The sequence below is a fragment of the Paenibacillus sp. FSL H3-0333 genome, assembly GCF_038002805.1.
GTDB classification, from domain to species: domain Bacteria; phylum Bacillota; class Bacilli; order Paenibacillales; family Paenibacillaceae; genus Paenibacillus_AQ; species Paenibacillus_AQ silagei.
On the sequence record NZ_JBBODG010000001.1, the window covers coordinates 5,005,398 to 5,120,740 of the forward strand.

110 protein-coding genes and 1 tRNA gene (2 of these 111 cut by a window edge) are annotated in these 115,343 nt (G+C 53.6%); 21 read left to right on the top strand and 90 right to left on the bottom strand.

The window, feature by feature from the left end; all coding sequences use genetic code 11:
- From spoVM to MHH78_RS22525, 16 genes are all read right to left on the bottom strand, one after another.
- Positions 1-66: the 5' portion of a stage V sporulation protein SpoVM gene (gene spoVM, locus MHH78_RS22450; protein WP_020431362.1), read on the bottom strand. Its footprint begins 15 nt before the window's first position; only the first 66 of its 81 coding nucleotides appear in the window; the start codon lies at positions 64-66; the stop codon falls past the left edge of the window.
- A gap of 213 nt (positions 67-279) precedes the next feature.
- A complete protein-coding gene (gene rpe, locus MHH78_RS22455; protein ID WP_341168856.1) occupies positions 280-951 on the bottom strand; it encodes a ribulose-phosphate 3-epimerase in 672 nt (223 codons plus the stop codon).
- A 4-nt stretch (positions 952-955) separates the two neighbouring features.
- A complete protein-coding gene (rsgA, locus tag MHH78_RS22460; protein ID WP_036729391.1) occupies positions 956-1,861 on the bottom strand; it encodes a ribosome small subunit-dependent GTPase A in 906 nt (301 codons plus the stop codon).
- A gap of 125 nt (positions 1,862-1,986) precedes the next feature.
- Positions 1,987-4,239, bottom strand: a complete 2,253-nt coding sequence (pknB, locus tag MHH78_RS22465; RefSeq protein ID WP_341168857.1) for a Stk1 family PASTA domain-containing Ser/Thr kinase — start codon at positions 4,237-4,239, stop codon at positions 1,987-1,989.
- Positions 4,236-5,012 (bottom strand): Stp1/IreP family PP2C-type Ser/Thr phosphatase, encoded by a 777-nt coding sequence (locus tag MHH78_RS22470; protein ID WP_036729396.1) that lies wholly within the window; start codon positions 5,010-5,012, stop codon positions 4,236-4,238. Before MHH78_RS22470 ends, pknB begins: the two co-directional genes overlap by 4 nt.
- 6 nt (positions 5,013-5,018) lie before the next feature.
- On the bottom strand, positions 5,019-6,059 hold the full coding sequence (rlmN, locus tag MHH78_RS22475) for a 23S rRNA (adenine(2503)-C(2))-methyltransferase RlmN (RefSeq protein ID WP_036729399.1): 1,041 nt from the start codon (positions 6,057-6,059) through the stop codon (positions 5,019-5,021).
- A gap of 152 nt (positions 6,060-6,211) precedes the next feature.
- Positions 6,212-7,699 carry a 16S rRNA (cytosine(967)-C(5))-methyltransferase RsmB gene (rsmB, locus tag MHH78_RS22480; protein ID WP_341168858.1) on the bottom strand — a complete coding sequence of 496 codons (1,488 nt, stop codon included), beginning with the start codon at positions 7,697-7,699 and terminating at the stop codon, positions 6,212-6,214.
- Complete coding sequence (fmt, locus tag MHH78_RS22485) at positions 7,696-8,637, bottom strand: methionyl-tRNA formyltransferase (RefSeq protein WP_341168859.1); 942 nt, start codon at positions 8,635-8,637, stop codon at positions 7,696-7,698. The genes rsmB and fmt overlap by 4 nt, the downstream gene beginning before the upstream one ends.
- Positions 8,638-8,642: 5 nt before the next feature.
- Positions 8,643-9,128: a peptide deformylase gene (gene def, locus MHH78_RS22490; protein ID WP_036694508.1), complete on the bottom strand. Its 486-nt coding sequence runs from the start codon at positions 9,126-9,128 to the stop codon at positions 8,643-8,645.
- Positions 9,129-9,249: 121 nt separating this feature from the next.
- Complete coding sequence (priA, locus tag MHH78_RS22495) at positions 9,250-11,781, bottom strand: primosomal protein N' (RefSeq protein ID WP_341168860.1); 2,532 nt, start codon at positions 11,779-11,781, stop codon at positions 9,250-9,252.
- Positions 11,781-13,013: a bifunctional phosphopantothenoylcysteine decarboxylase/phosphopantothenate--cysteine ligase CoaBC gene (gene coaBC / locus MHH78_RS22500; RefSeq protein WP_339256037.1), complete on the bottom strand. Its 1,233-nt coding sequence runs from the start codon at positions 13,011-13,013 to the stop codon at positions 11,781-11,783. Before coaBC ends, priA begins: the two co-directional genes overlap by 1 nt.
- A gap of 271 nt (positions 13,014-13,284) precedes the next feature.
- Positions 13,285-13,485: a DNA-directed RNA polymerase subunit omega gene (gene rpoZ, locus MHH78_RS22505; RefSeq protein WP_076074388.1), complete on the bottom strand. Its 201-nt coding sequence runs from the start codon at positions 13,483-13,485 to the stop codon at positions 13,285-13,287.
- Between the two features lie 55 nt (positions 13,486-13,540).
- Positions 13,541-14,110 (bottom strand): guanylate kinase, encoded by a 570-nt coding sequence (gene gmk, locus MHH78_RS22510; protein WP_341168861.1) that lies wholly within the window; start codon positions 14,108-14,110, stop codon positions 13,541-13,543.
- Between the two features lie 18 nt (positions 14,111-14,128).
- Positions 14,129-14,389: an extracellular matrix/biofilm regulator RemA gene (gene remA, locus MHH78_RS22515; protein ID WP_006209218.1), complete on the bottom strand. Its 261-nt coding sequence runs from the start codon at positions 14,387-14,389 to the stop codon at positions 14,129-14,131.
- 52 nt (positions 14,390-14,441) lie between these two features.
- Positions 14,442-15,332, bottom strand: a complete 891-nt coding sequence (locus tag MHH78_RS22520) for a YicC/YloC family endoribonuclease (protein WP_340941330.1) — start codon at positions 15,330-15,332, stop codon at positions 14,442-14,444.
- A 38-nt stretch (positions 15,333-15,370) separates the two neighbouring features.
- Entirely contained in the window at positions 15,371-17,245 is a 1,875-nt protein-coding gene (locus MHH78_RS22525) for a bifunctional homocysteine S-methyltransferase/methylenetetrahydrofolate reductase (RefSeq protein WP_341168862.1), read from the bottom strand.
- 168 nt (positions 17,246-17,413) lie between these two features.
- On the opposite strand from MHH78_RS22525, the gene MHH78_RS22530 reads away from it, so the two are divergent.
- A complete protein-coding gene (locus MHH78_RS22530; RefSeq protein WP_076074380.1) occupies positions 17,414-17,671 on the top strand; it encodes a hypothetical protein in 258 nt (85 codons plus the stop codon).
- Here the strand turns inward: MHH78_RS22530 and MHH78_RS22535 are convergent.
- The 5 genes from MHH78_RS22535 to MHH78_RS22555 form a co-directional block, all read right to left on the bottom strand.
- A complete protein-coding gene (locus MHH78_RS22535; RefSeq protein WP_076074377.1) occupies positions 17,644-18,744 on the bottom strand; it encodes a GerAB/ArcD/ProY family transporter in 1,101 nt (366 codons plus the stop codon). The genes MHH78_RS22530 and MHH78_RS22535 overlap by 28 nt on opposite strands.
- Positions 18,745-18,784: 40 nt before the next feature.
- Entirely contained in the window at positions 18,785-19,990 is a 1,206-nt protein-coding gene (locus MHH78_RS22540; protein WP_341168863.1) for a Ger(x)C family spore germination protein, read from the bottom strand.
- Positions 19,980-21,653 carry a spore germination protein gene (locus tag MHH78_RS22545; RefSeq protein ID WP_341168864.1) on the bottom strand — a complete coding sequence of 558 codons (1,674 nt, stop codon included), beginning with the start codon at positions 21,651-21,653 and terminating at the stop codon, positions 19,980-19,982. The genes MHH78_RS22540 and MHH78_RS22545 overlap by 11 nt, the downstream gene beginning before the upstream one ends.
- 157 nt (positions 21,654-21,810) lie before the next feature.
- Positions 21,811-22,647 (bottom strand): diaminopimelate epimerase, encoded by an 837-nt coding sequence (gene dapF, locus MHH78_RS22550; RefSeq protein ID WP_341168865.1) that lies wholly within the window; start codon positions 22,645-22,647, stop codon positions 21,811-21,813.
- A 115-nt stretch (positions 22,648-22,762) separates the two neighbouring features.
- Complete coding sequence (locus MHH78_RS22555; RefSeq protein ID WP_341168866.1) at positions 22,763-25,573, bottom strand: calcium-translocating P-type ATPase, SERCA-type; 2,811 nt, start codon at positions 25,571-25,573, stop codon at positions 22,763-22,765.
- A gap of 191 nt (positions 25,574-25,764) precedes the next feature.
- Between MHH78_RS22555 and MHH78_RS22560 the strand changes: the two genes are divergently transcribed.
- Positions 25,765-27,651, top strand: a complete 1,887-nt coding sequence (locus MHH78_RS22560; RefSeq protein ID WP_341168867.1) for an Rqc2 family fibronectin-binding protein — start codon at positions 25,765-25,767, stop codon at positions 27,649-27,651.
- 587 nt (positions 27,652-28,238) lie between these two features.
- Here MHH78_RS22560 and MHH78_RS22565 read toward each other — a convergent pair.
- From MHH78_RS22565 to MHH78_RS22615, 11 genes are all read right to left on the bottom strand, one after another.
- Positions 28,239-29,150: a PHP domain-containing protein gene (locus MHH78_RS22565; RefSeq protein WP_341168868.1), complete on the bottom strand. Its 912-nt coding sequence runs from the start codon at positions 29,148-29,150 to the stop codon at positions 28,239-28,241.
- 72 nt (positions 29,151-29,222) lie between these two features.
- The gene (locus MHH78_RS22570; protein WP_076074362.1) at positions 29,223-30,122 is read right to left on the bottom strand and encodes a selenium metabolism-associated LysR family transcriptional regulator; all 900 of its coding nucleotides are present in this window, start codon (positions 30,120-30,122) and stop codon (positions 29,223-29,225) included.
- A gap of 85 nt (positions 30,123-30,207) precedes the next feature.
- A complete protein-coding gene (locus tag MHH78_RS22575) occupies positions 30,208-30,645 on the bottom strand; it encodes a hypothetical protein (RefSeq protein WP_076074360.1) in 438 nt (145 codons plus the stop codon).
- Positions 30,646-30,763: 118 nt separating this feature from the next.
- Positions 30,764-31,732 (bottom strand): diguanylate cyclase, encoded by a 969-nt coding sequence (locus MHH78_RS22580; protein ID WP_083684352.1) that lies wholly within the window; start codon positions 31,730-31,732, stop codon positions 30,764-30,766.
- Between the two features lie 239 nt (positions 31,733-31,971).
- Positions 31,972-33,222: an MFS transporter gene (locus MHH78_RS22585; protein WP_341168869.1), complete on the bottom strand. Its 1,251-nt coding sequence runs from the start codon at positions 33,220-33,222 to the stop codon at positions 31,972-31,974.
- A gap of 159 nt (positions 33,223-33,381) precedes the next feature.
- Entirely contained in the window at positions 33,382-33,867 is a 486-nt protein-coding gene (locus MHH78_RS22590; RefSeq protein ID WP_340953489.1) for a MarR family transcriptional regulator, read from the bottom strand.
- A 65-nt stretch (positions 33,868-33,932) separates the two neighbouring features.
- Positions 33,933-34,196: a YlbG family protein gene (locus MHH78_RS22595; protein ID WP_036694997.1), complete on the bottom strand. Its 264-nt coding sequence runs from the start codon at positions 34,194-34,196 to the stop codon at positions 33,933-33,935.
- Between the two features lie 42 nt (positions 34,197-34,238).
- Positions 34,239-34,676 (bottom strand): YlbF family regulator, encoded by a 438-nt coding sequence (locus MHH78_RS22600; protein ID WP_341168870.1) that lies wholly within the window; start codon positions 34,674-34,676, stop codon positions 34,239-34,241.
- A gap of 46 nt (positions 34,677-34,722) precedes the next feature.
- Positions 34,723-36,843: a helicase-associated domain-containing protein gene (locus tag MHH78_RS22605; protein WP_341168871.1), complete on the bottom strand. Its 2,121-nt coding sequence runs from the start codon at positions 36,841-36,843 to the stop codon at positions 34,723-34,725.
- On the bottom strand, positions 36,843-38,555 hold the full coding sequence (locus MHH78_RS22610; protein ID WP_341168872.1) for a DNA repair helicase XPB: 1,713 nt from the start codon (positions 38,553-38,555) through the stop codon (positions 36,843-36,845). The genes MHH78_RS22605 and MHH78_RS22610 overlap by 1 nt, the downstream gene beginning before the upstream one ends.
- 185 nt (positions 38,556-38,740) lie before the next feature.
- Positions 38,741-39,922: an amidohydrolase gene (locus tag MHH78_RS22615; RefSeq protein WP_341168873.1), complete on the bottom strand. Its 1,182-nt coding sequence runs from the start codon at positions 39,920-39,922 to the stop codon at positions 38,741-38,743.
- A gap of 240 nt (positions 39,923-40,162) precedes the next feature.
- Here MHH78_RS22615 and MHH78_RS22620 point away from each other — a divergent pair, with 240 nt between their 5' ends.
- Together MHH78_RS22620 and ftsW are read left to right on the top strand one after the other, a co-directional pair.
- Positions 40,163-40,510: a YugN family protein gene (locus tag MHH78_RS22620; RefSeq protein ID WP_339313925.1), complete on the top strand. Its 348-nt coding sequence runs from the start codon at positions 40,163-40,165 to the stop codon at positions 40,508-40,510.
- Complete coding sequence (gene ftsW, locus MHH78_RS22625; RefSeq protein ID WP_341168874.1) at positions 40,507-41,775, top strand: putative lipid II flippase FtsW; 1,269 nt, start codon at positions 40,507-40,509, stop codon at positions 41,773-41,775. The genes MHH78_RS22620 and ftsW overlap by 4 nt, the downstream gene beginning before the upstream one ends.
- A gap of 98 nt (positions 41,776-41,873) precedes the next feature.
- Here the strand turns inward: ftsW and MHH78_RS22630 are convergent, their stop codons facing one another.
- Positions 41,874-42,239 (bottom strand): Asp23/Gls24 family envelope stress response protein, encoded by a 366-nt coding sequence (locus MHH78_RS22630; protein ID WP_036695005.1) that lies wholly within the window; start codon positions 42,237-42,239, stop codon positions 41,874-41,876.
- 154 nt (positions 42,240-42,393) lie between these two features.
- Between MHH78_RS22630 and cax the strand changes: the two genes are divergently transcribed.
- Positions 42,394-43,464 (top strand): calcium/proton exchanger, encoded by a 1,071-nt coding sequence (gene cax / locus MHH78_RS22635; protein WP_341168875.1) that lies wholly within the window; start codon positions 42,394-42,396, stop codon positions 43,462-43,464.
- Between the two features lie 144 nt (positions 43,465-43,608).
- Here the strand turns inward: cax and MHH78_RS22640 are convergent, their stop codons facing one another.
- The 5 genes from MHH78_RS22640 to MHH78_RS22660 all read right to left on the bottom strand — a co-directional run bounded on the left by MHH78_RS22640 (position 43,609) and on the right by MHH78_RS22660 (position 48,692).
- Complete coding sequence (locus tag MHH78_RS22640; protein WP_036695007.1) at positions 43,609-43,911, bottom strand: YlaN family protein; 303 nt, start codon at positions 43,909-43,911, stop codon at positions 43,609-43,611.
- A gap of 181 nt (positions 43,912-44,092) precedes the next feature.
- Positions 44,093-44,335 carry an HPr family phosphocarrier protein gene (locus MHH78_RS22645; RefSeq protein ID WP_036695008.1) on the bottom strand — a complete coding sequence of 81 codons (243 nt, stop codon included), beginning with the start codon at positions 44,333-44,335 and terminating at the stop codon, positions 44,093-44,095.
- A 139-nt stretch (positions 44,336-44,474) separates the two neighbouring features.
- Entirely contained in the window at positions 44,475-45,590 is a 1,116-nt protein-coding gene (locus tag MHH78_RS22650; protein WP_341168876.1) for an aminopeptidase, read from the bottom strand.
- Positions 45,591-45,687: 97 nt separating this feature from the next.
- Positions 45,688-46,551 carry a hypothetical protein gene (locus MHH78_RS22655; protein ID WP_341168877.1) on the bottom strand — a complete coding sequence of 288 codons (864 nt, stop codon included), beginning with the start codon at positions 46,549-46,551 and terminating at the stop codon, positions 45,688-45,690.
- A 134-nt stretch (positions 46,552-46,685) separates the two neighbouring features.
- A complete protein-coding gene (locus MHH78_RS22660) occupies positions 46,686-48,692 on the bottom strand; it encodes a sensor domain-containing diguanylate cyclase (RefSeq protein ID WP_341168878.1) in 2,007 nt (668 codons plus the stop codon).
- A gap of 474 nt (positions 48,693-49,166) precedes the next feature.
- Here MHH78_RS22660 and rpsD point away from each other — a divergent pair, with 474 nt between their 5' ends.
- Together rpsD and MHH78_RS22670 are read left to right on the top strand one after the other, a co-directional pair.
- A complete protein-coding gene (rpsD, locus tag MHH78_RS22665) occupies positions 49,167-49,766 on the top strand; it encodes a 30S ribosomal protein S4 (RefSeq protein ID WP_036729464.1) in 600 nt (199 codons plus the stop codon).
- A 325-nt stretch (positions 49,767-50,091) separates the two neighbouring features.
- Entirely contained in the window at positions 50,092-53,076 is a 2,985-nt protein-coding gene (locus MHH78_RS22670) for a transglycosylase domain-containing protein (RefSeq protein WP_341168879.1), read from the top strand.
- A gap of 78 nt (positions 53,077-53,154) precedes the next feature.
- Here the strand turns inward: MHH78_RS22670 and acsA are convergent, their stop codons facing one another.
- Positions 53,155-54,879, bottom strand: a complete 1,725-nt coding sequence (acsA, locus tag MHH78_RS22675; RefSeq protein ID WP_341168880.1) for an acetate--CoA ligase — start codon at positions 54,877-54,879, stop codon at positions 53,155-53,157.
- Between the two features lie 160 nt (positions 54,880-55,039).
- Here acsA and MHH78_RS22680 point away from each other — a divergent pair, with 160 nt between their 5' ends.
- Complete coding sequence (locus tag MHH78_RS22680) at positions 55,040-55,672, top strand: GNAT family N-acetyltransferase (RefSeq protein WP_036729471.1); 633 nt, start codon at positions 55,040-55,042, stop codon at positions 55,670-55,672.
- Between the two features lie 21 nt (positions 55,673-55,693).
- Here the strand turns inward: MHH78_RS22680 and MHH78_RS22685 are convergent, their stop codons facing one another.
- The 3 genes from MHH78_RS22685 to MHH78_RS22695 form a co-directional block, all read right to left on the bottom strand.
- Positions 55,694-56,389, bottom strand: a complete 696-nt coding sequence (locus tag MHH78_RS22685; RefSeq protein ID WP_076074323.1) for a 5'-methylthioadenosine/adenosylhomocysteine nucleosidase — start codon at positions 56,387-56,389, stop codon at positions 55,694-55,696.
- Positions 56,390-56,483: 94 nt separating this feature from the next.
- Complete coding sequence (ccpA, locus tag MHH78_RS22690; RefSeq protein WP_036695017.1) at positions 56,484-57,494, bottom strand: catabolite control protein A; 1,011 nt, start codon at positions 57,492-57,494, stop codon at positions 56,484-56,486.
- 318 nt (positions 57,495-57,812) lie between these two features.
- Positions 57,813-58,268, bottom strand: a complete 456-nt coding sequence (locus MHH78_RS22695) for a hypothetical protein (protein ID WP_341168881.1) — start codon at positions 58,266-58,268, stop codon at positions 57,813-57,815.
- Positions 58,269-58,482: 214 nt separating this feature from the next.
- Here MHH78_RS22695 and MHH78_RS22700 point away from each other — a divergent pair, with 214 nt between their 5' ends.
- Complete coding sequence (locus MHH78_RS22700) at positions 58,483-59,007, top strand: type 1 glutamine amidotransferase domain-containing protein (protein ID WP_036729480.1); 525 nt, start codon at positions 58,483-58,485, stop codon at positions 59,005-59,007.
- A gap of 84 nt (positions 59,008-59,091) precedes the next feature.
- On the opposite strand, the gene MHH78_RS22705 is transcribed toward MHH78_RS22700, so the two are convergent.
- The 8 genes from MHH78_RS22705 to aroA form a co-directional block, all read right to left on the bottom strand.
- Complete coding sequence (locus MHH78_RS22705) at positions 59,092-60,498, bottom strand: DUF4179 domain-containing protein (RefSeq protein WP_341168882.1); 1,407 nt, start codon at positions 60,496-60,498, stop codon at positions 59,092-59,094.
- A gap of 1 nt (position 60,499) precedes the next feature.
- Complete coding sequence (locus MHH78_RS22710) at positions 60,500-61,024, bottom strand: sigma-70 family RNA polymerase sigma factor (RefSeq protein ID WP_341168883.1); 525 nt, start codon at positions 61,022-61,024, stop codon at positions 60,500-60,502.
- A 224-nt stretch (positions 61,025-61,248) separates the two neighbouring features.
- Complete coding sequence (gene ptsP / locus MHH78_RS22715; RefSeq protein WP_076074313.1) at positions 61,249-63,015, bottom strand: phosphoenolpyruvate--protein phosphotransferase; 1,767 nt, start codon at positions 63,013-63,015, stop codon at positions 61,249-61,251.
- Positions 63,012-64,898, bottom strand: a complete 1,887-nt coding sequence (locus MHH78_RS22720) for a glucose PTS transporter subunit IIA (RefSeq protein ID WP_036729487.1) — start codon at positions 64,896-64,898, stop codon at positions 63,012-63,014. Before MHH78_RS22720 ends, ptsP begins: the two co-directional genes overlap by 4 nt.
- A 444-nt stretch (positions 64,899-65,342) precedes the next feature.
- A complete protein-coding gene (locus MHH78_RS22725; RefSeq protein WP_341168884.1) occupies positions 65,343-66,014 on the bottom strand; it encodes a hypothetical protein in 672 nt (223 codons plus the stop codon).
- A 223-nt stretch (positions 66,015-66,237) separates the two neighbouring features.
- Complete coding sequence (locus MHH78_RS22730; protein ID WP_076074885.1) at positions 66,238-66,672, bottom strand: CoA-binding protein; 435 nt, start codon at positions 66,670-66,672, stop codon at positions 66,238-66,240.
- Positions 66,673-66,897: 225 nt separating this feature from the next.
- A complete protein-coding gene (locus MHH78_RS22735; protein ID WP_445668062.1) occupies positions 66,898-67,449 on the bottom strand; it encodes a GNAT family N-acetyltransferase in 552 nt (183 codons plus the stop codon).
- Positions 67,437-68,729 (bottom strand): 3-phosphoshikimate 1-carboxyvinyltransferase, encoded by a 1,293-nt coding sequence (gene aroA / locus MHH78_RS22740; RefSeq protein ID WP_036695025.1) that lies wholly within the window; start codon positions 68,727-68,729, stop codon positions 67,437-67,439. Before aroA ends, MHH78_RS22735 begins: the two co-directional genes overlap by 13 nt.
- Before the next feature lie 126 nt (positions 68,730-68,855).
- Between aroA and MHH78_RS22745 the strand changes: the two genes are divergently transcribed.
- Entirely contained in the window at positions 68,856-69,161 is a 306-nt protein-coding gene (locus MHH78_RS22745; RefSeq protein WP_341168886.1) for a rhodanese-like domain-containing protein, read from the top strand.
- Positions 69,162-69,203: 42 nt separating this feature from the next.
- On the opposite strand, the gene MHH78_RS22750 is transcribed toward MHH78_RS22745, so the two are convergent.
- The 4 genes from MHH78_RS22750 to MHH78_RS22765 all read right to left on the bottom strand — a co-directional run bounded on the left by MHH78_RS22750 (position 69,204) and on the right by MHH78_RS22765 (position 73,797).
- Positions 69,204-69,710, bottom strand: a complete 507-nt coding sequence (locus tag MHH78_RS22750; RefSeq protein ID WP_340941374.1) for a shikimate kinase — start codon at positions 69,708-69,710, stop codon at positions 69,204-69,206.
- Between the two features lie 191 nt (positions 69,711-69,901).
- Positions 69,902-71,314 (bottom strand): NADP-dependent phosphogluconate dehydrogenase, encoded by a 1,413-nt coding sequence (gene gndA / locus MHH78_RS22755; protein ID WP_076074279.1) that lies wholly within the window; start codon positions 71,312-71,314, stop codon positions 69,902-69,904.
- 264 nt (positions 71,315-71,578) lie between these two features.
- Entirely contained in the window at positions 71,579-72,175 is a 597-nt protein-coding gene (locus MHH78_RS22760; RefSeq protein ID WP_076074276.1) for a hypothetical protein, read from the bottom strand.
- Between the two features lie 332 nt (positions 72,176-72,507).
- The gene (locus MHH78_RS22765) at positions 72,508-73,797 is read right to left on the bottom strand and encodes an MFS transporter (protein ID WP_341168887.1); all 1,290 of its coding nucleotides are present in this window, start codon (positions 73,795-73,797) and stop codon (positions 72,508-72,510) included.
- Between the two features lie 144 nt (positions 73,798-73,941).
- Between MHH78_RS22765 and MHH78_RS22770 the strand changes: the two genes are divergently transcribed.
- Positions 73,942-75,417 (top strand): aminotransferase class I/II-fold pyridoxal phosphate-dependent enzyme, encoded by a 1,476-nt coding sequence (locus MHH78_RS22770; protein WP_036729506.1) that lies wholly within the window; start codon positions 73,942-73,944, stop codon positions 75,415-75,417.
- A gap of 77 nt (positions 75,418-75,494) precedes the next feature.
- Here MHH78_RS22770 and MHH78_RS22775 read toward each other — a convergent pair whose 3' ends face one another.
- The 6 genes from MHH78_RS22775 to MHH78_RS22800 form a co-directional block, all read right to left on the bottom strand.
- Positions 75,495-75,818 (bottom strand): DUF1292 domain-containing protein, encoded by a 324-nt coding sequence (locus MHH78_RS22775; RefSeq protein ID WP_019911532.1) that lies wholly within the window; start codon positions 75,816-75,818, stop codon positions 75,495-75,497.
- Positions 75,819-75,901: 83 nt separating this feature from the next.
- Entirely contained in the window at positions 75,902-76,456 is a 555-nt protein-coding gene (locus MHH78_RS22780) for a copper amine oxidase (protein WP_076074272.1), read from the bottom strand.
- A 258-nt stretch (positions 76,457-76,714) separates the two neighbouring features.
- On the bottom strand, positions 76,715-76,951 hold the full coding sequence (locus MHH78_RS22785) for a DUF3892 domain-containing protein (protein WP_036695032.1): 237 nt from the start codon (positions 76,949-76,951) through the stop codon (positions 76,715-76,717).
- A 91-nt stretch (positions 76,952-77,042) separates the two neighbouring features.
- Positions 77,043-77,486 (bottom strand): GNAT family N-acetyltransferase, encoded by a 444-nt coding sequence (locus MHH78_RS22790; RefSeq protein WP_341168888.1) that lies wholly within the window; start codon positions 77,484-77,486, stop codon positions 77,043-77,045.
- A 123-nt stretch (positions 77,487-77,609) separates the two neighbouring features.
- Positions 77,610-77,825 carry a hypothetical protein gene (locus tag MHH78_RS22795; protein ID WP_076074250.1) on the bottom strand — a complete coding sequence of 72 codons (216 nt, stop codon included), beginning with the start codon at positions 77,823-77,825 and terminating at the stop codon, positions 77,610-77,612.
- A 70-nt stretch (positions 77,826-77,895) separates the two neighbouring features.
- Positions 77,896-78,972: a site-2 protease family protein gene (locus tag MHH78_RS22800; RefSeq protein WP_076074247.1), complete on the bottom strand. Its 1,077-nt coding sequence runs from the start codon at positions 78,970-78,972 to the stop codon at positions 77,896-77,898.
- Positions 78,973-79,475: 503 nt separating this feature from the next.
- Between MHH78_RS22800 and metG the strand changes: the two genes are divergently transcribed.
- A complete protein-coding gene (gene metG, locus MHH78_RS22805; protein WP_341168889.1) occupies positions 79,476-81,194 on the top strand; it encodes a methionine--tRNA ligase in 1,719 nt (572 codons plus the stop codon).
- Between the two features lie 41 nt (positions 81,195-81,235).
- Here the strand turns inward: metG and MHH78_RS22810 are convergent, their stop codons facing one another.
- From MHH78_RS22810 to MHH78_RS22820, 3 genes are all read right to left on the bottom strand, one after another.
- Positions 81,236-82,189: an aldo/keto reductase gene (locus MHH78_RS22810; protein WP_076074242.1), complete on the bottom strand. Its 954-nt coding sequence runs from the start codon at positions 82,187-82,189 to the stop codon at positions 81,236-81,238.
- A gap of 153 nt (positions 82,190-82,342) precedes the next feature.
- A complete protein-coding gene (locus MHH78_RS22815; RefSeq protein WP_341168890.1) occupies positions 82,343-83,152 on the bottom strand; it encodes a helix-turn-helix transcriptional regulator in 810 nt (269 codons plus the stop codon).
- 32 nt (positions 83,153-83,184) lie between these two features.
- On the bottom strand, positions 83,185-83,607 hold the full coding sequence (locus MHH78_RS22820) for an NUDIX hydrolase (protein WP_341168891.1): 423 nt from the start codon (positions 83,605-83,607) through the stop codon (positions 83,185-83,187).
- Between the two features lie 194 nt (positions 83,608-83,801).
- Between MHH78_RS22820 and MHH78_RS22825 the strand changes: the two genes are divergently transcribed.
- Positions 83,802-83,873, top strand: a tRNA-Val gene (locus MHH78_RS22825).
- A gap of 152 nt (positions 83,874-84,025) precedes the next feature.
- Here the strand turns inward: MHH78_RS22825 and MHH78_RS22830 are convergent.
- Both MHH78_RS22830 and MHH78_RS22835 read right to left on the bottom strand, forming a co-directional pair.
- Positions 84,026-84,946 (bottom strand): Rpn family recombination-promoting nuclease/putative transposase, encoded by a 921-nt coding sequence (locus tag MHH78_RS22830; protein WP_445668103.1) that lies wholly within the window; start codon positions 84,944-84,946, stop codon positions 84,026-84,028.
- A gap of 133 nt (positions 84,947-85,079) precedes the next feature.
- Positions 85,080-85,622, bottom strand: coding sequence for a hypothetical protein (locus tag MHH78_RS22835; RefSeq protein WP_341168892.1), 543 nt, complete (start codon positions 85,620-85,622; stop codon positions 85,080-85,082).
- Positions 85,623-85,817: 195 nt separating this feature from the next.
- Between MHH78_RS22835 and MHH78_RS22840 the strand changes: the two genes are divergently transcribed.
- Entirely contained in the window at positions 85,818-86,348 is a 531-nt protein-coding gene (locus MHH78_RS22840; RefSeq protein WP_341168893.1) for a GNAT family N-acetyltransferase, read from the top strand.
- An 89-nt stretch (positions 86,349-86,437) separates the two neighbouring features.
- Here the strand turns inward: MHH78_RS22840 and MHH78_RS22845 are convergent, their stop codons facing one another.
- From MHH78_RS22845 to MHH78_RS22875, 8 genes are all read right to left on the bottom strand, one after another.
- Entirely contained in the window at positions 86,438-86,833 is a 396-nt protein-coding gene (locus MHH78_RS22845) for a LytTR family transcriptional regulator DNA-binding domain-containing protein (RefSeq protein WP_341168894.1), read from the bottom strand.
- Positions 86,834-86,850: 17 nt separating this feature from the next.
- Positions 86,851-86,985 carry a cyclic lactone autoinducer peptide gene (locus MHH78_RS33970; protein WP_081751311.1) on the bottom strand — a complete coding sequence of 45 codons (135 nt, stop codon included), beginning with the start codon at positions 86,983-86,985 and terminating at the stop codon, positions 86,851-86,853.
- 2 nt (positions 86,986-86,987) lie between these two features.
- Entirely contained in the window at positions 86,988-87,515 is a 528-nt protein-coding gene (locus MHH78_RS22850; protein WP_341168895.1) for an accessory gene regulator ArgB-like protein, read from the bottom strand.
- A complete protein-coding gene (locus MHH78_RS22855; protein WP_155991628.1) occupies positions 87,508-88,131 on the bottom strand; it encodes a hypothetical protein in 624 nt (207 codons plus the stop codon). Before MHH78_RS22855 ends, MHH78_RS22850 begins: the two co-directional genes overlap by 8 nt.
- Positions 88,132-88,314: 183 nt before the next feature.
- Positions 88,315-88,881, bottom strand: a complete 567-nt coding sequence (locus MHH78_RS22860; RefSeq protein WP_076074224.1) for a hypothetical protein — start codon at positions 88,879-88,881, stop codon at positions 88,315-88,317.
- Positions 88,882-89,044: 163 nt separating this feature from the next.
- A complete protein-coding gene (locus tag MHH78_RS22865; RefSeq protein ID WP_076074222.1) occupies positions 89,045-89,716 on the bottom strand; it encodes a stalk domain-containing protein in 672 nt (223 codons plus the stop codon).
- 83 nt (positions 89,717-89,799) lie between these two features.
- Positions 89,800-89,934 carry a hypothetical protein gene (locus MHH78_RS22870; RefSeq protein WP_340826917.1) on the bottom strand — a complete coding sequence of 45 codons (135 nt, stop codon included), beginning with the start codon at positions 89,932-89,934 and terminating at the stop codon, positions 89,800-89,802.
- 172 nt (positions 89,935-90,106) lie between these two features.
- A complete protein-coding gene (locus MHH78_RS22875; RefSeq protein ID WP_076074219.1) occupies positions 90,107-90,541 on the bottom strand; it encodes a VOC family protein in 435 nt (144 codons plus the stop codon).
- 202 nt (positions 90,542-90,743) lie between these two features.
- Here MHH78_RS22875 and MHH78_RS22880 point away from each other — a divergent pair, with 202 nt between their 5' ends.
- Both MHH78_RS22880 and MHH78_RS22885 read left to right on the top strand, forming a co-directional pair.
- Positions 90,744-91,799 (top strand): LacI family DNA-binding transcriptional regulator, encoded by a 1,056-nt coding sequence (locus MHH78_RS22880; RefSeq protein ID WP_340941404.1) that lies wholly within the window; start codon positions 90,744-90,746, stop codon positions 91,797-91,799.
- Between the two features lie 115 nt (positions 91,800-91,914).
- Entirely contained in the window at positions 91,915-94,350 is a 2,436-nt protein-coding gene (locus MHH78_RS22885) for a GH36-type glycosyl hydrolase domain-containing protein (protein WP_341168896.1), read from the top strand.
- A gap of 90 nt (positions 94,351-94,440) precedes the next feature.
- On the opposite strand, the gene MHH78_RS22890 is transcribed toward MHH78_RS22885, so the two are convergent.
- Positions 94,441-96,432 (bottom strand): glycoside hydrolase family 127 protein, encoded by a 1,992-nt coding sequence (locus MHH78_RS22890; RefSeq protein WP_341168897.1) that lies wholly within the window; start codon positions 96,430-96,432, stop codon positions 94,441-94,443.
- A 168-nt stretch (positions 96,433-96,600) separates the two neighbouring features.
- Here MHH78_RS22890 and MHH78_RS22895 point away from each other — a divergent pair, with 168 nt between their 5' ends.
- Positions 96,601-97,473 carry a helix-turn-helix transcriptional regulator gene (locus MHH78_RS22895; RefSeq protein WP_340953531.1) on the top strand — a complete coding sequence of 291 codons (873 nt, stop codon included), beginning with the start codon at positions 96,601-96,603 and terminating at the stop codon, positions 97,471-97,473.
- Positions 97,474-97,485: 12 nt separating this feature from the next.
- Here the strand turns inward: MHH78_RS22895 and MHH78_RS22900 are convergent, their stop codons facing one another.
- Positions 97,486-97,701: a hypothetical protein gene (locus MHH78_RS22900; protein WP_036729570.1), complete on the bottom strand. Its 216-nt coding sequence runs from the start codon at positions 97,699-97,701 to the stop codon at positions 97,486-97,488.
- Positions 97,702-97,817: 116 nt separating this feature from the next.
- On the opposite strand from MHH78_RS22900, the gene MHH78_RS22905 reads away from it, so the two are divergent.
- The 3 genes from MHH78_RS22905 (at position 97,818) to MHH78_RS22915 (ending at position 99,731) form a co-directional block, all read left to right on the top strand.
- Positions 97,818-98,399 (top strand): YitT family protein, encoded by a 582-nt coding sequence (locus MHH78_RS22905; RefSeq protein ID WP_341168898.1) that lies wholly within the window; start codon positions 97,818-97,820, stop codon positions 98,397-98,399.
- Positions 98,400-98,498: 99 nt separating this feature from the next.
- The gene (locus MHH78_RS22910; RefSeq protein WP_081751313.1) at positions 98,499-99,266 is read left to right on the top strand and encodes a threonine/serine exporter family protein; all 768 of its coding nucleotides are present in this window, start codon (positions 98,499-98,501) and stop codon (positions 99,264-99,266) included.
- A 27-nt stretch (positions 99,267-99,293) separates the two neighbouring features.
- A complete protein-coding gene (locus MHH78_RS22915; RefSeq protein ID WP_076074203.1) occupies positions 99,294-99,731 on the top strand; it encodes a threonine/serine exporter family protein in 438 nt (145 codons plus the stop codon).
- A gap of 112 nt (positions 99,732-99,843) precedes the next feature.
- Here MHH78_RS22915 and MHH78_RS22920 read toward each other — a convergent pair whose 3' ends face one another.
- The 11 genes from MHH78_RS22920 to MHH78_RS22970 form a co-directional block, all read right to left on the bottom strand.
- Positions 99,844-101,874 carry a Na+/H+ antiporter gene (locus tag MHH78_RS22920; RefSeq protein ID WP_341168899.1) on the bottom strand — a complete coding sequence of 677 codons (2,031 nt, stop codon included), beginning with the start codon at positions 101,872-101,874 and terminating at the stop codon, positions 99,844-99,846.
- A gap of 180 nt (positions 101,875-102,054) precedes the next feature.
- Positions 102,055-102,921: a VOC family protein gene (locus tag MHH78_RS22925; protein WP_076074198.1), complete on the bottom strand. Its 867-nt coding sequence runs from the start codon at positions 102,919-102,921 to the stop codon at positions 102,055-102,057.
- 225 nt (positions 102,922-103,146) lie between these two features.
- Entirely contained in the window at positions 103,147-103,821 is a 675-nt protein-coding gene (locus MHH78_RS22930; protein ID WP_341168900.1) for a DUF4085 family protein, read from the bottom strand.
- Between the two features lie 30 nt (positions 103,822-103,851).
- Positions 103,852-104,247 carry a hypothetical protein gene (locus MHH78_RS22935; RefSeq protein ID WP_341168901.1) on the bottom strand — a complete coding sequence of 132 codons (396 nt, stop codon included), beginning with the start codon at positions 104,245-104,247 and terminating at the stop codon, positions 103,852-103,854.
- 30 nt (positions 104,248-104,277) lie between these two features.
- Complete coding sequence (locus MHH78_RS22940; RefSeq protein WP_143803497.1) at positions 104,278-104,826, bottom strand: GNAT family N-acetyltransferase; 549 nt, start codon at positions 104,824-104,826, stop codon at positions 104,278-104,280.
- A 387-nt stretch (positions 104,827-105,213) separates the two neighbouring features.
- Positions 105,214-105,636, bottom strand: a complete 423-nt coding sequence (locus MHH78_RS22945; RefSeq protein ID WP_036729584.1) for an Rrf2 family transcriptional regulator — start codon at positions 105,634-105,636, stop codon at positions 105,214-105,216.
- Positions 105,637-105,743: 107 nt separating this feature from the next.
- Positions 105,744-106,031, bottom strand: a complete 288-nt coding sequence (locus tag MHH78_RS22950) for a carboxymuconolactone decarboxylase family protein (protein WP_036695137.1) — start codon at positions 106,029-106,031, stop codon at positions 105,744-105,746.
- A gap of 153 nt (positions 106,032-106,184) precedes the next feature.
- Positions 106,185-106,931 (bottom strand): type I methionyl aminopeptidase, encoded by a 747-nt coding sequence (gene map, locus MHH78_RS22955; RefSeq protein WP_341168902.1) that lies wholly within the window; start codon positions 106,929-106,931, stop codon positions 106,185-106,187.
- A gap of 97 nt (positions 106,932-107,028) precedes the next feature.
- Positions 107,029-107,658 (bottom strand): SGNH/GDSL hydrolase family protein, encoded by a 630-nt coding sequence (locus MHH78_RS22960; protein ID WP_341168903.1) that lies wholly within the window; start codon positions 107,656-107,658, stop codon positions 107,029-107,031.
- Between the two features lie 159 nt (positions 107,659-107,817).
- Entirely contained in the window at positions 107,818-108,996 is a 1,179-nt protein-coding gene (locus MHH78_RS22965) for an NAD(P)/FAD-dependent oxidoreductase (protein ID WP_076074185.1), read from the bottom strand.
- A 31-nt stretch (positions 108,997-109,027) separates the two neighbouring features.
- A complete protein-coding gene (locus MHH78_RS22970) occupies positions 109,028-109,465 on the bottom strand; it encodes a DUF1641 domain-containing protein (RefSeq protein ID WP_036729594.1) in 438 nt (145 codons plus the stop codon).
- Positions 109,466-109,787: 322 nt separating this feature from the next.
- Here MHH78_RS22970 and MHH78_RS22975 point away from each other — a divergent pair, with 322 nt between their 5' ends.
- Complete coding sequence (locus tag MHH78_RS22975) at positions 109,788-110,405, top strand: nitroreductase family protein (protein WP_036729596.1); 618 nt, start codon at positions 109,788-109,790, stop codon at positions 110,403-110,405.
- A gap of 72 nt (positions 110,406-110,477) precedes the next feature.
- Here the strand turns inward: MHH78_RS22975 and MHH78_RS22980 are convergent, their stop codons facing one another.
- The 4 genes from MHH78_RS22980 to MHH78_RS22995 all read right to left on the bottom strand — a co-directional run.
- Positions 110,478-111,149 (bottom strand): hypothetical protein, encoded by a 672-nt coding sequence (locus MHH78_RS22980; RefSeq protein WP_341168904.1) that lies wholly within the window; start codon positions 111,147-111,149, stop codon positions 110,478-110,480.
- A gap of 571 nt (positions 111,150-111,720) precedes the next feature.
- Positions 111,721-112,713, bottom strand: coding sequence for a hypothetical protein (locus MHH78_RS22985; protein ID WP_341168905.1), 993 nt, complete (start codon positions 112,711-112,713; stop codon positions 111,721-111,723).
- Positions 112,692-113,285: a sigma-70 family RNA polymerase sigma factor gene (locus MHH78_RS22990; RefSeq protein WP_341168906.1), complete on the bottom strand. Its 594-nt coding sequence runs from the start codon at positions 113,283-113,285 to the stop codon at positions 112,692-112,694. The genes MHH78_RS22985 and MHH78_RS22990 overlap by 22 nt, the downstream gene beginning before the upstream one ends.
- Before the next feature lie 177 nt (positions 113,286-113,462).
- Positions 113,463-115,343, bottom strand: partial view of a X2-like carbohydrate binding domain-containing protein gene (locus MHH78_RS22995; protein ID WP_341168907.1) — the 3' portion only. It continues 1,497 nt past the right edge of the window; 1,881 of the gene's 3,378 nt are visible here — the last part of the coding sequence; its start codon lies off the right edge, out of view — the gene reads right to left on this strand; it ends in the stop codon at positions 113,463-113,465.

The window sequence follows — 115,343 nt, forward strand, 5'->3', positions numbered from 1 at the left end:
CGTGTTCAAAATCGCTTTAACAAAACCTCCCAAAAATCTTGGCAGCTTGAACGTATAAAATTTCATAGTTAACCCTCCCATCAATTCATGCCGTGCAGTAGGAGACTATCCTGTCTAGATGAAAAATATACCATCGATTGCAGACCTCCGCAAAAAAGGCTACATGAGATTTCTGCTCATGTAACCATATTTATGCGACCACAACTTGGCCTATACCTTCCGTATGCGAATGCAGCAGATTGAGGGTCAATTCGTTCAATAGTAAATGCGCGTTATCACCTATTGCCGGACAGCGCTGTCCGCCGCCTCTCGAATGGCCTTGATCGCTCCTGCGCGGTCACTGCGGCCGAACACTGCATTACCTGCCACAAGCACATCCGCCCCTGCTTCAGCTACAAGCGGTGCCGTAGCTTCGGCTACTCCGCCGTCTACCTCGATAAGCAGACCCTTGTGACGGATCTCTTCAGCCCACTCCCGGAGCTGCGTAATCTTATGCAGTGTGCGCGGAATGAAGGCCTGCCCGCCGAAGCCCGGATTGACGGTCATCACAAGCACCATATCCACATCCTCCAGGACCTCACGCACCGCAGCAGCCGGCGTAGCCGGATTAATGGCCACCCCTGCCATCAGGCCGAGCTCCTTGATCTGATGGATTACACGATGCAGATGCACGCAGGCTTCGGCGTGTACCGTAATCACAGAAGCGCCCGCTGCCGCAAAATCAGCGATATAGCGTTCCGGGTTCTCAATCATTAAATGTACATCTAGAGGTAAAGAAGTATGGGATCTCACCGCGGACACAATCGCGGGACCCAGCGTAATATTCGGCACAAAATGTCCGTCCATCACATCTACATGAATCCAGTCCGCACCGCTGGCTTCCGCTTCGGCCACCTCTGCGCCAAGCGCTGCGAAATCTGCTGACAATATGGAAGGAGCAATTTTTACCATAAGTTTAGTACCTCCGCTTTTTATCTTTCATTTCATTAAAGAACAGCTTGTAATGCTCGTAACGGCTATCTGCAATATCCCCGGACTTCCAGGCTTCTATCACCTTGCAGCCCGGTTCGTGCAGATGGCTGCAGCCGCGGAATTTGCAGTTCTCCGCATAAGAGGCGAACTCCCGGAAGCACACGGACAGCTCATCCACTCCCAGCTCCAGGAAATCCAGCTGGCTGAAGCCCGGAGTGTCGGCCACAAATCCTCCATTACCTATATCCATCAGCTCTACATGGCGTGTGGTGTGCCGTCCGCGCCCGAGACGGAGGCTAATCTCTCCTGTCTCCAGCGCCAGGCCCGGTACAAGGCGGTTGAGCAGTGTGGACTTCCCAACGCCCGATTGTCCCGAGAAGACGCTGATGATACCGGCCAGACGCTGACGCAGCTCATCCGCACCTGATCCGTTCAGCGAGCTTGTGACCATGACCTCGTAACCAATCTGCTCATATAGAGCTTTGACGGCTTCCGTAGCCTGCCCTTCATCATCGGCCAGATCCTGCTTCGTGAGCACAATCAGTGTCTCCAGGCCGGAATGCTCGATATGAACCAGGAACTTGTCCAGCAGATTAAGATTCATATCCGGCTCCCGCACGGAGAACAGCAGCACCGCGAGCTTCACGTTAGCCACCTGCGGACGGATCAGCTCCGATTCACGGGGAAGCAGCTCATCTACCATGCCCTCTCCGTTCTCGGTCAGCACATAGATTACCCGGTCACCGACCAGCGGCGCAATCCCTTTCTTCTTCAGAATGCCGCGCCCCCGGCACTGTACCGCCTCTTCCTCAGTTACAATCTGTTCATCCTTGAGCGGCTTAACATAGTAATATCCGCTTAACGCTTTGATTATGATTCCTTCAGGCATACATGCTGAGCCTTCCTCTCCTGATATTTACGCAAATGACCCAAGTGTGTAAAACCCCGGGTCATTTCGCTGCTTCAGCCCTGCCCGTATTCCCGGCAGCCCGGCTGAAGCTTATCTCTGTTCTATTATTTATGGCCTTTATCTTTGCCTGGCTTGTTGTCAGAGCCCTTACCGTTAGCTTTTCCCTTGCTGAGGGCGGAAGCCAGCTCATTGTTATTCTGTCCGTCACCCGGAACATAACCCGTCTGGTCCGTCTCGCCCGTCACCTCTCCTTCTCCAGTGTCCGGCGGAATAATCGCCGGCTCTGCTGTCGGCTCGGGAGCCGGAGTCTCAGTAGGCTGAACAGGCTCGGTAGGAGCAACTGTCGGTGCAGGCGTCTGTGTCTCCACCGGAGGCGGTTCAGGCTGCTGCACCGTGTTATTCTTGACATCGACATAAGTGATCGGATAAGTCTCCAGGAACTCCCCGTCCCGGTATACTGATACCATACCATCTTTGTTAGGGGCAAGCAGCATGTTCACGGATAAGATCTGGCTTTTGCCAATCGTGCGGGTGCCCCACTCCTGGTTCTCGCCTCCGTTGCGCGCATCGGCAAACACAATACGGATCTTGCTCTTCTTGCCCTCCGCAGCCGGTGATACTGGAACATTGAACGTAAATTCCAGAGCTTCCGGGGGATACCCTGTGCTGATGTAGATCGTAATCTTCTCGCCTGGAGGGACCAGATCCCCTGCCTCATAGGCCCACTGCTTCGTAACCTCACCCTTCTTGTAAGTGAAGCTTGGCTCTTCCTTGACCGCATCCAGCACTAGACCTACACTCTCCAGCGCAGCCTTGGCTTCCTTCTCCGTCTTCCCGATGAGATCCGGCATTTGGGTGCTTTCTTTACCTTTGCTCACGATTAGCTTGATAGTTACCGTATCAGGATCATATTCAGTGTCTGCGGCAGGCTCAGAGCTAATGACCTTACCCTTGGCAAATTCCTCACTGAAGCGTTCATCAGGAGTGATTCTGCTCTGGGCTATGCCAAGCGCGATCAACTCCTTGACGGCATCGTCATAACTCAGGTTAGAGACATCCTTAAGCTTCGGAAGCACCTTGGCGGCACTTACCGTCAGAATAATATGAGTTCCTTCTTTGACCATCGTATTGGTCTTGTTCTGCTTCCAGACAATATTCTCTTCGAAATTAGGATTATACTCAACCAGCGCGGGCTCCTCGGCAAACAGCCCCACAGCCTCAAGCTCAGCCTTGGCCTCCTGGAAGGTCTTCCCCGTCACCGCAGGCACCGAAACTTCATCAACCGACAGCTTGGAATTGACATACCAGACAATTCCGGACATGGCGATTAACACGACCAGCGTAAGGCTGATCCACAGCGCTGCACGGCCCTTGCGCTTCACAGCAGCAGGCGGCGGAGCTTCCTCCATACTGCGGATTCGCTCCTCTCCGCCGCCACGGCTGCTTAGCCCGCGCTGCAGCGGCTTGATCGCCGGAATGATGCGTGTTCTGTCCTCATCATCATCGTCCTGGAACAGCATCTTGGCTTCGCTGCGCCGTTCAGGCAGCAGACAGGTCTCCAGATCCTGCAGCATTTGCTTGGCCGACTGGTAGCGCTCCTCCGGGTTCTTGCGCATCGACTTCAGGATTACATTCTCCACGCTTTGCGGAATCAGCGGATTCAGCAGTCGCGGCTCCTCGAATTCCTCCTGCAGATGCTTCAGCGCCACGCTGATCGGACTCTCCCCTAAGAAAGGCAATACACCCGTAAGCATCTGATACAGTACGATGCCCAGGGAGTAGAGGTCCGACTTCTCGCCTGTAGTTACGCCCTTGGCATGCTCCGGCGAGAAATAATGCACGGAACCGACCACAGACCCCGTCTGGGTAATCGTAGTGGACGTAACCGCCCGGGCGATCCCGAAGTCGGTAACCTTAACCCGCCCGTTACGTCCAATCAGAATATTATGAGGCTTAATATCGCGGTGAATAATCTGGTTCATATGCGCATGATCCAGCGCATCACAAATCTGCGAGGCAATCCGCACGGATTCATCCACCTGCATCGGTGCCCGCTCTTTGATAATCTCATTCAGGTTCTTGCCTTCAATATATTCCATAACGATATAATGGACTTCATCTTCCTGGCCGACATCGTATATGCTGACTACGTTGGGATGAGATAATGATGCAGCTGATTGCGCCTCCCGCCGGAACCGGCGGATGAATTCCTCATCATGCACAAATTGATTGCGCAGTACTTTGATAGCAACATTCCGGTTAAGCAGAATATCATGGGCTCTATAGACAAGCGCCATGCCTCCTCCGCCGATCCGTTCGATGACTTGGTAACGGCCGCCCAATTCGTGACCGATCATCTTTCCCACTCCTTTGTCTCGGGCACTGCGGCCTCTCCTTGGTGTTCCAGCATAGCAACGCTTATATTATCGCTGCCGCCCGCAAGCAATGCCAGTTGAAGTAATCGCTCTGCTCTTTCTTCCAGAGATATTTCATTGATTCCGGCTACCTTGCCCAGATGCTCCAGACTGACATAATTGCTGAGTCCATCACTGCACAGCAGCAGGAGCTCACCAATTGCAAGCGTAACATATGCCAGATCCGCGGATACCACTGTATCCGTCCCCAGCGCCCTGGTAAGCACATTGCGGCGCGGATGATTATCCAGCTCCTCCAGACTGATCTGGCCGTTCCTGAACAGCTCATTCACCAGCGTATGGTCCTCGGTTAGCTGCCTGGCTTCACCGTCCCGGATCAGATAAGCCCTGCTGTCTCCGATATGGCCGATATAGCCTGCCGACCCTTTCAGCAGTGCAGCAACGATGGTGGTCCCCATATTATGGAGCTTCTCATCGCTCTGAGCTTCTCTGTGAACTGTGTTATTGGCTTCCATGATGGCGGTAGTCAGCGCTTCCTTCAGCTCTGCCTCCGGGAGATCAGGCTCCAGCTGATCCAGAATACCCCTGACCGTCTCAAGTGCAAGCCTGCTCGCGGTATCGCCAGCCAGATGCCCCCCCATCCCGTCGGCAATAATGCCGAGGGTATAACCGTGGCGCGTAGCGCCGATCCAGACTGAATCCTCATTGACGGTACGTACCCGGCCAATGTCGCTGGCTTGAACTGTTCTGATCAAATATCCTCACCCCAACTCCATATGTTTGGCGCGCAGCTGTCCGCATGCGGCCGCAATATCATGGCCTTGCTCACGGCGGATGGTAACATTCACGCCATGATCGGCCAGTATACGCTGAAATTCAAAGATATCATTGCGGGAAGTCCGGACATACTTGCGCTCAGGCACATGATTGACCGGAATCAGGTTCACATGGCAGAGCATGGTCTTGAGCACACCCGCCAGCTCCTCTGCATGCTCCTTCTGATCATTCACGCCGCCGATCAAGGCGTACTCGAAGCTGATCCGGCGGCCTGTCTTAGCCTGATAGTAGCGCAGGGACTCGATTACATCGTCGAACGGATAACGGCGGTTCACCGGCATCAGCTTGGAACGGAGCGTATCGTTAGGAGCGTGAATCGAGATCGCCAGATTAATCTGTGTATCTTCATCCGCGAATTTGTAGATGTTCGGCACAATTCCGCTGGTGGATACTGTGATATGGCGCTGGCCAATATTCAGGCCCTTCTCATGGATCATCAGACGCAGGAATCTCATGGTTGCATCATAGTTCTCGAAGGGTTCGCCTGTACCCATAATGACAATGCTGCTTACACGTTCGCCGCGCGCATCAAGGATCTGCTGGGAACGGACAACCTGGGCAACGATCTCCCCTGCAGTCAGGTCCCGCTTGAGTCCGCCAAGGGTAGATGCACAGAAGGTACAGCCGATCCGGCAGCCTACCTGGGTGGTCACACACACGCTGTTGCCGTAATTATGCTTCATAATAACTGTCTCAATCGCATGATCATCATGCAGACCGAACAGGAATTTCACGGTGCCGTCCTTGGACTCCAGCTTCGTAATCTCGGTGAGTGCCGAAATACTGAACTGATCAACCAGCTTGGCTCTGAGTGCCTTGGAGAGGTTGCTCATGGATTCGAAGTCATTGACCCGCTTCACATACAGCCAGTCAAAGATCTGCCCGCCGCGAAAAGCCGGCTCTCCATTGTCCTTGGCCCATTGCTGCAACTCTTCTAAAGAAAAATCATATATTAAAGGTTTCATTGTATTTTTGCACCTGTGCTTTCATAAATTATATGCGTATTGTTTCTCATTCTTCCTATTTTAACACAAAACTCAGAACCGGTAAAAGAAAAGCCCGCCGCGCGGAGGAATCTGCGGGCGGGAAGCTGTAGTCCTGAAGCACAATCACTATATTACAAGAGTCGCTCCAGCCGGGCAATATAGAAGCCGTCGCTGCCATAATGATGCGGGAGCAGCTGCATGCCGTCACCGGCAGCAAGCGCGGTTCCCTTCAGCCGCTCCCAGACGGCTGACTTGAAGCTGACCTGCGCGAAGCCGGGATTGCGCTCCAGGAAAGCAGCGACAACCCGGCTGTTCTCCGCCTGCTCGGTAGTACAAGTGCTGTAGACCAGCACGCCTCCCGGCTTGAGCAGCCCGGAGACCGATTGCAGCAGCTCAAGCTGCAACGCAGCTACGCTTGCAATATCCTCCGGCTGCTTGCGCCATTTCAAGTCAGGCTTGCGGCGGATGACCCCAAGCCCCGAGCAAGGAGCGTCCAGCAGAATCCGGTCATAGGATTCCGGCTGGAGGGCTGCACCCAGTTCCAGGGCATCCCCGCTTGCGGTGGTAATGCATTCCAGGCCGAGGCGTGCTGCCTGCTCGGCAATCAGCCCCGCTTTATGCTCATGCAGATCATTGGCCAATATGGAGCCTTCGTCCTTCATCAGCTCGCCCATATGGGCACTTTTGCCGCCGGGGGCTGCGCAACAGTCCAGCACCTTCATTCCGGCTTCTGGAGCGACAACCTCGGCTACCAGCATCGAGCTCTCATCCTGAACGGACAGATAACCGTCCCGGTACCAGGAGGTCAGCGCCAGATTGCCGCCGCCTCTGATAACCAGCCCGGCAGGACTCACCTTCGATTCTGCGGCATCCAGACCGGCTTCAAGCAGTTCTGCCAGCATGGCCTCCCGGCTAATCATTGTTGTATTGACACGAACACTGACTGCGGGCGGCTCATTATTCGCCGCACACATGGCTTCTGCCGTATCCGGGCCGTATTCCGCCGACCAGCGCTGCACCATCCACAGAGGATGGGAGTGCAGGATGGAGATCCGCTCTTCCCGGCTCAGCCCCTCAGGCAAGACCGGCAGATCTCCGGCCCGCAGCACACTGCGCAGCACGCCATTGACCATTCCCGAGATGCCCTGATGGCCGCGTCTCTTGGAGATATTCACAGCCTCGTTAACAACTGCATGCGAAGGCACACGGTCCAGATACATGATCTGGTACAGGCTTAGCCGCAGCAGGCTCCTTACCCAGGGCAGCAGCTTGGCCATCCCTTTGCTGACGAAGCTGCTGAGGACATAATCGAGGGTAATCATCCGTGAGAGGGTTCCGTACACCAGCTCTGTAGCAAGTCCCGTATCCTCCCGGCTGAGGTCCGCTTTCTGGAGGCTGCTTCCCAGCAGCAGGTTGCTGTAAGCACCCTGTTGCTCTACGCGCACCAGAATATCAAGAGCAACCTCACGCGCAGAAGCTGGCGCAGCAGGCTTGCCGCCCGGCCGATTCCGGCCCGCTCCGCCAGTTCTGCCGGAGGCAGGCTTTGTGCCGGAAGCCGCAGGCTGATTGCCGGAAGTACGCGGACGCGGTCCGCCGCCTCCCTTACCGCCCGCGCTCAACCGAGCACCGTGCCGGGTGCGAGGGTTGCACCACGGCTGAAGTCGGCTGCGCTCATGGCTTTTTTGCCGGCAGGCTGGACGCTTGTAAGCCGAAGCGTCCCGTCACCGGTCCTCACCTCAACGCCGCGTTCGCTCACGGACAGCACGGTGCCCGGAGCCGCGCTACCGCCCGGCTGTTCCTCCGCCTGCGGCTTCACCGCTGCCCATGCCTTGAAGGTCTCGCCGTTCCACAGGGTGAACGCACCCGAGAACGGCACCAGGCCGCGAATCTGGTTGTATAGCTCCAGCGAGCCCCGGCTCCAGTCGATCCGTTCATCTTCCCGGTTTAGATTCGGCGCATAGGTTGCTTCACTGTCATCCTGCACGGCAGCTTCTACACGGCCGGCTGCCAGTCGCGGCATCTCTGCCTTGAGGAGCTCCCGTCCGGCCACGCTTAGCTTCTCGAACAGCGTGCCTGAAGTATCGTCATCCTCTATCGCTACCTCCACCCGCGAGATCATATCTCCGGTGTCCAATCCTTCCGCCATATACATCAGTGTTACACCGGTCACCTTCTCGCCGTTCATGATACAGCGCTGTATCGGAGCACCGCCCCGGTACTTGGGCAGCAGTGAGCCATGAACATTCACACATCCGTTCGCCGGCAGCTCCAGAACGCTCTTCGGAAGAATCTGTCCATAAGCGGCGGTAACAATCAGATCCGGCTCATAGGCAGCCAGCTCAGCCACCGATTCAGGGCGGCGCAGCCGTTCGGGCTGAAGGACCGGCAGTCCCAGCTCCAGAGCAGCCGCCTTCACCGGGGATGGGGCCAGCGTCTTCTTGCGGCCTTGCGGCCGGTCCGGCTGAGTCACCACAGCCACTACCTCATAGCCCTCTTCCAGCAGCATCCACAGGGAGGGGACTGCAAAGGCCGGTGTTCCCATGAACACTATTCTCATTTCATTCACTCCTCAGTTTCACTGCGTTCTGCTGTGTATTCATAGACCTTCTCAGCAATGTCTGTGAACAGCACGCCATTCAGGTGGTCGATCTCATGCTGAAAAGCCCGGGCCAGCAGGCCGCTTCCGGTAATGGTCACTTCCTCGCCCTCGCGGTTCAGGCCACGTACAGTTACTGTCTCCGCACGGCGGACATCCCCGTTCAGGCCAGGAATACTCAGGCAGCCTTCGGGTCCGAACTGCTCCCCGTCCATACTGAGAATCTCGGGATTGATCAGCTTGATCAATCCATGCTCCTCATCGGCATCGATTACAATCAGCCGTTTCAGAATTCCTACCTGCGGGGCTGCGAGACCTACGCCTTCCGCGTCATACATCGTATCTGCCATATCATCGAGCAGTTTTTGTACATTGGGGGTAACGGTGGTTACCGTCTTCGCTTTTTTGTGCAATACTTCATCCGGTTCTTTCACAATCAGCCTGATTGCCATTTACACTAACACCATCCTTGTTCAAATATAAGAATGTATAGTTTCTCGCTATACATTATCCTTCTATTTCTCGCCGAAACGGCAGGGCAAAACCGCCTTACCATTGTAACACGCCCGAGAATTACATCAACATCTGCGGATCGACATCGATGCTGATCTGCAGCTCCTTATCACGGACAGAATCCTCCAGCTCCTCCGCCACCTGGCGGGCCAGCGCAATGGCGTCAATCGCACCGCGCCATTTGATAATACACTGGAACCGGTAACGCCCCTTCAGCCGGGGCAGCGGCGAGGCCACCGGTCCCAGCAGATCCAGCGCATCCGAGGAGAGCTTGTCCAGACTGCCGTACCAGCGCAGCTGTCTGGCTTTGCCCTGAATGCTGAGCGCATAGTTCTCCGCAAGCTTCAGCAGCAGCGGAAGCTGCTCATGCGACAGGGTGACCAGAATCAGACGGCAATAGGGCGGGTAATGCAGCTCTTTGCGGTGCTTCAGCTCATCCCGGACGAATGAACGGTAATCATGCCCGCTGGCATGGATAATCGAATAATGCTCCGGTGTATACGACTGGACCACCACCTCGCCGGGGAGCTGATGCCGGCCCGCGCGGCCGGCAACCTGCGTCAAGAGCTGAAAGGTCTTCTCCGCCGCCCGGAAATCAGGCAGATTGAGTGCAGAATCCGCAGTAATGACCCCAACCAGCGTTACATCGGGGAAGTCGAGACCTTTAGCAACCATCTGTGTGCCCAGCAGCACATCGGCCTTCTTGTCCCTGAACTGGTTCAGGAGCTTCTCATGCGAGCCCTTCTCCGTGGTCGTGTCCACATCCATACGTATAACCCGGATACCGGGGAACAGCTTGCCCAGTTCTTCCTCTACCCTTTGTGTGCCTGTCCCGAAGAAGCGGATATGCTCACTGCCGCATTCCGGGCACAGCTTGGGCGCAGGTTCTGCATGCCCACAGTAATGGCAGCGCAGATTGTCGCTTCGGCTGTGATAGGTCAGCGAGATATCGCATTCCGGGCAGCCGGCAACGTAGCCGCAGCTCCGGCACATGACGAAGGTCGAGAAGCCTCTGCGGTTGAGCAGCAGCACTGTCTGTTCGCCACGCTCCAGCCTGCTCACCAGAGCGGCATGCAGACTGCGGCTGAACATGGAGCGGTTACCTTCCTTCAGCTCCTCACGCATGTCAACGACAGCCACCTTCGGCAGCTCGTTGCCCAGTGCGCGGCTCGGCATCTCCAGCAGAATCGGCGAGAAGTGGATGTCACTCTGCGATCTGGCGGCATGATAGCTCTCCAGTGATGGTGTTGCAGAGCCCAGAATCACCACGGCCCCGCCCTGCTCTGCCCTGCGGACAGCCACATCACGGGCATGGTATTTCGGATTCTCCTCCTGCTTATATGATCCTTCATGCTCTTCATCCATAATAATCAGACCCAGATTGCCGAACGGGGCAAACACCGCAGAGCGCGCTCCTACCGCAACCATCGCCTTGCCTTCGCGGATCTTGCGCCACTCGTCATAACGTTCGCCCACAGACAGCCGGCTGTGCATCACCGCCACCCCGCTGCCGAACCGGCCCTTGAACCGTTCCACCATCTGCGGAGTCAGTGCAATCTCAGGCACCAGCACCACTGCCTGCCGACCCTGCTCAATGCAGCGCTGGATCGTCTGCAGATAGATTTCCGTCTTCCCGCTGCCGGTCACCCCGTGCAGCAGGAAGACTTCATGCGTCTGCTGCTCAACAGTGCCCACAATCCGCTTGTAGACAAACTCCTGCTCCGCTGTCAGCGGAAGCGGTGTGCTTGGCTTGAAGTCCCGTCCCCGGTAGGGGTCACGGTAGACTTCGATTTCGCTGATCTCTATATACCCTTTGTCCGCAAGCGTCTTGACCGTACCCGCAGTGACCTGAAGGATCGCCAGAATATCCTTGAGCGGCATCGGCAGCATGGCTTCCATATCAATCAGATAGGAGAGCACTTCCTTCTGGCGCGCTGAACGCGCAGGGAAGCTGGAGAGCGACTCCCGCGCTGCTGACAAGCCAATAGCCAGGTCAACGGCCTTGAGCTTCTTTTTGCCCATCTTATCCTTGATCGACTGGCTCTCTGCCAGGACTCCGCGCCGCACCATGAACTTAACCGTCTCCGCAGCCTCGGGGAAGGTACGGGTCAGCAGCTTCATCGATACTTCACTGTGACGCCTAACGAAGTCAATGATCTGCTGTTCTTCGTTGTCCGCCTCAAGAAAGAGCGGAAACAGCTCATCTGCGGGGGCACTGGACGCTTCCTCTGTATCTCCAAGCGAGATCAAACGCTCGGCTTTGCCCTTCAGGGCAGTCGGAAGCATCGCCTGCAGTGCGGAGATCCGTCTGCAGGCGTATCTTTGGCTCATCCAATCGGCCAGCTCAACCAGCTCCGGCGATAGGGGAGGAAGCAGATCCAGTACTTCTACAATCGGCTTCATCCGGGAGACACTGCCGGTCTCCCCTGATTCCAGGGACACTACGAACCCCTGGACCGTACGGGGGCCGAACGGAACAGCGACTCTGCTGCCCACTTCAATCCACAGCTTCAGAGCATCCGGGATAATATAGTCAAACGGCCGGTCGGTGCTGCGTACAGGAACATCGACAATGACCTTGGCAATATCCATTATAATAAGGCTCCGGCAACACGCTCAGCCGCCAGCCGCAGAATCCGGCGCGCCACCTCATCCTTGGAAGCCAGCGGAAGATCCAGCACCAGGCCTTCGGCATCATACACTTTGACGATGTTGGTATCCGTGCCGAATCCCGCACCCTCCATGGCCACATCATTGGCTACAATCAGATCGAGGTTCTTGCGGACCAGCTTGTCCTTGGCATAGACCTCGGCATTTCCGGTCTCGGCGGCAAAGCCGATCAGGAACTGCTTGTCTTTGATTCTGCCTAGGCTCTCCAGAATATCAGTCGTCTTCACCAGCTCAAGCGTCATAGTGCTGCCGCTCTTCTTAATCTTCGAGTCACTGCTCTCGCGTGGACGGTAATCCGCAACCGCCGCTGCTTTCACAAGAATATCGCAATGACTCCAGCGGGCCATGACTGCATCGTGCATCTCCTGTGCTGACTGGACGCGGACCAGATCGATACCGGCATCACGGGGCGGCGCCTCATCGGTACGTGCGGCAATTAGCGTCACCGCAGCACCCATGGCGCGCGCGGCGCGCGCGAGGGCGAAGCCCATTTTACCCGAGGAATCATTGGAGATATAACGGACAGGATCAATACGTTCTACCGTGCCTCCTGCGGTAATCACCACTTTTTTACCGGCAAGCGGTCCGGAGGTCTTCTCCTTCTGCAATACAAAAAAGTTCTCAACCACCTTCACGATCTCTTCCGGCTCCTCCAGCCGTCCCTTGCCCACATACCCGCAGGCCAGCAGCCCTTCACCGGGCTCAATAAACTGAACACCTCGGTTATAGAGGGTATCCATATTGCTGAGGACCGCCGGATGCTGATACATATGGACATTCATCGCCGGAGCTACCATAATAGGCGCTGTTGTAGCAAGCAGCGTGGTGGACAGCATGTCGTCTGCCAGCCCGTGGGCCATTTTGGCGATAATGTTGGCCGTAGCCGGCGCAATCAGGACCAGGTCGGCAGCGTCAGCCAGATCAATATGTGAAATCGAAGACGGGTCCCGCTCCTGGAACGTATCACTGTACACCCGCTGCTTCGACAATGACTGGAGCGTCAGCTCCGTAATGAACTGCTTGGCCGATGACGTCATAATGACATGCACCTCGGCGCCCTTCTGGGTAAGCTTGCTGGTCAGCGCCGCGGCCTTATACGCAGCAATTCCGCCGGTAATTCCGAGTATAATCGACTTCCCTTGTAGGCTCTTCAATCTGATCTCCCTCCGTTCCTCAATCTGCACCCATTCTATAACCTGCTATGAAAAGAAGAAATGAAAATCTTCATATTTACGGCTTCATTATGTCATATTTACGCTAAAAGAAGCCTGCGCTTCAATTGATTCTTATATATAGAGAAAAAAATAACAACCTTCCGGTTGTCAGGAACAGCCCGGTACGGGCCATTATCACTTCATTGTACAGCTTCAGCGGGCAGAAACGGCTGCGCCGCCCTTATTCAAGGGACGGCACCATTTCAGGGGACTATTCCTCGCCGCGCGTTACTATAATGCGGTCTTCATAGATTTCTTCAAGTGCAACCCCAACGAATTTGTGGGATTTCGGAGCGATGATATCGGTCTTTCCGCCTTCACGGAGTGCTCTGGCCCGGCGGGCTGAAGCGACTACCAGGGAATACTTGCTGTCGACCTTAGTCACCAGTTCGTCAATGGATGGATATAGCATGTAAGGCACCTCTTCATCTTTTACTGTGGATAATGTACCAATCCTGTAGAACCGATCATCTCACCTTACAATGTTCGGCGATAATAATACTTTCTATTCGCTTGCAGGCCAGATCAATCTCATCATTCACCACGGCATAATCATAGTGCCGGATCAGACCAATCTCATCCTCGGCCACAGACATGCGGTGGCTGATCACATCAGGATGCTCTGTGCCCCGGCCGCGTATGCGGTCCTTCAGCTCGTCCATGGACGGGGGAAGAAGGAACACAAAGATGCCTTCGGGGAATTTCTCCTTGACCTTGAGCGCTCCCTGAACCTCGATCTCCAGAATAATATCTCTTCCGCTCTCGAGAGTTCTCTCTACAAAGTCACGCGGAGTACCGTAATAATTGCCTACGTACTCCGCATATTCCAGCAGCTTGTCGCCTTCAATCATTTCATCGAACTGCTCTCTGGATTTGAAAAAATAATTGACTCCGTTCTCTTCACCCGCACGCGGTATGCGTGTGGTGGCAGAAACGGAATAGACGAGTTCGGGCATCCTCGGCCGCAGCGCTGTGCATACCGTGCCTTTGCCGACACCGGAAGGGCCGGATAGTATAATCAGCAATCCTTTTGACATAGTACACTCCATTTGTTGTTATTCATCGTTATCGTCGTCTTTGCTGGATAGGCGGTGAGCTACCGTCTCAGGCTGTACAGCCGAGAGAATCACATGGTCGCTGTCGGTAATAATGACAGCCCGCGTCCGCCTCCCGTAGGTGGCATCGATCAGCATATGCCTGTCTCTGGCCTCCTGGATAATTCTCTTAATCGGTGCCGATTCCGGGCTGACAATGGAAATAATGCGGTTCGCTGACACGATATTCCCAAAGCCGATGTTGATTAATTTGATTGCCATGTTCCGGTTGTTCCCCCCATAAGTAACATCATAGCTTGCTCCCTGGTTCCTGTCATTCCAGGTTCGCCGCCTGCTCCCGAATCTTCTCGAGCTCCGCCTTCATATCAAGCGTCAGATTCACAACCGCCAGATGACTGCACTTCGACCCTATTGTGTTGGTCTCCCTGTTCATCTCCTGGATGAGAAAATCAAGCTTGCGTCCGGCAGGCTCGCTGCCCAGCAGCAAGGCCCGGCACTGGCCGAAATGGCTGTGAAGCCGGGTCAGCTCCTCATCTATATTGCAGCGGTCGGCGAAAATAGCCATCTCCATGCCGAATTTATGCTCATCCCAGGGGAAGCTCCCATCATTCAGCAGGTTAAGCCGCTGCCGCAGCTTCTCGCGCTGCTCCTCTACAACCAGAGGCGCATATCTGCTGATTCCGGCATGCAGCTCTTCCAGACGGTCAAGTCTGCGCGTCAGATCGGCCGCCAAATAGGAGCCTTCCCGTCCGCGCATCTCCAGCAGGGCCTCCAGACTAAGCTGGAGACCCTGCTCCAGAAGATCTGCAAGTTCTCCGGAGGAGTCAGCAGCAGCCGTCTCTTCCTTCGGTTCCATTACACCGGGCATAGCAAGGATATCCCGCAGGGACAACTCTCCCTTGAAGCCATACTCCCGGACCAGTACCTCCGCTGCATCAAGATAGGAGCTCACCCTGCGGCGGTCCAGCACATGCGTGTCAGCCGCCCCGTCGGTGAGTTCTCTATTAATAATAACATCTACTCGTCCCCGTCTGATATGAGCCTGAACCATTCTGCGCAGCCTATCCTCATACCCCGTCCATTCCCTGGGCAACCGCAGCACAACTTCGCAGTACCGGTTATTCACCGATTTGACCTCGAACGTTATCTTGTGTCCGCCGTATTGCAGGGCTGACTGACCGTATCCGGTCATACTATATGACAACGGAATCACATCCATTACACTATTGTAATTGATTATTACTAGCGAAACAAGGGGGATAACTTACGTCCTTGCTTCTCCCAAATATACTCCAGCAGCTGCACGCTCATATCATAGAACATAAACGGCGTAATCAGATAGATTCCGTTAAAATGTGCAATCGCCGCATCCAGCAGCTCCTTGGCGATCAGCACCCCTTCGGCCCGGCCCGCCTCGCCTTCAAGTCCGGCCATCCGGCTGCGGACCTCGGCGGAGAGCTGAATGCCGGGAACCTCATTATGCAGATACTCTGCATTGCGTCCGCTGGCCAGCGGCATAATGCCGATGAAGATCGGAATATCCAGGTGCTCGGTAGCCTTGGCAATCCGGGCAATCAATTCAGGATCATACACGGGCTGGGTCATAATATAATCCGCACCCGAGGCAATCTTCTTCTCCAGGCGCTCGACCGCTTTGTCCAGATGCTTGACATTGGGATTGAACGCTGCGCCGATGACGAACTTCGCGTTCTGCTTGAGCGGCTTACCGGAGAAGGCCACGCCGTCATTGAGCTGCTTGATCATACGTATAATTTCAAATGAAGTCAGGTCATAGATCGAGCTTGAGCCGGGCAGATCCCCGAACCGGGCAGGATCTCCGGTCACGGCCAGCACATGGTCAATCCCCAGCGCGTCGAAGCCCATCAGATGCGACTGGGTGCCAATCAGATTGCGGTCACGGCAGGCAATATGCACCAGCGGCCGCAGGCCTGTGCGGGCCTGCACCAGATGCCCCAGCGCCATATTGCTCATCCGGGTGACAGCAAGTGAATTATCAGCCAGCGTCAGCGCATCGGCTCCGGCCCGGCGCAACGCCTCCGCCCCCTTCATGAACTTCGCGATGTCCAGATCGCGCGGAGGGTCAAGCTCTACGATCACAGTGTGGCGTTCCTTGACCAGATCGACAAGCGTCGGTTCGCCGCCTCCCTGTCCCCCGTCATCCGCCAGGTGCTCCTGCACCGCAATGCTCTCAGGCGCACTGAAGGCAGCAGGCTCAGGCAACGGCTCCACCACATAGCCCTTCAAGGCAGCGGAGATTTCAGCGATATGCTTAGGAGTGGTGCCGCAGCAGCCCCCGATAATCCGGCTGCCCATATCCGCGAACACCGGAGCCATCTGTCCGAAATATTCCGGTGAGGCGCCATAGCGGTACTGGCCGTCTACATAATCGGCTACGCCCGCATTCGGATAGATCGACACCGGCAGCGCCAGCTTGCCCTGCAGCGTACCCAGCGCACGCTTGATCCCGTTCGGTCCGGTGTTGCAGTTGAAGCCGATCACATCCGCTCCGTCCTGCTGCAGAATATGGAACGCTTCCGGCAGGGTTAATCCGTCCAGCGTCCGCGCCGAATCGTCCACAGCCAGCTGGCAAATTACCGGCAGCGGGCTGAGCTTACGCACAGCCTTCAGCGCCAGATGAAGCTCCTCGACATCATAGAAGGTCTCCAGCATGATCCCGTCCGGCGCTTCCTCCAGGAGTGCAGCAATCTGCTGCGAGAAGAATTTCTTCAGCTCGGCGGAGGACAGATTGGCCCGTTTGCCGGCGCGGATCGAGCCGATGGCTCCGACTACATAACCGTTCTCGCCGGCAGCCCGGCGGGCAATGCGGACCCCCGCACGGTTAATGTCCGCCACCTTGGCCTCCAGTCCGAACTTAGACAGCTTGTCGTAGTTCGCGGAGTAGGTATTACTCTCCAGCAGTACAGCACCTGCATTGATATAGCTCCGGTGCACATCCTCAATGACCTCCGGTGAGGTCAGATTCAATTCCTCGTAGGAGATGCCGACAGGGAAACCCTTTTGATACAAAAAAGTTCCCATCGCTCCGTCTCCGACCAACACGTTATTCTCCCATGCAGAGCGCAAATCCGGCTTCACCGCAAGAACCTCCCCTTACTGACAACATTAGTTTCATACTAATGTAACATAAATCGGGATGGATGATAAGCTTTAGCGGGCAAAAGAGGCGGCCGTCCGTTATTCTTGTATGCCAGTCCGGCAAATGATTCATACTACGCTTAATCTTGCCAGAAGGAGACTGTAGGAATGAAGAAAAAAATAAGAAAACTGCTGCTGCGCAAATATGCCGTAATTCTCCTGCTGTCGGCGCTCTCGCTGCTGTACCTGTACCTGCTGGACTTGATGTTAGGCTACGGCGCGGAGAATATCCGCTATATTCTGAATTATCTGCTCTATACTACCTCAGAGAAGCTGACTGCGGCTGTACTGGTGCTGCTGCTGATCGTGCCGGATGCCATCTATTGGGTGAGCGGCCGTCAGCCCGGCCGGGGAGCGGAGAAATGATCACGAACCGCCGTCACGATGACCAGCAGCACCGGAATGACTATCATTAAATAAGGATATACCCTGTACAGCAGGGTCCCGCCCTCATCGAGATGTTCAATGAAGCTGCGTGCATCCAGCATGGAGGTGAAGAGGATGATCAGTCCGCAGGGATAGAGCATTCTCCGGTACGGCAGCTTGAACAGGTCCGAGATTCCGATCAGCGCGGCAGCAAAGAAGACGGCCATTTTGAAAAACACCCCGATGATCAGCACCATAACCACAAAAATATCCACCCGCTGGATGATATCCGAAACGGAGATCTTGCTGATTGTCGGCATCAGCGGGAGCGGCGATCGCTCAACAATGTCAGCACCAAGAACCGAAACATTCAGCGCCATCGTGAAGCTGAGCAGCAGCGCGGAGAACACCATGGCGGCGGCGATGATCCACGGTCCTTTTTTGACACTGGACAAATACGGCATCAGCATAGTGAAGCACACCATCTCCCCGAACGGAAACATATAATTCTGATGAATCACCGAGCTAAGCACGGGCTGGAAGCCATTCTCCAGTACAGGCAGCAGTCTGTGCAGATTGATCGTACCGGAGAGTATCAGCATCACTGTCCCGAACAGGCCGATTCCCAGAACGACAAACGCGAATACAATGGACGTTCTGCTCAGCACCTCCACCCCCTTGTGCAGCACATAAGCTCCCGAGAGCAGCATCAGGGCACTTAGGATGAACAGCGGAGTATTATGCATGGTCGCCATTGCGAGCATGGTGCTGCCATCGCGCAGATCCCGGGCGGCCAGGTTTATGTAGAGAATAATATAGAGCAGGCCTACCGGTGCCCCGATATATTTTCCGAGAATTTGCCGTGTATAGGCTGTAAAAGGCTGGTCCGGGTGCTTGCGGTACAGATAAGCGTATCCCGTGAACATGATCAGCCCCGCCGCGCAGCCGAGCAGAATCGAGAGCCAGGCATCCCGCCCTGCCTCCATCCCCAGATTAACCACCAGCGCCGTGCCCAGCTCGAACAGCACCGTCAGGCTGAAGAATTCGCCGAGTCCGATTTTGACCTTACCCATATTCTGTGGACCTCCTCACCCGGTTACCCTACCGGCAGACTTAATGAATCTGAAAAGAGTTGCTGCGCATATCCGTATGCCGGATAACCACATCCGCATCGAACCGGATTTCACAGTCTGCGAATACATCCTCCCAGTGGTCCCTGACCTTCTTCCAGCCGTGTGGGTCCTGCCGCTGCAATGCCCGTCCAAAGCCGAGATAATCGCTGCCCAATTCTTTGGCGGTGCTTACCGCTGCTTGGATATGCTTCACACTTTCTTTTATAAGCCGTTCTGACAGCTCTTCCAGCACTTTAGGCGAGGTAAGATCGAGCGGATTCGGAGCTTCCTTGAGCGCTGCCTGCTGGGTGATCTTGACCGTAAAGACCGGATGCTCCGGGTCAGACGAATTGACCGCAAGCGACACCTGGGACTGATAGATATTGAAGGAGAGATAACTGCCCGCCTGCTGCTTAAGCAGAATTGGAAACTCTTTGATCCGATTATGCAAAAGAACGGTGCCGAGAGCAGCGTCACCCGTAAGCCAGCCCTTCAGCTTGTCATCCTTGAACGCCGCCAGGGAGGAGACTCTCAGGATCGACCGGGGTTCGATATTCTTCAGGCTGTCATTGCTGCCCGATGATGGAGTCCACTCCCCTCTGGTGTATACCCCGTTGATCACCGGACCGCCTCCTCTGATCTGAATCCCCCGGATCACATCATCCACGGCCATCCGGAAGTTATAGCCGAACTGCTTAGAGGTCGTCTCCAGCTTCTCCACGAGATCATTAGCCGGGATTTTGCTGAACACGGTCATTGTGGACATGATCTCACGCGCAGGCTGTCCCTTGGAGATGAAGATCAGACTGTTCAGCCGGGTATCGCTCTCCCGCTCCAGTACATCCAGAATGTCCTTGATGCCTTCGCGGGCGAACGCCTCCGAGATCACCAGCACCCGCACATGTCCCAGGGAGAGGAAGCGTGCCGTCTGGCGGGAAGCGTCTGCCAGTGCCTCGAACATCGTGCGGCCTGTTCCTGTGTACAGCGCAACCGGGGATATACCTCTGCTCTTCTCTCCGGAGATTTCCTCCGCCACAATCACTTGAAAGGACAGCTTGTACCGCTCAGCCTCAGAGTCGCCCTTGTCGATCGCTACCCCCGAGACAATCGCCCGCCGGTTGAGTTCAACACTGTCCCAGCAGCCGGTAAGCAGCAGCACTGGAAGGACAAAAAGTACACCTATGCCGCCTAAGATTCTATTCCTCACGCTTCTCCTCCTCAGTCCTGCTATTGCTATTCTTACGAATTAAAGGGGGGAGCTGCTCCTCATGACCGGTCGTTAGCAGCATGTAGTCCGGCATTTCCTCGCGCATCTGTGCCGGCGGCTTGTCCGCGCCGTTCAGCCAGAGCGGAAGTCTGAGCAACGTGTCCTTCTGCCCTTTAATGGAGAGGGGCACGAAGGGGAAGAGATAAGGAACACCGAAGGATCTCAGGCTGTTCATATGTGCTACAAGCAGAATCATGCCCAGCGTAATTCCATAGAAGCCGAATATACTGGCCAGGACCAGAAAAGCAAATCTTATAATTCTCCCGGCAATCGCCATGTTATACGCAGGAAGGGCAAAGCTGGCGATCCCGGTTAACGCCACTACGATGACCATGATGGGGGTAATAATTCCGGCCTCTACCACCGCCGTGCCCAGAATAAGCGCACCGACCACAGAGACCGTCTGCCCGATGGCGCGCGGCATGCGCACCCCGGCTTCACGCAGAATTTCAAAGGCCGTCTCCATCAAGAGCAGCTCCACAAATGCCGGGAAGGGTACATTCTCCCGCTGGGAGAGCAGATTAATCAGCAGCGTCGTCGGTATCATCTCATAATGATAGGTGGTCAGCGCGAGGTAGACCGAAGGGCCCAGAATCAGAACGATGAAGCTCAAATAACGGACCAGCCGCATCAATATGGCAATGTCGAACCGCTGGGAATAATCCTCTGCAGATTGAAAAAACTGCGTAAACACCGCCGGAAGAATCAGCACAAACGGCGTGCCGTCCACAATAATAACCACCCGGCCTTCGAGCAGATTACCCGCAGCCACATCCGGCCGTTCCGTGTTGTAGATGGTCGGGAACGGTGTGAACGTCTTATCCTGGATTAATTCCTCAATGTACCCGGATTCCAGAATCTCATTCAAGGCAATCTTGTTCAGACGCTCTCTGGCTTCGCGGATCAGATCCTCCCCCGCAATCCCTTTCATGTACATCAGCGCCACATGGGTATGGGTCTCGGAGCCGAGCTTCAAGACCTCCAGGCGCAGCTTGGCGGATTTGATTCTGCGGCGGATCAGCGAGATGTTCGTGGCCACCGACTCGACGAACCCGTCCTTCGGACCCCTGACCACGAGCTGGGAGGAAGGCTCACTGACCGCCCGCTGCTCTCCGCCTCTGGTTCCGCACAGTATCGCTGACCGGCAGCCCTCCAGCAGAATCGCTGTGTCCCCGGAGAGAATAGCGAGCATGATTTCCTTCCAATTCTCCTGGAGCTCCGCATCACCTATCACCATAGCACGGCTAAGGATCTGTTGCGGGAGCGAAGCTTGTTCGCGAGGACTGTCAGCGCCGCCAGCCGTGCTATCGAGGAACAGCTCCTCCGTATGATTCAGCAGCGAGCCCAGCACGAATTCATTCACGGAGGCGGAGTCCGCCAGCCCGCTCAGATGAATAGCAGCCGCTTCCAGCCGGCGTTCTCCCCCGATCTGGATTCTGCGGATAAGGAGATCTGGACTGCCGCCAAGCTCCGTCTGAATGTGGAGCAGACTTTGGGCGACCGTATCCGCGAGGCCCAGGGCAATACCACCCTCAGGTTGTCCCGGTCCCGGTGCAGTATCTGCTCCCGCATTCTGTACTTTTCGGTTGGACCCTGACTTCATCTCCGCTCCTCCTCCCTGATTCTATGCAGAGTTCTATTATTCGCGGATATGCCTGCCATTATTCGGCTGCCTTTCCACACTCGTCCTGTTCCTCTTAAACAACACAACAAATCCCCTGCATCTGGGATGCAGGGGATTGCAAATAGTGATATGGGAATCAGATATCGACTGAGCCGGTGTATACCACCTGCGCAGGGCCAGTCATATACACATGATTATCGTCCTCGTTCCATTCGATGAACAAGTCGCCGCCCTTCAGGCTGATAACCGCCGAGCGGTCCGTCACTCCGTTCAGCACGGAGGAGACCAGGGTCGCGCAGGCACCTGTGCCGCAGGCCAGGGTTGGACCGGCACCGCGTTCCCAGACGCGCATGTCCACGTGGCCGCGGTTGACGACGGTGGCGAACTCTACGTTTACTTTACGCGGGAAGAGCGGATGAACCTCAAGCTTCGGTCCCCAGGTTGCGAGATCGAACGATACCGCATCGTCCACATAAATGACTGCATGCGGATTCCCCATGGAGACTGCGGTGAATCTGAACGCTGTGCCGTCCGCTTCAATCGGCTGGTCGAGCACAGGCTCTGCGTCGATTGCTACAGGAATCTGCGGTCCGGACAGGACCGGCTCACCCATATCCACCGTTACGCTCTCCACGATCCCGTCCTTCACCTTCAGGGAGACCTTCTGTTCTCCGGCGCCAATCGTCTCAATGACAATCTGCTCCGATTCCACCAGACCATGCTCATATACATATTTGGATACACAGCGGATCGCATTGCCGCATTGCTCAGCCTCGGAGCCATCGGAGTTCATGATACGCATCATGTAGTCGCCGCGCTGCGAAGGAAGAATGTACACCAGTCCGTCTGCGCCGATGCCGAAGAACCGGTTGCACAGCGTAACCGCCAGCTCCGGGGCATTGCCCGGAAGCTCATCCTCGCCGAATACGATAATAAAATCATTACCCAAACCGTGCATTTTAGTAAATTCCATTGTCAGGTCCACTCCTATAAGTAAGATCAGCTGTTTCCACATTCCTGGTTCATCATAAACCAAGCTTCTCAGTGAAACCAGCATACCTTATAGGAGTGGAGTGAGGCTATTGATTTTATGCTGAAAACTTTGTACTTTTTATCATCTGCCGTCCACCGCTGCGACTGCGGTTCTTCTTGCCGCCCCAGACGCTGCCCGCTCCCATCAGGAAGGTCGGGATTCCGGCCATGACCAGCACCAGGCACCATTCACGGAAGCTGAGCGGAACGGTCTTGAACACCGGCTGAAGCACAGGGAGGTACATTACAGCCAGCATTAAGAGGACAGAGGACAGGACAGCCAGGACCAGATATCTGTTCTGGAACGGATTCCGGTAGAAGACCGAGCGCGAGCTGCGGCAGTCGAACACATGAATGAGCTGGGCCATCACAAGGGTGGCAAAAGCAACCGACTGCGCGCGGATCAATTGCTGCGCGCTGCCTGGATCAATCCGCAGCGTCAGCCAGAAGGCGGCCAGGGTACAAAGTCCGATCAGCAGCCCGCGGCTGACAATCTTCCAGCCCAGGCGGCGGGCAAAGATATTCTCCTTCGCCCCGCGCGGCTTGTGCTCCATCAGATCCTTCTCCGGCTGGTCTACGCCCAGCGCCATTGCGGGCAAGCCGTCTGTAACCAGATTGACCCACAGAATCTGGATCGGAACCAGCGGCAGCGGCAGCCCGAGCATCATGGCGAAGAACATGGTCAGAATCTCGCCGACATTCGAAGCCAGCAGATACCGGATGAACTTGCGGATATTCTCATAGATATTCCGCCCCTCTTCAATGGCAGCCACAATGGTCGAGAAGTTATCGTCCCCCAGGACCAGGGCCGAAGCCTCCTTCGTCACATCCGTGCCGGTAATCCCCATCGAGATCCCGATATCGGCAGCCTTGATCGCAGGCGCATCGTTCACCCCATCGCCGGTCATCGCGACGACATGGCCGTGGCGCTGCAGCGACTTGACAATCCGCAGCTTATGCTCCGGCGACACCCGGGCGTAGACGAACACGCTGTCGGAGACCTTATCCAGCGCGTCATCGTCCATCCGGGTAAGCTGGCTGCCGGTCAGGACCGTGCCGCCGCGCTGTAGAATGCCGAGCTGATGGGCAATAGCCTCTGCCGTCGTCCCATGGTCGCCGGTAATCATCACTGTCTTGATGCCTGCCCGGCGGGTCACGCTGATCGCATCGCGCACTTCCTTGCGCGGCGGATCGATCATCCCGGCTAGACCCACGAAGACAAGCTGGCTTTCCGCTTCCTTCTCGCTGCCGGCCGTTTCTCCGCTCCGCAGATCGCGGTAAGCCATCCCGAGCACTCGCAATGCGCCTGAAGCCATCTGTTCATTGGCATCCAGCACCTTCTGGCGCAAGGTCGGCGTGCAGGGCACGACTCCGCCCTCCCACAGCATATACGTGCAGCAATTCAGGAGCACGTCAGGTGCTCCTTTGGTGCAGATCATCCGGCCGCCGGGGTGATTCACAACCACCGACATCAGCTTACGTTCGGAATCGAACGGAAACTCTGTCTCCCGGGTATAGGTTACGGCAAGCGCCTGGGCAGTTAGTCCCATTTTGGCAGACAAAGCGACCAGCGCACCTTCCGTAGGATCGCCCTTCAGTTCCCAGACCGGCTGGGCGTTAGCCCCTTTATCGGCCTCTGCGCCTTTGCCTTTCTTTTTGCTGCGCATGTCGGGGAAGCTCTCATAAATCTCTGCGTTGCTGCATAATGCACCCACCTGAAGCATGCGCCGGAGACTCTGGTCATTCTTCAGATCAACGGGCCGGCCTTTCTGGAGCACACTTCCTACCGGAGCATAACCTTCCCCTGATACCTCAAGGGTCCGTCCGGCGTTCCAGAGCTGGGTGACTGTCATTTTGTTCTGCGTCAAGGTTCCTGTCTTATCCGAGCAGATGACGGAGGCGCAGCCCAGCGTCTCTACCGAAGGCAGCTTGCGGACAATCGCCTTGCGCTTGATCATCCGCTGGACACCCAGCGCAAGAGCAATCGTCACAATGGCCGGAAGTCCTTCGGGAATAGCTGCCACCGCCAGACTCACTCCGGCCAGGAACATCGCCGTTGCCGGCTGACCATGCATAATTCCTGCCAGGACCACAACAATGGTCAGCCCCAGTGAGACGTAGATCAGTATCTTGCCGAGCTGCTCCAGACGGTGCTGCAGCGGGGTCTCCTGGGATTCGGTGTTCTGGATCAGATCGGCAATCTTGCCCATCTCGGTAGCCATACCGGTACGGATGACCACGGCCCGGCCGGTTCCCCGGGTCACCATCGTACCCATGAAGCCGATATTCTTCTGATCGCCCAGCGGGATGTCTTCAGCATAGATCGCCGAGGCATGCTTGGAGACCGGCAGCGACTCCCCTGTCAGCGCCGACTCTTCGGCATAGATGCTGCTGCACTGCAGCCAGCGGACATCTGCCGGTATCCGGTCCCCGCTCTCCAGCAGGACGATATCTCCAGGGACCAGCATTCTGGCGGGAAGCACCTCCTGCTTCCCGCCGCGCATCACTTTGGCCGTAGGCGCGGAGAGCTGCTTCAGTGCTCTTAACGAACGCTCGGCGCGGAACTCCTGCACGAATCCGAGTACCCCGTTAAGCAGAATAATCGCGATAATCGTAATGGCGTCTAAGTATTCGCCGAGCAGGCCGGATACCAGTGTCGCCCCCATCAGCACCAGTACCATGAAATCCTTGAACTGATTGAGCAGCAGCGTAAAAGGCGATACCCTTTTGCCCTCAGACAGCTCATTGTACCCGCTCTCTTTGCGTCTTGCGGCGGCGTCCTCGGCGCTTAGCCCCGTTCCCGGCTGAACGCCGAACATCTCCTGCAGCTCCTCTGCACCGAGCCGGTGCCAGCTTTTTTGTTCCATAACTAATCTTTCCCCTCCCGGTCGTTTCTTGACTTCCGGCGGCGCACAGCTTTTCCACCTGTTCATGTCCAAGTGTATTCATGGTCGTCCCAAAATATCACCGCATCTGGGTTTCTCCTTTTGCGCGAACCGGTAAAAGTATGGCATCATAGAGGGAGTACTTTATTATCAGGCGACAGGAGAACCTTATCATGGCATTAGACGGCATTGTTACCCAAGCGATCGTGCATGAGCTTCAGCCCTTCATCGGTGCACGCGTCGGCAAAATATATCAACCCAGCACACATGACCTCATCTTCACCCTGCGCGGTGCGGGCGGCGGCGGCAAGCTGCTGCTGTCGGCGAACCCGACCTACCCCCGGCTGCACCTGACCGAGAGAAGCAGCATCAACCCGGCGGAAGCGCCGATGTTCTGCATGCTGATGCGTAAGCATTGTGAAGGCGGCACCATCGAGAGCATTACCCAGGTGGGGCTTGAACGAATTATTCATATCACCATCAGAACCCGGGATGAGCTGGGGGATGTCTCCGCCAAAAAAATCATCATCGAGCTGATGGGACGCCACAGCAACATCATTCTGACCGAGCTGGCCACGGGGACGATTATCGACGGCATTCATCATGTCACCCCGTCCATCAGCAGCTACCGGGTCGTTATGCCGGGAGCGGCTTATACCCAGCCGCCGCAGCAGCATAAGCTGAATCCGCTGCAGATCAGCCAGCCAGATTTCCTTACCCTGATAGCCTCGGCAGAGGAAGCGGCCCGCTACGCCGCCGAGCATCCTCAGGAGCCCGAGGAGGATATGATCGAGGGCGAGATCGCCGGACTGCTGGCCTCACTTGAGGCTCCGCAGGCTGACGGCTCCGGCGGCCCGGCCCCTTCAGCCGATCCGGCCGGCTGGCTGGTCCACGCCTTCAGCGGCCTGAGTCCGCTGATCGCCGGAGAGATCCTCCACCGGTACAAGGAGATAGGCGGAGAAGCTGAGGATTTCAGCAGCGGGATGGATAAGCCTGAACAGCTCTGGGAAGCCTTCCATTCGGTCATGGAGCCGGTCAGCAAGCAGGAATTCGCTCCTGTCACCGGTTGGAATGCCAAGGGCAAGCCTGTCTTCTCAGCCATTCCGCTGAAGCTCATGAGCGGGAATGTGAAGCATTACAGCTCCATAAGCTTGTGCCTGGAGGATTATTACGGGGACAAGGCGGAGAAAGACACGGTTAAGCAGCGGGTTAGCGACCTGATCCGCTTCCTCAGCAACGAGCGCAGCAAGAACATCAAGAAGCTGGCCAACCTGCAAAAGGATCTGAACGAAGCCGAGGATGCGGACCAATTCCGGATCTGGGGCGAGCTGCTGTTCGCTTCCCTGCACACCGTGAACAAAGGCGACAAGGAAGCAAAGCTAGTAAACTACTATGATGAGAATCAGGCGGAGATTACCGTTCCGCTCGACCCGCTGCTAAGCCCTACGGACAATGCACAGCGGTATTTCAAAAAATATAACAAGTACAAGAACAGCCTGCGGGTGATCGGCGAGCAGGTCAAGAAGACACACGAAGAGATTGCCTATATGGAACTGCTGCTCCAGCAATTAGCCCATGCCTCACTGAATGACATTGAGGAGATCCGCGAGGAGCTGGTCAGCCAAGGCTATCTCCGCGACCGCAGCAAAAAAGGCAAGAAGAAAAAGAAGGCTGCCAGACCTACGCTGCAGGTATTCACTTCCTCTGAAGGGGTTGACATCTATGTCGGCAAAAACAATCTGCAAAACGAGTATGTCACCAACCGCCTCGCTGCGCCGAACGATACCTGGCTGCATACCAAGGATATTCCCGGCTCGCATGTGGTGATCCGCAGTGAGGAATTCGGCGATGCCACCCTGGAGGAAGCTGCTCAGCTCGCCGCCTATTACAGCCAGGCCAAGCAATCCAGCAGTGTGCCGGTAGACTGTACGCTCATCCGTTACGTGCGCAAGCCGAGCGGAGCCAAGCCGGGCTTTGTCATCTACGATCATCAGCGGACACTCTTCGTCACGCCCGATGAGGAGCGGATCAAGCAGCTCCCGAATGTGCTGCGTAGTTAAGCGGAAAACCGAATACATTGGGCTGGTGCGAAGGTAAACGGCACATTGTATGCGGAAAACCGAACAGCAATGAGTTCGCTCAAGACGCGCGGGCCAAATGTATGTGGAAAACAGCATACATTGAGTTCGCTCAAGGCGCACGGGCCCAATGTATGTGGAAAACAGCATACATCAGGCTCGCTCAAGGCGCACGGGGCCAAATGTATGCGGAAAACAGCATACAATGGGTTCGCGAAAGGCGCGCGGGCCAAATGTATGCGGAAAACAGCATACATCAGGCTCGCTCAAGGCGCACGGGGCCCAATGTATGCGGAAAACAGCATACAATGGGTTCGCGAAAGGCGCGCGGGCCAAATGTATGCGGAAAACCGAACACAATAGTAGGTGGTTTCCTCTTACTAATCATGCGCTATACTAACAGTAAGGATTGCTCCTACCAAAAAACCTCCGTCCTGTAGCGCCTGCGCTAAGGGTCGGAGGTTTTTAGTGTCTTGTGTCTTGTGTCTTGTGTCTTGTGTCTTGTGTCTTGTGTCTTGTGTCTGGCGTTTTGTATTTTTGTATCCTGCGCTCTTTGCTGTGTCCTACAGTCAGCCTCTGGCAGCCTTAAGCTGCTCCAGCACAGTGGCAGGCACACTAACACTGCCGAGATCCCCGTGGAAAACAACGCCCTGCCGCGCACCATGGAAATCCGAGCCGCCGGTTACCCGCAGGCCGAATTCCGCAGCCAGTGCAAGATAGCGCTCATGCTCTGCCGGTCCATGATCGGAATGATACACCTCGATGCCGTCCAAATCACATTCCTCCACAATTCTGCGCACCAGTGCGTCATCTCCGTAGATTCCCGGATGGGCCAACACCGCTGCACCTCCTGCTTCACGAATCCACTGGCAGGCCGTCTCCGGGGTAATGCGCGGAGGCGAGACATAGGCCGCCGCACCTTCGCCCAGATACTTGTCGAAGGCATCCCGCATATCTTCGGCTGCACCCAGCCGCACCAGCTCATCCGCGATGTGCGGGCGGCCGATGCTCTCATCAGGCTTCAGCTCCCGGCCAAGCCCTGACACTACCTGCTCCAGGGTGATCGCAATGCCCAGCCCGCGCAGCTTCTCCAGAATTGCTTCATTACGCCCGAGCCGGATACCCCGCTGTTCCTCCAGGCGGGACAACAGCAGTTCCTGTTCTATGTCGATATAGTAACCGAGGACATGGATCTCCTTGCCGCTCTGCCGTGTGCTGATTTCTACACCGGGAACTACAGTAATCCCGTACCGCTTGCCTGCTTCCAGTGCTTCCGCTACTCCGCTGACCGTATCATGATCGGTAATGGCTACCGCTGCCAATCCAGCCTCGTAACCAAGCCGCACATTCTCTGCCGGCGGCTGCATGCCGTCCGAGGCCTGGGTATGGGTGTGCAGGTCGCATCTGCCGGCTGTATCAGCAAGACCCGCTGTAGCTAACTCCGCCTCTGAATGCCCGCTATGACTTGTAGGGTCTGTCATGGAATTCCTCCATTCTTTCAAGTAAGTTTACATACTTTCATGCAGCTACACGCAGCTAGCTATGCATATCCGTTACTGTCCGCCGGCATGCTGGCGCAGAAAGCTTAGGAAGGTTACCGCCGAGATCGGCAGCAAGGTCGATTTCAGATGAATGGCGTAGAATTGCCGTTTGAAGGAGGCATCCGTCAGATTGACAATCTTCAGCAGGCCGAGCGCTACTTCATGCTTGACCGACGAGGTCGAGATAATCGTAATCCCCAGCCCCGCCTCTACCGCCGACTTCACCGCTCCGGTACTGCCCAGTTCCATCACAATCTGCATCGCCGCAGGGGCAAGCCCGTTAGCCTCAAGCTGCTCCTCCATCACCCGCCGTGTACCCGAACCGCGCTCACGCAGCACGAACGGATAGGCGAGCGCCTGCGCCAATGTCACTTCTGCCTGAGCGGCCAGCGGATGCTCATGGGGCACGATCAGCTTCAGCTCATCGCCCATTACCGGCTCAATCACCATGTCCGGGTGGGAGACCGGCGCTTCAATCAGCCCGAAATTCAGCTGATGCTTATGAATCTCATCCATAATCTGTGAAGTGTTCATCACCTTCATCATAATCGAGATATGCGGATATTCCTTGCCGAAAGGCCCCAGCAGGCGGGGAAGCACATATTCACCTATGGTCAGGCTGGCTCCGAGCATCAGGCGGCCCTCCAGCATGTGGGTGAAGGCCGACATCGCCTGGTCCGTCTCTCGCATCAGCTGCATGCTGCGCACCGCGAACGGCATCAGCGTCAGGCCGGCCTCGGTGAGTATGATTTTTTTGGTGGAGCGGTCGAACAGCTTGGTTCCGAAATAATCCTCAAGCGCCTGAATCTGCATCGTCACCGCAGGCTGGGTCATATGCAGTGTCTGTGCCGCCGCCGAGAAGCTGCCCCGTTCGGACACGGTATAGAAAATATGAAGCTGATGAAAATTCATACGTTACTGACTCCTTCGCTAATTTCAGTCTTCAAGCAAAAAGGCACGCAGCCCTAAGCCGCATGCCTCCCTCGTTTCAAGTATCCTACTTGCGCCTGCGGCGTTTCTTGGACAGCTTCATGCGCCGGGAATGTCGCAGCCAGGAATAGTATCGCTTGAGATCCCGGAGCTGCGGAGTCACCGATATTTTGCCCAGAAAAGATACGATTACCATGACATACAGCGGCTCTCCGGAGAGGGCCGTGACGCCCTCAAGCTGCCTGAAATCAACCACGATCACCGTATCATTATCGATCAGATAGGCATTATAATCACTGTTCGAGTAAGGCCTCAGCCGGTTCTGCTTCAGGGCCTGCCAGATCCAGGCGGTCACCTCCACATTTCCGCTGTCCTCAGCAGCTACCCGGTCCGCATAACGGCTCTTGGCATGCCGGGTCAGCACGATGTCGGCAATCCCGTAGTTATTCAGCATGATATGGAAGGGTTCGTGCACCCCCCACCAGTCCATCCCCTTGCCCTGCATAGTCATCACACTCCACGTAAAAAGGGTCTTGGCATGCTCTTATTGTTGTCAATCTTACCGCATTGACGACCGTTGTTCAAGCATACCGCCATCCCCGGGAGAGTTACATGGCGAAACCTCAGCTGCCCGTCCGGTGCATACTGATATCGCTGTCATCGACATAGCTACTGCCTCTGATCATTTTGCAGCTTTTTTTGAAGCGGGCCGCCTCTACAGACAGCTCCTCAATGGAAGCAAACCGGCGGCTGCGGTTCGTAACCACGGCAATCGAGATCGAGACCAGCGGGATCTCCTCCAGTTGTCCCGAACGGCTCTCGGTCAGCACGTATTTCTGGGCCAGATGTCCGGCATGATAGAAATCCTTAACCGCCGTATCGAACGCCGCGATGATGCTTCTGCAGCATTCCTCGTAGTGATAATCGCTGATAAAAATAATAAAATCATCCCCGCCGATGTGCCCCAGGAATCCGTTCATCCGCAGCGCCTCATGCTTCAGCAGCTCCGCAGTGGCCTGAATCATACGGTCGCCTTCCTTGAAACCGTAGGTGTCGTTGTACGCCTTGAAATGGTCAAGATCGATGTAGAGTACACTGAATTCATCCTGCAGCAGCGTCTTCACCATCCACTCAGTAATGCTGATATTCCCTGGGAGCCCTGTTAACGGATTCAGGAAGCTGGCGGCCACCGCCTGAATCTCCGCGAAGTTAAGCAGCAGATCCCGTACGCTAACCGCTCCGAACAGGGCCTTCTCATGAGTCACGATCACATAGTCGTACAGATTCTCTTCCTGCCTCGACATCGCCTGCCTGCTTACCTCAATAATCGGCGTGTTATAGTCTACCACCAGCGGATTTTTGTCCATCACCAGTTCCACAGGTCTGCCCATATAGAGCGTATACCCGTACAGCGTACCTATTTTCTGATAAAAGCTGATCCTCATAATTAATCCGGCAGTCCGCCCGTTTTCCGTTACGGCTACGCCTTGGAGCTGGGGATTGCTTTTGAAAATCTGGTCCACAAACCCGCATTTGTGATGAATCGAAATGTCCGGGATTTGTTCAGCGATTTCACCGATCTGCAGAAACATGCTTACACCCTCCCTTGACTGGATACTGGAGCACCGGAGACGGAAGCGCTCCACGCTCAGGCCGATGAGCCGGTCTTCCGAGCGCATAGCCAAGGGTCCCTGTCTTATTCATCTAATCCCCCGTATACTTGTCTTCGTGAATTCAATAACTTCTCTTCAGCATAGATTGGAATTATTAAGCAGGGATAAACTTCGGGCCAGGGCATTGCCTTCTGCGCACCTTTTTTCACACTAACGACTTATTTCGACAACTCTCCTGCCCGGTTAATCGTTCGCAGCACAGGGATCGCCGCTCCAATGAGGATCACCCCCATAAATGCCGGTGCAGTCGGTCCAAGTGACACGTAGAGCTGTCCGCCAATCAGCGGTCCGATCATTCTCGCCAGCGCCTGAATCGATTGACTGCCTCCTTGAACCCGTCCCTGCTCGCCCGCTGCGACAGATTTGGACAGCATTCCGTTGAACGAAGGCCCGAAGACCGAATCGCCGAAGCCGAAGATAAACATCCCTGCGATAAAAAGGGGATAAAAGGCGAACAAGGCCGACAACGTAAACAGGACATATCCAACAATTTCCGAGACCATTCCGAGGAGGGCGATTTGCCGGTCACTGTATCTTTTCAGGAGCTTCGGCATAATGAATCCTTGGGACAGGATATCCTGCAAGCCCATGATGGAGAACATCAATCCGATGATCACCGGCTTCCAGCTGAAATTATCCAACGTGAACTGTGAAAAAATAGCCTGGAATGATCCATTCGGTATCCACAGCAGGAAGGCGGAGACAAACAGTCTATTGAGGTTCTTCATGGACAGCAGATTCGCAAGCTGCGTGAAGGGATTCAGCCTGACTAAGGGGATTGCCTTCAGTCTCTTACTTTTCTCCAGACTCTCGGGCATGAACAGGAAGCCATAACCCACATTCAGTAAGGTTACCGCTGCGCCAGCATACATGGGCACCGAATACCCGAACTTGGCCAGCAGCCCGCCCATCGACGGACCAATAATAGTACCGGCCCCTACCACCGCGCTCACCCAGCCAAAGTACTTGGTCCGTTGCTCCGGCGGAAGAATGTCTGCAAAATAAGCGAAGATTGTACCGATGCTCCCGCCTGTGATCCCTTCAATGATCCGCCCGGCGAACAGCACCCATAAAGCCCCTCCAAGGCCAAATATGAAGTAACCGGCAGCAGAACCCAGCAGGCATAGCAGAAGCAAAGGACGCCGTCCGTATTTATCACTCAGCGCACCCAGCACAGGCGCCGCACAGAACAGGCAGGCCGCATACACTGCGGTCAGCAGGGTAATCATCACCGCTTGTTTTCCTGGATCGCTAATGTAAGGCTGGACGAGGAATGGAACCACAGGAGCTATGATACTGAAGCCTATTCCGCATAAAAATACTGAGATTAGACCGAATATAAGCGCGTGCTTATCTACTTTTGGTTCTGAAGGTTGATCTTGATTGTCAGCTGGTTTGGATGTGGACATGTATCTTCTCTCCTTTGAGTTTATGATTTGTTTCCCAAGAAACAATATCATCCTAGCACACTTTTGATTCCAAGGAAACAAAATATTGAACATAAAAAAACACCCTGCCGGGTGAAAGTAACTCTGCCTGTAATATTCTGCTGAAGTATAGAGGGGAAATTAATCTTCTTCCGTGCTGTTCTCCAGCTCCAACTCCTGCTTCTTAATCTCTTCATCCAAATGCCTATTGTACTTCTCCATGAAGCTGAGCATACCGGCATACTGGCTATCGGTCACCTGCTCAAACACGGGTCTGTCCCGCTCCCGGAACTCACGGTGCAATTCGTCATGGATCTGATACACAGCCTTCCCTTGACCGGTAAGCCTGAAATAGATTTCCTTCTGATTGTCCGGCTTCTGGTAGCTCTCGATAAGCCCCTTGTGCAGGAGCTTCCGTGTAATCTTGCTGATCGCCCCTCTGGTCATGTACAAGGCCTCTGCAAGCTTGGTCACGTTGACGTCTGCATGTCGTCCGATGTATTCAATACAGTGCACCTCCGAGGGTTTATTGCCCTTAAGACTGATCTCCATCTTCGACTTGTTCAGCCAGCTCATCTTATTAAATAATTCCCGAAAAGCGGTTAAGACCTGTTCCTCTTTGTTCATTGGTGGTCCCCCTCTTAAAAAAACAGACGCCAGCGGCGTCTGTCTAAATAACCCTTATCCCTGAACTACAGACCGTAGTACTTGGACTTGTCCGGTCCGTTGCTGGTATATTCCGTCTTCAGTTCATTGCGGTACGAACGCTCAATCTTGCGCACATAAGAAAGTCTGCGGACATTCTTCATGACTTCCTCGGCGCGCTCCGCATTGACGTACATTACCGCATAGTGCATTTTACGGGAAACGTAGTGCAATGTGCCGTACTTCTCCAGGTTGCGCGCCGCCTTGACGTCGCTAACCCATACAATATAACCTGTCCGTTCCGCAAACATAAGCTCATCCGCCTCTCTTTCTCTATCTCCTCACGGGTCAGCTTATCCGCAGGAGCATTTGCCGCCGCTGCCGCATCCGCCTTTGGGGGACGGATCATTGCTGGGAACCTTAATATTGTCCGAGACCGAGAATGCGATCGCCTCAGACATGGAATGAAGAATATCATCCAGCGTCTTCTCCGCATTCTTGAAGCGGACCACCGCTTCGAACTGCTCCAGCTCCCGCTCTACAGCCTCAACCTCATCCTTGGCCGAGTGATAGTTCGGGTGAAAATGACCAAACCGCTGTGTCTCGTCAAACAGCTCCTTCTTGCCTTGCAGCCGCTTGATCATGGCCTGGATTTGGGGATGGTTATCTACCTGTCCCTTCCAGTATAGGTAATCCGACACTTCTGCGGATTGATTAATCATATCGCCTAATTCATAGGCGTATGTCAGCACTTCAGCCATATCGACCGTATTTAATTCCGCTACGCTCATGAACTTCAACTCTTTTCTGCATTTAATGTTCTACCGCAGCGATAGACTACCTTATCATAACATATCCGCCCGCCTCAGCAGAAGAAGAATTTCTGTGCTTAAGCGGATGCAGCAGCTGAATTTCCTGCCAGTCCTCTGCTGCAAGCTCCGTCTCCTCTGCCGTCTCCGTTCCCGGGAGCAGCAGAATGCCCCGTACCTTCCATGGGCGTCCGCTGATCCGTTCAGGAATGAAATCCGCCGCCTTGCCCCCGTAGGAGAGCCGGACCTTGATTCCCCAGCTTAGGGCCTGCTCCATTACCTTTTGCGCTGTAGTGACATGATACTGCCTCCACTGATTGAACCACATCTGCGGCACGGCCTCCTCACCCGGCAGCTCCAGCATCGGGGGGCCGCCCCTGTCCAGCGGCAGGAGCTTCGGGGACGGTCCCGTTCCCAGCAGGCCCCGTTCCCCGGCTGCGGCAGGGAGCTCGTAGCGCAGCGCTGGCTCGTCCGGCCCAGACAGCCCGAACAGCCGCTGCTGGCCCGCAGCCCCGTTCAGGTCCCCTGCCCTCACGGACGGCGCCAGACCGGCGGCTGCCAGCTCCTTGCGCAGCTGCCCGGCAGCCTCCGGCCGGACGATGAAGTGGAGCGGGCCGATGCGGGTAACGATGTCCTGCAGCCGGGGATGGGCGGCGATTATCTCGCCCTCCTGCTCTCCGGCGCAGGACAGCAGAAGAACCTCCGCCAGTTCGGTCCGCCCGATCGCTCTGGCCCACTGCCGGAGCGCCAGTATGACCTGCTCCGGCAATCCTCCGGCGGCATGGGCGTTCAGCCAGGAGATCACTTCACCCGGGGCGAACCCTTGGTCCGCCGCGGCTTCCAGCCGCTCACGGGTCAGCCGGAAGCTCCAGAGATCCTCGTGATGCAGCAGCTCCGCACACCCGGCCAAGGTCCAGCGGACCGTATAAGGGACCTCCGGTGGTACCAGCACCTCGAAATCCGGCTGAACAATGAAGCCGGGGGACGGGGAAGCCGATGCTTGCGGCAGCGGGCTACATGGGGCTTCAGCTGCTACGGGTCTCTGCGGGCTGAGGACGGTATCTTGAGCTTCGGCGGCGCTGTCCAGGATTGCTTGGCTGTGTGAGGCTATGCTTGGACTGCTGCTGGCTGCTTCCGGGTTACTGTCCGCTTCTTCTGCACCCTCTTGATGCTGCGGGGTTATTCCTAAGCTATGTCTGGTCAGCTGCGGCTTCATTGCCTTCCAGCGGAAGCACTCCGCCCCTTCCGCTGAAGCCCCCAGCTCACACCAGCCGAAGGCGGCCAGAAGGCGAATCCAGGCAAGTGACGCCTGCTTAAGCCCTGAGTCTGAGCCTGTCCCTGCCGCCCCCGGTACAGGCCTCTCCCCGGCAAGACCATTCTCTCTCATCCAGCTTAGAACAGGCTCTACCGCAAACCACTCATCCGCCTTAAACTCTGCTGCCGAGAGCAAATGTCTGAAATGCTGCTCCTCAGGCAGCGGAGCGCCGTAACGGCTGATTCCCAAGGTGTAGAGCGTATCCGTCATCTCTTGTGCGGTAAGAGCCAGCCAGCGTTGCAGCATCGTTCTGTCTAATCCATACCCGCTGCTGCCGCGGGTAATCAGCCCCAGTGTGCTCAGCAAATCAATCATTAATGTAACCCGCAGCGGATAGCTCTGGTGACCGGCAGAGGACTCAAGCAGAGCCAGATACTCCCCCGGTATGGACAACCTTCCGGCTAACCGGCCAAGCTGCTTCTTATGTATCACTCCCTTAGAGGTCAGAGGCAGGCCTTCCTGGGCTATGAACAGCAGTCCCTGAAAGATCTCCCCTGCCAGTTCTGAACACGCTGCATGTTCAACCCGGACTGCCCCCTCCACCCGCACCTGCGGGCAGCCCGTCCAGAAGCTCCTCAGAATCAAGGGATACTGCTGCTGTGGAATCTGATACAGCCGCTCCCCCCACACCTTCTGACGCAGCTCCAGCATCCCGGTGTGAAGCAGTTCCTCCAAGGCTAGCAACTGCTCGGCTCTACACAGGAATTCAGGCCGCAGCCGCTCTACAGAATCCGCTGTACATGGCGAAGTCGCATGCTCTGCCGCTATCCGCAGCAGCACTTCACAAGCATCCGCAGACAGCCTGCTGATATCATCTGCCGGTTCCAGTTCCATCAGAGAACAGCTCCTTCCGCCGGGTCCAGCATCCGGACCCCGTATTCGTAGCCTTGCTCTGTCAGGAACATCCGGCGGCGCAGGGCGAAGTCCTGCTCCCGGCTGTCTCCCGTGACCAGCGTGTAGAAATACGCCCGGTTATCCCCCGGCTTCGGACGAAGGATGCGGCCCAGCCGCTGAGCCTCCTCCTGCCGGGAGCCGAAGGCGCCGGATACCTCAATTGCTACCGAGGCATCCGGCAGATTCACAGCAAAATTCGCAACCTTGGAGACAATCAGCACCGGCAGCTTGCCTTCATTGAACGCAGCGTAGAGCGCATTCCGCTCCTTCTGCGGAGTCTTGCCCGTGATCAGAGGGGCCGCAAGCGTAAGCGCCATCTGCTCCAGCTGGTCGAGGTACTGTCCGATCACTAGAATCGACGCTGCGGGATGCGCCGCAGCAATCTGCGCTGCGGCCTGCGCCTTAGCCTGATTACCTGCCGCCAGCCGGAACTGCTCCTTCGCACCGGCATACACATATTGCTGCCGCAGCTTCTGGTTCATCGGAACGATGACCTCGATGCAATCGACAGCTGCAATCCATCCCTGCCGCTCCAGCACCTTCCAGGGCAGGTCGTAGCATCTCGGGCCGATCAGGGAGAACACATCCCCCTCCCGCCCGTCCTCCCGGACCAGCGTTGCTGTCAGCCCCAGCCGCCGCGTAGCCTGAATATCTGCGGTCGCCCGGAAGACAGGCGCCGGAAGCAGATGGACCTCGTCATAGATAATCAGCCCCCAGTTTCGTTCATGGAACAGATTCATGTGGACAAATGCTCCTCCCTTGGAGCGCCTGTGGGTCAGCATCTGATAAGTTGTAACGGTTACCGGCCGCACCTCCCGGTGCTCTCCCGTGTATTCCCCGACCTCATCTGCGCTCAGCGTGGTCCGCAGCAGCAGTTCCCCGCGCCACTGTTCTACTGAAGTCGTGCTTGAAGTAAGGATCAGTGTCTCGCACTGCAGCTGCTCCAGCACCGCAAGGCCGACAACTGTTTTGCCTGCCCCGCAGGGCAGCACGACCACACCGCTGCCGCCATGTCCGCCGGTTCCCTGGAACTTTCGGACAGCCTCCCGTTGATAATCCCGGAGCCTGAATTCGGCGCTGCTCTCTTCACCCGTTCCCCTTAGAGTTTCCCGCCAGGCCATCTTCAGTATCTGCCCGTCCCGGTACCCGGCATAGTCAAGAACCGGATAACCCAGTCTGGCCAACTCCTGCTTCAGCAGACCCCGGTTCATCTTCGGACAATGGCTATGCAGCTCCCCGGTCCGGCGCAGGCCCAGCTCCTTCAGCTTCTGAGAGTCATCCAGTTCATCCAGCCGACTCGCCCGGTCAGCGGTTAACGTAACAAGCTGCGGATCACTCTCATCCGCATGCAGATGCAAGCTTCCGTAACGGGACATCAGCAGTTCCATCTCCCCCTCGACCTCCGAAGGAATGCCCCACCTGGACAGCCTGCGCAGTCCTTCAATGACCTCTGCCGCTGTCTGTCCCCCTGCTGCGGCGTTCCATAGGGACAACGACGTGATCCGGTAAGTGTGGTAGGCTGGAGGACTTTTGACAAGCTCGGCGAATCCGCTTAGAACCGCCCGTGCCTCCTCAAATCCCGGATGTCCGCATTCCAGCAGAATTGTCCGGTCATTCCGTGTGATACATGGCCCCGCCCCTGCTCCGCTCATCCTATTCCCTCCTTGTGTGCTATAGTGGTTCACATTTGTCCCTACAACGAAAAAGCCCACCTCCGCCCTAACGGATATGAGCCACTCGTCATTCTATTAATGCAGCTGCTGCCGCTGTCAAGAATGAACCCTCCTGTCCACGTTACCATGGCATTTGAGAGTAGTTTTTCCTGGAGCGGTAACATTTATACGGATAAGGACTCATTGAGACAGGAATCGGCCATAGCGACCAGCAGCTTCACGCCATAGAGCATAGCATCCTCATCGAAATCAAATTTGCTGTGATGGTGCGGATAGACAGCATCCTTGGCCGCATTGCCCGCACCGACGAAGATGAAGCAGCCGGGAATCTCCTGAACATAATAGGAAAAGTCCTCCGCCGGCATAATCTTCTCCATCAGAATCACTTGGGCATCTGTACCCAGTGCCTCAGGGGCAACACGGGCGAAGCGTTCATACTCAGCAATGTCATTTACCAGCGGCGGGTACCCCATCAGATAGTCCACCTTCGCCTCCGTCCCATAGGCTGCGGCTATGGACGCCGCCAACTCTTCAATGCGGCGGCGGATCAGATGACGTGTCTCTTCATCAAAGGCCCGCACCGTCCCGGTAATCCGGCAGCGCTCGGCAATGATATTCTGGGCGGAACCGCCTTGCATCGTTCCCACGCTGACCACAGCAGGACGCAGCGGATCAACGTTGCGGCTGACAATCGTCTGCAGCCCGGTAACCAGTGCCGCACCCGCCACAATGCTGTCTGCTGTACGGTGGGGCATGCCGCCGTGTCCGCCCCGGCCGGTCAGATCAATGAAGAACTCATCGGCCGAAGCCATCAACGGCCCCGGCGCGCTGCCTACCGTCCCGAGCGGGAACGGCGTCCATAGATGCAGCCCGTAGACAGCATCCGCACCCGCAAGCACGCCTTCCGCAATCATGTCCACTGCACCGCCGGGACAGACCTCTTCCGCCGGCTGAAACAGAAAGCGGATCTCCCCCCTCAGCTCCTCCCGGCGGGAGCTGTAATACGCCGCCGCAGCCAGCAGCATGGCGGTATGCCCGTCATGCCCGCAGGCATGCATAACCCCTGGATGCTGGGAAGCATATTCCCGGCCGCTCTCCTCCGTAATACTCAGCGCGTCCATATCTGCACGCAGGACTACCGTTCTGCCAGTCTCCCGGCCCTTAAGTATGCCTGTCAATCCGTAGCCTGCTGCACTCCGCCGGACCTCAATCCCCAGCTCCGTGAGCCTTGCCCCGACATAAGCGGAGGTCTCCTTCTCCTGATAGGACAGCTCCGGATGACGGTGCAGATGGCGGCGCCATTTGATCATTTCCGGGAGCAGTTCCCCGATCTCTAACCTCTCCATAACTCTCCATTCCCTTCTCTGACAGCATCCTGCGGATAAGCCTGCGGGGCAAGCCCTTGAGCTCTGTCCGCTCCGCAGCCTGCCAACTTTCTTTTATTGTAGCAGAAACGCAAAAAAGTGGGTATTAATCAGCCTGTTCTACCTTGCACAACCCCGGGAAACAGACTATCATGAGGAAGAACAATAACAAATTTTAATTACAAATGAATCATTATACTTCATTAAGGGGAGTTGTGCGCTATGATATTTGAGAACACGGGCCTCGAAGGACTGAAGAGCGACCTTCTTTATCTCGACGAGAGTGCAGCAAGGGCAGGATTCATCAGATGGCAATGGGAATACTACCGCGCGACTTATGACTGCAAGATCGAAGACCGCAAGGACGGCGGCGAATACTTCCTGCGCATTAATACCCGTGCTGTGGAGGGGAAGCTGGAGAAGGCGGACGCGGTACTGGCGATTGAAGCCGTCTATCTGGGCAAGGCCACATTCCCCCACGGGCTGGAATATGAATCCCCGGTGCCTCAGCCGGTGCTTGAGGTAGCCCGGAAACATATCAATGAATTGAAAGCGCTGCTGGAAGTTTGAGTGCCGCGAAGGGAAAGACGGCCTCCAAAGCCCGCCCGCCCAAAAGAGGAACGCCCGATTTCCAGCTGCTTATTCTCACCCTGCTGTTCGTGGGCTTCGGCCTGCTGATGGTGTTCAGCTCCAGTTCCAGCTTAACCCTTGCCAGTGAGAAATACAGCAATAATGCATTTTTCTTCGTCAAAAAACAACTGATCTGGGCTGTGCTGGGCAGCTTCATCATGTTCGTGGTAATGAATATCCACTACAGCAAATTCAAGAAATGGTATGCCCCGATCTTCGTGATTACACTCGTCCTGCTGCTGTTCGTAGCAACCACCGAGGGGATTAACGGCGCCAAGAGCTGGATGAGTATCGGAACCCTTGGGATTCAGCCTACCGAGCTGGCCAAGATCTCTATCATTCTCTACCTGGCTGCCCTGATCACCAAAAAAGGCGAGCGCCTGCGCGATTTGCGGACAGGGTATATCCCGGTCATGGTTATCGTCGGCATCGTAGCCGGACTGATTATGCTCCAGCCGGACTTCGGCTCCTGTATGATTCTTGTCGCAACCAGCGGACTGATCATCTATGCCGGCGGCGCCAGTATGAAGCACATTATGGGCTCGATAGGCCTACTGATTCTGGGCGTGGCTCTCGTCTGGGGAGCCAAGACCGCCATTGACTCCCTGTCGCCGCAGACCGAGAAGGCTGAGATTAAGCAGGATTACCGTCAGGGCCGTATTGAAGCCTTCCTTGATCCGGAGAAAGATGCCTCGGGCAACGGCTATCATATCATGCAATCCCTTATCGCCCTAGGCGAAGGCGGAACACAAGGCTCCGGGTTTGGTAAGAGCATCCAAAAGCTTCACTACCTTCCTTATCCTTACACTGACTTTATATTTTCCGTCATCGGTGAGGAGCTCGGCTTCGTGGGAACAGCCTTGTTCCTGCTGCTCTATCTGTATTTTATCTGGAGAGGGATTCTGATTTCACTGCGGTGTACCGATCCCTTCGGCACCCTGGTCGGCATCGGAATCATGGGGCTCATCGCCATTCAGGCCTTCATCAATATCGGCGGTGTGACCAATACCATTCCGCTTACAGGGGTTACACTGCCCTTTATCAGCTACGGCGGCTCCTCGCTGCTTGTCACCATGCTCTGCATGGGGATCATGCTCAGCATCTCACGGGAGACCAACCGTCCGGCCAAGGAGGAAGTGGTGAAGTCTGTGACTACGGTCAGACAGGTACGCAACAACAGAAGTGCTGGCACCCGCGCACGCTAAGAGGCTACCTACATACAAAAGAGGGTTGAGCCAAGTAGAAAGGCAGTCCGGAATATATTCCGGACTGCCTTTTGCATGGATGCCTAATATAATTGTGCTTAAGAAATCTCGTCGTTCTTGAAGGCTACGCCTTCGACCTTAACGTTAACCTCTACGATGTGAAGCCCGGTCATACTCTCCACAGCCTCGCGGACATTCTGCTGAAGCATGCGGCACACTTCATGAATCGGCGTTTCGTACAGTACGATGATGCGTAAGTCTACTGCAGCTTCCAATTGGCCAACTTCGACAGTAACACCCTTTTGCACGTTCTTGCCGCTCAGGCGCTTTGCCCAGCCCTCTGACAAACCGCCAGACATGGCTGCAATTCCGGGAGTCTCAAGCGCGGCCAGGCCGGCAATTTTTGAGACAACGTCATTCGATATCCGTATATTACCCAATTCCAGTTGAAGCTGTTCTGCCATGCCATATCCCCCCTACTCTCATTATCAATTATTGTAATTCCAAAGCGGCCTAAAAAGCAAATGACTTTCTCTCACCCCCGTTTACAGTCAGGAACAATTTGGGTATATTGATTATGAATTCAACCTACATATAGAGACTGGAGAGTGCTTAACCTTGAAAAAATGGATCTCACCGGCGCTGCTGGTCATCAGCTTCATCCTCAGCGCCATAGGGCATTACGCGAACTGGGATCATACCCTTCAGTTCATATTGTCTGCCGTTTCGGTCATCTTCGTGGCCGGTTTCCTCGGCCGGGCCACCGAGAGTGTAGCCCACTACGCCGGACAGCGGCTTGGAGGGTTCCTGAACGCAACCTTCGGCAATGCGGCCGAGCTGATCATCGCCTTCTTCCTGGTCAAGGAAGGACTGTTTGACATGGTCAAAGCGAGTCTGACCGGCTCCATCATCGGCAACCTGCTGCTCGTTCTCGGACTCAGTATTTTTGCCGGGGGCTTGAAGTTCAAGGTTCAGAACTTCAATGTCACACTCGCCGGTCTGAACGGCTCACTGATGATCGTTGCGGTTATCGCCCTGTTCGTCCCCGCCATGTTCTTCAACACGCATTCCATCACCGAGAAAGACACCAATGTGCTTAGCCTTGTCGTTGCCGGACTCCTGATTGCCGCCTACCTCGCCTGGCTGGTCTTCTCCATGATCACACACAAGAAATACCTGGCGGATGTTACGGACGATTCTGCGGAAGAGCTGCCGAATGAGCATGCTCCTGTCTGGTCCCGGAACCGTTCAATCCTCTACCTGGTCCTTGCCACAGTCATGGTCGCCTTCGTCAGTGAGTGGCTGGTCGGCACGCTGGAGACTCTCACCGAACGCTTCGGCTTCAGTGAGCTGTTCGTCGGCGCATTCCTTGTAGCGATTATCGGTAACGCCGCAGAACACAGCGCTGCCATTATGCTCGCCATGAAGAACAAGATCGGCGCCGCAGTCGAGATCGCCGTAGGCAGCAGTCTGCAGATTGCCCTGTTCGTCGCCCCTGTGCTGATCTTCGCCAGTTACTTCATGGGCAACACCATGTCGATTGTCTTCACCACGATTGAGATTGTAGCGATTGCCGTATCGGTGTTCATCGCCAAATCGATTATTCAGGACGGCGCAACCAACTGGTACGAAGGTCTCCTGCTGCTGGCGGTCTATTTGATTCTCGGGGTATCGTTCTATCTGGTCTGAAACTCAAAACTTATAAATAATTGTAAAAAAACGCACATGATCGACCCCCGGGTCTTTCATGTGCGTTTTGTTGAAAATATAAGAATTAAACGGTTCCGTCCTTTAACAAGGACGGCAAAGCCGTTTCCACTTGATGACCGGGACTTACATCTCCCGTTCCTCAGCCTTCTTGTTCAGTGCCTCGTATAGTACAGCCAAATTACGTTCCAGCTTGCTCAGCACCTGCTTGCCGGTAAGCTCCGGCACCAGCCCCGCTCTGACCGCAAAATCGACCTCTCTGGAGAAGCCGTACATCTGGGTATCCAGCACTTCCTCATAGAGAGGGCAGTAACGGGTTGCCAAATTCTCCATCTGTACTTCAATGAGCTTCTGAATTTTATCGGCATCTTCTTGAAGAAGATTGATTGCTTTGATATTGAGCTGTTCCTGCAAATCCGATGAAGTCATGCATTTTCCCCCCCATGTCCAAAAGTTACAGCAGCGATTGCTTATTATTCTTAATATTAGTCGAAATTAGGACCTAATACAAGATTTCAGTTTGGGTTATTCCTGAAGTTCCTGCAAAATCACCTGGTTCCACAGCAAAGACGCCCAGCCGCAAGGCCGGACGTCTGAGAAGAAACTGGAATTACTCTGCTACTACTGTAAAATTCAAATTGTGTTTGGCGAAAACTTCACTCATGGCTTTCTTGGCTTCCTCGGCATCTGTGCCATGTACATGCAGCTCATAGCTTTGGCTGGATACCAGGGTGGTGAACAAGCCCAGGATGCTCTTCACATCAATGTACTTGTTGTCCGCTTGAAGAACGATAGATGAATTAAATTGGCTTGCTGTCTGTGCAATATCCACGATTGCCGCATTGTTGGACATAGGAATCCCTCCGCAACTTGATTATATACTTATGTTCACTTGTTACCAATTCCATGATACATTGAATCCGCTTACTCACGCAAGGTGTTTCTTGGAAACCGGCCTTTACGTTCGTTTGGAATCCCGCTTTTGTACCATTTTATTTCAGGTTATCCGGATTCAGACCTTCCAGCTCCGGCACCACAAAAATTCCGTCCTTACGGATCAGCACATCGTCGAAGTAAATTTCGCCGCCGCCGTAATCAGGACGCTGAATCAGCACGAGGTCCCAGTGAATGGACGAACGGTTGCCGTTGTCCGTCACATCATACGCCTGGCCCGGTGTGAAGTGCAGACTGCCGGCAATTTTCTCATCGAACAGAATATCCTTCATCGGATGCAGAATATAAGGGTTGAAGCCGATGGCGAACTCACCGATATGACGCGCCCCGTCGTCGGAATCCAGAATTTCATTCAACCGCGCGGTATCATTGCTGGAAGCCTCTACGATCCGGCCGTTCTCGAACGTAAACTTCACATTCTCGAAGGTCACCCCGTTATAGATCGATGCGGCATTATAGCTGATCGTTCCATTCACGGAATCCCGGACAGGAGCGCTGTACACTTCTCCGTCCGGGATATTTTTCTGGCCGGAGCATTTCTCCGCCCCGATTCCCTTGATGGAGAATGTAAGGTCTGTTCCGGGACCGGATATACGCACCTTGTCGGTTCTGCGCATAAGCTCAGCCAGTGAATCCTGGGCCTTATCCATTTTGGCATAATCCAGGTTGCAGACTGCGAAGTAAAAGTCCTCGAAGGCCTCAGTGCTCGTGTTGGCGAGCTGAGCCATACTGGCGTTAGGATAACGCAGCACCACCCATTTGGTGTGCTTGACGCGCTGCTCGCTATGTACCGGGTGGGAATACAGGGAGTTGTAGAGCTTCATGTTCTCTTCCGGCACATCGGACAGATCATTGACATTCTCACCTGCACGGATGCCGATATAGCAGTCCATCTGCTTCATCCGGTTCAGGTCGATCTCCGCCCAGGTCTTGATGCCTTCAGGTGTTGCATATTTGAGCATACTGCGCAGAACAGTGCGGTCGGTCAGTTGCACAAATGCACGGCCTCCGGCCTTCCCCACTTCCTCCACAACGGCTTTGATCAAATCTCGTTCACTGCCGATCATTTCGACGAGCACATTCTCGCCGGGCTGTACGTTTACGGAGTAACCTACAAGGTTCGCCGCAAGCTTTTGAATCCGGGGATCATTCATCTGTCTCTCTCTTCCTTCCTCTTGCTGAAAATAAACATACCGTTATATTGTAGCACGCCTGTCATAGAGCGCAAGCCATCTGCGGGAAGGGAACCGCTCACTGATAACCATAGAAATCCACCTGCGTAATGTAGGCTTCTTCCGTGGTCGCACCGGCCTTGCCGGGGTAGGTTAGGGTGCGGTTCAAGGTCAGCCGGGTGGGCAGATTCCGCTTCGGGTCAACCTTAAGATAATATACTGTGCGGATATCCGCCTGGTTCAGCCTCTGCTGCAGCTCTGTCTGCTTCTGTTCCCACAGTGCGGTCTTAGCCGCAAGTGCCTTAGCCTGAGTGTCAGCAGGCGCAGCAGCGCTTATTCTGGCAGCCGGCTTGATTGCCTGCATCTTCTGCGCAAGCTCTGCCGAGAGCTGTCTGCGCGCCTCCTCTGCCGTTAATTCAATCCGCAGGACCCGTGTCCCTCTGGCGCTGCCCGCTTCCTCCGTCACCTTCTTGCCCATCTTCTCCAGCTCCTCCAGCTGACGCAGCGGATTCAGCGCCTCCAGGGGATTACTGCCGCCCAAGGCCGGAGAGGCCTGCTTCATCGTCCATTTCCCGTCCTCCTTCACCATCCGGGTATAGTAGACGGGCGCATCTCCGGAGCCCTGCTCCAGAGAATGCGGACCGGACTCCGCCGCAGAAGCGGGATGTCCGCCGTCCGGCAGGAGCGAATAGAGGCTGACCCGGTTATGATCTGCTACCTTTCCCCCATAGTAGAGCGAGGATTCCGGGATCGTTTTCCCGTCGATCAGCAGGGCAGCCGCCCCTTCAAAGGACACCCCGTCAGTGCCATCCATCCCCGCCATTACCAGATTCAAATCCTCCGCAGCCGGTTTGTCCTTCACACCCGCGCACCCGCTGAATGCAAGGCTGGAGAGCATCAGCAGGGCAAGAATTCCCGTGCGGACGCATCGTAAGTTCATCATGGCCATCAAGCCCTTTCCGCAAGAAAGTAGAGTGTACCTGTATTCTACCTAGGGTCTCCCTGAATGCAGGGCTTATACGCCGGATGACGCCCCTTCACAAAGCAGGGCTTTTGCACAAAAAAAATCCTTAAGGCCTAAGCCCAAGGATTCTTCGAATTATTCTCTACGGTTTTGTTATCGATCACTACCTGGTTGCGCCCGTTGTTCTTGGCTTCGTAGAGCGCCATATCCGCCCGGTAAAAGAGAGATTCGACACTGACCCGGTCATCGGTCCAGCTCCACTCGGCGACTCCGCAGGACACGGTCACACGCGGCTCTGTCTCTCCCATCACACGCTTGCGGATACGCTCCCCTACGAATACGGCCTGCTGTACCCCAAGCTGAGGCAGATAGACTGCAAGCTCTTCCCCGCCCCATCTGGCGGCGACATCCCCCTGGCGGATCGAGGTCTTCACGATGTCGCTGACCTGCTTCAGGATTTTGTCCCCCTTCTGATGTCCATAGGTGTCGTTCACCATCTTGAACTGGTCAATGTCCACCACGATCAGGGTCCCGCAAAAATCACTCGACTGCCGCTGCTTAATCTCTTCATCCAGATAGTGGCGGGCAAAAAGTCCGGTCAGCGTATCCCGGTTCGCCAGGCGGTGCACCTCGGCATGAAGCCTCGCATTTCCGACAGCCAGCCCGATATGGCCGGCCATCGCCTGCAGCAGCCGGTAGCTGTCATAGGTGAAGAAGTGGGCCTGCTTATGGGCCAGCATAATGGCTCCACGCACCTCTCCCCCCACATTCAGCGGAGTAGCGATCAGCGACTGTGAGCCGGTAGCATCCATCAGCGTCGAGGTCTGCCCCGCAGCATACTTGTAATCGGACAGCAGCAGCGGCTCTCCCGTAGCGTAAACCTTACCGCCGAGTCCCTGACTGCCATCCAATATTTCACCCAGCAGCGGCAGATAATTGCAGGCGATTACCTCAAGCCCGCCGCGCTCTTCATTCCTATGGAGGATACAGCAATAATCCGCCTCGAACATTGCCAGCAGCTCTTCAAAGGCAAACTGGAAAATATCGCCGAGCCTGAGGCTCTGATTCAGCCGCTGGGTAAGCTCATTGCTCATGCGCAGCTCCCTGATCAGCTGGTTGGAGCGTTCATACAGCTTCGCATTCTCAAAGGCGGTACCGGCGGTATCCGCGACCATGGTCAGGAAGCTAAGATCCAGCTCATGGAAGGACGCCTTGTCCATAATCATATGAAATACACCGTATACCCCCTGCTTGCCGCCGAGCGGAAGCCCTACCTCAACAGTCCCGTTCTCATCACGCCCGGCATGAAGCGTGACCCGCCCATCCTTGAAGGCACGGTCACAGACATCATTGCCTGCCCATGTCAGCGGAAGCGGCTTGACCTGAGGATGCGTGCTGCGGTGGTCCTGGGACATGAACAAATCAAGCCGCGCCCCCGGATACATCGCAGCGATACTGTCAATGACCTCCGTCAGCACGGCATCTACATCAATGTTGTCATGCATACGCTGGACAATCTGAAAAAGCAGCGAACGGCGGCTGCCCTCACGCTCGGCATGCAGGTGAATTCCCGCAAGATCCGAGACAAACACATGCTCAAACCGGTGATAAAAGCAGGTCTGGAAATGCATCGACATGGCCTCAGCCGTATGCTTCCCGCCCGACTCGTACTGCTCAGCAGGCATCCTGCAGCCAAGCACGGCAAAGATTTCCCGGTGCCCGCGCGTAAATACCGGCAAAGCCAGAAGGGTATAGGCTTGTCCTTCCTCCAGAACCTCGGCGGCATACATCCCGCCTGTCTGCAGGCAGATTCCCGCCGCTTCTTCCCACTCTGCTCTCCAGCGCCCCTGCCGGAATTCAGAGCCGGGTTCAATCCAATCACCTTCATAATTCAGCACACACCAGCTCCAGGCCTTCGCGAAGGAGGGGACACCCTGTCCTTGCCATTCCCTGAAGCTCTCGGCAATCAAGCTGGCGGCGTAGGGGAAATCGTGAGACACGATATCTGTCTCCTTCAGCCAGGCGGCGGGATCTACATCTTCTCCGCCGGATTGCCTCATGTCCTGTAACAGCATACGGCTGTCCCTATCCTTATGGCCGTATGCCTCCTGCTCTGACATAAAGAGGACCTCCTTTGCATCTTCAATCAGGCCAGACCGGAGTACGCCCCCTGATTCTATAGTAGAGACAGTACCAATCCAGCGTAAATATAGTCAGGATATTTGAAATCACAGTTTTCCGATAACATCCAATTAGTTATATTTTACTCCCTTTCTTGAGGTATTGCATTATATTTTCCGCAAAACCGGGATTTTTTTTAGGACCAAAGAACTAACGACAAACATAGACAAAAACTCTTTTAAGTTGCGCTTGACTTTGACTGTCATTTTCATATAATATTTATTGTTGAACAAGACTGTAACAAGTCTTATTGGGCGTAACGTTGTGTCACCCTCTACGCATTTCGTTACTGCCAGGGCAGCGGCTGAACTTCCCTCGGCAGTGTGAAACCATTTAACGCTTTCACGGATACGAATTGCGGCGCAAATAGGCCCTACAATAAATTTTTTTCATTAAAAGGAGTCTACTATAATATGGCACGTTACACCGGACCTAAATTCAAACTCAGCCGTCGTCTGGGCATTTCCCTTAGCGGTACAGGCAAAGACCTGAAACGCCCTTTCCCACCAGGACAGCACGGCGCTAACCAACGCAGAAAAGTAAGTAACTACGGAATGCAGCTTTTGGAAAAACAAAAACTGCGTCACATGTACGGCCTGGGCGAAAAGCAGTTTAAAACTCTTTTCACTAAGGCACAAAAGCTCCAGGGTATTGCGGGCGAAAACTTCATGTTCCTGCTCGAAAGCCGCCTGGACAACCTGGTTTACCGTCTTGGATTCGCTAACTCCCGTGCAGGCGCACGTCAGTTGGTATCCCACGGCCACGTAACCGTTAACGGCAAAAAAGTCGACATCGCTTCTTACCGTGTAAGCATTGGCGACGTTATCGGACTCCGCGAAAGAAGCCGCGCTATGACTTCGATCAAGGAAGCTCTCGAGAACCGTAACCACCTTCCGGCTTACCTGGAATATGCTGACGGATCGTTCGAAGGCAAATACATCCGTTTGCCAGAACGTGCTGAGCTGTCCCAGGATATCGATGAGAAGCAAATCGTCGAATTCTACAACCGTTAAGATTCGCTTACAGCGGAATCTGATCAAAGCTCCCGGATTTCTATCCGGGAGCTTTTTTTATGATAAGAATGTATATGTTTTGGGGCCCCCGCAAAGTTTTTGGGTCATCATCGCAAGTGGAAACGGCTTTGCCGTCCTTTTTAGAGGACGGTACCGTTTCAACGAGAAATAGAAGGATAATTTATCGTGTGCAACATATAAAGTCTTATATTTAAGCTGAAGTCCCCACTTTGTGGGGTTATTTTAAAAATCCTCTCCGGCAGAAGCGCATTCAAAATCGCCAAATTGTGCTATAATAGTTCCGTTAAAAGGAGGATTATCGTCGATGGTTGAGGAGAAGAAAAAGAAGACCGCAAAACAGCGTCCACCGCGCAGATCCTGGCTCCGCAGGTTCGGTTCAGTTGTGAAGTGGATGTTCATACTCGGTATACTCGGCTGCCTGTTCGCCGGCGGCGCTGTAGCCGGCTACGTCACTTCAATAGTGAAGGACGACCCGGTCCGGCCCGAAGAACTAATCCAGCAGCAGGTTGGGCTGAACGCCATTACCGGCTTTGCCTATTTCAGTGACGGACAGCCGATTGGCCAGCTCCGCACAGAAGAAGACCGCAGACTTATTGAATTCAACGATATTCCGCAGCTTGTGATTGATGCCGTTCTCGCTATAGAGGACAATAATTTCTACAATCATAAAGGGGTGGATTTCAGCGGCACCCTGCGGGCCGTCAAGCAAAAGGTACTGAATGAATCCGTTCAGACCGGGGGCAGTACCCTTACCCAGCAGCTTGCACGGCGCGTGTTCCTGAACCTGGACCGCACGGAAGACCGCAAGGTGAAGGAAATCCTGCTCTCCCTGCGGCTGGAACGTTTCTTGTCCAAGCAGGAGATTTTAACGGCTTATTTAAATAAGGTTCCTTTCGGGAACGGTTCCAACGGCTATAATGTATTTGGTATCAAGGCCGCCGCCAAAGGCATCTTCGGCCTGGATGATCTGGAGAAGCTGAATGTGGCCCAGGCGGCGTATCTCGCCGGCTTGCCGCAGCTCCCTTCCAAGTATTCTGCGTTCAACGGCGTAGGCGAATTCAACGAGACGGCCTTCGGCCGGGCGATGGACCGCCAGAAGCTGGTCTTACGGCGGATGCTGGAGGAGAACAAGATTACCACTTCCCAATACGACGAGGCGCTGCTCTTCGACATCAAGAGCTCTCTTGCACCGCATACGAAGAAGGCCTATGCCACCTTCCCTTATCTCATGATGGAGACCGAACGCAAAGCGTCCGAGATCCTGCTGAAGCTGAACCAGGGCACGGCAGACAAGGCAGCCGCTGCTACCGATTCCGCCCAGCTGCTGGAGGAAGCCCGCCAGCAGCTCATGACCGGCGGCTACCGGGTGTACACCACCATAGACAAGAAAGTGTACAGTGCGATGCACAGTGTCTCGGATGACAGCAGCAATTTCACCAAGGACAGCAAGGCTAGAGGCAAGGAACAGACAGCCGGCATGATGATCAACAATAAGACCGGCGCGATTCTCGGCATGATCGAAGGGCGCGATTTCAACATCGAGCAGATGAACTATGCCACCCAGATGATCCGCCAGCCCGGCTCTACCATGAAGCCGATTGCAGCGTACCTGCCTGCACTGGATGCAGGGCTCATTCAGCCTGCCGGCATTCTGGATGATGCGCCGATTGTCATGAAGGACGGAGGCAAAGGCTACCACATTCCCAAGAACGCCAACAACCGTTATCAGGGTCTGGTTACCGCCCGTTATGCCCTGAACAAATCCCTGAACCTTCCGGCCTTGAAGCTGTTCAATGACAAGGTGGGCATTGAGAAGGCCTGGGCCTTCTCCAAGAAGCTGGGGATTACCACCATCCAGGACAATGACTATAGCGCTCAGACCGGGGTTATCGGGGGGCTGCGTTACGGGGTATCCGTGGAAGAGCTGACCAACGCCTACTCCTCCATCGGTAACGGCGGCGCCTTCACTGATGCTTATATGATCGAGAAGATCGTGGACAGTCAGGGCAAAATCGTCTACCAGCATAAAGTTAACCCGGAACAGGTCTTCTCCAAGCAGACCGCTTATCTGATGACGGATATGCTGCGTACCGTAATTACTGACGGAACTGCAACTACAGTGAAGAGGAACTACAAGCATTTCAAGGAAGTTCCGATTGTCGGCAAAACCGGCTCCACCCAGAACTACGGGGATGTCTGGTTCATGGGCTATTCCCCGGATGTCACTCTTGGAATTTGGGTGGGCTACAAAGAGCAGATCAATACCCTTCAGGGGGATACGCAGAAGCGTCAGGCGCAGACCCTGTGGACCAAGGTAATGAATACAGTGATTGACAAGCGTCCCGAGCTGTTCACCACGAAGGAATTCGCCCAGCCGGAAGGCATCGTCAAGGCAACAGTCTCGGCATACAGCGGCAAGAAGCCTTCCAAGCTGACGGACAGATTCACAACGGATCTGTTCAACGCGAAATTTGTTCCTAAGGAGAGCGATGACGGAATCTCCAATGCCAGATACATCACTTATAACGGGGTGAACTACATCCCTCTGGAAGGAACTCCTGAGGATTTCTTGAAGGAGAAAATCGTAGTCAAGCGCGAAAAGCCGATTCAGGAGCTGGTCAAAGAGCTGCTGGCCGCCTTCCCGGCGATGAAATCGCATGAGTCACTATCGTACTACATGCCGCAGGATGCCAAAACCGACTATCCGACCGAGGTCGATCCGCGGGTCGATGACGGCAACGGGCCAAGTGCTCCCGGTGAAGTCATGGTCTCCTACAGTACAGGCAAGGCTGTAGTTACCTTCACTCCAAGCGGTTCGCCGGATGTTGTCGGCTACCGCCTCTACCGTTCCCTGAACGGCGGATCTTTCCAGAAGCAGGCTGTTCTCGCGGCTGGAGAGAGCACCGTCTTCAGGCCGGGTACTCCGGCAGGCGCTAATGCTACCTTCTATGTGGCTGCCGTGGACGTAGCCGGACATGAGACTGCTTCCGGCAGTGTGGCTGGCGGCATTAAGCCTACACCTGAGCCGACACCAACTCCGCAACAGACGCCGGACGCTGAGCCGACACCGGACGCCGGAATCATCCCTGACAGTACGGAAGACCCTGGCATGATCATTGTTCAGCCGCCTGCTGTGGATACTTCTACTCCATTAGGCGGTACCAATGCTGGCGGCGGGAATGCCGCTGGGAATACCGGCGGGAAGCCTGCAGGCAATGCCAACGGGAATACGGGCGGGAATGCCGGAGGCAGTACCGCTACTAACGCACCAGGCAACTCCGGACGTTAAGCTCATCAGGCAGACTTCAGTAAAAGCTTCAAAAGCCCGTTCCCCGGGATAAGGGGAACGGGCTTTTTTTTATTCTGCCTAGTCTTCGATGGTAGACAGATCGCCTGCCGGAAGATGCAGCTCCCAGGCCTTCAGTACACGGCGCATAATTTTACCGGACCGGGTCTTGGGCAGCTTATCCTTGAACTCGATTTCGCGCGGTGCAGCATGGGCAGACAAGCCCGCTTTGACAAATGCCGCGATCTCTTCCTTCAGCTCAGCAGTTGGACTGTATCCATCCCGCAGCGAGATGAAGGCCTTGATGATCTCTCCGCGCATGACATCCGGCTTGCCGATTACCCCTGCCTCCGCGACAGCCGGATGCTCCACCAGCTTGCTCTCGACCTCGAAGGGTCCGATCCGCTCCCCGGAGGAATTGATCACATCATCAATCCGGCCCTGAAACCAGAAATAACCGTCTTCATCCATGTACGCCGAGTCCCCAGAGATATACCATCCGGGAATTCGGAAGTATTCATCGTATTTAGCCTGGTTATTCCACACTTTGGCCATCATAGACGGCCAGGGAGTGCGGATGGCCAGATTACCCATGGAATACGGCGGCAGTACGTTGCCGCGGTCATCAAGGATAGCTGCTTCAATCCCCGGCAGCGGCCGTCCCATGGAGCCGGGTTTGATGTCCATTCCCGGGTAGTTGCAGATGAGCTGCGCTCCCGTCTCGGTCATCCACCACGTATCATGAATCCGCTGCTGATAGATTTTATCGCCCCAGCGCACGACCTCCGGGTTCAGCGGCTCGCCGACAGACAGCACATGGCGCAGACTGCTGAGATCGATCCCCTCCAGCGTCTCCTTGCCAGCCCCCATCAGCATCCGGAAAGCCGTGGGCGCACTGTACCATACCGTCACCCCGAAGCGCTCGATCGTCTTATACCAATCCAGCGGACTGAAGCGGCCTCCCCGGACTACATTGGCTACTCCATTCAGCCAGGGAGCAAAAATTCCGTAAGAGGTTCCGGTCACCCAACCCGGATCGGCCGTGCACCAGTACACATCATCCGGCCGCAGGTCCAGAACTACCTTGCCTGTATAATAGTGCTGGATCATGGCTCTCTGCACATGGTAGATGCCTTTGGGCTTCCCGGTGGAGCCGGAGGTATAATGCATAATCAGACCATCCTCCAGGCTCAGCCATTCCGGTTCCAGCTCGGCGGAGGCATCAGCCATTTCCGCTTCATAGCTCAGCAACCCCGCATCCTCATCAGCAGAGGCTCCGACTACAAAAATATGGCGCAATCCGGGGAGCTGCTCCCGCTTCACCCGGTGCAGCAGCTCCGGCGTGGTCACCAGCGCCACCGCTCCGCTGTCCTCCAGACGGTCCTTGACCGCCGTCTCCATGAATGCCTCGAACAGCGGACCTGCCACTGCTCCCGTCTTCAGAATGCCAAGCAAGCTGAAATACAGCTCCGGAGTACGCGGCATGAAGATGAACACCCGGTCGCCTTTTCCGATTTCGTATTTGCGCAGCACATTACCGAACTTATTCGAGCGTTCCCGCAAGTCAGCGAAGGTGTAACGCTCCTCGCGCACCGCATCGCTGTAGATCAGTGCCGTAGCAGCCCCCCGCCCCTCTTCGACATGACGGTCTATAGCTTCATATGCCATATTCACCTTACCGGTCCCATGCCAGGAGAAGCTGCGCTCGACATCCTCCCACCGGAATTCATCAACTGCCCGGGAATAATCCTCCATATTCGAATGCTGCACCCGGCCCGGTAAAATTTCGCCTTGAACTTGCCCCATTACTCTTGCCTCCCCTACTGGTTTGCTTTAAGCTTTAAGGGTACCCTCTAATTCTATTAATTCCGTCAATGCTCTAAATGTGAATATTCCGTGTCGGAATCAGTATATCACAGGAAGCGGTTACATTCCATATTATAGTGAACTGGAAGGGAGCCCAAGCATGGAGCACCATAAAATCCCTGTATCCCATACCATAGGGCATCAAGGCCGGCTGATTTCTGTCCGAGGACCCTTATCTCCCGAAACGCTCCAGACCTTAAGCATGCACCGCGATCTGGACGCCTTCCGTAAGCCGCAGGAGCAGCTTGAAGCCTTGATCGAGATATCTGGCTTACCCGAAGGACGCATCGTAGCAGCAGTGGTCTCAGACGTTATCGTGGGCTATGTTACTTTTCATTATCCGGATGAACTGGAGTTATGGTCTCAGGGCGGGATGGAGGATCTGATTGAGCTGGGAGCCATCGAAGTGGCTGACGAGTATCGCGGAAGCGGGCTTGCGAAGCTGCTGGTTTCAAGCGCTTTTGAAAAGGGACAACTGGAGAACTGCATCGTATTCACAACCGAATATTATTGGCACTGGGACCTCAAGGGGAGCGGTCTTAATGTATGGGAGTACCGCCAGATGATGGAGAAGCTGATGAAGACGGTAGATATGGTGTGGTATGCCACCGATGACCCGGAGATCTGCTCGCATCCGGCGAATTGCCTCATGGTCCGCATGGGCCAGGATGTGCCGCTGTCCTCCCGCGAGACCTTCGACCGTGTGCGCTTCAGACAGCGGTTTATGTATTAATTCAGGCGGCCTGCCTGCAGGTTACATAGCCTTAAGCATATGCTCCAGAATGGCATGGGAATGCTGCGAGGCCGTTACGGTGAACTCACTGTAATTCACATGGGCTGAGCCGTCGGCTTTGTCCGACATTGAACGTACGATTACAAAAGGGATCCCGTTCATATGGCAGACTTGGGCGACCGCCGCACCCTCCATCTCTGCACAGGCCCCGTCCATCTGCTCACGCAGCATAGCTACTGACGCCCTGCTGGCAATGAATTGATCCCCGGACAGCACAATACCTGTTACAGACTTCTTCTCCAGCTCTAGACAGGCCTCTTCTGCTAACTTCACCAGCAGCGGATCTGCCTGGAAAACGGAGATCTCCTGATACGGAATCACTCCTCTGGCATAACCGAGCGCTGTAACATCCATATCATGCTGAATACAGGATGACGAAATAACAATATCCCCGATGTTCAGCTCAGGGTGCAGCGCCCCGGCCACACCAGTGAACAGCACCTGCTCCACGCCGAAGCTGTCCAGCAGAATCTGTGTGGTTACTGCGGCGTTCACCTTCCCTACCCCTGATTTGCAGACTACAGCTGCCTTCCCGAACACTGTCCCTGCATAAAAGGTAATTCCGGCCTTCACCGTGGTCTGCCGATTCTCCATCTCTTCCAGCAGCAGCTTGATTTCTTCATCCATTGCGCCAATCAGACCCAAAACTCCGCTCATTCCATATCCCCCTCGAACTTTGTGTCCGCAAACATAAAAAGCTCCCGAAGGAGCTTCTAAAGAAACCTATGTTCACGAGCTAAACGTACTGAACTTATTTATTGACATGGTTGACAGACAGACGAAGAATGGTCTCATGCGGCAAAATAACCCGCGGATTCTCAACTGTCTCCTTCTTCATCAGTTTCGTCAGCAGTCTCATCGCTACAGCACCGAGATCATACATCGGCTGTGCTACAGTAGTGAGGAGCGGACGAACCATTGAAGCCATCCGGATGTTGTCTACACTGATAATCGAGAAGTCATCCGGCACCTTAAGGCCTTCATCCTGAATACTGTGAATGGCGCCAATCGCCATCTCATCGGTAGCAGCAAAGATAGCCGTCGGCTTCTTCTTCAGACCCAGGAAGTACTTCATGGCTTCGACACCGGATTCGTAACGATAGTTACCGATGCGTACCAGATCCTCCTGATACTCGATACCTGCCGCCTCCAGCGCCTTCTTGTAGCCGTGGAAGCGGGCATAGCCGTTCGCAGGGTCCTGCAGCGTACCGCTGATCATTGCGATCTCGCGGTGTCCGTGGCGGATCAGCGTATTCACTGCATCAAATGCAGCCGTCTCATGGTCGATATCCACGGAAGGATACGTTCCCTTCTCATCGCGGGTCGCACAGAGCACGATAGGCACAGCAGAGGTCTGGAACGCCTGAATATGCTCTTCCGTAACGGTTCCGCCCATGAACAGCAGCCCGTCCACCTGCTTCTCGAGCAGTGTGTTAATGACACGAATCTCCTTCTCTTTACGCTTGTCAGCGTTACAGAGAATAATGTTGTAGTGATACATATTGGCAATATCTTCAATCCCGCGTGCAATTTCCGCAAAAATCGAGTTTGAGATATCAGGGATAACAACCCCTACGGTTGTCGTTTTCTTGCTGGCGAGACCTCTCGCCACCGCATTCGGACGATAGCCCAAACGCTCAATCGCTTCAAAAACCTTCTTCCGGGTCTGCGGTTTCACGTTGGGGTTATTATTCACAACCCGTGATACCGTAGCCATAGATACGCCTGCTTCTCGAGCTACATCGTAAATGGTTACCGTCAAATTACTCTCTCCATTGCGATAAATTTTATCGTTCGACTAATTAAAATTATGATACGACACTTTGTACAATTGTGCAATGATAACGCTTCATTTTCCTTTCAAAATTTCTTTCAAAGGTTGAAACGCCAGTCCTGGCGCGGCTTTGACGCCTTCCGCCAATTCCTGATTCTCCAATAGCTTCCAGTGGAAAGCCCTTAAAATTTCAAGAATTCTGTATGCTTTCTCTATCGTATCAAAAAGCGCGTGAAAAATCCAACATTCGTTGAAAGTTTTTCATTGTTTTTGCAGACTTTTTTTCAAAATGTCAAAAAATGCTCTTTATTTGGCACTTTCTGCCGAATGAGCCGTCAACTGGGAGAGCCGCAGGCCGATCTCTTCCATCCACTTCTTGTCGGACAGATCCGCCGCCGTGCGGTATACATCCAGCAGCAGATCAATCCGGCTTTGCATAGCCTTGCGGATAGCCTCCTCCAGTTCCGGCAAGCCGCCGGCAAACAGGCCCGATGCAAAGGTATCCTTCAGCACACTGGCCCACTCATTACGGTCCGCAAAGGACAAATTCAGCTTGCCCGCAGGGCGCTCTCCAAGCTCCCGGATCAGCAGACCCAGGTCACGCTTAATAACCGGCAGGGGCTCATAACGGGCGCATTGCCCGCAGGTATATACAGGGACATGAGTAATTTTGATCTTCGCACTATAAATCAGCGTGTGCATATGTATGGTCATGATCCCGCCGCAGCCACAAGACTTCTTCATTAATTGTTCGTTATACATCTCCCACACCTCAGAATGATCTTTTAAAAACGCATAGCTTTGCCTTTTCCCTCTCTAGTATTCGACTTCATCCCCCTGAATCCCTGCAAGTTTGCATATAATGTTTTAATTGGCAATAGTCTTAGGAATTTCCATATCGAAAAGTGACTTCAACTGTCTCTTTTGATAGAATGACATAGATATAAGGAAGTTAAGCCGAAGGGAGCTGTACAGAATGAGACTGTCTGGTAAAAAAGTCATTGCGCTGGTGGACGATGAGTTTGAAGATCTTGAGCTGTGGTATCCCGTATACCGCGTGCGTGAGGAAGGGGCGGAGGTACATCTGGCCGGCCTTGAGAAGGGCAAGACGTATGTCGGTAAATATGGCGTACCTGCCACCGCTGAATACAGCTGGGACGAGCTGAAGGCTGCCGATTATGACGGCATCCTCGTTCCCGGAGGCTGGGCACCCGACAAAATCCGCCGCTACAGCGCAGTACTGAAGCTGGTGCAGGATTTCAATACTGCGAAGAAGCCGATTGGCCAGATCTGCCATGCCGGCTGGGTCTTAATCTCCGCCAAAATTCTCGAAGGTGTAACGGTCACCTCCACGCCGGGCATCCGTGACGATATGGAGAATGCCGGAGCCATCTGGAAGGACGAGCCGCTCGTCCAGGACGGACACATCATCTCCGCCCGCCGCCCGCCGGACCTGCCGCCTTACGGCAAAGCGTTCTGCGATGCGCTTGCCGGTGAGTAGCAGGCAGTTAATATCTAGAGTAGACAATAAGCCCTGCCCTGTCGTCTGACAGGGTTCAGGGCTTGTTGCCGCTTTTAGAGGAAATTAGCGGATAGGGATGGATAGCTTCTCTTTGATCAGGGCTGGATACGCCTCAATAGTGAACGTCAGTGGCTGCGGGTATTTATTGCTGCCCAGACCACGGTAGTACATGTGAGGGATGGACTTCGCATTCTCCCGCTCAGTGCGCTGCGGAATATCGAACTCAAACTTGTCTGCTGAATGGACTGTACCTGCTCCATCGGTGAATTTTTGCCCCAGCATTAAGGTATTGTAAATACTGTTACTCTGTGCCTGAGAATCATATTCCAGCACCAGCGTGGAGCCCCTCTCCGTGTTGTGAACAGACATTTGCAGATTGTGGTCCGGAGCCTTGATAATTTGTTGCTTGTCGGTATCGATAATTAATTGGGTTGCCTGCTTATCCAACGCCAGAATCCCATTGATTTGCAGCTGGAGCGATTGTGTCGAGCTCCTGTCGTTCGCAAATATCAGTCTGCCCCCACTGTCCGTAAAGCTGGCGGCGCGTAAAGCCAGATACGAATAATCACCGCTGCCGCCTGCTAAGAACCCCGGTTTGTACATGGAGAAGATCTGTTTGGAGTTCAACGGGTCGCAGGTATAGTCCAGATAAATGCCGGAGGCGGCCAGATAGACCTCATTAATTTTAATTTTCTGACCGTCTATTTCCAGTGTTTTGTCTACATGTATGGTTTCTCCTGCCTTGGCGATCTGCTCCCGGTCCAGCGGAATGGCTACAGACAGTTTAGCTTGAAGGCTGTCTGCTGAAGCTGGGGTGAACTGTTTGTACTTACCAAGCTCCAGCTCAAACGTAATTTGATCCGGAAGAGCACCAGCGTCACTCTCCCACTGCCTTACTTCATAACCGTAGGTTATACGATTTGGGGAAATTGAATTATCAGGCCCCAGGGATGTATGCAAAGGATTTGAAACAGCTGATGTTAACTGAATATGTGCTACTCGGGCATTCTCATCAGTCTTATTCTGTAATGAATACAAAACGATAATCCCCTTCTGATCCGCAGCAATTCCATCTACAGTCAGGACAAATCCGTTCTGCTCCGTAGTAACACCAGTGACGCGCTGTACAAGGCCATCCTCGATTGCCGAAGATACAGCGTTTGTGGTCATCACAGCTGGAATGTACTTTTCAAAGGGTCCGTAGCTCTGAAATATTGCTGCCTGATCCGGAGCTGCCCCCTGTGACTTCAACACCTCACTCGCCCGGGGAAAGGAGAACAACAGCACAAGTCCAAGTACTGCCGCCGCTGTAGCCAGAGCATAACGCTTCCTTAATGACATAGAGCTTCTCCGGGAACGCGTTATGCCGTTGCGGATTGCCGTATTCAGCCGCATTTCTGGGATTTCCTCCGCTTCTGCCGACAAACTGTGGTAGTACTCCTTCAACAGCTCTTCTTCTGTATTGACCATGCTATAATCCCCCTTTGATTCTCATTTTGTCTCGCAACTGCTTAAGTCCCTTGTTCAGCCAGGTCTTGACCGTTCCTTCAGGCTTGCCCAGCACCTCGGCAATTTCTGTCAGCGTCATATCCCGGTAATACTTCAGCACAAGCACCTGACGGTATTTCGGCTTTACCGCTTCCAGGGCCTGCTCCATATCCAGCTTACGGTCACTGGTCATCTCCTGTAGTCCAGCGCTTGCCTGTTCCGGCACAGGAGCAGCCACCCGCTTCCTCCGTTTCAGTTCATCCTTACAGCAGTTGATCAGAATCCGGGTCAGCCAGGGTGCGAACCGGTCCTCATCCTTCAGGCTCCCGCGCTTCACCCAGGCCCGGTATGTAGTTTCCTGAACCATCTCGAGTGCCTCCGCCTCGCTGCGCAAGTAGCTGTACGCAATACTGTAGAGTATTTTCTTCTGCTCCAGTACCCGGTTGATAAACAACTGCTCCTGTTCATTCAAGTGGCGCACCTGCTCGCCTTCCCACGTATGCTCCATCCAGGCTTAGTCTCCCCTTTCTTTTTTTGACTTCTGTATATACTGACTGTCCCGCAGCCCAAACGGTTTTACTTTTTTTCAGGGCAGGCCTGTTCCCTCAGATCTCAAAACAAAAAGTCCGGTGTGTGGCCCCCTTGACCCTCACCCGGACTTAATTTAGATATTCTTACTGCTTGTCCTTGAAAACCCGATAACAAACCCGATAACGTTCAGCCGTTACCCGGCTATGATGTCTTCTCTTTGGAATCACCGCCGGCGCCCAGCGGGAATCCGCTCCGTGAGGCAAAAGCAGTAAGCTGCCCCTCTGTCTCGGAGCTGGTGCGGTTGCGGAAGCAGACCTTCGCAATCTCCCTGGCTTCAGAAGCCAGTGTGTTCAGTGTGCGGTGCTTCACCTTCAGCAAGGCTTGCGGCGACATGCTCAGCACATGGATCCCCAGCTCCAGCCAGAGCGGCAGTGAGCGCTCGTCTGCGGCCATCTCACCGCATACACTGACATCGATGCCTACGCTGCGTGCCGCATCCACCGTCATGCGGATCATACGCAGCACTCCCGGATGGTACGGATGATACATATGGGCAATCTGCTCATTCATCCGGTCCACAGCCAGTACATACTGCACCAGATCATTCGTGCCGATACTGAAGAAGTCCACTTCCTCCGCCAGCAGGTCGGCAATCATCACTGCGGCCGGAACCTCGATCATTATACCTACCTTCATGTCGCGGTTATACGGTACCCCCCGGCTATCCAGCTCGCTCTTTACCTCGTTCAACACTGCTTTGGCCGCCTGCACCTCTTCGACAGAAGAGATCATCGGGAACATCATCCGGACATTGCCGTAATGACTGGCCCGCAGAATGGCTGTAATCTGGGTTTTGAACATGTCCTTGCGGTCCAGGCTGATCCGGATGGCCCGGTAGCCGAGGAACGGGTTCTGCTCCTCCGGCAGCTGGAAGTAATCCAGATGCTTGTCTCCCCCGATATCAAGCGTACGGATGACTACGGTCTCCTTGCCGACTTTTTCCGCAACCAGCTTATAGACTTCGAACTGTTCATCCTCTGTCGGAAATGTACTACGGTCCATGTACAGAAACTCTGTACGGAACAGTCCCACTCCCTCGGCCCCGTATTTCAGTGCCATGTTCAGCTCCTTCACGGAACTGATATTGCCGGCCAGCCGCAGAGACACACCGTCCTTCGTCACCGCTTCGACGGTTGCAAGCAGCTCCAATTGCTCCCGCTTCCGCTGCTGCTTCGCACGTCTGGTGTTGAAGTCCAGCAGTGTGGATTCATCTGGATGAATCATAACCGCCCCGGTCTCCCCATCGAGCACCAGCATGTCCCCTGTCTGGATAGGAGTCAGGATCTTGTTCTCCAGGCCTGCCACCAGCGGAATGCCGAGCGCACGGGCCATGATGGAGGAATGCGAGGTTTTGCCGCCCATCATCGTCACGATGCCCAGCACATACGCCGGATTCAAATGCGCCAGCTGTGAGGGGGACAGCTCCTTCGCTACCAGAATATACGGCTGGGTATCCGACGGCAGAGTGACCTCCGGCGCACCCAGGAGATGCTTCAGCAGGCGGTTGCCGACATCCTTGATATCCACCGCACGTTCTTTCATATATTCATCGTCGAGCAAATCGAACATCGCCACGAAGTGGTCGATCGCTTCCTTGACCGCCACCTCGGCTGCCTTGTATTGGCGTTCGATAATGCCGCGGATTTCGCTCATGAACACCGGATCATCCAGGATCGCCAGATGGGCATCGAAAATGCTCGATTCCTCCGGTCCGACGACCTCGCGGAATTCTTTTTTGATAAACTCGATTTCGTCCTTGGAGGTCCGAATGCCTTCGTACAACCGTTCGAACTCCTTAGCCAGATCCACCGGATTCACCTGAGTGTCCGGCAGACTCCATTCCCAGTTCGGCAAGACAAAGGCCTTCCCAATGGCAACACCTGCTGCGGCGCCTACGCCTTGTATCATGCTTCGATCCCTCCAACATTGCTTTCATGTAGTACCACGGACATGACGGAAGACTGCCCCTTTTTCACGTTTTTGAATGGCGCGTAGCTCCAGGATTTGACCCGGTCCGGGTTGGTAATCACCATCGGTGTCGCCAGCGAAGCGGCATGCTCCTTCAAGAAGGCCAGATCAAACTTGACGAGCAGCTGCCCCGGCTCCACGCTGTCCCCTTCCTGTACAAGCGCCTCAAACGGCCCTTTAAGCTGCGAAGTGTCGATCCCGATATGCATGAGCACCTCCAGCCCTTCGGGCGTAGCAATGCCCACTGCGTGCATCGTAGGGTATACGTGCATCACCTTGCCGAATACAGGCGAGACCAGCTCTCCCTTTTCCGGGACAAAGGCCACTCCATCCCCCACCAGCTTCGCGGCAAAAATATGATCCGGCACCTCTTCAATCGGCATCATCCGCCCCTGGATTGGTGCACTGAACAGCACCTGCGGCAGATCGCGCAGCATCAGCTTGTCGATCTCTTCGCGAATCAGCTCCGAATACGTCCCGAAGACGACCTGCACATTGCCGCCGCCCAGCTTGATAATGCCTGCGGAGCCCAGCCCCTTAAGTGCACCTGTATCTATGAAGCGGTCGTTATGCACTGTTAATCTCAGCCGGGTGATGCAGGCCTGCACCTGCACAATGTTCTCCTTACCGCCCAGCGCCTCCAGAATCAGCGGAGCCTGATACGGGATATTGCCCGCCCAGTCGCCCAGCTCCGAGCCTTCCTCACGGCCCGGCGTAGGAATCTGGAACCGGCGGATCGCCCAGCGGAACACGTTATAATAGACAATGCCATAGCCGATCCCGATGGGAATCAGCAGCCAGGCCCGCTGGGACAGATGCATGTTGAGGAAGAAGTCGATGGTCCCCGCCGAATAGGAGAAGCCGTGATGAATCCCGAGCGAGTAGGTCAGCACCATGGCAAGCCCGGACATGACCACATGCAGCGCAAACAAATACGGCGACGCGAACAGGAAGGCGAATTCGATCTGCTCCGACACACCGGTCAAAAAGCACACTAAAGCTGCACGCAAAAAAGTCTTCTTGATCTTGGGCTTGAGGTCCTCTCGCGCTTCCTGAATGATTGCAAAGGCAATTGCGGGCAGGGCGAACATCATAATCGGGAACAGTCCGGCCATGAACACACCCGCTGTAGGATCACCGGCAAAAAAGCGCGGCAAATCCCCCTGTACGACTGCACTGCCGTCAGGCGTCGTAAAGGAGCCCAATTGGAACCAGAACACATTATTCAGAATATGGTGCAGGCCAAAGGCCGTCAGCACCCTGTACAGCACCCCGTAGACGAACACTCCATAGCCGCCGGTCACCTGCACTACCCTGAACAGCTCATTAAGCAACTCCTGTAGTAGCGGAGACACTCCGAGCATGACCCAGGCGAACAGCGCCGAGAATAAGCCCATGAACAGCAAAACAAAACGCGACCCGCCAAAAAACTGGATCGCCTCCGGCAGCTTGATATTCTTAAACCGGTTATGCGCTACACCGGCTACAATCCCCAGGATAATCCCAATTAATGTTGCAGGCTGTACAGCCCCGTCTCCCATGTTGGACACAATCCGGTCATAAGTGAACATCCCTGCGAGTGCGGCCAGTCCGGCCGGTCCGGCCTGATTGGACAACCCCCACGCCACACCGACAGCAAACAAATAAGGCATGAAATAGAATATTCCTTGCCCCGCGTACGTCGTCACTTCGGATACCGAAGAAAGTCCCCATGCAGACCACGGTAAGCTGCCCAGACTCAGCAGAATCGCTGCCGCCGGAAGCACCATGGTAGGAAGCATAATGGCTCTGCCCAACTGCTGCAAAGATCCGAGCCAATTCAAGGCGACCCTCTCCTTTCTTTCTATATTGAATGGTAAGCGTTACAGCAGTTTTTGTCAAAAGAATCTGGGGATGAAGAGGAGGTGAAGCGCGCTAAGAAGACGGCACCGTCAGCACCCTTCGCACCCTTCGCACCCTTCGCACCCTTCGCACCCTTCGCACCCGCTAAAGTGTAGCATGAGCATAGACAGCCTACCAATAGAGCGGTGATTGTATTTTGTACAACAGATTGGCCGAAATTCCGCTCATATCCACGATCTATTGTATTTCGTACATTAGAATTCTCAGAATTACATCATAACCAACCATAAATCAAAATTCTACTGTATAAAATGCAACAGAAGCTCGAAATCGCGGGTTTAGACTAAATTCTAATGTACAAAATACATTCACACTGGTGCGGCTGCGACTATTCAAATCCTTTTAAACAATGATGTCCCGTTTTCTCACCAACTCTGATCCTGATGCATGGGTCTAAGTACATAGGATCTTATCCCTCTTCCGCCAGCCACAGGCTGGAGCAGTCCTTTCTCGCTCAGAACGCTCAACAGTTTGCGTGCCGTTCTAAAGTTAATCTCGAAATAATCCGTTACATCTTTAGGACGAAGTGGTCTGCCCATCTGCCAGGCTAAACGTAACACGTCTTTTTCTCCAGACAACAGTTGTTCTCCGGCCACCCTGCTCCGCGCCAAATATGGCGCCAGCGCCAGCTGCAGCAGCATCCGGCACACTTCGGGACGCTGCTGGATGTCGTCGAACGAGAAGTGCAGCATCTTCCAGCCCATCCCGGTCAGGAAGGTGTCCCGGTTAAGCGCATAGTTGAACTTCTCCCGGTCCATATCCTTGATATGGCTCTGATAGCCGTCACACTCAATCCCGAAGCGGGTCCCGTTCTGCGGCAGAAAGGCAAAATCCAGAAACTGCGATTTCCGATTCCAGTCATACACCTCATATTCCGGGTGCAGCTGCTCCAGTGACTCGAATAGCGGCCACCATACATTCTGCAGAAATAACTTCTCCGCAAAGTTATGTCCGCGCAGCAGCCTCCCCCGGCGTTCCCCCGTTCTTCCATTCGTATGTGCCTCTATAAAGTTGCTGTGTGCCTGCCCAAATTCCATATCTACTTCCCCCTCCCTGAAAATACAAAAAACGCCCTTTCCCCATTTAAAATGGAGTAAAGGACGTTCTTCGTCTGTGTCAAGTATAGAAATACTTATTAGTGAAAACTAATCGAGAATGCAGCAACCAGGTCTGAGGTACGTTTGGCAAAATTTAATCTGGATAGCTCTGAACTACAAGTATATCCGGCATCTGTGTACCTGATCATGCATACGATTCGTCTTACCCCCGGCTCCGGCCCTTCATCGTGATCGCTTCCTCCACCTTGATGCAGCGGTCCATGATCGCGATCATGTCATGTGCAGCGGCGATGTCCGCTGCCTCCTGACTGATGATACCCTGCTGCAGCCAGAGCACGCGTGCGCCGATATCAGCAGCCTCCTGCGCAACAGCCGCGCAGTATTCACTGCGGCGGAACACATTCACAATATCCACCGGCTCAGGAATCTCCGCCAGCGTATGGTAGCATTTCTCGCCCAGGATCTCACCCTCTACCGACGGATTCACCGGAATAATCCGGTAGCCCCGGCTCTGCATAGCACCGGCTACCATATATGAGGTGCGATCTGTTTTGTCGGATAGGCCAACTACGGCAATATTGCCTGCTGCAGCCAGAATCTCGCCGATCTCTTCCCTGCTCGGGTTCTCAAAGCTCATGTGTATTACCCCTTCCCGTTGATTGCGCATCTGGTATCTCCTGCCAACTCCACTATGAGTTATTGTAGCGGGTTACCACGGCACATACCAGATTCGGCTATAACTACATCATACCGCGCATCAGGAAAAGTTCCAAATCTGAACCGTCCGCATGATCCCACTGTATTGATAGCTAAGGTAAGGTTTAAATGCTCTGTAACGTACGCTCGCTGCGCGGCAGCCATTTCAGTTCACAGTACATAGCCATACCATATGAACGGAATCCGGTCCCCAGTAATCCTGCACTGCTGTATAGGGCGTTCCGAATTTCCGCAGCCATCTGTCCTGGGCCCGCTTATATCCGCTGTCCAGGCAGAATTCGGAAATTCCCCGCTTTCTGAGAAAGGCCATGACCTCCTCAATTAAAGCTGAGCCCACACCCTGCCCCTGAAATTCAGGCAGGACATACAGGCTTCCCAGCTCACCGACAGCCGATAGGCGGTTATCGGTGCACTTCCGTATGTCCTCTCCGCAAGGCGAATAAGAAACAGTGCCGATTACCGCTCCGCCGCTTCTAGCCAGCCAGAAATACACATCCGTATCCTGCGGATTCAGCGCAGCATTGGCCATCTGTATCTTGGCTGCGGTCTCCTGCCGGATGTCTGCCTGCAGGTGACCCAATCCTTCCCGTTCGAAGGCGTCGGCGATCGTCACCTTGAACAGCTTCGATACGGAAGGGATGTCCTTCGGAGCAAGAGGTGTGATGCTTAATGAATCTAAAGTGCTCACTTCACCCATTCCACATCCGCACCCAGCAAGCGCAGGTGATCGAAATACTGCGGATAGGACTTCGCCACATGATGGGCATCCTTGATGAGCAGTGGCTGGCGGGCCCGCAGCCCTACTACAGTAAGCGCCATAATCACACGGTGGTCATAGTGGGCATTAATCGTTACGCCGCCTTCCACGCCTTCCGGTGTGCCATGCACAATGATCTCGTCCCGGCGTTCCTCGACCTTCGCACCGGCCCGGGTCAGCTCTGCCAGATAGTCCGTGATGCGGTCGCATTCCTTGTAGCGCAGATTCTCCACATTATAGAAACGTGAGGTCCCTTCGGCAAAAACCGCCGCGGCCACCATAGCCAGGACAGCATCAGTTGCCGCATCGCCGTCGAATTCCACCGCCTTCAGAATACCGTTCCCCTGCACATGCACTGTTCCGTTCTCATGGGTGAGCGGCACCTCCATCATCCGCAGCACATCAACAATGGCCCGCTCCCCCTGCTTGCTTCTCTCAGCCAGCCGGTGAATGGTCACATCCGACTTCGTCACCGCTGCGGCCGCAAGCACTGCGGCTGATCCCGGATAATCGCCTTGCACCGTATAGGTCTTGGCAGCATAGGTCTGGCGTCCAGGCACCTTGAAGGACATATAATCGTCCGCCGCATGTACGATAATCCCTGCCTGCTCCAGCACCTCCAGCGTCTGCCCGATAACCACCTTGGATTTCAGATCATCCAGCACGATGATCTCACTGTCTTCTTCAAGCAGCGGGGTCAGGAATAAAAGTGCGCTGAGATACTGCGAGCTGACGGCACCGGAGACGGTAATCCGTCCGCCCTGCGGCTTGCCGCCGCGGATCGTAATCGGCAGTCTTCCGTTATTATGCTCTACTTCCACGCCGAGCTGGCCAAGTGCCAGAATCAGGTCGTCATGCGGCCGCTTGCCCAGAGAATCGGGATACGTATTCACGAAAGTAACCTCCGGGCTAAGCGCAGCCACCGCCATCAGAAACCGGAGGACTGCGCCGGCATTCCCTACATTCAGCTCCTTGACGTCACGGGGATGGCGGCCGAACCCCTGTACTACGATTTTCTCATCATCTTCGGTCAGGACTGCACCGAGATCAGCGATACATCTGCGGATCGCGTCGCTGTCCTCGCTGTGGGCAGGATGGTAGATCGTGCTGACTCCTTCAGAGAGAGCGGCTACCAGCAGGTAACGCGTGGTGTAGTTTTTGGAGGACAGGGCTCCGAATTCTCCTTGCAGCGTCGGCGTAGGCCTAACAATAACGTCCATAGTATAAGCGCTCCTTCATCATATATAGTCTGTATGTACGGTCCTGTTTGACAGGGTAATCCGCAGTTGTGTTATCATTGCGTGAAGAAAGTCCATTCCCATTCAGGCAGAAAAGAGGGTACTATCATGAATAAAATTCCGCAAATTACACCGCAGGAGCTGCGTAAACGGCTCGCTGCCGGCGAAGAGCTTGTACTGATCGACGTCCGTGAAGAGGATGAGGTTGCCTTCGGCATGATTCCCGGTGCGCAGCATATCCCGATGGGCCAGATCCCGCAGCAGACGGACAAGCTTCCGTCAGATACGGAGATCATCTTCATTTGCCGTTCCGGCAACCGCAGCCAGCGGGTCTGTGAATACCTGCAGCAATTCGGCATTCAGGGCTCTAATCTTAGCGGCGGCATGATCGAATGGGATGATACCGAAGCGTAATTGAACATCATCCTGATGCTAAGCGCCAACACACATAAAAGCTCAAGCGCGGTGACGCAGTAAAATGTATTGCGAGACCTCAGCCACATTCAGCTCCGTTGTATCGACCGTGCAATGCGCGAAACGGTAAGCTTCCCTGCGCTGTTCCATAATGGAACGGACCCGGTTTGCCGCATTGCCGGCGAGCAGCGGCCGGTTCTCATCCCCGCTGACCCGTTCAATAATGGTATCCTCCGAAGCTGTAAGGGCCACTACGAATCCATGCTCCAGCATGGCTTCGGCATTCCCCGGCGCAAGCACCGCCCCTCCGCCTGTAGAGATTACTCTGCGCTCTCCCTGCAGCATTTCCTGAAGTACCGCTGATTCAATGCTCCGGAATGCCTGCTCTCCGCCTTCTGCGAAGATATCCGCAATACTGCGGCCTTCTCTTCCCGTAATTACTGCATCCAGATCAACCAGTTCATAATCAAGCTCCTCGGCCAGAATGGCGCCTACTGTGGATTTACCCGTAGCCATCATCCCGACGAGAATGATATTTCGATCGTCCATAACAACCTCCAAGCCGCGACATTTGTCATATCATAACACAGGGTGAAAAGTTTGCACAATGCCGGCAGCCTTCATTTTCAGGCGGGCTGTGCCTGCCATGGCTATGCCTCATGGATGCAAAAAACCCGAAAGCCCTCCGCATGAAGCGGAAAGCATCTCGGGTTCCTGAGCATTAAGCTGAACGCTGCCTGTTACTCTGCCAGCCAGTTGTGGTGGAACACGCCTTCTTTGTCCACACGTTTGAAGGTGTGAGCGCCGAAGTAATCGCGCTGTGCTTGCAGCAGGTTCGCCGGAAGACGTTCTGTACGGTAGCTGTCGTAGTATGCAAGGGCGCTGGAGAATCCCGGAACCGGAATACCCAGAGTTACAGCCGAAGCGATAACCTTGCGCCATGCCGACTGGTAGTTGTCCATAACATCCTTGAAGAACGGATCAAGCAGAAGGTTCTTCAGCTCTGCATTATTGGCATAGGCATCCGTGATGTTCTGCAGGAACCGGGAACGGATGATGCAGCCGCCGCGCCAGATCTTGGCCAGCTCGCCGTATTTCAGATTCCAGCCGTATTCGTCAGAAGCCACACGCAGCTGGGCGAAGCCCTGGGCATACGATACGATCTTGCTGGCGAACAACGCTTTACGCACGTTCTCAATGAATTCAGCCTTGTCACCATCGAATGGAGCCGTAGCAGGGCCGCTTAGCACCTTGCTGGCTTCAACGCGTTCTTCCTTCATGGCAGACAGGAAGCGGGAGAAGACGGATTCGGTAATCATGGACAGCGGAACGCCGAGATCCAGCGAGCTTTGGCTTGTCCACTTGCCGGTACCCTTTTGTCCGGCAGCATCAAGGATTACGTCCACCATCGGCTTGCCGGTCTCTTCGTCATACTGGGCGAAGATATCCTTCGTAATCTCGATCAGATAGCTGTCCAGCTCGCCGTTATTCCACTCTGCGAAGGTGCTGTGCAGCTCCTTGGCATCCAGACCCAGAACGTCCTTGAGCAGGTGGTAGGCTTCGCCGATCAGCTGCATGTCACCGTACTCGATGCCGTTATGCACCATTTTGACATAGTGTCCTGCACCGTCCGGCCCGATATATGTACAGCAAGGCTCTCCGCCCACGTGGGCTGAAATCGCCGTAAGGATAGGTTCAACCAGCTTATACGCACTTTCTTGACCGCCTGGCATAATGGAAGGGCCCTTGAGTGCGCCTTCTTCACCGCCGGATACGCCGGTGCCGACGAAGCGGAAGCCTTTGTCTTCAAGATATTTGCTGCGGCGTACGGTGTCAGGGAAATAAGCGTTACCGCCATCGATGATGATATCGCCTTGATCCAAGTACGGCAGAAGCTGCTCAATGGTGGCATCCGTAGCCTGGCCTGCCTGAACCATGATCAGAATCTTGCGCGGTACTTCCAGTGATTGTACGAACTCTTCAACGGAGAACGTGCCCACCAGGTTCTTGCCTGCTGCTTCTGCAACCAGATCATGTGTCTTCTCCGGGGAACGGTTAAACACGGATACGCTGAAGCCTTTGCTCTCGATGTTAAGAGCCAAATTTTTGCCCATTACCGCCAAGCCAATAACGCCGATTTGTTGTTTTGACATCTGGTTCTCCACCCTTTGCACCCTGTATTTTTGTGAAATCCATTTCTCGCAGTATAAGAATACCACCCTTTGTCAGAGACAGCAAAGTTCTGCCTGCGAAAGAGAGATCAATTTCATTGACAAACTTCGATCCATCAGGGAAATTGCTCACAATGACTATTTTAACGGTTTTGTCCGCAGAAGTGAACCCCCTCCTCCAGAAAGGCACAATAAAAGGACACCCCGTTATGGGATGCCCTTAATCGCAATTATTCACTCAGTGCACTACCACTCCAGCGCTGCCAGCTCCCTGGTCAATTGCTCAAGCCTCACTGTGCTGGCCGCCACCGCTTCCGTATCGCGCTCACGCATAGCTTCATTCAGCAAGTCGAGCTGTTCATCCACGGCAAGCCTGCGGTCACGGATCCGCTCTTCGCCCTCTATGGAGTAGAACAGCTTCGTCAGCTCCTGATCCGACAGCAGCGGCCCCTTCTGGTACAGCACACGCTGCTGATAACCGGAAATCTCCACCAGGCGGATGACTTCACCGAATAAAATATTCTCTATAATGATCTGACGGTCGCGGAAGCGCTTGACAACGGCATGACCTCTCATATCCCCAATCAGCTTCTCCATCCATTCTGACAGGCGCGCATCACGGATCATGTAGTCTCCCACCAGCTTGAAGCCGTCCTTAATCCGCTGGAAGCGCAGCTTCACAAGCTTGCGGCCGGTGCGCACCGAAATAAGAAAAACACTCTCGTTCTCACTCCAGTACAGGGAATAACCTTCCTTGATCAGGTCCTTGATTAGATCCTGGATATGCTCTCTGTCGAACCGCAGCTCCAGATTGCAGTACTCCACTTCATCGTTTTTGTTCACGGCACTCCCCCCTAACTGCTTGATTTAAGCATAGTCAGCTTCACGGCCTAACCTAAGAGTAGAACAGACTGCCGGACCTCCGCTTGCACCTTGATTCTTTGTGTGGCTTACACTTATTTTATACTTCATAATATGTAGCGGTAACTTGGTTTATTGACTATTTTTACCCGTTTTTAGCCTTTTCCAAACGCTGGAACCCGTTTTAGGAGAGTTGGACCAGCCTTTTTATATGCAAAAACAGCAATAAAGCCGCATTGCGCCTCCTTTTCAGGCAGTCTACGGCTTATTGCATTTCCACACCGGTCTACTCCCCCCCCCTGTGTCCGCTCTACTCAGTGCGCCCTGCCGTGCTTCAGCTTCGTCCGGTGGACGATCAGCAGATGCAGGCCGAATAACACAACCATTACTCCCGCGCTGGCCAGAAAAGGGGCACCGTGGCTGACCGTATCCCACAGCTTGCCTGACACCACCGGACCGGCAACCATCCCTGAGCCCTGCAGCGTCAGGAAAAGTCCCCAGACGGTCCCGCGCTCGCCCTCCGGCACCTGCTTGGCCAGGAAGGCGTTCCACGCCGGGAGAATCAGCGCATAGCTGATCCCGACCAGCGCCACCGCCACGAAGGCCAGCGGCAGCCAGCGGACCTGTGAAAAGAAAGCCATGGAGCAGGCTGCCAGCAGGAAGCCGATATTAAGGAAGATGGAGGTGCCGACCTTATCGACCAGCTTCCCGGCGGGTATAAGGGTTAGCACGGTAATCCCTCCCCCGGCAATCAGCAACAGGCTGAACTGGTTGGGGGTGACATACAGTTCCGAACGTGCGAACAAGGTGACCACCGGGGTCATAAGCCCGATCGCAAAAGCCTGCAGGAACAATGCCGGGAACAGCAGGCGGCTTACCTTCAGGGAGGAGGTGACCTGCTGCCAGGTCCGCTTCAGACTCTCCAGGGGCCTTACCGGCTTACGCGGCACCGGTGGCCCCTCCGCCGATATCTCTCGGACAACGCGCGGCGCATGACCGCCGATCTTCGAGGGCAGGAACAGCGCCACGGCTACAACAGCAGCAGCGAAGCCCATCAGCACCAGGAAGACCGTCCGGTAGCCCTGTCCGCCATGATCCATCATGAAGTTGACGATAATCGGACCGACGCCGGTTCCGGCCAGTGAGGCCATCTCCACCGCCCCCATGGCTGCGCCGCTGCTTCCGCTCCGGGTAGAGCCTGCCAGCTCGGTGATGCCGGTCATCGTACAAGGCCACAGCGGCGAGGTGCCGATCCCCAGAATCAGACAGGCGAGGGACAAGCTTACGGCATCTTTGGCATAGATAATCAGCCCGACTGCCACCAGCAGCAGCAGCAGCGCTCCTGTCATCGTCCAGCGGTAGCCGATCCGCTCCATGACCCAGCCGAACGGACTGCGGAACAGGTTATCCCCGAGATACTGCAGCGCGAAGGCGAACCCGACCACCGTTACGGAGAGGCCCAGAATATTCTCCATATAGACCGGCAGCAGAGCTACCAGCAGAGATCCTTTGACGAATTCGACCAGGAAAATAATGATCCACATTTTTAATATGAACGGTGAGGCTAAACTGATATGCATACGTTCCGCTGCTTTGCCAGACATTTCATCACATCCTAGTATTATGTTGATTGATTTGTTATACTGATGCTTGCTCAAGTAGAAATAGGTATTCTGTCCCTCCGGGGACGCCTTTTGCTTCAGCGAAATCAAAAAACCACTCTTCGCGAAAGGTTGTGACAGCATTAAATGAATCAACAAGCTACTCCCCTCTTCACTGCTCTCAAAAAGCATGCCGCCGGAAATCCAGTTCAATTCCATATTCCGGGACATAAGAAGGGGCTAGGGACCGATGCCGAATTCCGTGAGTTTATCGGCGATAACGCTCTATCCATAGATTTGATCAATATTGCACCGCTTGATGATCTTCATCAGCCCACCGGGGTTATTCTTGAAGCTCAGAAGCTGGCTGCAGAGGCTTTCGGCGCCGATTACACGTATTTCAGTGTACAAGGCACGAGCAATGCCATCATGACTATGATCCTCTCTGTCTGCTCAGAAGGAGACAAAATTATTGTGCCGCGCAATATTCACAAATCGGTAATGTCGGCCATTATTTTCTCCGGAGCCAAGCCTATTTTCGTCTCTCCTGTACAGGATGAGAATCTTGGGATAGACCACGGCATAACCACCAGCTCGCTGGAACGGGCTTTAAGGCGCCATCCGGATGCCAAGGGTGTCCTCGTTATCAATCCGACGTATTTCGGCGTATGCGCCGACCTCCGTTCGATTGTCGACCTGGCCCACAGTTACGGGGTTCCCGTACTTGTGGACGAGGCACATGGAGTACTGATTCATTTTCATGAGGACTTACCGGTATCGGCCATGCAGGCCGGTGCAGATATGGCAGCAACCAGTGTGCATAAGCTGGGCGGCTCCATGACGCAGAGCTCGGTACTGAACCTCAATGCCAAGACGGGTCTTGTCAACCCACAGCGGGTACAGACCATTCTCAGCATGCTGACCACCACTTCAACCTCATATATTCTGCTTGCCTCTCTGGATACCTCCAGACGCAACCTTGCCCTGAACGGCCATGAGATGGCGGCGAGAACCATCGCCTTGTCCAATTATGCCCGCAATTCGATCAACGAGATCGAGGGGCTGTACAGCTTCGGCAAAGAAATTCTCGGAACAGAAGCCACCTTCAATCATGATCCGACGAAGCTGAACATTCATGTACGGCATCTGGGTATTACTGGTTACGAGACCGAGAACTGGCTCCGGCAGAAGTATAACATCGAAGTTGAACTCAGCGACATGTATAATATTCTTTGCCTGATTACCCCTGGAGATACTAAGGAATCTGTAGATAAGCTGCTTGCGGCGCTGCAGGTGCTCTCAGCGATCCATTACAGCAAGGGTGAGATCTATGAGCTTAAGGTACAGGTGCCGAATATTCCGCAGCTGGCCCTAATCCCGAGAGATGCCTTCTATGCGGATACGCAGCTGATTCCCTTCCGGGAGTCTGCCGGCTACATTATTGCAGAATTCATCTACGTCTATCCGCCGGGAATTCCTATTCTTCTCCCTGGAGAAGTTATTACCCAGGATAATATCGACTATATCATTGACCATGTAGAAATCGGATTGCCTGTCAAAGGACCCGAGGACCGCAGCATTACCAATATAAAAGTAATCGTCGAAGCAGAGCCGATCTCCTAAGGCTTGTCCTATAGCAGTGCGACATGCAAAACCCCGATACGTATAGAGTATCGGGGTTTTGCATGAATGCCTGAAATCTATTCTTGCTGGGCAAGCAGCTCGTTATAAGCTTCTTCAACAGCTTTCCATTCAGCTTCATCTTCAATGTTGTACAGAACCATTTCCTCGTCTTCTTCTTCCATACGAAGGATGATTCCGTCTGCTTCCGGATTCTCGCGCTCAAGCAGCAGGGCGTACAACTTCTCGCCTACGTCGAACGTTTCTACCAGTACCATTTCTACATCTTCGCCCTGCTCGTTCGTCAAGGTCAGCACAAACTCCTCGTGCTCATGGTCGTGATCATGTCCGCAACCGCATGCTTCACCATGTTCATGGCCATGCTCATGTTTGTGATCGCTCATTGTAATACCTCACTTTAATTGAATTATCCTACATTTGGTATCGTAACACGTAAGATAAGGACAGGTCAATTTGCAGGAGGGACTTAATTTTTGGATGAAGCCGTAACTACCTTCTCGGATACAAGAACGTAATCTCCGTTCTTCGACGCCTTCATGAAGAAGCCTACGCTATATTTGCCCGGTTCCTTGAAATCATAGGTGAACTCCGGTGTGGAGAACCAGAAATCCTCATTCTTGGAGCCGACGGCATCCTCGAGAATATCCTTCACATTCCCGGCAGGATCGGTGATTGCCACCTTCACGGCAGCGATGCTGTCCTTCAGGCTGTCCACCTGCGTCAGAATCTTCATCTTCAGCTTGCCTGTGTTGACATTGCCGAATACCGTGTCGCCTTTGAACAGGACGATATGAACATTCGGCTTGAGGATCGTCACTCTGCCTGAGCCGTCCCAGCTGACGACACCTCCGGCCTCCCTGGCGGGAATATAGGTCTTGCCGTCAATCAAATAGCCGCCGTCGGCTATTTCCTTTCCATTGCTCCATACTTTGATCTTCTGGTTCACAGCGTCCGCGAACAAATAGGAGCTTCCCATCATGAAAAACACAACCGTGCACAGAGCAATTTTTCTCCATCTCATTGTAAAGCCCCTCCAAATAATTCATGCTGTTAATGTATACTGCTATGACTTCGACAAGTTGCGCAGAATTCAGGGATTTATTTCTTTTTGCAGAAGAAAAGAAAAACAAGCCCTTCAGCAACCGGTTTCGGCATGTACAGCAGACCTTAAACGAAGTATTTTCAGAGAAGCCGGAGTCCCCCTTAGCACATAGAAACGGCCGGACTTCAGCGCCTGTAAGACGCCTGTCCGGCCGTTCCCCCTGTTATCTATGCCCGGCTAAAATTGCGGAAGCTGATCCAGATTATTCGTAGGATCTCCATCTGCATCGCCGCGGATATACATTTCGCCGTCTTTGCCCTTAAATACATTGACCCCTGCGATGCTGCCGGACTGAACCTCCTGAAGTGCCTGCTGATAATCCAGCACGCGTCCGGAGGAGGTCTGGAACCCGGTCAGGTCCCCGTCACCGTTACGTTTGGCGGCAATAAAGCGTTCCCGTTCTTGATTCATCACTTAGGATCGTCTCCTTCGCACTAGAATTAGCCAGCTACCCTGGCCCGATTCTAGCTTGTCCATCGCAGCGAAAGAGTATGTACCCGGCAGATTACAGGGCTTTACTCATTCTTACATGAAGAATCCCTGCATCATAGAAGGGCTCCTTGGAGATTACTTCATAGCCGAGCTTGCTGTAAAATGGTTCTGCTTGACACTGGGCATCCAGAATGGAAGCCTGCAGACCCAGCTCACGTGCCCGCTCTTCCATAGCCAGCAGCAGGATACGTCCGCATCCCTTAGCGCGGAAGGCCTCCTGAACGGCAATCCGCTGCATCTTGGCAGTGTCCGCTTTATAATAGATCAGCCGGCCGGTTGCAGCCGACTGCCCGCCCTCCATGAGCAGGAAATGATGCACATGCTCACTAATGGCATCATATTCATCGATCTCCTCTTCTACCGGCACCTTCTGTTCTTCCACAAACACCTTCTTGCGGATCTCCAGCGCCATTTGAAGCTGCTCCTCTGTAGTAACATGTACGATTTCCACTGCCATCTCCCTGGCTCCTCTCTATAGCTCCAATCAATATGGAGCATTATACAGAATTATTAATATCCTGTATAGAGCCTGAGAGCTTCAGGGCAAGGCCCTTGGACAGGGAACCTCCGACCACCTTATTTACGGAGTCTCATAGACCTCCTCGGGAATCGAGCGGTCATACACATCCCGCAGAACCGGCGAGGTCAGGCTATCCCGTGAATTCAGACTCCCGTCCAGTCCGGTCATCCTGTGAACATCCGTATATTCAGGAACCTGCTTACCTGCCGTACATCCGGCGATTCCCAGAAGGAGACATGCTCCAATCCATAAGAGACATACTCTTGCCAACCGCATTGTTGTTAACCTCCTCATCCTTCTCGGCTCTTAACAGCTTTGACGAATCGGGAGGTTCATAAACGAAGCTTTACAGATTTACATTGCCAACTACATGGACAAGATACATCATACCCCCAAGAACTCCGGCAAGGACAAAATACGCGGCCCCATATCTCCAGCGGGTAGCAGCCGGTACTTCATAGTACTTGTCATTGTCATATACCGTGAAGCTGATCTCACAGGTCATCTTCATCTGCAGGCTGGCATCCACATACAGCTGATCGAGCTGCACGACTTTGACTTTTCCGATCAGCGACTGCACCGGCATGGTCGTCGTTCCATAGTAATCCAGGTTATCCCAGCGTACGCCGACAAACTGCTGGCGGTTCAAATCACTGTAGGTGGTGAACGGCAGCTCCCGCTTATGCTCGGGGCCGGGGATCAGATATCCTTGCTCCTGCAGATCCCCGATGGGGATCAGGAAGCTTTTGAGCACAGTATGCATCTGATTCTTCGTCCTTCGGCTGATGTACTTCTTATACATATCATAAGCGAACATTACCCAGATGATGGAGAACAGGATGGATTTCAGATAAATAATTACAGCCAGGCCGCCAACGAGCCCTACTAGCCATAACCAGCGTGTTACCGCCGTGGCAATTCGCCCCCCATCCAGCGGATGGATCGGCAGCAGGTTAATCAAGTTAAGCAAGAACCCGACGTATGCCAGCGAGTATAACAAAGGACTATGATAATAATAAGCCGCTCCGAATACTACAACCGCACCAATACTCCCGAGTATAGGGCCGCCAAAAGCGACATAAGCTTCCTGTCTGGCATCCAGCGGCTGCCGCTTCATCGTAATGAGTGCACCCATAAACGGAATAAACAGCGGCGCGCTCACCGGCAACCCAATCCGCTTGGCAGCGATCACATGGCCGATCTCATGAACGAACATTAAGGCAACGAAGCCCACCGCGAATTGCCATGGCGAGATCAGGGCATAAGCCCAGATGGATACCATCATGGAGATCAGCGGACCTGCGATTTTACCCAGCTTAAGCAGAGAGATAATGGCTTTTCCCTTAAGCAGCAGCAGTACTGCCCCACTCCCCAGCCACCCCCATGCGCCCGAGCTTTTTTTCTCCTGTTTGTTTTCCTGCAATAGTCTCAATCTCCTTTTGATCACTGTGTCGCTTCACTTCCAGGCCACGGATGAGGCACTCCTCTGCTTCCCGTTAGCCCTTACTCTCTACTGTCGCACAGGAGTGCAGTGGATTGCAAATAGACTTACGGTGTTGACAAATCTCCCGGCCTGCGTATATGATATCCAGTAATTAGGATAACCACAATAGCTGCGAAGAGAAAGAGTACCCTGGCAATTCTTCCACAGAGAGCTCCGGATGGTGAAAAGGAGCAAAGAAAACCCTCGGGAATATGGTCTCAGAGCTGCGCACCGAACCCCGGCATGAACGGGTCGTAGGCTGCGCCGGAACCCGCATCCGTTACCATGCTAGGGTATACCCGCTTTAATCTGCGGACGTACCTGAAGAGGTGGATGCCGCGAGGCATTGATGAATTTGGGTGGTAACACGTGAGCACAGGCTCTCGTCCCTTTAGGGGATGAGTGCCTTTTTTGCGTCCACATAATTTAAGGAGGAGAGAAATATGACTAACATTTTTATTGGAGGGGCTTGGCCTTATGCCAACGGCTCCCTGCATCTGGGCAGACTCGCCAGCATTCTTCCGGGAGATATTCTGGCCCGCTACCACCGTGCTAAAGGTGATGCTGTGCTCTATGTATCCGGCAGTGACTGTCACGGTACCCCCGTTGCTGTACAGGCGGCGCAGGAGGGGGTATCGCCGGGTGAATTCGCCAGCCGGTATCATGAGGAGTTCGCCGATTGCTTCCGTGCCTTAGGCTTCACCTATGACTTGTATACCCGGACCGATCAGGCCCATCACCACAGTACGGTGCAGGAGCTGTTCCTTAAGCTGCTGGATCACGGATATCTGTACCAAAAACCCGGTCTCCAGTGCTATTGTGAGCAGGACCAGCGCTTCTTGCCGGACCGTTATGTCAATGGCCTCTGCCCGGTCTGCGGACAGCAGGCCCGGGGGGACCAATGCGATTACTGTTCAACGATTCTCGATCCGGTGGATCTGTTGGAGCGCACCTGTGTCCTCTGCGGCTCTACGCCTGTGCTGCGCTCTACTCAGCATTACTATCTGTCGCTGTCCAGCTTCCAGCAAGCACTCACAGAATATGCTGATTCCGCGCAGGGCTGGAGAGACAATGCCGTCCGTCTAACCCGCAGATATCTGCAGGAAGGCCTGCAGGACCGCGCAGCAACACGCGATCTGGACTGGGGCGTGGATGTCCCCATTGAAGGCTTCGCAGACAAGAAAATCTATGTCTGGATCGAAGCCGTTAGCGGCTATCTGTCTGCCAGCAAACAGTGGGCGGAGCAGACCGGAGGACGCTGGGAGGAGTTCTGGTCCGTACCATCCGGGCAGGATAACGATGGGCAGCCGCCTATAACCGCTTACTATGTGCACGGGAAGGACAATATTCCTTTTCACAGCCTGATCTGGCCCGCCATCCTGCTGGGAGCTGAGGAGCTGCATCTGCCGGACCGGATCTTCTCTTCGGAGTATCTGACCCTGGAAGGACAGAAATTCTCCACCAGCCGCAACTGGGCGGTCTGGGTGCCGGATATTCTCAGCCGGTATGACCCTGACTCGGTCCGTTATTTCCTGACTGCGAACGGCCCCGAGAAGCGCGATGCCGACTTCTCCTGGAGAGAGTTCATCTACAGCCATAACAGCGAGCTGCTGGGCGCATTCGGCAATTTCGTCAACCGCAGCCTCGTATTCGTGAATAAGTTCTGGAAGGGCAGAGTTCCAGATGGAGTCTTGGACGAAGCATGGGTTAGCAGTCTGGAGCAGCTGTATAAGGAGGCAGGAAGGTTAATTGAAGCCGGACATTTCAAGGAAGCCCTGGAGTTCATCTTCTCGCATATCCGCCAGGCCAACAAGTATTTCGATCAGCAGCAGCCATGGCTCCAGATCAAGCATGATCCTGCGGCCGGGGCTAACACGCTGTACACCTGTGTTCAGATTATTGCCAATCTGTCTAACCTGCTGAACCCGTTCCTCCCCTTCTCCTGCGAGAAGATTAGAGGCTTCCTGTCCATAGAACAGCCTGTATGGCATCCGGTATCCGTCCTTGCAGAGCAGCCTATATCGGAGCTTGAATTACTGTTTGAGCGGATAGATGTAGAGCGCATAGAGGAGGAAATAGAGCGGATGAAAGACAAAAGCGTCCTGCCTCTCATACCGCTCACGAGAGCAAGCGGCGAAGGCAGGAACGCTCCAGGGGCTTAATATTGATGAATACACAGCGGCTGTCCGCTCTGTGTGATAACTTAGTTCTGGCCGGGGTAACGTGCTCCGGCTGCAATACCTTGCGGGGATATCCGTTCAATCCGGGCGAGATCCTCTGCCGTCAATGTAACCTGAAGCGCTCCGAGGTTCTCTTGTACCCGCTCCAGCCGCTTGGTGCCGGGAATCGGCACGATCTGCTCCCCTTGTGCAAGAAGCCAGGCCAGCGCAAGCTGTGCCGGGGCGCAGCCCTTCTCGGCTGCCATCTGCCCGATCAGCGAGACGACCTCCAGGTTCCGGATGAAGTTCTCTCCCTGGAACCGCGGGTAATGGCGGCGGTAATCATCCTCCGGCAGATCCTCGAAGCTCTTGATCTGTCCAGTCAGAAAACCGCGGCCCAGCGGGCTATAAGGAACGAAGCCGATGCCCAGCTCCTTGACCAGCGGCAGAATCTCATCCTCCACCTCCCGGCTCCAGAGCGAATACTCTGTCTGCAGGGCGGTCAACGGATGCACCGCATGTGCCCGGCGGATCAGTTCAGGCGAAGCCTCGGATAAGCCGATATAGCGGATCTTCCCTTCCTTGACGAGGTCAGCCAGGGTGCCGGCGGTTTCCTCAATAGGGATGTTCGGATCGGGACGGTGCTGATAGTACAGATCGATATAATCTGTGCCGAGTTGATAGAGGCTGGCATCTACGGATTTTTTGATATAGGCCGGGTCTCCCTTGGGTCCCTGAGTATGCGTAATGCCGAATTTGGTCGCAATCACAGCCCGATCTCTCCGGCCCTTAAGCGCCCGCCCGAGAAGCCGTTCATTGCCGCCGAAGCGCTGCTGCTCGAAGGCTCCATAGATATCCGCTGTGTCCAGCAGAGTTACGCCCAGATCAAGCGCGCCATGAATGGTTCGTACAGACTCTTCATTATCCGGCATCATCATCGTTCCGAGTCCCAGAGCCGATACGATCAGCCCTTCGTTCCCAAGTGTTCTTGTGTGCATATGGTTGCCTCCTCTTGTCCCTGTAATAGATCTTATGAACATGACCTTATTTTAACCGTCCTGCCGTGGAGCAGCCACAGTACGTTCATGCTAGTAAGATCATTACCAGGGAGCAGCAGACCAGTAAGATATGCGCCTTCAGGTGATCCTCTACTACGTTATGACAGGGGTATAGATACAAATATGCAGACCCGGGTGATCCGCCAGATTCGCCATCGAATTGATATCGTAGACTACAGGCTGGCTCGTGCCAAGACTCTCTATGACCACACGGTTGACCTTCTTGCCTTGAATATTGTGCTGCTTCCACATCTCAGCGAAATCCGCACTGTCCTCCAAGAGCTGATCGACCATTTCCTTGTACCAGGGATCGTGCAGGTTCATGTCATAATAGGTTCTGTACACCCCTACTGAATAGAGAGCGAACTCCTCCCAATTCAGCATCCGGCAGCGCAGCTCCGGATCCAGGAACAGAAGACGCATCATAATGCGCTCTGAAGTATGCAGACTGCCGAAATCACTAAGGACTTCACTCGCCCTATCATTCCAGGCCAGTACCTCAGACCGCTCATTCGTAATAAAAGACGGATAAGTCAATTGGCGGATAATATCCCGCCACTGCGGATTCAGCTCCGGACTGGCTGTATCTATAGAAGCAAGTGTATCCGGCAAGCCCGGATTCCATAGCTCGAACAGATGCTTGCGCTCATCTGCCGACAACCGCAGCGCCTGACTGAGACTCTCCATGACCTCTCTGGAGGCGGTAACCTCCCTGCCTTGCTCCAGCCAAGTATAATAGGTGCTGCTGAGACCAGCCAGAACCGCAACCTCCTCCCGACGCAGCCCTGGTGTTCTGCGCTGACTGTTCGTTTCCTTGATCCCTACAGCTTCAGGCTGCAGACGTTCCCGGCGTGATCTCAGGTAGTCGCCAAGACGCCTAAACCTTGTAATCTCGTAACTCATGAGCTGGGCTTCCTTTCCGCATTACAATTGATTCACAGGTACTTCACATGTTCACATACTCTCTGATATAGCGTGGGGTAAATCCCCGGGTATGTCACCGCCTGCGGCAGCTCGCTGAAGCTTCGAAGCTCCGCCATTTCGTACGGGGGCAAATTTCCGAACCTTTTGACATCTGCATAATACAACATCCCGTAGCTCTCTGCCAGTTCACTACTTCTGACAGAATAGATGCATAACGGATGCAGCTCGTATTCTTCAGCGCCTGTCTCTTCATACAACTCTCTTACCGCAGCTTCCCCGGGACTCTCGCCCGCCTCAATATGCCCGCCGGCAAATTCCCATGTAGACCGCTCACGGTGCCGCACCAGTACCCAATCCTTCCCTTGCTTCATAAAAATCACTACATACTTGAGACTCACCCCAGGGCACTCCGCTTCATGCAATGTTACGATCATGATAGAATTCCACCTTTTATGTTGGTTAAGGAACTTCCTTGCAACTGCCATTATTGTAGTATTGTATGGATTGGGTGTCGTGGGTTTTTGTCACTGCGGCGGTGTGACAGGGTCGTGCTTAACGGTATCATCTATGCGTATTAAAAAATCTCTTGCCATTCCCTCACGTCCTGTGTTATTATAAATTTCGTTGCAGGACGGTAGCTCAGCGGGAGAGCACTATCTTGACAGGGTAGGGGTCATGGGTTCGAACCCCATCCGTCCTATAAATGGAAAGCCTTAAAGAAACGAAGCCGATCATATGATCGGCTTCGTTTTTCTTTGTTATCATTGCAGCAGTTTTAAATTTTGAATTCCATTGCCCCATTGCCAAGAGCTTTCTAGCAGTTTCTCTTTTTTCTCATCGGTTCATTCATGGTCAGTGTCTACCCATTTGTGATTTCAAGCTTAAAACTTCTTGCTCTGAGAGGCCTGAGGCTCTAACAATAATTGAGGTTTCCACTCCAAGAGCAAGAAGTTCACGCACCATTGTCTCTGCCTTTTTTCGCTCACCTTCTGCTCGTCCCTCTGCTCGCCCCTCAGCAATACCCTCAGCTCGTCCCTCAGCTCGCCCCTCAGCCTTAGCACCATTCATTCGTGATGCCTCATCACGCAAATACTTCATCCGGGCTTCATACTCCATCCTTGTAGCGGCATCCTGACTCAGGAACTCCAGCGTATCCATTGCTTTTTTCAACATCGGTTCATTCATGGTCAGCACCTCCCAATTTGGTTGTTCAACACCCTTCAGGAATAACAGCCAGTTGATCAGACCACCAGTTAATGGAACGGCCTGCTCCTCAAGCTTTGTTAATTCCATCACATGAATCTCCAGATCGTTGTTCAACTGAATTCCGGTGTGATCTTCCCGAAGATGAAACACATTATGATGGCGGTCATTAGGAAGACAGGAATAGTTCAGTATATTGATCGTCACACACTTCTTCAATTGACTGTAATCGTCGCCTTTTTGAATTTGGTGGTAATACATCTCGCTCCAGTAGAACAGTGTCCGCTTCTCCATATTGTATGGATTAAACAGCTGCATTTCGATGTTGATCCGTTTGCCCTCAGCCGTCTTGGCCTTGATGTCCAGAATAGACTGTTTATCCGCTGGAGCATCCTTATCAGTGTACGGATTCATTAATACAATCTCTGTCAGCGGGGGTTCGCCTGCCTCCATAAAGGTACTGTTGAGGAAGGCCAGCAGGACATCCTTGTTATTCTCACTGCCGAAAATTTTCTTGAAGATAAAGTCATTCCGTGCGTCGAGTAGTTCCACGATTATCACTCCAATCATATACATTGATTATATCATGGCAGAACTACTCGTTGTAGAAAAAGCCAGCCTTTGGGGCCCCATATACTGCTATTCTGTCCCCAAGACTCAAAGAAACATACTAGCACATGCTTGATCGTCAGCCCTCCCCCTTTTACCTTAACGTGATCGCCATTCGCTTATCCACCAATACGACGGCGTCTGCTTGACCCTTACCGTTGAACATGGCTGAAATCACATATATTTTCGTGTCATCTTCCGCTTTCGCCACCCACTCTTTCTCCTGCAAATATCGCTTGTTGGTGGCATCGTAAGCATAATCCAGGTTGCGCTCCATCTCCTTCAGATATTGATCGCCATAGATTTGTTTGAAGTCATCCTTAGACATGCCAATTTTAAAACCGCCAGTGGTTTCATATGTATCTTTCGATTCCTCTGCCAGAGTAATCCCTGCCACTTTATCCTCCCGGTACATAATCCTCACGCCAGAGCTATACATGACTGAATTCGCAATATCCTTATCCTCCCCCTTACCCAATACCTCTTCCGCTTCTGCACGGCTCATTCCATACTCAACAACGGCTTTATGATCGTTCACCTTTTGGATGGCTAAGTCTTTAGTGGTTACCCCGTCTTTGGAATCCCCACAAGCTGTCAATACGAACAAGAACAATACTACCAGTAACATTTTTCTCATAATACCCTCCCAGATGTTTTTATCTAAAGTTTACCATGTCAGGAGGAATACGAAACAGGCGCGTCCCTGATTAACATTCTCCCCTGTATTCTATATAATAGAGACAGCTTACACACGGAAAGGACTGAACTATGCGCAGATATCAATAGTTGTACCTCACCAATACCATATATATTTAATGGAGGTAACTTATTGATGATTACAGAATTACAAACCGAGAGATTAGTATTAAGACAAATGCGCACCGCCGATTCAGCCAGCCTGTTCCCGATCTGGTCCGATCCTGAAGTCACCCGGTTCATGAATATCAGCAGCTTCACGGATGAGAGTCAGGCCGTGGAGATGATTGAGCTGCTTCATAAGTTAGCTACCGAGAATCAGGCGATCCGCTATTCCATCACGGAAGCAGAATCCGGCCGGATTATCGGCTCCTGTGGTTTCAATGCGCTGGACTATGACAATGCCAAAACAGAGATCGGTTATGACCTTAGCCGCGAGTGCTGGGGAAAAGGATATGTGCCTGAAGCCCTTCGCGCACTAATTGATTATGCGTTCGATACACTGGGCTTCAATAGAATTGAAGCAAAGGTCGAGCCTGCTAATATCAATTCTATTAAGGTACTGCAGAAATTAAACTTTTCGCTGGAAGGAATATTGAGACAGAGTGAGCGGTCCAAAGAAACATTCATTGATCTGTGTATGTATTCCAGATTAGCTACAGATTAAGCTGACATGAATACAGGCTGACCCGGGCGCTACAAAATGAACTGCGCTGGGTCAGCCTTATTTTATATACAAACCTCCAAAAAAATAAGCTACCACTGGGGCAGCTCCACTACTTGAATATCCGATGCGGATGTTTTTACGTATTTGAGAATTTCTTTATAGCCCTTCTCTGACAGAAAACACTTTTGCTCGACTCCTCTGTGGTCTTCCCCAAAATAAGCAATATGAAACGTCTTATCCAGCTGGATAATGTTAGAAACCTGAATTAACGTGTTTCTATCTGCTAGAACGAAATTATATCCTGAACTGGCCAGGGTATTAAGCCAATATTTCAGCGTACCTACTGTATAAAAGGTCTGATCGTACGTATGGACAATGATCCGATAGATAGTCCGTTCAAATTCCATAAACGTTATTTTTGCAATATCGAGTGAGAATACACCAGTGTTTCCCTCTGTGTCTCTAGTAACAGATATCGTGCTCAAAGGGATCAACTCCAATGTTATTTAAGTAACTCTTCAGGAACCTCCGGTTGATTAATGTATAATACACTTGCTGTAACCAACACGATAAGGGCAGCCAAGGCGGACAAACCAGAAGCAAGCTTATACACTACTTTGCGCTGCAAAGCTCTCATTGTCAGATGTTCACCTCCCTTCTAGCTATAATCAGACTGATGGATTGCGCCAAAAAGCTGGCTGCGATAACAGATGAGCCTATAACGATATTGGCAGCTACCAGCAGTAACGCCACGATTCTCAGCTTAGGCCAGTGCCGCCTCGGAATCCGGGTCTGTCGTTCAATCCCAATGGGCGCCAGCCACAGAACTATTAACAGACTCGCTGCATTCAATAACATAACGTAGAAGGAGCTAAGCTCCACGAAGGACAGTACTGTGAACAAGCTTACCGTAAACAAGACACAGGCTATACCAGACTTTAGATGGACCCCGCCCGACGCCTGACGTAATACGGCAAAGGAGATCAGAATCTGCAGAGCTTCACTTGTCCTGCCTGTCAAAAGGGATACTACCAGCGTCAGCCCAATAATAAACACCACATTAAGCACTACGCTAATAGCAAATTTCAGGACAGCGTAGGATGCCGGGTGCTCAGGTACGATATTTTTAATCGTAAATGCCAGCTTGCCGGACATGAATTCAAGCATCTTCCCGCTCCCTCCGGGTGGAATAATATAGAAGGAATACAGTCATCACCAGGAAAATCAAGGCATTTAGCAGAATATCATTATAGTAGAGTAGCACTGAAATCCCTATTACGAAGCCGAAAATCAGCAGAGACAGCAGGATATCTTCTATCTTAAAGCGGAGTTTATCCAAGTCGAACGTGAAGCCCTTGCCTTTGCGGTACAGAAGCCCAAAAATACCGAACACCGCTGCCGCAGTCGCTACCTGCAGAAAATATCCGTTCGCGGTACTACCAATATTCGATATAGATCCAAACATGAGCAGGGTGAGCAGCGTCTGAATCCCGGCAAAAATAGCAAATCCTGATATTGTTGCGATGATGGATAGAATGAGCGGCATCCTCACCACCGCAGCGAAAAAGAAGATAAAAATCAAGATTAAAACAAGTGGTGCAACATTCGACATGCCCAGTTCATTGCGTAACAGATAGCTTTGCAGATTGTTCAGCAAGATGACAAATAAAGCCTGCCAGATGTACCATCTCCACTTGAATCTATAGAGAGACATAATCAGATAATAGAGCGCAAGCGTCTCTATCGTTGAGAAAAACATAAATCCTACAGGTTCCCACGACAAACCATAACACCGCCTGACTAATTTTCGTTCACAAGATTAATTATATATCCCCGCCGCACCTGACGTATACTACTTAATTACAAAATTCGACACTTTTTGCTCAGTCACGAAAAACATCCGTTGGCCGCTCTGAATCGAGCCTCAACGGATGTTCCTCTGGGTACAGCAGCTTGGCTGTCCGTATTAAATTTCAGACCAAATGACGTTAACCTCCACAGTTCCCTCCTGGGACGCAAGCGGACCGCCAATGATTGACCAGCTCTGCTTATCGTCCTTAGTGTTGCCTTGAATAATCAGGTTCTTGGGATCGATAGTCTTCACGGACTGATCGCCCAGCTTGGAAGCTAGATAATCATCATAGAGCTTCGTTACCGATTCCATACTATCCGTTGTTCTAAAAATCAGCAATGCCGTCTTCTTACCCTCATTCTCCTCCGCATTCGAAAGAATAGTCTCTGTTACATTCTCCGGCATCGGGAAGTCCTCCGGCAGATATTTCGGCAGGTCCGCAGATCCAGCAGCCGTCTCGTTGCTTCCGGCCGTCGCCTCAGGGGTCTGTTCAGGCTCTGTCGTTGGTGCTGGAGTCTGTTCGGCCTCTGTTGTCGGCGCTGGAGTCTGCACAGTCTCTGTTGCCGGTGCAGTGGTCTGCATCGATTCGGTGGACGGCTTATCCTCAGCATTACCGCAGGCACTGAGGGCCAATAGGGACAACGTCAAGGATAAGGACATTATTAGCTTTTTGGTGTACATCTTCTCACTCCTCGTCAATTCATTGAAAGTTACATGGCCAGTTAGATTCACAGGCTTACCGGATAGTACCCATTTTCTTTTTCCTCAAAACAACGAATAAACAAAAAGAAGCCCGGAAGCCAAGGCTCCCGGGTCATTCGTGAATGATGTATAAGTTCAGAATTTATTTAAAATACGATGTCGTAAGCGGAACGAAGACCGAGGTTCCATCCTTCACATCTCCGTTGACATACAGGCTGCTTACTCCGGCAATATCCACTTCGATGGTAGTAAGCCCGCTGGCCGGGTCAATGGTCTGCTTCTTCAACACAGTATTGGTGTCGCTGTCTTGTACCGCGAAGTCTTTAATCTCTCCGCCGATCGCGGCTACCTGGAGATAAAGCTTCTGATATTTTTTGTTCGGGTGGAGCATGAATGAAGTGCCGCGGTCACCACTGGCGTTATCGAAGAAGACATCCTTGTAATCCTTGTCCTTGAAGACCGTCTTGCCCGGATCTTTGGTGTGATACATGTCATCAAAACCTGTAGCGATTGGTACGCCCGCTGTCTGCTCTCCCAGAGATATGGTGTTGGTTGCAGCATCGAACTTAACGGTAACTCCCAGCAGATCGGATACGGAACGGACCGGCAGATACGTTGTATCCTTATAGGAAATTGGGGCAACCACCGCACCGCTGCCATTCTTAAGCTGTACGGGCTGGCCGTTCATCTTGAATTTGATGCTTGGATTGAGATATGCCTTGATCTCCTGCAGGTTGGCTCCGGCGTACACACCTGTGCCCATTCCTCCAAGTACGGCAAATGCAGTCAGTGCAGCAGTCATCTTCTTCTTCATTCGATCATACTCCTCTCCATTTATAACAAATTTGAATATTCCTTATTGGGAGTATAATAAATCCTGCCATCAGATGCAATCATTCAGAAATCATCTCTCCGGTGAGCCGCTTCGTAACGTTCGCGTATCTCCAGATTTTTGGAGTGATTGTACAAATCCAGCGCAATGATTCCCCTACGGGCAAGCTTCACCACCAGCACAAATAAATATATCCCCATTCCCAGACAAGTCAACCATAGTAAAAGAGCAAAAATACTGAACCCTCCAGCGAGCAAGGACCCAAAACCTGTCATATACACAGCTTACATCCCCCATTCAAAATGATATAAGATCTATATCCTAATCATAACAAGTTTGGCACGTTTGTGTAAGGAATGCAAAGTAAATAGCCTATTCAGCCCTATACTTACCCGTGATTTCAATCAAATTACCATCTGGATCTTCCAGCATGAAACAGTAATATGGACGCACAACATTAATATAGAAAATCTCTGAGACTGAACCAATATTCAGTGATTTTATTCTCTCGTACTCTGCATTCAAATCGGTAACGTTGAAGTTAAGGATTGCATTATTTCCATACCGCAGCCCGCCCTCCTCCTTGTAATTCAAATAGGCTTCATTGAAATGATCCGACACATCGCTGCTATTCCTTATCAGTTCCTTATCAAATTCGGGATTCCACAGGGCAAGGGTATTCCCACAGTGGAATTCTACCCAGCGCTCCGGCTTTCTGGATTCCGCTCTCCTATTTAATAATGCTTCGTAAAAGGTAATCGAACCTTTCATATCCCGAACGACTAGATACGTACAACCCAGTTGCATAGGAATGCATCTCCTCATCTTTAGTAGACTTATTCTTCATAAAAAACACTATAACAAACATATGTTCCTATAAATATGAGAATTTATACATCTCGCGGGCAAAAACTTTCAAACTAAAATCTTCCGGCAAACGATTGACCTCCAGCCCGGTTTATTTTACAATAAACTCATAAACGCGCGTTTACATTAGAGGGGGTACATTATGCGAAGCGAAGATATTGCCAAGCTAGCCGGGGTTTCGCGAAGCACCGTATCCCGTGTGATCAACAACTATTCCAATGTCCCTGAAGAGACCCGGGCCAAGGTGCTGAAGGTGATTGAACAGCATCAGTACGAGCCGAACAGCTTCGCCCGGGCGCTGGCCGGCAAGAAGACCGACACGATCGGGCTGTTTGCCATCAGCATGAACGAGAAGGAGAATGCGACGCGGATCTATCAGAATAATTACTTTGCCCCGTTCGTCGATGCTGTGGTAGATACGTCGAATGCCCGCGGCTGTTATGTTCTGATTCACACCGTCTATTCTCCCGACGACTTCCTGAAGGTCAAGCAGGCCTTCCTGCAGAAACGGATTGACGGCGGCATTATTGTCGGGACCCAGAAGGATATCGGGATTGTACGGGAAATGGTCGGTCTCAGCGCTCCGCTGGTGCTGATCGATTATGACATTTCAGAGATTATGTCAGAGCATCTGGACCGCAATCATCTCGCCATTGTGAATTCCAAGGATTATGAAGGTACGGTAGAAGCCATTGAGTACTTAATCGGTCTCGGTCATCAGGAGATCGGCATGATCTGTGGACGGATGAATACTTATTCCGGGCGGGAGCGCTACATGGCATACGAGAATACGCTGAAGCGCCATGGACTTGCCCTGCAGAAGGACTTCGTCCTTCAGGGTGATTTTCTCAAGGAGACCGCCTATCAGGAAGTGAAGAAGCTGCTGGATTCTGGCGGCCCGCTGCCGACAGCCTTCTTCTCTTCCAATGACGATATGGCTATCTCGGCGATGGAAGCGTTCTCGGAGCATGGCATTTCCGTGCCGGAGGATATCTCCATTGCGGGGTTCGACGATGTGCAGCTTGCTGCGCGGATTCATCCCAAGCTGACCTCCGTCCGTCTGCCGATTTATGAAATGTCCAAGGCCGCTGTCGAGAAGGTCATTGAGCTGTGCGATTCACAGCAGCCGACCTTCAGCACCATCAGCTTCCCGGCGCGCCTGATCACCAGAGATTCCTGTCAGCCGCCGAAGAAGTAGAGCTTTACTCCGATTTAGACTGATACAGACCGATTCAGAAAAATCCCTTGCCCCGAGGGAATTTTTTCTCCGCTCTGTAAACGCGCGTTCACAATCGAAAGGAGACTTGTCTCTCATGAAATTCGGAACTTTTGACGACACCCGCAAAGAGTATGTAATCAACACCCCCAAAACACCTTATCCTTGGATTAACTACCTCGGCAACGAGCAGTTTTTCGGCCTGATCTCTAATACTGCCGGGGGCTACACCTTCTACCGCGATGCGCGGATGAGAAGACTTACCCGTTACCGGTATAACAATATTCCGCTGGATACCGGCGGCCGCTATTACTATCTGTACGATGGCGGGGACTTCTGGACACCGGGCTGGATGCCGGTGAAGCGGGATCTCGACTTCTACGAATGCCGCCACGGCCTTGGCTACACTTCTATTACAGGCGAGCGTAACGGCATTTCCGTGAATCAGCTTGCTTTTGTACCGATGGGCCACAATGCGGAAGTTCACCGTCTGGTTGTTAAGAACACAGGCGATGTGAAGAAGACCGTGAAGCTATTCTCTTTTGCCGAGTTCTGCCTGTGGAATGCCAACGATGATATGACCAACTTCCAGCGTAACCTCAGCACCGGCGAAGTAGAAGTGAAGGATTCCGTCATTTATCACAAAACAGAATACCGCGAGCGCAGAAACCACTACGCCTTCTATTCTGTAAATAAAGAAATTGCCGGCTTCGATACGGACCGCGAATCCTTCGTGGGCATGTACAATGGCCTGGATGCTCCGCAGGCGGTTGCTGCCGGCGAGGCTACTAACTCTGTCGCCAGCGGCTGGTCGCCGATCGGCTCCCACGCCCTCGACATTACGCTGGAGCCGGGTGAAGCGCAGAGCTTCATCTTCGTCCTCGGCTATATAGAGAACCCTGAGGATGAGAAATGGGAAGCCCTGAACGTGATCAACAAGAAGCCGGCTCAGGCTGTTATTGATCAGTTCGCTACCGATGCCCAGGTGGATGCCGCCCTGGAGGTTCTGGCTGCGCATTGGGATAACCTGCTGTCCAAATACCAGATTAAGAGCGGGGACGACAAGCTGAACCGGATGGTGAACATCTGGAATCCGTACCAGTGTATGGTTACCTTCAACATGTCCCGTTCCGCTTCCTACTTCGAATCCGGCATTGGCCGCGGTATGGGCTTCCGCGATTCCAACCAGGACTTGCTCGGCTTCGTCCACCAGATTCCAGAGCGCGCCAGAGAACGTATTCTCGATATCGCCGCTACCCAGTTCCCTGACGGCAGCGCGTATCACCAGTACCAGCCGCTAACCAAGAAGGGCAACAATGAAGTCGGCTCCGGCTTCAATGATGATCCGCTCTGGCTGATCTCGGGTACAGCAGCCTATATTAAGGAGACCGGCGATTATTCGATCCTTGATGAGCAGGTTCCTTTTGACAGCAATCCGGATCACACTGCAACCCTGTTCGAGCATCTTAAGCTGAGCTTCGAGCATGTCACGAACAACCTCGGGCCTCACGGCCTGCCGCTGATCGGACGCGCGGACTGGAATGACTGTCTGAACCTGAACTGCTTCTCCACCGAGCCGGGCGAATCGTTCCAGACTACGGAGAATATCGCAGGCGGCGTAGCGGAATCCGTGTTCATTGCAGGTCTGTTCGTCTTCGTTGGACCGGACTATGCCGAGATCTGCCGGATGCGCGGACTGGATGATGTAGCAGCTAACGCTGTTGCCAAGATCGAGAACATGAGTGCCATCACGTTGTCCCACGGCTTCGACGGCGACTGGTTCCTGCGCGCTTATGACCACTATGGCGACAAGATCGGCAGCAAGGAGAACGAGGAAGGCCAGATCTTCATTGAGCCGCAAGGCATGTGCGTAATGGCCGGAATCGGTGTAGAGAACGGTGAAGCAGCCCGCGCCCTGACTTCCGTGCAGGAACGTCTGGATACGGACTATGGTATCGTTTTGCAGCAGCCTCCGTATTCCAAGTACTATCTGAACCTGGGTGAAATCTCCACGTACCCTCCGGGCTACAAAGAGAATGCCGGGATCTTCTGCCATAACAACCCTTGGATCATGATTGCGGAGACGGTCCTTGGACACGGCGACAGAGCTTTTGAAATCTACAAAAAAATCGCTCCGGCCTACCTGGAGGACATCAGCGAAGTTCACCGGATGGAGCCTTATGTGTACTCTCAGATGATCGCCGGTAAAGATGCTGTACGTCACGGCGAAGCGAAGAACTCCTGGCTGACAGGAACAGCCGCATGGAACTATGTAGCGATTACACAGTCCATCCTGGGGATTCAGGCAGACTTTGCCGGGCTCAAGGTTGACCCTTGTATCCCTGCAGAATGGGACGGCTTCGAGATTACCCGCGTCTTCCGTGGCGACACTTATGTAATCTCGATCCAGAATCCGAACCATGTATCTAAAGGCGTAGCCAGCCTGACCCTCGACGGCACTGCCGTGGAAGGCAACATTATCGCTCCTGTGGGCGACGGTGCTGTTCATCAGGTTGTAGTCACTCTCGGCTAATTATCTATCACTCCTATAAAAGCATAACAACCCGGTTGTCCGCTTAGGCGGACAACCGGGTTGTTCGTTCATGGACAGGCGGCCCCGGAATTACTCCGGTATCCACACCTTCATCTCTCCGCTGCCGCGGTTGCCCCACAGATAGTACGGAATTGCCGTTACTTCCACCGGCTGTACTGCCGCCCTGGTGCTGCCGTAGAGTCCGCCACTCCAGCTCTGCTCCTCCACCCTGTAGCCCTCCGCCCGGATTACTACAGCTCCGCCAAGCAGCTCTTCATCGTAAGCCTCCTTGAACCTGCCCTCCTTGCTTAGAGATATTGAGCTTAGCGGCTCGCTGTTATCCGCAGATTCCAGACAATAGACCAGCGGCCCGTACTGAATAGCCGTCTTCCCGGCATTAGCCCGCAGTTCCGGGTGGGCGTATACACGGTGTGCTTCCATTGGAAGCATCAGCTCCACTATGTCACCGGGCTGCCACTCCCTGCGGATTACCGCATAGCCCTGCTCCAAAGCATCAAGTGCTGGAAGGAGCCCGCCATTGACGCTGATCCGGACCTTTCCGCTCCACGATGGAATACGCAGGGCGATACCGAACACCCCGGCTTCCGCAGGATCAACCTTCAGTGTGACTATGCCCTCCCATGGAAGCTTGCTGGACTGAGTGACCTTCACCTCTGTTCCTCCAAGTAGGGTTCTAAGCTCACTTCCGATATACAGATTCGTATAGAGCGTATCGCTGTGTTCAGTGTAGATATACTGATTCAATGAGGTTAGCAGGCGCGCCACATTCGGCGGGCAGCAGGCACAGCCGAACCAGCCCTGGCGCTGCGCCTTCACATGCTGTTTGCCGGGATTACAGGTGCAGGCCTGCGGCCAGACCTCCAGCGGATTGACGTAGAAATAATGCTTGCCGTCCTGCGCCATCGAGCCGAGTACATTATTATAGAGCGCACGCTCCATCACATCCGCATAATGGCTATCTGTAGTCAATTCCAGCATTCGTCTGGCAAAAAAGATCAGCCCGATCGAAGCACAGGTCTCCGCATAGACCGTATCGTTAGGCAGATCGTAATCAAAGGTGAATGCTTCGCCGTGATGGGTGGAGCCGATTCCGCCAGTGATATACATCTGTCTCTCTGTCATATTGTTCCACAGGCGCAGGCACGCCTCGCGAAGTGCTTCATCTCCGGTCAGGCGGGCCAAGTCGGCCATGGCGGTATACATATAGACGGCGCGGACAGAGTGGCCTACGGCTACCGTCTGCTCACGGACCGGTATATGGGACTGATTGTAGGCCATATCGATATGATCCGTCTGGCCGCCCCAATGTGTAACCCTGCCCCGGCCCTCCCATTCCTGGCGCAGGAAGTTCGGCTCCTGCCCGCGCTGGTCAATGAAGAAGAGGCTGAGCTTCAGATACTTCTCCTCCCCTGTCAGCCGGTACAGCTTCACCAGCGCCAGCTCAATCTCCTGATGACCGTCGTAGCCCTTCAGCTTGCCTTCCTCCGGTCTGAAGACAGAGTCGATATGATCGGCCATACGGCGCATAATATTGAGCAGCTTGTCCTTACCTGTCGCTTCATAATAAGCCACTGCAGCTTCGATGAAATGTCCGGCGCAATACAGTTCATGGCAATCCTGGAGATTTGTCCAGCGCTTGCCCGGCTCCTTGACAGTGAAGTAAGTGTTCAGGTATCCGTCGGCCTGCTGTGCTTCTCCTACCAGATCAATCACCTCGTCCGCCTGGCGTTCCAGCTCCGGGTCCCGCCGGATGCTGAGGGAATAAGCCGTTGCCTCCAGCCACTTGGCTACATCGCTGTCCTGGAAGACCATGCCCCCGAACTTACCCTGTCTTCTTCCGGCAGCGATTTCAAAATTGGCAATGGCATGGCTCGGTTCAGCCCCGGCCACGCGGTCATGAAGCGCCTCATATTGATAAGGAATCACTGTCTCCTGCACCAACCGGATATAACGGTCCCAGAATTCATCCTGAACGTACACTCTGTGGCCTCCCTGATCCGAATGACCGGAACGATCTGGTTGAACGGTTGTCCGAACCTTTGCACCTTCAAATTGACTCATTGTAGCATCTCCTCTTCAGCATTTCGTCCTCGCTAATTGCCATTATAGACGGTACAATATAACAAAAACAGAAGCATAAACAACCCCGTTTTTGTACTATTTCACACAACTTTTATATAAGGGTTAGCAATGTTAATTCAGGACACATGCCTTTCTAAGGAGCTGCTAATGACACTTAATTCTTCCTATATTCATCTGGCCGCACCGCCCTTCCCCTATTTCCTGGAATGCGGCCGTACCGTCTATTTGCCCGGAGACCAGCATCCGAACCGCAGCCGTATGGGCAAATTCGATCTGATCATCGTGGAGCAGGGATGCCTGCACATTGGAGAGGAGCATACAGAATGGGCAGTGGGCGCCGGGCATACCCTGCTGCTGCTGCCTGACCGCTACCATTATTCAGTGCAGCCGTGTGATGCAGAGACAATCTTCACCTGGGTTCATTTTCACACGGTGGGAGAATGGACGGAATCAGCGGGTGAGCCGGTATATGCGGACCGGGAAACGCATTTCCGGCAGTTTCTTACCCACCCCTATACCATCCGTATTCCCCAGTTCGGACCGCTACCTGCCCCCTTCGCACGGAGCGGCCAGGCCGGGCAGTTGCTGCAGCTGAACCATAGCAGGCGCTCAAGCGCCGTGTGGCAGCAGCAGCGTATCTTCGAGGAGATGCTGCGGACGATGGATCTGGCCCGGCAAGATACGGCCGGAAGCCAGGCAGACGAGATTGCTGAGCAGACGGAGGCCTATCTGCGGAATCATTATATGGAAGAAGTCACGAATACCTCTCTGGCAGATGCCCTGCATTTTCACTACAATTACCTGGCCCGCTGCATGAAGCGTGTCTACGGGCTTACGCCCATGGAGTACCTGACCGATTACCGGCTGGAGCAGGCCAAGCTTCTGCTGCTTAAGACAGAGATCCCGATTGCGGCAATCGCAGAGCGCACCGGCTTCGAGAGTACAGCTTACTTCTCCCGGCGCTTCAGCCGCAAGGTCGGAATCTCTCCGCTGCGCTTCCGCAAGCGATATTCCCGCTGAGCATGAATGAACTTAGGCGGAACCCGGGGCAAGGATACGGAATTCGTGCAATTCCCGGCAGTAGGATAACCCGCGAATCCGTACGGACTGGGGCGTGTAGGCTCTGATCGGGCCCGCTTCCAGCTGCTGCTCCGGCCCGCTCTTCAGCAATACTGCCACCGGCACCTCCGATAGTGCAGCAGCCAGCAGCTCCATATCGGTCTCCAGTATTTTATAGAAATAACCCATTTCAGACTTCACCTGCTTTATGGTCAATGGATTCGGGCAGCGCAGATTTTTTAGCTATTTTTTTCCAGATGGGCGCATAAGGATTAAGACATGCCTTAATTCCGGAGATGTTGACTATGCGATCCTTCCCAAGCTATGTTATTATTCTGCTGGCCAGCCTGCTGATTGCAACAGGAACGAACTTCTTACTGGTCCCCTATAAAATCCTCGATGGAGGAATTATCGGCATTGCCCTCATTATTAATTATATCTCCGGCGCCAAAATCGGACTGTGCATTATGCTATGCAGTCTGCCTATCTTCCTGCTGGCCTGGTTCCGGCAACGGGAGATCTTCTACAACAGCATTCTGGGTCTACTGGCTTCCTCCCTGCTGATCGAGCTGCTCTTTCCGCTTCAGTATTACTTCCTGTACTATATTGAGCTGGGCTCCATTTCAAGCGCCATTATCGGCGGCTTCCTGATGGGCACCGGACTCGGGCTGATGCTGCGGTTCAAAGCCAGCACAGGCGGAACCGACCTGCTGGCCAGATTCATCCAACGCTACCTGCCGCTTAATGTCGGCCTGATTATCTTCCTGACGGACTTCCTGATCATCGGCGCTGGCGGAATTCTGATCTCCAAAGAGACCTTTTTCCATTCGATTCTGACGATTGTATCAGGAGGGGTCGCTACGGGATTATGCACGCTGGAAGAGTAAAAAAACGGGAATTGCCGGATGCTATGGAATAAAGGTTGAAATTTTCAGACTTTCAGGCGACAATCGAATAGATAACATTCCCGGGGAGGATTAGCGAAGTTGGATAGTACAAGCACGAATAGCAACACTTCCATACATGACATTGTCGATCTGTGCCTGCTGGCAGGCAAGATCATGCTGCAGAGCGGTGCAGAGACCTACCGTGTGGAGGATACCATGAGCCGGATGGCGGCGGCACTCGGCTTCCCCGGTGCGCATAGCTATGTCACGCCGACGGTCATTATGTTCACCACCAGCCGGACCGAGCCGGTGAAGCTGTTCCGGATCGCCGAACGGACGACAGACCTGCAAAAGGTATCCGAGGTCAATGACATCTCCCGGCGGCTGACCGAGCGCCAGCTGACAGCCGCCGAAGCGCGTGAGCGGCTCGGCGTGGTCGATGACGCAGCCCATGCTTACCCGGTATGGGTACAGATCGCAGCGGCAGCCTTGACCGGAGCCTGCTTCACGGTCATGTTCAAGGGCAGCCTGCAGGATGCTCTGCCGTCGCTGCTGATCTCCGGTACAGGCTTCGCAGCGGCCACTTATCTTCACCGTCTGGTGCAGTTTCGCTTCTTCGCGGAATTCATTGCTTCCTTCATTATCGGTCTGCTGGCCTTCTTCTCCGTCAAGCTCGGCGTGGGACGGGAGATGGACAAGATTATTATCGGCTGTGTAATGCCGCTCGTACCGGGGCTGCTCATCACCAATGCGGTCCGTGACCTGATGGCCGGGCATCTGGTATCCGGCATCTCCAAAGGGGCCGACGCCTTTCTGACTGCGTTCGCCATCGGGACCGGCATCGGGCTGGTCCTGTCCATTTTTTAACACCCACTTGAAAGAGGTCGTCCTGCCATGATTTTGCAATTAATCACCAGTTTCATCGCTGCCTCAACCTTCTGCATTCTATTCAATGCACCGGTGCGCGCGCTGCTGCAATGCGGCTTCGCCGGAATGATCGGCTGGATGCTGTACCTGCTGCTGGATTACAGTTCCGATACTGTCGTCGCAACCTTTGGTGCTACCGTTGTGGTCGGACTGATCAGCCAGTTTTTTGCGCGTTCCTTCAAGATGCCCGTCATTATCTTCAGTGTCGGCGGCATCATCCCGCTTGTGCCGGGCGGTCTTGCGTATGATGCCATGCGGAGGTTCGTGGAGAATGATAATAACCTCGGCATCCAGTATGGGGTTCAGGCGCTCCTGCTGTCCGGAGCCATTGCGGCCGGTCTGGTGCTAAGCGAGGTGCTCGGACAGATGTTTTTGCGTATCAAGAAATTGCCCAAACAACCGTAAGGCTCCATTTCACAGACAAGCCCGCTTGCAGCAAGGACCCCGGGTCCCTGCGCAAGCGGGCTTTGTATATTGTATCAGGTAAAATATATTGCAACACCGGCGCTCTAACAGTCTAATCCTCCCAGATTGAGGTTTCGAGCTGATCGACGAACCGCCGCAGCCTGCCGGCAATCTTAAGATTAATTGCCCCGTTCTGATACATCTCCTGCACGGTATTCCGCTGCTCCTGAATCGCCTGCAGCTTCAGCTCCAGCTTGTCATCATCCAGTACGCCGTCATTGCTCCAGCCTTCCCCCTGCTCCAGCCTGGATTCCAGCCGTTCGTACTTGTCGATGACCTTCTGTGAGGCGAGCCGGTTCTCATCACTCATTCCTGCACTAACGGCGGATACTGCCGCCTGGCACATCGCAATCTTTGCCGTCCGCGCACTTTCGGCATTCTGCAGGGCGAGCTGTCCTTCTTCCCCGCTGAGCTTACCTGAGAACAGTCCAGAGAACAGCCGCTGAATTTCTGTTAAAGAGAATTTAATCTGCGTATTCAGCCGTTTGCACAGCAGAGACTCCGTATGATCCAGCAGCTCCTCCATCTTCACGGCAACAGGCTCCGGCAGCGCCCCGTTCTCCATGATCCGCCGCAACTCCGTGCGTTCGGCTTCGAGCGCACTCTTGCGTGCCTCGACACCCAGACGGAGGAACTGCTCATGGGCCGGGTCATGATCCGGTCTTGCAGCACACAGTCTGTCAACCTTATCTGTGAATTCCAGCAGCACAGGCTGTGTTGAGCGCTCCGGGCTCTCAGAGACCAAGCTGCGCAGCATCGACATCCCGGCATCAATGACCACATTTCTGGCCGCCAGCTCCGTATTCCCGTATACAGCTCCGGCGCTCTGAACTACGGTCTCTTCACTGTCCGCAAGCAGCGGAAGGAAGATGCTGGCGATGACCAGTGACATCAGAATCACTCCTGCCGCCAGCGCAATAATGAGATCCCGCTCCGGAAAAGGTGTCACCCCGTCGCCAAGCACCAGCGGAATAGAGAAGGCACCTGCAAGGGTAACCGCTCCCCGCACCCCTGAGATCGAGGTAATAATCTGTGACTTCAGCGGGGCCTTCTCTGCCTTCAGCCGCTTACTCTCCCATAAGGAGTAACCATAGACCCACAGAAACCGCAGCATAATCAGCAGCGCCGTGATCGCCAGAACATAGCCGGCAACCATGAAGTTATTCAGCGTCTGATCCCGGTAAATCACCTCGATCACATCCGGAACGGACACACCGAGAATCAGGAAGACCAGCCCGTTCAGCACCAGCAGCAGCACTGACCAGGTACTGGCGGATACAAGCTGAAGCTTATATTGCGGAGAGACGGCCCGGTCCTTCTCAATGGCGTACATGACACCCCCTGCCACAACGGCCAGAATGCCCGAGACCCCGATCTCCTCGCTGATCAGATAAATAATGAACGGGGTAAGGATCTGCAGCAGTACATGGATGGTCACATCCTCCATGCCGAACCTGCGGATGAACACGCTGAGCCGGATCAGCAGGAATGACAGCACTGCACCAAGCAGCAGTCCTCCTGCGGCAATCAGCACAAAGCTAAGGGATGCCTTAGGCAGAGAGAACACTCCGGTAACCATGGCTGCAATCGCAAATTTAAAGGCGACCAGGCCGGAGGCATCGTTCATCAGCGATTCTCCTTCGAGAATCCGGTGGATGCTTTTGGGAAGATGAACCCGTCCAGCCAGCGCACTTACCGCTACCGCATCGGTAGGAGACAGAATGGCCGCCAGTGCGAAGGACGCTGCCAGCGGAATCGAGGGAATCATCCAGTTGATCGCATAGCCCGCCACAAATACCGTGACAAACACAAGTCCCAGCGCCAGCAGCAGAATCGGTGCCCTAAGGTTCCACAACTCACCGCGCGGCGTCCGCCGCCCGTCATTGAAGAGCAGTGGAGCAATGAATAATACAAAAAACAGCTCAGGCTCGAAGTGCATATGTATTCCCGTCGGAATTAGTGCAGCAATGATTCCTAGTCCGATCTGAATCAGGGGAACCGGGACAAACGGAATGAAGCGGTTCAATATATTCGATACGGCGATTAATCCAAGCATCAACAGCACAGCCAGAAAAGTCTCCAATTCCATCATCTCCCCGTCTGATAATCAATTATAATATGGCAGTGACCCGGCTAACGTCAACAAACGGAAGGCACAGCGGAATTTACAATCTCCGCCCGTACCTTCCGTTGCCTTATCATTCACAGCTTCCGTCGCTGGTCTAGCAGTAAATAGTAACGCGATGCTGTCCGCCCTGTTATTTTAGCGTTTCACTAGCAGCTGTATGCCTATATTCCACGGGTCCCTTAGAGTGATGATACCGCCCTCTTCTTCCACACGGTATCCGGCACGCTTCACACGTTCAGCGGCTTCACGCACATCCTGAATGTCCGGGAGCAGCAGTGTAAAATAATCGATGCCCGCCGCATTCGCCGGAGCCGCCGGAGCCCCCTTGCCAGCCCAGGTATTCAGTCCCATATGATGATGATAGCCGCCAGCCGAAATGAACATGGCCGCATCGCCGTAATGGGCGGTCACCGTGAATCCAAGCGCATCCACGTAGAATTTCTTGGCTTCTGCCAGATCGCCTACATGGAAGTGAACATGACCCATTACAGTGCCCGCAGGCAGCCCGGTCCAGCTCAGGCCCTCCGATGCAGCCAGCAGACCGTCCACATCCACCGGATCGGTGGTCATGACCACATTGCCTGTTGCTTCATACTTCCAGGTGTCACGGGGCCTGTCGCGGTACAGCTCGATTCCGTTATGATCAGGGTCTTCGATGTATAGAGCTTCGCTGACCAGATGATCCCCCTGGCCGACCGAAATCCCGGAGTCGATCAGATTGCGCAGCACCAGTCCCAGAGAAGGCCGGTCCGGCAGCAGAATCGCAAAATGGTATAGTCCGGCCACCGAGTTCCGGCGCAGCACCTGAGCCTGCTCAATCTCCCGCAGGACAAGCAGCACCTGCCGGCCATCCGCCGTCAGTTCTACCACGCGCCCTTGCTGCCGCAGGATTTTCAGTCCGATCACATTCTGATAAAAGCTGAGCGAGCGCTCCATATTACTTACACGAATCTGTACAAGTCCAATTTCCAGTGCCTGCGGTAATATAGCTGTTGCTGTCATAGGAATCCCTCCTGAAATGAATATAGGCTAATTCAAATACAATCTCCGGTGCATAATAACGGTAGTGTTAACTGTTCCTGTCATGTCCATGCAAAGGCAATTTCAATTTCCGTTACACATTAACTTACTTAAGTATAGTTGCGCTCTATATGTTTGTCAATTACTTTTACAATACACATCATGTCCAACAAAAAAGCCCAGCCGACAGGCCAGACTCCGAAGCAGTCACTCCATATATTTAGGTTCACCAAGCATCTCTATTGATACATCCTGTGCAGTAATTCTTAATTCGCTTGGCGGGGAATCCATCAGAACCCGTAGCTCGAACCCCTGCTCAACAGCATAGATCTCGTCATACAGCCAATATTTCTTCTCAAGCGGTTCCGGCAAGCGCAGTCCGCTCACACCACTGAATGTCAGCTTAATCTCACACTGATAATGCATCGCCCCGCCGCAGTCCAGAATCATCTCCAATACACCTTCTGCAAGCATGGCATAAGAGATTACTCTGGCATCATGCAGACTCTTTTCGACTAACTGTACCGCGCCCTCCGGGAGTTCATGCTTAATAGCTTCGTACCCGTTGCGGTATTCCCTGAAGAGCGCCTGCATCCGTTCATCATATTCCCTGCCCCACTGCAAGGCCCGTTCCTTGAACTCAGGCGCAGGATAAGCGGAATTTATGGTTCCGTCATGTATCGAAGCGTGGAAGTACCCGGGCAGATATTTCAGCAGATCTTTTTTCATATGTTCCAGAAAATCCTTGGCCCGCTCCTCATAGCTGATTCCTTCCGCCACATGCCAGGCCACATCTTCCAGCCAGTCCTGCTCTGTCTCCGGGAAGACCATGAACCCGCGCACCTGCATTTCTTCATACCAGGGTATAGTAAAAAATTTCATTCTGAAGCTTCCTCCACTCTGTAGCGATCCTTAATTCCCAGCCAGCTTCTCCCCCAGATATACCCGGTGCTCCTGCGAAGCCGCCAGAATCCAGACCGTCACTTGCTGCTTGCTGAACAGGAACTCGCTATCTACTTTGAGATACGGGAGCTTCGTCCCCCCGAAGGGTCCGTCATTACGCAACATTGCATTCTCCGCCTTCAAAATATTCTTCACCTGATCTTCACTCAGGCGCAGGAACCGCGCAGTCTCTGCAAGTGTCATCAACGGATGGTCCTCAGCTTGGCTTTCCGTCTGCGCTCCGGCAGGTGTCGGCAGTTGCATCTCGTAGCCCGCTCTAATCCGATCTCCGATTACGAAGCTGCTGGCAACCAGACACAGGCCCAGAATCAGGGCAGCTCCCAGGATGGTATAATTGTTCTTCATGGGCAAAATCTCCTTATATGTATGCTTGAATCAATGTGCAGGAGTATAAGTAAGGAGCCAACAGTCCCTCCACTCCCCTTCATGCAGTTCATGCTCCGGTAAAAGCTTGCTGCGTACAAATCCGATTTTCTCATAGACTCTGAGTGCCCTGTGATTCCAGCACTGCGGGTCCATGACAATGAGGTCTGCCTGCTCTGCTTCGAGCAGATGCTTCACCATCCCACCTACCAGTAGCGAACCTATCCCCTGGCTCCATAGCTGCGGCTCACCAATGAACTGATCCATTCCGTAGACCTTTCCCGTATAATCTGCGTAGCCGTACTCCGTCTGCTCTTCCCTGCCAACAGGATAGAACTGGATATAACCTATATCCTGACCCATGAACTGCACGATCCCACGGTATAATCCCTCTTCTTCACTTTCATAAAAATTCGTCTGTACCCGTTCCAGATCATGCGGACAGTCCCGGCCTTCATAATACTCCAGCACTGCCGGGTCCGAGAGCCATCGTACGAGCAGCGGTGCATCCTCCTGTTCCAGCCTGCGAACACTGAGGTCCCCGTTCTGAAAAAGAATCATTATGAGATCACTCCTTATATCCCTGTAGTCCTGTCACATATTTGTCAGTCTAAACCATAGAAATTGAAGTGTAAAGTCAGCACCAAGCAGCTGCTCATCAAAAAAAGTGGCCCCGCCGGTAACCGGCAGGGCCAAAAGTCTATTGTAAGGGGGTCATGGGTCTACTATACTGAGCGAAGCTTAAGGCCAGATGAAAAACACATAAAGGTTTAATGAAAATACACAGAATTCCGCAAGGATCAAAGAAAGACCCTGCCGAGGCACGGCGGGGTCTTCCACAAATGGTTCCACTGGGGGGTGGAGAACTTCACTATACTCCCCGAACCTTAAAAAAACATAAAACGGGGCTGAAGGTTTCCTTAAATTTACGTACATCATATTCCTGTCTCAAGCCACAGGAAGCTGATGTACGATCTGATCCAGGGTGACCTCCTGCAGCACATTCTCCATCGCCTTCTGTGCAAGAGAGAATACTGGAACAATAGCGCCTGCAATGTTCTTACCTACCGGACACTCCGGGTTCGGATGCTCATGGACAGAGAACAGGGAGTCCTCTTCCACCGCATTCACCGCCTTATAAATCTGCAGCAGCGTAATATCAGCTGCACTGCGGGCAAGCTTCGCTCCGGCCACACCGGGACGAACCTCCACAAGTCCTGCCTTATTCAGCATACCCGTAAGGCGGCGAATCACTACGGGGTTCGTATTCACGCTGCCGGCAATCCACTCTGAGGTGCTTTTGCCGTCTTTGTTGCTGTCAATTAAGGTTAGAATATGAATAGCCACCGCAAACCGCGTGCTAATGTTCATGTCAATCACTCCTTCACACTGGCCGGAATGCTTCCGCCAGATGCAACTATAATAGTTACATTTAGGGCAATTGTCAATCCCATGAGGAGTTTGCAGACAACAGAACACTATTCACTGTCATACGCCTGCAATGCCACCGGCAGGGCTTGAATCACCACATTACCCACTGCCGGAAGGGGCAGCAGCACTGCGCTGATGATCTCATCACGGGTTGCGCCTAGCGCTTTGGCATGCTTGACATGAAAGGGCAGCCCGCTCTCCAGCCTAACCGCCGCAAGTACAGAGATATAGGCAATCTCCTCGGTTTTGGCATCCAGGCTGCTTGCGGCATCCAGCTTCTTCACAATTTCGCCAAGGGCCTTTTGCTGCTCCGGCGCTTCCTTCATAAATGTCATAAAGGCATGACTGACTTGCGGTACATTATCCACTTTAATTAACCCTCCGATTCTGGAAACAGATTCTTGCATTCCATATCATAACATCATCTTTAGTATGAGGGTTTCTTGCATAATGCATACATTACAACTGTTAAATATTCCTATATATCTTCAAGCACTGGTCAAAATAATCGGCTTGCCCTTGGTGACCACAATTGTGTGCTCAAACTGGGCCACGCGGCTGTTGTCGGCAACGCTGAGTGTCCAGCCATCCGGCTGCTGCTCTACGAAATCAGTGCCTGTGGATAGAAACGGTTCGATGGTAATGACCTGGCCTTCTTTCAGCACCGTCGTCACACGCGGATTATAGAAGGGCAGAATCTCAAACGGCTTCTCATGCAACGCTTTGCCAATGCCGTGGCTGCACAGGTTACGCACGACTTTATAGCCGCGCTTCCGTGCTTCCGACTCCATAACCCGGCCGATCTCGTTCACCTTCATGCCCGCCCGGAGATGATTAATCACGCTCATCATGGTCTCTTCCGTACTCCGGCAGAGATGAATCAGCTTCTCATTATAAGGAGGCAATTGAAACGATACCCCGGCATCGCCAAAATAACCGTTCAGCTCGGCGGAGACATCGATATTGATCAGATCTCCGGCCTGAATTACACGTTGTCCCGGAATTCCATGCGCTACCTCTTCATTCACACTGATACAGGTCGTTCCGGGGAAGTTGTAGGTTACCTTTGGAGCAGATTTTGCGCCAAAACGGCTCAGAATCTTCGCCCCCACTTCATCCAGCTCCGCAGTCGTCATTCCGGGAACCACACTTTTCTTCATCTCGGCGATGGTGTGGCCTACTACTGCACCCGCCGCTTTCAGTCCTTGCATATCCTGGAGCGTCTCGCTCGTCATCCCTGCTTCACATTCCTCTCGTTATCAAAGCTTCACCTTGAGTATGTATCCTACAAGTATAACAGCCTTGTTACGCAGAGTGAAATCAACGTACCTCTTAGCTTATTGCACCTACAGCCTTCATCCAGGCATCGGCGATTAAGGCATGTCCGGCAGGCGAAGGGTGCACGCCATCTCCCGCCCAGAAGGCAGGTTCAGCCTTGACGGATGCCGCTGCGAACAGGCCGTCCAGCGGCACCAGCACGGCGCCGTATTCACGGGCCAGCTCACGGACTACGTGGATTTTGGGGTCCAGATCCTGACGCCAGCCCTTGCGGTCTTCCGGCACCGGCAATACGAACGGCTCCACCAGCACCAGCTTGGCATCCAGTTGCTGCTTGGTCCGTTCAATCAGATCACGGTAGGACGTCTCAAATTCAGCCGCTGTAGTCTCCTGCCCGGAATCATACCACCGCCAGGTATCATTTATGCCAATATAGATAGACACCCAGGTTGGCTTCAGCGCAAGACAATCCCGCTCCCAGCGCTCCTGCAGATCGACCGCCCGGTTGCCGCTGATTCCGCGGTTCAGGAACGTAAGATTCTTCTCTGCATACTGAAGGCCAAGCCGGGCACCCGCCATCAGCGCGTAACCAACACCCAGTGATGAGGCATCGGCGTAATTGCGTCCACAATCCGTGATACTATCCCCCTGGAACAGGATGATATCGTTCTTTTGAAATGGCATGCCTGAAATCCTCCTATGAAACATCTATAGTATGTAAACATGATCATTATAGCAAATCGGCTTTCCTGCGGACACGTTTTCATTGAAAATTATTCCTAAAACAAGAAAACCCCCTAAGGCTGCCATATGACAGTCCCAGGGGGATCTAAGGATAGATGATTAATAGGCCAGACTGAACAAGCCATGGATATGAGTCAAGTAACGGATATTGCTGGCTTCCTTCATCAGCGTTGCCGGCAGCCCCTTCAGCGGAGTGGAGTTACCGCCGACAATGGCTACACCGTCTTTGCGTCCGAGGCTGGCCAGTGTGCCGGAATTAACCGGGCTGAAGGCTTCCTGCGGCTTGTCATTAAGATAAGCGAACAGATTGTAGCCAATCAGCTCACCCATCTGCCAGGCGATCTGTGCCGTTGGCGGATAAGGACGGCCATCCGGTGCAAAGACAACAGCGCTATCTCCGGCAACAAATACATTAGGGTGTGAAGTAGACTGCAGGAATTCATTCACCGTGGCCCGGCCGCGGTTGACTTCAAGACCGGATTCGCCAACCAGCGGATTACCCTGTACCCCGCCGGTCCAGACGAAGGTGTTCGCTACAATCTGCTGCCCATCCTTGAGATCAATCTTATTATCGGCTACCTTCGTAACCGGAAGACCCGTCAGGAATTGCACCCCGCGCTTCTCCAGGCTGGCTGTAGCGCGCTCAATCAGATGATCCGGCAGGACAGGGAGAATCTTCGGACCTGCTTCAACGAGCAGAAGCTTGATCTCAGCAGGATTCACTCCATATTGCTTCGTCAGCTTAGGCAGAATATCGGCAATTTCGCCTACCAGCTCTACGCCAGTTAGTCCGCCGCCGCCGATCAGAATCGTTGCATCTGCTGCGTTGCGGGTTTTGGAGTAGTCACGAATCCGGTCTTCAATATGACGGCGGATCCGCAGCGCATCTGCTGCTGATTTCAGCACCATGCTGTATTCTTCAAGTCCCGGAATACCAAAGTATGCGGTGGTGCTGCCCAGACCGACAACGAGAGCATCATAGGTCAGCATGACGCCGTCCGAGAGAATAACCTGCTTGTTCTCTGGGGAGAACGAATTGACCTTGGCGATTTTCAGATCAATATCTTTACCGGCGAACAGCTTCGCCAGCGGCATGGCAACCGCCTGTTCAGACGCACTGCCCGCTGCAAGCCGGTGCAATTCCGTAATAATCTGATGTGTCGGATACTGATTGACTACTGTTATTTTGGCTTCCGCTTTGCTCATATATTTACGAACGGTTAAGGCACTAAGCAGGCCGCCGTAGCCTGCACCTAGAATCACTATATGTTTTGACATGATAATTCCTCCATCATTAAGTATTACGGGCTTATTTGCCCGATTGACGTTCACCGCTGACCTGCAGATAGGCATTCATGAACCGGAGAGCCTTCTGTACCTGCGGGTCCTTGATCATCTTCATCATGCCGAACAGGCTGACTGTTTCGCTGCTTGCTTCCGCGCGGTCTTTCGCTTCAATAACAGTAGCCGCCAGATTCTTGGCAGTGCCCACCACAGGACCCGCCATTTCCTTAATCGCACCGACTGTATCATTCTTAAGTACTTCATCTGTGGCAACCGACTGCACAAAATCTAGTGATTTGGACAATACACTGACCATTTGTGTGATCTGCGGCAGCTGCTCTACCAAAAGAATCAGAGATTGCTGCACCTCCGGCTTCAAAAGCTCTTTCAGCACATCCTCTCTGGGAAGAGCTGCTTCTGGTATTTCTTGTTCAGGCAGGGTTTGGGTAACGGTTTCTGACATATCGAAGTCTCCTTTTACAAATCGTATTCTTGCACAATGACATCCAATGAAACTATGTGACTATTATAACACTCTATTTGTTATTATTGTCACAATCTTTTTACCTTTGCAACCTATTTTTGTGATTATTATCACTTCCTCATCGGTTTTATCGAACTCAGTCGTTTAACAAGGTTAAATTTACAAATTATTATGTTTTTCCTCATTGACGTATACAGAGAGTCGTGATATCTTAAGCAAGTAACTAAATGTAAGTTTATTAATTAATATCAGCAATTGATTATTACTAAGCAGCATACATATTAGATGGAGGTAATGACTTATGAGTACTTTTTCCGAATTGGTGCAGTCCCGCAGATCGGCTAATAATTTCGTGGAAGGTGTTACCATTCCGCAGAGTGAGCTCGAAGAGATGTTCTCCCTGGCACGTCTGGCTCCCTCGGCTTATAATCTTCAACACACCCATTACAAGGTGATCAGCGATGACAACGTAAAGGAAGCCATCCGCAAGGACGCGTATGGCCAATACAAGATCCACACCGCATCGGCTGTTATTGTAGTGCTGGGTGACAAGAATGCCTATCTGCAGGCTCCTGAAATCTATAGCGGACTTAAACTGCTGGGAGCGATGAGCGAGGATGCATACGAGCAAACCATTCAATCTATCAACGATGCTTATACCGGGAACGATGCGTTCCAGCGGGATGAAGCGATCCGCAATGCTTCTCTGTCGGCGATGCAGTTCATGCTTATTGCCAAGGATAAGGGCTGGGATACCTGCCCGATGATCGGCTTTGATCCGGAGGCTGTGAAGGCTACCCTCGGTCTCGGCGACCATATGGTTCCGGTAATGCTGATTACGATCGGCAAGGATAACCAGCACAAGATCAGACCGCGCGGCTACCGCAAGCCGGTTAATGAGTTTGTTGAATTCATCTAATAAAAAGGGTCTTCCGGCTAATATGCCGAAAGACCCTTGTCTATATCATCCTGCCGTATTCTCAATCCATGCTCACCGCGCATACTGCAAAATCGCCACAGCCGCACGCTCCTGCCGCTTTACATCCGTGCTGTTCAAGGCTGCCTTCAGGACAGCCAGCGCCTGCGCTACTGTAGCTTCATCCACCTGAACCGGACAGGCACCGGCGGCATTCCCGCCATCCCCTGCCTGATTCCCCAGCCACAGATCGATTCGGGCTGCGGGCAGCACTCCTGAATAGGCAGTTATTCTGCTGTCAGAGGCAAGCAGCCCTGTTACAGCCGGATTAACCGCAGCGAGGGGCAGACTCTTCAGCCAGGTGACACCGCGCCGGTGGGCTGTACTATCCTCTGCGCCGCTGTGCCGGGTATCATAGAAGTAATCGCCAAGGTCCCCGAGATACACCCATTCTTCATCGGCGATCAGCACATAATCCCCATCCTGCATCGCATTGACGAAGGTATCCAGGGTATGGGTTGCACCCTCCAGCTCCTGCCCGTGATAGCCGGCGGCAGCCAGCTTGCTGCTGATCTCTTCTCTGCTATGCTTCTCCAGATCTCCCGTACCGGGATAGCCTGCACATATATAATTATCCTCCAAAAAGGACTTCAGCAGCCCGCTGCCGAGTTCCTCAAGCTTCACCCCATACAAGCTCATTTCCGTATCCTTTCCCTCCAGGCAAAGCTGCCGGAGTCTACGCAGCATTGAAACCATCCTTTTCATTATACAGCAAAGGCAGCGGGATTTGAATTCGGCAGATTCTAAGGAAAACGCAGAATAATAGCGCTTACAAGACCTTTTTCCAAACTGGGAGTGCAAATATAAAAATTTCGGCTTTTTACTATTTCCCGCCCGGACGGTATAATTCAGGTATCAGCTCAAGGAAACAGACACTGCAGTAAGAACATAGCCTGGGCAGAATCTCCGGCAGCTAATCTTAAGCAGCGCTCCTCCTTGTGACTGAGACTATATCTTTGATCCTGACATTCCCGCCTGAAGTGAGTCCCTGCACGAAACGGTATGAGCTTCTTAAAGCTCACAGGCTTCACAATCCATCCTATCGTGGTAAGCGGATCAGTTTAGAGCAGTTTGAATGTGCAGGATAGGCAAATATACTGCCACCTCGGACCATTTCTACCCGGCTGAGTACAAAGGATAGGATAAGGAGTCTGAGACTAACATGGGTATAGTGGTAACAATATAAACCTCTATTGTTGATGTACTGATCAACGATAGAGGTTTATATGTGTCTGCACGGTCTTACCGCCGCTCTAGGTTAACGCAGGCCTTCAGCCACTTGTAGCAGCATCTCCCGGGTAACTTCAGTCGAGCCCGTGCCTATTTCATGCATTATATTTCTCTCCTCGTTCTCCCGAATCTCAATCCAGCGGATGTACGCATAATAGCCGTTGCTGTTATTCTCATAGGCTTGGCGGTTTTCAACATACAAGGCTTCCTGAGATTTTACCTTCAGATGCTCAACCTTTGTATCCGCCCAAACATCAGATGTAAGCTGTGCCCACGGAGTAAGCGGGGAATAAGTAACGGAGATGTAATCATTTTCTCCCTTAGGACCTTGGTACACCAGCTCAGGACTGACCGTCCCGGCCTGCTGGTTGGGCACATTGAAGCTCTTGATCCAGGCGTAATGCTCACCGGGCTTCAGCCGTTTGGTAAGGACATTGGTGTATTTTTTAACCCAGGAGCTATCTGTAATGCCCACTGTACTGTCGGATCTTCCTTCGGCAAAATGGTATTCTTCCGGCATTCTGCCCGGCACGGCCAGCTTACCTGTGACAGGCTCTGTAGCCTTCTTCCAGCTTTCGATATCTGTGAATATCTGCGGACGGTTGATCATACGGAGCTCCTTCATCCCGTTTGATCTAGCAATTAACAGCATAGCCGATTCATTATCAGCAAGCTGAGACTGAATCTCTGTAATCACCCGCCGGGTCTGGTTGGCAAAAGCTGTTGACTCATTAGCGCCCTCATGAATATCTACTTCCAAACTGGTTGCACCATAGGTAACCTGCCATAGCCGCTCCGCACCATAGACCACGCCTCCGAAGAGCATCAGTCCGCAGAGTACCAGGGCGATCCTCGCTGTCCCGCGCGCGCGCACAGGTCTCCCGGTAAGAGTATTTCCTCTCTGCTGCGGCTGCTGGAATTGCTCAAAGCTCGCTGCTAACCGCTGTTCCAGCGGCTCCGGCATCGTTGTATGTTGTTTATACCTGTTGAACTCCTGCTTCAGTTGATTTCCGACAGACATGTCCATTCCCCCTTCATCTCATCGTCCGCTGTAAATGCCGCATGCTGCCGCAGCTTGCGCAGCGCCTTATGGTGCCTGGATTTGGCGGTTCCCAGCGGGATGCCCAGGGCCGCAGCAATCTCGTCATAGCTGCACTCTCCGTAGTAACGCAGGACAATTACGCTGCGGAGCTTAGGCGGCAGCCCGCTGACCAGCTGCATCAGCTCTCCCTGCTGTTCCTGGACCAGAAGCTGTGCGTCCGCTCCCGGATACAGACTCTCAGATGCATGCTCCCGGCTGCGGTTCATGAGCCGCAGCCTGCGCCAGCTTCTGCGGTTCCAGTTGCTGCATTGCCTGACGATCATACCGTTCAGCCAGGCTCCGAAAGGCCGTTTGCCATCGTACTGCTGCAGGCAGCGGAATAGCTCGATGTAGATTTCATTGACTACATCAGCCACATCAGCCGGCCGGTTCACCAGCAGGCGGACGGTTCCGTATACCTGCTGCCTAATGGTGTTATGTAGTAAGGTGAAGGCTTCTTTATCTCCTTGTTCCAGCCTTTGCAGACATTCCCGAAGCTCTTCTTCTGTCATCTTCCTCTCCCCTCTCTATCTTGCTTACACTCTATATTGGTCCGCTGGCGGTGGAAGGTTCCCTTGATATGCAATTTATTACATCCTGACATATCAAAAACCGGCTGCCCATGAATTTCATCATGTGCAACCGGTTCTTTTGCTGCCGCCGGAACCTGCCCGGCTATGCGTTACAGATTACAAGGGCTCAATCCCCCATACCAGACTGCCGGAGATATAGGCCGGAAGCTTGGCCCAATCCGCAGGAGCTGTGCCTGCTAGATTGAAGGAATAATCATCAGACTGGTTATAGTTGGTCCAGTCCACCTTGGAGGCCCGCATCTGAATATCTATGCTGGCTCCCGGAGCAAGCGAGCCTGCTGCTGCTGTGAAGCCCAGCTCCAGGTAATGATCCGCGCCGCTCAAGGCTGCCGGAAGCTTCACGAATGTCCCAGTCACATTGGCGCTCCCTACCTGGGACCAGTCACAGAAGAAATTCTGGGCCTGCTCGCCGTCACTGGTGTAATAATATCTGAGCTTCACATCAGCGAGGGTGACCGCAGCCGTGCCGGTATTCACCAGCTTGATGCGCGGACTGAGGGCATTGACAGCAGCAGCCATGCTGCTATTGAACATCTGGACCTTCAGACCGCCATCCACTGGTGCAGTCGTATCTGTCACCGTGACCGTCAGGCTCTGCGGTGCGCCAGCACTGAACTGGAAGCTCAGGGTGGTTGTTCCCACAGACTGTGCTGCCAGATAGGCCTTGTGGATCGTCACAGCCGATCCGCTCACCGTATAATCCGTTCCGGCGGATAACGCCGCCGGACCGTTTTTAATAGAAGCTAAAGTATTCCCGTTCAAGGTCATCGCTACTTCGATGTCGCTCTGGTTCCCTGTCTTCTTGTCGAAGCTGGCCGTGACCGGTGTGATGGTTGAATCATTAGCCGTTGTTGTCGTATCCGCCACCGTAACCGTTAAGGTCTTCGCAGCTCCGGCACTGAAATGGAAGCTTAGGGTGGTTGTTCCCACAGCCTGTGCCGCCAGATAAGCCTTATGGATCGTCACTGTGGAACCGCTCACCGTATAATCCGTTCCAGCGGATAATGCAGAAGCACCATTGGTAATGGAATCCAGGGTATTCCCGTTCAAGGTCATCGCTACTTCGATGTCGTTCTGATTCCCTGTCTTCTTATCGAAGCTGGCCGTGACCGGCGTAATGACGGAGCCTGCTGCCGGAGGATTCACGGGATCAGCATATAAGGTCCCGCGTCCGTTGGTTCCCAGATACACGCGTCCATAGATCCGCGGATCGCCGGTAATTGCCATGTTGATTCTGGCATACTGGTGGGCGTCATCGTTAATCCGCACCCAGCTGGCTCCGGCATCATCTGAGCGGAACACTCCTCTTACCCCGTCGATCTGGGCTACAGTATAGAGTGCCATATAATTCTCACCGGGTGCGGCCTTACCAAACCCGATCAGGTCCGCTTCTTCCACATTGCTCAGCTTCGTGAAGCTTGCCCCAGAGTTGGTAGAATGCCAGATGCCGTACTTATCCAGCGGGTGTCCTCCGGCAAACCAGATATCGCCTTCCACGCCCGGCATGGCCTTCAGGCTCACTTGCGCCTGGCTCGGCTGCAGCCCGTTTACGTTATTGGCTGGCAAGCCGGTCGCAGCCGTAGCTGTGAAGGTAGCTCCGCTATCTGTACTGACATAGAGCTTGCCCTCATAGAAGCCATAGAATTTATTTGGATTCACCCGGTCGGATGCTATCTTCGCTCCGGCAGGAATTCCGCTGCTCGCCGTCCAGGAGTTGCCGCCTGACTTGGAGTAAAAGACCCCGATATCCGAGGTGCTCCACAGCAGCGCATTCCCACTCGCAGATACAGCTACCTGACCCTGCCCTACCGTGGTACTGCCTCCTTTGGAGGGTTCTGCATTCGGCATGTACCAGTTCTTGCCGTTGTCATTCGAGATCCCAATCGACTTACCGTTCGGATATTTCTCTTTGTCCACACCGCCGACACGGACAACATAGGCCGGGTCCAGCTCCGCATAATCGATACTGTTCGTGCT

What these genes read in the sequence shown, in the direction of transcription:
- rpe (WP_341168856.1), bottom strand. Translation starts at nt 951, where the DNA reads ATGGTAAAAATTGCTCCTTCCATATTGTCAGCAGATTTCGCAGCGCTT.
- rsgA (WP_036729391.1), bottom strand. Translation starts at nt 1,861, where the DNA reads ATGCCTGAAGGAATCATAATCAAAGCGTTAAGCGGATATTACTATGTT.
- pknB (WP_341168857.1), bottom strand. Translation starts at nt 4,239, where the DNA reads ATGATCGGTCACGAATTGGGCGGCCGTTACCAAGTCATCGAACGGATC.
- rlmN (WP_036729399.1), bottom strand. Translation starts at nt 6,059, where the DNA reads ATGAAACCTTTAATATATGATTTTTCTTTAGAAGAGTTGCAGCAATGG.
- fmt (WP_341168859.1), bottom strand. Translation starts at nt 8,637, where the DNA reads ATGAGAATAGTGTTCATGGGAACACCGGCCTTTGCAGTCCCCTCCCTG.
- def (WP_036694508.1), bottom strand. Translation starts at nt 9,128, where the DNA reads ATGGCAATCAGGCTGATTGTGAAAGAACCGGATGAAGTATTGCACAAA.
- priA (WP_341168860.1), bottom strand. Translation starts at nt 11,781, where the DNA reads ATGGATATTGCCAAGGTCATTGTCGATGTTCCTGTACGCAGCACCGAC.
- rpoZ (WP_076074388.1), bottom strand. Translation starts at nt 13,485, where the DNA reads ATGCTATATCCATCCATTGACGAACTGGTGACTAAGGTCGACAGCAAG.
- gmk (WP_341168861.1), bottom strand. Translation starts at nt 14,110, where the DNA reads ATGTCAAAAGGATTGCTGATTATACTATCCGGCCCTTCCGGTGTCGGC.
- remA (WP_006209218.1), bottom strand. Translation starts at nt 14,389, where the DNA reads ATGGCAATCAAATTAATCAACATCGGCTTTGGGAATATCGTGTCAGCG.
- MHH78_RS22530 (WP_076074380.1), top strand. Translation starts at nt 17,414, where the DNA reads ATGAAGAAAAAAATAAGAAAACTGCTGCTGCGCAAATATGCCGTAATT.
- MHH78_RS22535 (WP_076074377.1), bottom strand. Translation starts at nt 18,744, where the DNA reads ATGGGTAAGGTCAAAATCGGACTCGGCGAATTCTTCAGCCTGACGGTG.
- MHH78_RS22545 (WP_341168864.1), bottom strand. Translation starts at nt 21,653, where the DNA reads ATGAAGTCAGGGTCCAACCGAAAAGTACAGAATGCGGGAGCAGATACT.
- dapF (WP_341168865.1), bottom strand. Translation starts at nt 22,647, where the DNA reads ATGGAATTTACTAAAATGCACGGTTTGGGTAATGATTTTATTATCGTA.
- MHH78_RS22555 (WP_341168866.1), bottom strand. Translation starts at nt 25,573, where the DNA reads ATGGAACAAAAAAGCTGGCACCGGCTCGGTGCAGAGGAGCTGCAGGAG.
- MHH78_RS22560 (WP_341168867.1), top strand. Translation starts at nt 25,765, where the DNA reads ATGGCATTAGACGGCATTGTTACCCAAGCGATCGTGCATGAGCTTCAG.
- MHH78_RS22565 (WP_341168868.1), bottom strand. Translation starts at nt 29,150, where the DNA reads ATGACAGACCCTACAAGTCATAGCGGGCATTCAGAGGCGGAGTTAGCT.
- MHH78_RS22570 (WP_076074362.1), bottom strand. Translation starts at nt 30,122, where the DNA reads ATGAATTTTCATCAGCTTCATATTTTCTATACCGTGTCCGAACGGGGC.
- MHH78_RS22575 (WP_076074360.1), bottom strand. Translation starts at nt 30,645, where the DNA reads ATGCAGGGCAAGGGGATGGACTGGTGGGGGGTGCACGAACCCTTCCAT.
- MHH78_RS22580 (WP_083684352.1), bottom strand. Translation starts at nt 31,732, where the DNA reads ATGTTTCTGCAGATCGGTGAAATCGCTGAACAAATCCCGGACATTTCG.
- MHH78_RS22585 (WP_341168869.1), bottom strand. Translation starts at nt 33,222, where the DNA reads ATGTCCACATCCAAACCAGCTGACAATCAAGATCAACCTTCAGAACCA.
- MHH78_RS22590 (WP_340953489.1), bottom strand. Translation starts at nt 33,867, where the DNA reads ATGAACAAAGAGGAACAGGTCTTAACCGCTTTTCGGGAATTATTTAAT.
- MHH78_RS22595 (WP_036694997.1), bottom strand. Translation starts at nt 34,196, where the DNA reads ATGTTTGCGGAACGGACAGGTTATATTGTATGGGTTAGCGACGTCAAG.
- MHH78_RS22600 (WP_341168870.1), bottom strand. Translation starts at nt 34,676, where the DNA reads ATGAGCGTAGCGGAATTAAATACGGTCGATATGGCTGAAGTGCTGACA.
- MHH78_RS22605 (WP_341168871.1), bottom strand. Translation starts at nt 36,843, where the DNA reads ATGGAACTGGAACCGGCAGATGATATCAGCAGGCTGTCTGCGGATGCT.
- MHH78_RS22610 (WP_341168872.1), bottom strand. Translation starts at nt 38,555, where the DNA reads ATGAGCGGAGCAGGGGCGGGGCCATGTATCACACGGAATGACCGGACA.
- MHH78_RS22615 (WP_341168873.1), bottom strand. Translation starts at nt 39,922, where the DNA reads ATGGAGAGGTTAGAGATCGGGGAACTGCTCCCGGAAATGATCAAATGG.
- MHH78_RS22620 (WP_339313925.1), top strand. Translation starts at nt 40,163, where the DNA reads ATGATATTTGAGAACACGGGCCTCGAAGGACTGAAGAGCGACCTTCTT.
- MHH78_RS22630 (WP_036695005.1), bottom strand. Translation starts at nt 42,239, where the DNA reads ATGGCAGAACAGCTTCAACTGGAATTGGGTAATATACGGATATCGAAT.
- MHH78_RS22640 (WP_036695007.1), bottom strand. Translation starts at nt 43,911, where the DNA reads ATGACTTCATCGGATTTGCAGGAACAGCTCAATATCAAAGCAATCAAT.
- MHH78_RS22645 (WP_036695008.1), bottom strand. Translation starts at nt 44,335, where the DNA reads ATGTCCAACAATGCGGCAATCGTGGATATTGCACAGACAGCAAGCCAA.
- MHH78_RS22650 (WP_341168876.1), bottom strand. Translation starts at nt 45,590, where the DNA reads ATGAATGATCCCCGGATTCAAAAGCTTGCGGCGAACCTTGTAGGTTAC.
- MHH78_RS22655 (WP_341168877.1), bottom strand. Translation starts at nt 46,551, where the DNA reads ATGATGAACTTACGATGCGTCCGCACGGGAATTCTTGCCCTGCTGATG.
- MHH78_RS22660 (WP_341168878.1), bottom strand. Translation starts at nt 48,692, where the DNA reads ATGTCAGAGCAGGAGGCATACGGCCATAAGGATAGGGACAGCCGTATG.
- rpsD (WP_036729464.1), top strand. Translation starts at nt 49,167, where the DNA reads ATGGCACGTTACACCGGACCTAAATTCAAACTCAGCCGTCGTCTGGGC.
- MHH78_RS22670 (WP_341168879.1), top strand. Translation starts at nt 50,092, where the DNA reads ATGGTTGAGGAGAAGAAAAAGAAGACCGCAAAACAGCGTCCACCGCGC.
- acsA (WP_341168880.1), bottom strand. Translation starts at nt 54,879, where the DNA reads ATGGGGCAAGTTCAAGGCGAAATTTTACCGGGCCGGGTGCAGCATTCG.
- MHH78_RS22680 (WP_036729471.1), top strand. Translation starts at nt 55,040, where the DNA reads ATGGAGCACCATAAAATCCCTGTATCCCATACCATAGGGCATCAAGGC.
- MHH78_RS22685 (WP_076074323.1), bottom strand. Translation starts at nt 56,389, where the DNA reads ATGAGCGGAGTTTTGGGTCTGATTGGCGCAATGGATGAAGAAATCAAG.
- MHH78_RS22695 (WP_341168881.1), bottom strand. Translation starts at nt 58,268, where the DNA reads ATGTATAACGAACAATTAATGAAGAAGTCTTGTGGCTGCGGCGGGATC.
- MHH78_RS22700 (WP_036729480.1), top strand. Translation starts at nt 58,483, where the DNA reads ATGAGACTGTCTGGTAAAAAAGTCATTGCGCTGGTGGACGATGAGTTT.
- MHH78_RS22705 (WP_341168882.1), bottom strand. Translation starts at nt 60,498, where the DNA reads ATGGTCAATACAGAAGAAGAGCTGTTGAAGGAGTACTACCACAGTTTG.
- MHH78_RS22710 (WP_341168883.1), bottom strand. Translation starts at nt 61,024, where the DNA reads ATGGAGCATACGTGGGAAGGCGAGCAGGTGCGCCACTTGAATGAACAG.
- ptsP (WP_076074313.1), bottom strand. Translation starts at nt 63,015, where the DNA reads ATGATACAAGGCGTAGGCGCCGCAGCAGGTGTTGCCATTGGGAAGGCC.
- MHH78_RS22725 (WP_341168884.1), bottom strand. Translation starts at nt 66,014, where the DNA reads ATGGAATTTGGGCAGGCACACAGCAACTTTATAGAGGCACATACGAAT.
- MHH78_RS22730 (WP_076074885.1), bottom strand. Translation starts at nt 66,672, where the DNA reads ATGAGCTTTGAGAACCCGAGCAGGGAAGAGATCGGCGAGATTCTGGCT.
- MHH78_RS22735 (WP_445668062.1), bottom strand. Translation starts at nt 67,449, where the DNA reads ATGGGTGAAGTGAGCACTTTAGATTCATTAAGCATCACACCTCTTGCT.
- aroA (WP_036695025.1), bottom strand. Translation starts at nt 68,729, where the DNA reads ATGGACGTTATTGTTAGGCCTACGCCGACGCTGCAAGGAGAATTCGGA.
- MHH78_RS22745 (WP_341168886.1), top strand. Translation starts at nt 68,856, where the DNA reads ATGAATAAAATTCCGCAAATTACACCGCAGGAGCTGCGTAAACGGCTC.
- MHH78_RS22750 (WP_340941374.1), bottom strand. Translation starts at nt 69,710, where the DNA reads ATGGACGATCGAAATATCATTCTCGTCGGGATGATGGCTACGGGTAAA.
- gndA (WP_076074279.1), bottom strand. Translation starts at nt 71,314, where the DNA reads ATGTCAAAACAACAAATCGGCGTTATTGGCTTGGCGGTAATGGGCAAA.
- MHH78_RS22765 (WP_341168887.1), bottom strand. Translation starts at nt 73,797, where the DNA reads ATGTCTGGCAAAGCAGCGGAACGTATGCATATCAGTTTAGCCTCACCG.
- MHH78_RS22770 (WP_036729506.1), top strand. Translation starts at nt 73,942, where the DNA reads ATGAATCAACAAGCTACTCCCCTCTTCACTGCTCTCAAAAAGCATGCC.
- MHH78_RS22775 (WP_019911532.1), bottom strand. Translation starts at nt 75,818, where the DNA reads ATGAGCGATCACAAACATGAGCATGGCCATGAACATGGTGAAGCATGC.
- MHH78_RS22780 (WP_076074272.1), bottom strand. Translation starts at nt 76,456, where the DNA reads ATGAGATGGAGAAAAATTGCTCTGTGCACGGTTGTGTTTTTCATGATG.
- MHH78_RS22790 (WP_341168888.1), bottom strand. Translation starts at nt 77,486, where the DNA reads ATGGCAGTGGAAATCGTACATGTTACTACAGAGGAGCAGCTTCAAATG.
- MHH78_RS22795 (WP_076074250.1), bottom strand. Translation starts at nt 77,825, where the DNA reads ATGCGGTTGGCAAGAGTATGTCTCTTATGGATTGGAGCATGTCTCCTT.
- metG (WP_341168889.1), top strand. Translation starts at nt 79,476, where the DNA reads ATGACTAACATTTTTATTGGAGGGGCTTGGCCTTATGCCAACGGCTCC.
- MHH78_RS22810 (WP_076074242.1), bottom strand. Translation starts at nt 82,189, where the DNA reads ATGCACACAAGAACACTTGGGAACGAAGGGCTGATCGTATCGGCTCTG.
- MHH78_RS22815 (WP_341168890.1), bottom strand. Translation starts at nt 83,152, where the DNA reads ATGAGTTACGAGATTACAAGGTTTAGGCGTCTTGGCGACTACCTGAGA.
- MHH78_RS22820 (WP_341168891.1), bottom strand. Translation starts at nt 83,607, where the DNA reads ATGATCGTAACATTGCATGAAGCGGAGTGCCCTGGGGTGAGTCTCAAG.
- MHH78_RS22830 (WP_445668103.1), bottom strand. Translation starts at nt 84,946, where the DNA reads ATGATTGGAGTGATAATCGTGGAACTACTCGACGCACGGAATGACTTT.
- MHH78_RS22835 (WP_341168892.1), bottom strand. Translation starts at nt 85,622, where the DNA reads ATGAGAAAAATGTTACTGGTAGTATTGTTCTTGTTCGTATTGACAGCT.
- MHH78_RS22840 (WP_341168893.1), top strand. Translation starts at nt 85,818, where the DNA reads ATGATTACAGAATTACAAACCGAGAGATTAGTATTAAGACAAATGCGC.
- MHH78_RS33970 (WP_081751311.1), bottom strand. Translation starts at nt 86,985, where the DNA reads ATGAGAGCTTTGCAGCGCAAAGTAGTGTATAAGCTTGCTTCTGGTTTG.
- MHH78_RS22850 (WP_341168895.1), bottom strand. Translation starts at nt 87,515, where the DNA reads ATGCTTGAATTCATGTCCGGCAAGCTGGCATTTACGATTAAAAATATC.
- MHH78_RS22860 (WP_076074224.1), bottom strand. Translation starts at nt 88,881, where the DNA reads ATGTACACCAAAAAGCTAATAATGTCCTTATCCTTGACGTTGTCCCTA.
- MHH78_RS22865 (WP_076074222.1), bottom strand. Translation starts at nt 89,716, where the DNA reads ATGAAGAAGAAGATGACTGCTGCACTGACTGCATTTGCCGTACTTGGA.
- MHH78_RS22870 (WP_340826917.1), bottom strand. Translation starts at nt 89,934, where the DNA reads ATGGGGATATATTTATTTGTGCTGGTGGTGAAGCTTGCCCGTAGGGGA.
- MHH78_RS22875 (WP_076074219.1), bottom strand. Translation starts at nt 90,541, where the DNA reads ATGCAACTGGGTTGTACGTATCTAGTCGTTCGGGATATGAAAGGTTCG.
- MHH78_RS22880 (WP_340941404.1), top strand. Translation starts at nt 90,744, where the DNA reads ATGCGAAGCGAAGATATTGCCAAGCTAGCCGGGGTTTCGCGAAGCACC.
- MHH78_RS22885 (WP_341168896.1), top strand. Translation starts at nt 91,915, where the DNA reads ATGAAATTCGGAACTTTTGACGACACCCGCAAAGAGTATGTAATCAAC.
- MHH78_RS22890 (WP_341168897.1), bottom strand. Translation starts at nt 96,432, where the DNA reads ATGAGTCAATTTGAAGGTGCAAAGGTTCGGACAACCGTTCAACCAGAT.
- MHH78_RS22895 (WP_340953531.1), top strand. Translation starts at nt 96,601, where the DNA reads ATGACACTTAATTCTTCCTATATTCATCTGGCCGCACCGCCCTTCCCC.
- MHH78_RS22900 (WP_036729570.1), bottom strand. Translation starts at nt 97,701, where the DNA reads ATGGGTTATTTCTATAAAATACTGGAGACCGATATGGAGCTGCTGGCT.
- MHH78_RS22905 (WP_341168898.1), top strand. Translation starts at nt 97,818, where the DNA reads ATGCGATCCTTCCCAAGCTATGTTATTATTCTGCTGGCCAGCCTGCTG.
- MHH78_RS22915 (WP_076074203.1), top strand. Translation starts at nt 99,294, where the DNA reads ATGATTTTGCAATTAATCACCAGTTTCATCGCTGCCTCAACCTTCTGC.
- MHH78_RS22925 (WP_076074198.1), bottom strand. Translation starts at nt 102,921, where the DNA reads ATGACAGCAACAGCTATATTACCGCAGGCACTGGAAATTGGACTTGTA.
- MHH78_RS22930 (WP_341168900.1), bottom strand. Translation starts at nt 103,821, where the DNA reads ATGAAATTTTTTACTATACCCTGGTATGAAGAAATGCAGGTGCGCGGG.
- MHH78_RS22935 (WP_341168901.1), bottom strand. Translation starts at nt 104,247, where the DNA reads ATGAAGAACAATTATACCATCCTGGGAGCTGCCCTGATTCTGGGCCTG.
- MHH78_RS22940 (WP_143803497.1), bottom strand. Translation starts at nt 104,826, where the DNA reads ATGATTCTTTTTCAGAACGGGGACCTCAGTGTTCGCAGGCTGGAACAG.
- MHH78_RS22945 (WP_036729584.1), bottom strand. Translation starts at nt 105,636, where the DNA reads ATGAACATTAGCACGCGGTTTGCGGTGGCTATTCATATTCTAACCTTA.
- MHH78_RS22950 (WP_036695137.1), bottom strand. Translation starts at nt 106,031, where the DNA reads ATGACATTTATGAAGGAAGCGCCGGAGCAGCAAAAGGCCCTTGGCGAA.
- map (WP_341168902.1), bottom strand. Translation starts at nt 106,931, where the DNA reads ATGACGAGCGAGACGCTCCAGGATATGCAAGGACTGAAAGCGGCGGGT.
- MHH78_RS22960 (WP_341168903.1), bottom strand. Translation starts at nt 107,658, where the DNA reads ATGCCATTTCAAAAGAACGATATCATCCTGTTCCAGGGGGATAGTATC.
- MHH78_RS22965 (WP_076074185.1), bottom strand. Translation starts at nt 108,996, where the DNA reads ATGTCAAAACATATAGTGATTCTAGGTGCAGGCTACGGCGGCCTGCTT.
- MHH78_RS22970 (WP_036729594.1), bottom strand. Translation starts at nt 109,465, where the DNA reads ATGTCAGAAACCGTTACCCAAACCCTGCCTGAACAAGAAATACCAGAA.
- MHH78_RS22975 (WP_036729596.1), top strand. Translation starts at nt 109,788, where the DNA reads ATGAGTACTTTTTCCGAATTGGTGCAGTCCCGCAGATCGGCTAATAAT.
- MHH78_RS22980 (WP_341168904.1), bottom strand. Translation starts at nt 111,149, where the DNA reads ATGCTGCGTAGACTCCGGCAGCTTTGCCTGGAGGGAAAGGATACGGAA.
- MHH78_RS22985 (WP_341168905.1), bottom strand. Translation starts at nt 112,713, where the DNA reads ATGTCTGTCGGAAATCAACTGAAGCAGGAGTTCAACAGGTATAAACAA.
- MHH78_RS22990 (WP_341168906.1), bottom strand. Translation starts at nt 113,285, where the DNA reads ATGACAGAAGAAGAGCTTCGGGAATGTCTGCAAAGGCTGGAACAAGGA.